The sequence below is a fragment of the Lentzea sp. NPDC051213 genome, assembly GCF_044455585.1.
Taxonomy (GTDB): Bacteria; Actinomycetota; Actinomycetes; order Mycobacteriales; family Pseudonocardiaceae; genus Lentzea.
The window spans coordinates 1,017,754-1,133,096 of the sequence record NZ_JBITEX010000001.1 but is presented as its reverse complement, the minus strand read 5'-3'; the positions used below and the strand labels follow the sequence as shown (position 1 = coordinate 1,133,096).

The window sequence follows — 115,343 nt, the reverse complement described above, 5'->3', positions numbered from 1 at the left end:
TCGAAATGGTCGAACGGATAGATCGGGGACAACCCTCCGGAACCCGTCTGGCTCGTGGCCTCACGAAGCAGTTCCAGTGTTCCGGATACCCGCCCGGCACCGTAGGCATAGGCGGTCGCGGCGGGTGAACAACCGAATGCGCCACTGGGTGACTGCATCTCGCTCAGGTCGGCTTCGGTGAAATTCCGGCCGAGCGCTTCGAGCGTGTGCACCAGCGTTGTTCCCGCCACCATGCCGTGTGGCACCAAGGCCAGTTTGCGTGCGCGGATCTCCTCGATCCAGGAAAGGTCGGCGTAGGGCAGATCGATGCCGAGTTCGCGGGCACGGGCAAGCCAGTGCGGGACGATCAATTCGAACGCCACGGTTTCGTGGCCGGGGTTGCGACGCTCGGTGAAGGTACGCATCAGGTCGACGAGCCGGTCTACGCGCGGGGTCTGACCTGTTGTTACCTGCAGAGCGACCACTGCGGCCAGGGTACTGACCAGCCGATCGTGGTATTCGAATATCACCCCTCCCCAGGACCCGTCCGCACGCCGGTGGTCGAGCAGCCAGGTTGTCGCGCCGTCGGCAAGATCGCGTGACTCGGGCTTTCCGTGGCAGGCGAGTGCGAGGACAGCGGTGTCGTGAGCGGAGGACGTTATCGAACGATGCCGCATTTGCGAAAAGTGCCCTTCGTGAGGTGATACTACGGTCATGGACGAGCAGCGGATCTACGTCAGCGAACCCGAGGAGCTCCACGAGACATTTGTCGCGCGGGCCCGTGAGTTCGGCACGGCGGGGTCGAGCACCTTCAAGGCACTCATCGGGGATCAGGCGTTGATTTTTCTTTCCGGTAAGCCGCACCTGGAGGCACGAAAACTGCTCGGGCCACCTTTTCTGGGCGCACGCATGCGGGAGTTCGGACCGGTGATCGAGGAGATCACCCGCACGGTGCTGGCCCGTGTACCGAAGGACACCCCGGTGCCCGTCATCGGGATGACCAGGGACATCACCCTGCGGCTCATGCTCCGGTTCGTCTTCGGTCCGATCGAGGCCGAGGACGCCGTGGTGCGGCTGTGCTCAGACCTGGTCGACGCGGTGCACGGCAAGGGCGGCGACCCGGTGCGATTGCAGGCGGAGCTCGACGACTTCGTCACCGCCCAGTCCGTCGGCCACCACGACTCCGCCGATGTGCTCGGCCACCTCCTTCGGGCAGAATCCCTTACCGCTGAACAGATTCGCGTCCACGTGGTCACGCTGTTGATCGCCGGCTACGAGTCGACCTCATCGGCGCTCGCGTGGGCGACCTACCTGGTCCACCAGCACCCCGGGGTGCTCGCGAGGATCAACGAGCCCGGTTACCTGGACGCGGTGTGCGACGAGGTGCTGCGGTACGCGTCGATCGTGCCCACCGGTATCGCCAGGACCGTGCCCGGTGAGGACACCGAGCTCGTGCCGTGCATCCACGCCGCGCACCGCAGGCCCGAGGCGTTCGCCGACCCGGACCGCTTCGCTCCCGACCGGTTCCTCGGTGGCAGGTTCTCGCCGACCGAGTACCTGCCCTTCGGCATCGGCCCCCGGCGGTGCCTCGGCGCGGTGTTCGCCGCCTACGAGATGCGGATCGCGTTGGCCACCATGCTTGCCACGCCTGGCTTCCGGGTGCACCCGACCGAACGTGAGGTGCCGGCCGAGGTCCAGGGCCCGACCCTCACGCTGCCCGAGACCGTGCTAGCCGAACTCGCGTCGGTAGACGATGCCGGGAAGCTTGTCGCCGAGCTCCGGTGAGATCCGCATCAACCAGCGCAGTGGCCGGGAGAAACCGGGTACGACGGCGAACCGGCCGCGGCGCAGGGCACGCTCGGTGGCCCGCACGACGCCTTCGGCGGGCATCGGTTTGAAGATGCCCTTGGCCAGCTGACGGCTCGCCTGCATCTGGTCCAGCAACGGGGTGTCCACCGCGGGCGGGTAGACGCAGGCGACCTGGATGCCCATGCTCTTGACCTCCTGACGCAACGCCCGCGCGTACGCCGAGATCGCCGCCTTGGTCGGCGAGTAGGGCCCCTCGTGGAAGGTCGGCAGGAGCCCGCCCGACGAGGACGACAGGACCACGATCGTGCCGCGCCCTCGCCGGCGCATCTCCGGCATGGCCGCGGCGACGGCCCACACCGTGCCCAGGTAGTTGATCGTCGCGACCTCGAGCCACAACTCGGGGTCGGTCTCGGTGATCATGCCCTCCGTGCCGATCGCGGCCGACGTCACGACGCCGTCGCACGGATGGTCGGCGACCACCTTCGCGAGCGCCTCGTGGTCGGTCACGTCGATCACCGCGGGGATCACTCGAGAGTTCTCGGCTGCCAGCGCGTCGAGTCCGGCGGCGTTGGTGTCCACCGCGAGAACCTCGATACCCTGGGCCACGAGGTGTACCGCGAACGCCCGGCCGATGCCACTGGCGGCACCGGTGACCAGGATGCGCTCGCAGCGCCATGGTTTGCTCATCGCATCTTCCTCTTCACCTTGTGGGACAGACTGGTCCAATAGAGACGGACGATTCGTTGGAGCAACGCGGGCTCGGGCGCCTTGCCCGCCATGAGCACGGCCGCGAAGCTGGGCGCGCCGGGCAACCGGGTGCGCACGATCGTCTTGGTGCTGGTGAACTCCCGCAGGCCCGCGACACCTTTCTGCCGCCCGAAGCCACTGGCTCCGGTCCCGCCGAACGGCACACCGGGCACACCGGCGCCGAAGACCGCGTCGTTGATGTCGACCGTGCCCGCCGCGAGTGCCGCCGCGACCCGGCGCCCGCGCTTTCCGTTGCGGGTGATCACACTCGCGGCGAGTCCGTACGGGGTCGAGTTCGCGAGCGTGACGGCGTGCTCCTCGCTGGTCGCACGCACGATCGTGAGCACCGGCCCGAAGTTCTCTGCCTGGAACAAGTCGCTGTCGACGGGCACGTCCGTGACGACAGCGGGCAGGAACGACCCGTCGGGAGCCGGCCCGCCCGCCATGACCCGCGCGCCCGCCGCCACCGCATCGGCCAGCCTGCGGGTGAGCAGGGCCGCCTGTTCTTCGCGCAGCCTCGGGTACTCCCGGTCGAGTGCTCGGGTCGCCGCCAGCGCCTCGCCGACGAACTCGTCGTGCCGAGCCTCGCTGACCACGACCCGCTGCACGGCCATGCACGTCTGGCCGGCGTTGAAGAACGCCGCGCCGACCGCGGCACGGGCCGCCTGCCGCACGTCGGCGTCGTCCAGCACGACCATCGCGTCGTTGCCACCGAGTTCCAGCAGCACCGGGGTCAGCGTGGCTGCCGCCGCAGCCATGACCTGACGGCCGGACGCGCTCCGTCCGGTGAACACGATCTTGTCGATCCCCGACCGGACGAGGTCATCGCCGACGTCGGCGCCGCCGGGCAGCACGTGCACGAGGTCAACGCCCGCCGAGTTGATCAGTCCGGCCAGCAGCCGGGCGACGTCGGCCACCAGTGGATCTGGCTTGAGCACCACGATGTTGCCCGCGACCAACGCGTTCGGGATCGAGTGCATCGGCACGGCCACCGGGTAGTTCCACGGCGTGATCACACCTACGACGCCCAGCGGCTGGTGGTGCAGCGTCGCCTTCTTCAGCACGAACGGACGCGTCGCGAGCGTCCGCGGGCGGAGGTGCCGCGGCCCCGCCTTGGCCGACCAGGTCAGGCTGGTGCAGGCCGACATCACCTCGAACCACGCGTCGGATCGCGACTGTCCGGTCGCGGCGACGACCTGGTCGACCAGGGCGGCGCCACCGGTAGCGACCGCGTCGCGAACACGCAGCAGGTGCCTGCCGCGTTCCTTCGGCGTTTTCGACGCCCACGCGGTCATATCCCGGCGAGCGGTGGCCACAATGGCCTGCACTTTGTTGTCGGTACTTGCCGTCACGGGCCGGGACACTAACATTACCTGGAAATGGTTTGCGCTATTGAGACAATTCCAGGGTGGTCGCTGAACCGATTTCGTCGAGCCGGTAGATCTTTGGAAGGTGATCGTCGGCATGACGATTGTCGCGGTCCAGCAGAACGGCGCGCATACCCACCTCGAGTGCGCCCCGCACATTGGCCGGTTCGTCATCGATCAACAGGCACTCTTGCGGCGCCAGATCGAGTGCGGTCAGGACCTTCGCGTAGGCAGCGGGATCAGGCTTCGACCGGGGGTAGGCGTTGATCAGGGCGTCGAACCAGCCGGGGTCGACGTTCGCGTTGCGCAACGTCGCGGCGACGCTGACCATCGGATGGTTGGTGAGCACGCTCAGCCGTATTCCACGGCCCCGCAGCCAGTTCAGGCAGTCGTGCGTGTCGGCGTAGGGGTGGAACGCGCCGTGGTAGCCACCGGCCAGCCTGGCGAGCTCCTCCGCGTCGGCCGCCGTGCCGCCGTGAGCTGCGACGAAAAGTGTCCACAGCGTCAACCAGAACTCGGGCTCACCCTCGGGCGTCGCGGGCATGAGGTGCGCGTGGCGACCCCAATGGCTGTTCAGGACCTCGAGAGTGAGCGGCGGCCAAGCCTGCTGGAGCTGGGCCAGCAGCCATTCCTCGTCATAGCGCAGCAAAGTCCCGTCGCGGTCGAACACGACCGCACGGATCTGGTCTTCCATAAACCCAATCGATTCCGCTCCGGTGCACCTGACAGGAAAGGCAGAACGTAGGACACGGGGCCAATCGGCGTCAACCTTCTTCCATTCTTCTTCCAAGCACCTTCCACAGTGATTCCGAAAGTATTTTCGGGCACACGATCAAATGAGACGACGCCGAGCGAAAGGCCCGATGGGCGGTAAGGTTCTCGCGTGGCAGAGTCGTCCGGGCAGACCGTCTTCGTCAAGATCCTCGGACCGTTCGAGACGTCCGTGACCGGCACCCCGGTCCAACCCGGTGGCGCCATCCAGAAGGTGTTGCTGGCAGCGCTGGCGGTGCACGCCGGCGACTCCCTGTCGATCAAGGAACTCGCCACAGCGGCCTGGGGAACAGTGCTGCCCACGGCGCATCGGGCCCAGGTGTACAAGCGGATCTGCATGCTGCGGGAGGTTCTGGGTGAGCGGTCGATCGCCACCGTCGGAGCCGGCTACCAGCTCGACCTCGCGGTCTGCCGGACGGATGTGCAGGAGTTCCGCGAGCGGCTCGCACAGGCACGGGCGCACCGCGCCGCCGGTCGCGGCGAGGACTCCGCCAGGGAGTTCCGGGATGCGCTGGCGTTGTGGCGGGGACCGGTCCTGGCCGGTATCGAGCACGACTGGCCGATGGCGGTCCGGGCGGAGCTCGGAGAGCTGAGGGTCAGCGCGATCGAGGAGTGCCTGGAGGTCGAGCTCGGCCTCGGCAGGCACGCGGAGCTGGTGGCGGAGCTGTCGTCACTGGTGGAGACGTATCCGCGCCGGGAGCGGCTGGCCGGGCAGTTGATGCTCGCGCTGCACAGGTGCGGGCAGCAGACCGAGGCGCTGGAGGCCTACGACCGGCTTCGGCTGGCACTTCCCAAGGACACCGAGCCCTCCTCGTACGTGGCCCAGCACTACCGGTCGATCCTCGGCAGGACCGGGACCCCGGTCGACGAACCGGACCGGACGACTGTCGTGCCCGCAGGGCTGCCGATGGACATCAGGCGGTTCGTCGGGCGCGACGACGAGGCCGCGGCACTGGATTCCTGGCTGTACCCGGACGAACGCGGCGACGGGATGCCCATCGCGTTGGTGACAGGACCGGCCGGCGTCGGCAAGACCGCGCTGGCCGTGCGGTGGGCGCATCGGCGGCGCGGCCTGTTCCCCGGTGGCCAGCTCTACGTGAACCTGGGCGCGTTCGACGCACGTCCGACGACGCCGGGCGAGGCGTTGAACCAGTTTCTCCGCATTCTCGGCGTCGACACCCGGCAACTGCCGGAATCGTTGGCGGACAAGGTGAACCTGTATCGCAGCATGCTCACCGGGCGCCGGATGCTGGTGGTGCTCGACAACGCGGCCGACGAGGAGCAGGTACGTCAGCTGCTGCCGTCGGAACCCGGCTGCGCGGTCGTCGTCACGAGCCGCCACGACCTGCGCGGCCTGGTCGCGCTGGACGACGCACAGTGCCTCAAGCTCGACGTCCTCACCGCCGACGAGGCGTACCTGCTCGTGGCACAGATGCTCGGCGAGCAGAGGGCATCCGCCGAACGGGCCGCGGCCGACGAGCTCGCGTTCCTGTGCGGCTACCTGCCCCTCGCGCTGCGGGTGGCGGCGGCGAACCTGGCGGCACGCACGGTCTCGATCTCGGACGCCGCGGCCGAGCTCGCGGGTGACGACCGGCTCGCGCGACTGCGGATCGGCGGCGACCAGGTGGTCACCTCCGCGTTCGACCTGTCCTACCGGGCGCTGCCCGAGTTCGCGGCGCGGCTGTTCCGGCTGCTCGGGGTGCTGCCGACGCCCGAGTTCGCGGTGGAGACCGTGGCCGCCGTGCTGGGTGAGCCTTTCGACGTCGTGGTCGCCGCGGTCGGCCAGCTGGAACAGGCGTGTCTCGTGACGCCGCACCGGCACGGCCGTTACCGGCTGCATGATCTCCTGCACGTCTACGCGGGCGGTCTGGCCGACACGGGCGAACGAGGCTCGGCTCTGCACGCGCTGTTCGAGTTCTACCTCGGCTCGGCGGACGCGGCCTGCGACCAGCTGGTGCCGCTGGTGGCGAGGCACCCGCGCGAACCGTCGGGTGTCGCCGCGCTGACGTTCGAGTCGGACGACGCGGCGCTCGAGTGGTTGAACGACGAGTGCGAGAACATCGTGACGAGCGTGTTGCGGTACACGGAAACGGGCCCTCGCGGCGCCGCCTGGCAGCTCACGGACGCGATGCGCGGCTACATCTGGCTCACGAGCCGCAACGAGATCGGTGCTGCGGCAGCGCACGCCGCGTTGCGCGCCGCACAACGCGACGCCGACCTGCCAGGGCAGGTGATCATGCACCGCGCGCTGGGCACGTTCAAGGCGTACGCGGACGTCGACGGCGCGCTCGCCGACTTCCAGACCGGGCTGGACCTCAGCGTGCGACTGGGCGACCGGGCGTTGCGGTGCAACGCTTTGCAGAACCTCGCGTTCGGCCAGATGATCCGCGCCGACCTCGCCGCCGCGAGCGAGACGATCGAGGCAGCACTCGAGTTCGCGTCGAGCGAGGCCGAGGAGATAGCCCTGGCCAACAAACTCGGCAGCACGCTGTACATCTCCGGCCGGATCAAACCCGCCAGGAAGCACTTCGAGCGAGCGGTGTCGCTGATGTCGCGCAGCGGCCACCACGACGTCAACACGATCGCGTGGCTCGGCACCACGCTTCGCCTGCTCGGAGAGATGACCGAGGCACGCCGCGTGCTGCACGACGCGGAACAGCTCGCCACCGAGTCGGGAGCCGGCTACTGGCTGGTCATGGTGCGGTGCGCGACCGCGTACCTGGCCAAGGACTGCGGTGACTCGACGTGGGCGATGTCCGTCGCGAGCGAGGTGCTGGAGGACGCGGCGCGGGCCGCGGACACGCATTACGTCCTGGCTGGACGCCACGCGGTCGGTCAGCTGCTGCACCACATCGGCAGGTGCGACGAGGCGGTGTCCGTGCTGAGCGAGGCGGTGGAACAGGCCGGCGCCACGGGCAACGTCACCGAGTCCGTCCGGCTGAAGATCAGCCTCGCCCGTGCGCTCGCCGCCGTCGGCCGGCGCGACGAAGCCGAGTGGCTGGCACAGGAGGCGTTGGATGCGGCGCCCCAGCACCAGTTCGCGATAGAGCAGGGCATGGCGCTGACCACCCTGGCCTCGCTGTGGACCGGAGACCGCGCGCTCACCAGCGCGCGGCAGGCGCTGGCGATCCAGCGGGAGACCGGCTACCTGCTGGGTCAGGCCGAGGCGCTGCTCGTGCTGGGACACCGGGGATCCGCCGACGCGGCATCGGCTGTGCGGGCGGCGGAGTCGATCTTCGAGCGGCTCACCGGGCGGGCACGGCACGTGCCCGCGGGCACGCTCGGGTGGGCGGACCTGGCTCTCGCGCCACGTGGGTGCACTTTCTGCGCGGTCTGATCGCGTCAGGTGGGCTGGTGTGAGCGCATCGCGCCCACACCGCCGGATCCGGCGGCGGGAGGACGCCGTCCAATTGAGATCACAGTGGTATGAATGAGTGAACGAGATTGCGCCGGCCGGTCGTCTTGGTGATCGATACACCCATGCTCAAGATCGCCGCCCTGGACGTGGACGGCACTCTCCTGCCGGGCTCCCTCGCCGGGGACCTGCCCGTGAAGCTGGTCGACGCCGGCCGCTGCGCTACAGCATTCCCTTTCTGGTCAACATCTTCGTGCTGATGGCCATGACCTCTCCCGATCCGAACATGACCATCACGGAGACACCCCATGTCTGAGGACTTCCAGCATCCGGCGCTCTACATGCCGTTCGAGGCCCGCATCAACCCGCACCTCGGGGTGACCCGCGAACGCACCAAGGCGTGGGCACACGCGATCGGCTTCTTCGACCCGCAGTACACCGAGTCGACCGGTGGCATCTGGAGCGAGGAGGCGTTCGACCAGGCCGACTTCGCCCACTTCACCGCGCTGGCCTACCCCGACGCACCGCCGCACGAACTGAGCATCGTGACCGACTGGCACGCCTGGATCTGGTTCGTCGACGACGTCTTCGGGTCCGGCTACCGCGAGATCGGCGACCGCGCCGAAGCCCTGCGCCGCATCGCGCGATTCATGGCGTTCATGCCAATCCTGCCCGGACCGACGCCGATCCCCGAGGACCCGGCGGAACGCGCCGTCGCCGATCTGTGGACCCGCACCGCGCCCGCGATGAGCCCGCAGTGGCGCGAGCGCTTCACCATGCACGTCCGCGACTTCCTGACCGGATCCCTGTGGGAGACCGACAACCTGACTCGCGACCGCTTCCCCGATCCGATCGAGCAGCTGGAGATGCGCAGGCGCTTCGGCGCCGCGGGCTTCAGCGCCGCCTTGCTGGAACGCGCGATCGGCACCGAAATCCCTTACCACATCAGCAGAACTCGGCCGTTCGAGGTGCTGATCGACACCCTCAGGGACGCTGCGGACCTGTCCAACGACATCGTGTCCTACGCGAAGGACAAGCGCGAAGGCGTCCTGGTGAACAACGTGATCCACACCGTGCGGCACCTGCTCGACATCACCCTGCAGCAAGCCGTGGACACCGTGAACCAGCTGCTGACCGGCAGGGTCAAGACGCTCGAGGAAACAGTGCGCGCCGACCTGCCGCAAACCATGATCGACCTCGACGCCGACGAGCTGACCTCACGCCTGGTGCTGCGGTACGGCGACGCCATGCAGACCTGGCTGGCCGGATCCTACGAGTGGCACGACGCCTCGGGCCGGTTCCGGCAGGGGCAGCAACGCCAACCGGTTCACCTGCTGAGGGGACCGACCGGTATCGGCACCTCCGCCGTCCACATGGCCACGACCGATTGCTGACCTCCGCAGCACCGCGTTCCGGGCCGTTGCATCACGGGAGCAACCGTCTGTTTAGGACAGACGCAAGATGTGCGAGCCGTCCGTGTGGCCGTGAGCTGCCATGTACGACACGATGGGCTCCGTGGCCGCCGACGGAACAGTCACCGCGCATGACGGAGTGCCGATCGCCTACCGCGACTACGGCGGCAGTGGTCGCGCGCTGGTGCTGCTGCACGGCGTCGGCGGGAACCTGGAATCGATGGACGGCCTGGCCCGGCGACTCGGCACAGGCAGGCGGATCATCACCGCCGACATCCGGTTCTGCGGACAGTCCGGCGAGGCCGAGCGGTTCAGCTTCGCCGACACCGTGGCCGACATCGAGACGATCGCGGCAGAGCTCGCAACGGGGCAGGTCGACGTGGCCGGAGCCTCGCTCGGAGGCGTGGTGGCCGGCCACTACGGCGGCAGACACCCGGAATCGCGGATCGTCAGCATCGACGGCTTCGCCGCGGGCACCGTCCGGCATGCGACACCGGAGGACGCTGCCGCGTTCGACGTGTGGGCCGCTGGTACCCGCGCCGGCCTCGAGGCGATGACCGCTCCGCCGGAGTCCGGCGACCAAGACTGGCTGGAAGCGGAGCTGCAGAAGGTTCTGACGTTCTTCGACCGCTTGAACTACGGCTCGCCCCACGCCGAAGTCGAAGCCCGCAGGCACTTTCTGGCGCTGCCGGACGGCACCTTCCGCCGGCACCCGGCCCGGCGGCTGCTGGACGACCAACTGGCCGACATGTCTCGCAGCATGGTCCACATGTTCCACGACTGCACCGGGCCGACCCTGATCCTCTTCTGCACGGAGGCGAACTGGCCGGCCGGTCTCGAGCTGGAGCTCAACGACCTCGTGGCGGCGAAGCCCAACATCGAGGTGGTCCGGCTACCGCTCACCCACGTCGACCCCATGTGGAACGCCGCCGACCACACCGCCGAGCTGATCGATCAGTTCCTCACGAGCTCCGCCGGAGGACGCCCGCCCAGCGGCAGACAGGCGTCCTGACCGGCGCCGGTGCGCGTTACCGCACGTGGCTCAAGATCCAGAGTTCGAACGCGCCGGTGCGGACGTAGACGTCCGGTTTGCCGGGATGGGTGCATCCGTTCTTGGCGGTGACCAGGCCGACCACCCTGTTGCCGACGAGCACGGGGCTGCCCGCGTCGCCCTCGCAGGCGAACTTCGCCACCTGTGCCTTGGCGCAGAACATGCCGGTGGTGATGCTGCCCGCGCCGTAGGCGGTGTTGCAGGCCGCGCGGCTGATCACCGGCAGGTCGGCGTGCTGCAGTTGCGTGGGCAGTCCGGCGTTTCCACGTTGGGTCTTGCCCCATCCGGCGAGGTGGACCCTGCTTCCCGGCGCCGGGTCGTTGAGCACCGGCAACGGCAGCTCCGCTGTGTCGACCGTGTCCGACGTCAGGATGGGGTCGGCGAGGACGAGCACAGCGACGTTGCGGCGTCCGGTGCTCGGGTCGTACTCCGCGTGCTGGTCGACTTTGGTCACGTTGTTCGTCGTCCTCAAGGTGGTCCGGTCGGTGCCGTCGTACTTCACCTTCAGGTCACCCGCGGTGTGGCCGTCCACGCATCCCGCCGTGGTGAGCACCGAGCGCGTGCCGAGCAGGACGCCACTGCACTTGTGCTCGTCACCCTGCCAGCCCGCGGCAACGATGCTCACCACGCTCCGGAACTGTCCGACGGCGGCCTGCTGGCCGCCGACGATCGCCGAGGCCGGCGCCACCTGGGCTGCCAGCCCTGCGACCACTGCCGCCGCCACGGCGAACGAACGTCGAAGGTTCGTCACATCCACTCCCTCGTCTTGATCACAAAGCCGCCGGATTGTTCCACAGCCAATGGAACTATCCGTGTTGCTTCGCTCACTGAACGTGCCAATCAAGACGGTGGAGGCGGCACCACTGGCGTCGTTACTTCAAGAGGAACGCGTCGATGATGGTCTCGGTGACGGAGTTGCCGGCCGTGTCACGAGCCGATGCCTTGAGCGACACCGACGTGGCGCCCTTCGGATGACTCAGGACGGTGAACCACTTGCCGTTGCGGCACAACAACGGGGCGGCCCTCCAGGTCGCACCCTTGTCGTGGGACACCTCCACCTTGGTCGGCCGGGCGTCGATGTCGGTGTTGTGGTTGACCGACATCGGCACGATCGTCGACGACGCCCGGCTCACCTGGCCGCGACCGTCCACCGCGGGCGCGAACTTCACCGCCATCAACGGCAACGGCTCGATCGAGCCTTCGTCGGGCGTGTCGGACGCGAAGGTCCAGTCAGCGACGATCTTGCTGGTCATCGCGCGGTTTCTCGTCGCTTCCAGGTGGAACCGGTAAGTGGCGAGGCCCGGCGGCACGGTGAAGTTCCCGCTGGCGCTGTTCGCCTTGCCGATCTCGACACCGTCCCGGTACAGGGTGGAACTCCCGGTGTGCACGGAGTAGCCCTCGCGGTCGTTGCGGGAATCGGAGAACAGCGGGACCTGGAAGTGCATCGAGTCGCCGATCCGGCCGGTGTACCGCCAGGGCCTGTCCGGGTTCGAGGGCAGGTCCGGGCCGAACACCGCGAGGTTGTACGAGTCGGTCGCGGTCCGCACCCGAGGGAAGCTCCTGGGCGCGCTGGAGAACAGGTTCGTCACGTACTCACCGGCGGTGGTGGTCTCGTTGAAGAAGTTGGACCACGGAGTTTCCGGTGAGTAGAGCTCGTCGAGGGTGAACGGCAGCGGCTTGGTGATCATGCCCTCGCGGGTACCGACCGAATCAGGCGCACCGGCGCCGTGGGTGGTGCGGACCTTGACCAAGTCCTTGTCCCGCACGCGAAGCACAGGCTCGGTCGGCATCCGTCCGCTGACGTCACCTCGCACGTTGTAGAGATACGGGCTGGCGTCGAAGCTTCCGGCGCCGTCCTGCTCGGCGAACCGGCCGCCGACCGAGTACCGGAACTGGCCGGGCGCCGAGGTCTTCGACGAGCTGACGATGACGTCGCCGTACTCCGGCGGGCTGATCCTGGTGCGCAGGAAGTCCTTGCCACCGTACGAGGTCGATCGGGCGAACTCCACGAACCTCTCGCCCGCCTTGGCACTCGGCCGATCGAGGACGAGGCCCGCGGGCTTGCTCCGCCGTGGGTCGGCGGTGATCGCGGTCGTCACGCTGAGGTCGAGGTCGGGCTCGATGGCGACCGACACCCGGCCGTCCGAGGTGAGCACCTGGGACTCGAAGTAGTAGTGCCCCTTGGGTGCCCGGACCGACAGCGACCCGGACGGGTCGTACGGCACCTGCACTTCGGGCTTGCTCAGGTCGACCAGCCGGAACGCGTAGTCCGGCGTGGGCTTGCCGTCGGTGCCGAGGAAGTTCAGGTTGAGGTCATAGCTCTCCACCTCACGTGTGACGGCGATCGGCGTGCGGACGTCCCCGGCGGTGACCACACCGCTGTAGATCCCGTCGGCGCCATCGATCTTCGTGTTTGTGGTGACCGTGGCACTGGCGTCCGCGCCGGGGGCGATCGTCAGGGACGCCGGGGAGACGGTGAACATTCCGGCCCGCGCCGCCTTGCCGTTGGGGTCCTTGATGTCCGTGGCCAGCTGCAGGGTCACCGGCGACGTGCCGGAGTTGCGGTAGGTCAACGGGGTGGCGATCGGCGTGTCGTCGTTGTGCGGCCACTGCACGACGCCGTTGTTGATGCTTCCCACGGAAGCGTGCACGGTCGCCGTCACCGCCTTGGCGACATCGACTCGCCCGGCGCCCTGCTCGAACACGCTCAGCGCGGGGTTCGGCTTCGCGCCGCTCATCAGCGCGGCCTTGAGCTGGGGAGCCTTCCAGTCCGGGTGCTGGCCGGCCAGGATCGCGGCTGCCCCGGCCACGTGCGGCGTGGCCATGGACGTCCCCGACAGCGCGACGTGGTCCTCACCGACCGGCGGCAGCACCCCGCCGATCACGCTGTCCTTCGCCAACGCGGCGACGATCTCCACACCTGGTGCGGTGATGTCCGGTTTGATTCCGTTGTCGCGGAATCGGGGGCCTCGGCTGGAGAAGTCGGCCAGTGCGTCGTTCCGGTCGACCGCGCCGACGGTCAGCGCGGCCTCCGCTGCCGCCGGTGAGCCCGGCGTGCTCCCGTTGTTGCCCGAGGCGATCACGAACAGAGCGCCGGTCTCGGCCGTGATCCGGTTGACCGCCAACGACATCGGATCGGTGCCATCACTGGGGGCGGCGCTGCCCAGGCTCATGTTGATCACCTGGGCACCACTGGCCGCGGCCCACTCCATCCCGGCGATGATCCCGGACTCCGTGCCGCTGCCGCGGTCGCCGAGGACCTTGCCGATCAGCAGCCCGGTGTCCGGCGCGACGCCCATGTACGGGTTGTCGTCGCCGGTCACGATGGACGCCACGTGCGTGCCGTGACCGTGCCTGTCCACGGTTCCGCTCGCGCTGCCGGTGAAGTCCCTGGCCTCGATCACCGCGTCGGCGAGGTCGGGGTGGGTGGGTTCGATCCCGGTGTCCAGCACCGCGACCTTGGTGTTCTTCCCGGTGTAGCCCGCCTGCCAGGCAGCCGGTGCACCGATCTGCGGAACGCTCTTGTCCAGCAACGCGTGCACCGGACCGTCCAGCCAGATCTTGTTGGCACCGCGGGTGTTCCAGAACGCCGTGCCCTTGGCCGCGACCACGGCCGCGCCGCCGATGCTCGGCAGTTCACGCACCGTGCGTGCGTTGAGATTTCCGGCCTGGGTGACGATCAGCGGGATGTCCACGCGGTCGGCGTCGCCGTAGCCGCTGTCGAGCAGTTCGGTGACGTTGAACAGCCGGGGATCGAGTTGCCCTGTCCGGAGCATGCCGAGGGCGTCGAACGGGGTGACGGTGACGTCGCCGTCGACGTCGGTCCTGGTCAGGAAGCCTATTTTCTCCCTGTCCTTGGCAGCGCGCACCTGGGCGTGCCCGGATCCGGTGAGCACGACCTGGTCACCGGTGATCAGGGTGATCGTGCGCTCTTGGCCCGGTACCTTCGGCAGTGCCTGCGCTGTAGGTGCAACCGGCGCGGCGTTCGTCTGTGTCACTGGCCCGGTAAGACCGGCCGCCACGACCACAGCGACCGCGACGGACCGTCTCCACTTGTCGCTCATACGCTCCCTCCAGGGAGTTTCTGGCAGCCACATAGAGATCTACCGACTCGGCGACTGATTGCCATCACTTGCCAGTTGCCAGTATTGGTCTATACCTCTTGCTGCTCCCCCACAGGATCTAGACTGCGATCCGGACGGGTGAGCAGGGGGCACTGTGAGCACCAGGGTTTTGATCGCGGGGGCGAGCATCGCGGGGCCGGCACTGGCGCATTGGTTGCGCCGGCGGGGAGCCGAGGTGACCGTGGTGGAGCGGGCTCCCGGGTTGCGTCCCGGCGGCCAGGCGGTGGATGCCCGCGGGGTGACCAAGGAGGTCATCCGGCGGATGGGGCTGGACGCGGCGGTGCGCGCGGCCCGCACCGACACCGCCGGCGCGTACACCGTGGACGTCGACGGGAACGTGCTGGAGACCTACAGCGCTGACGATCACGGTGGCGACGGGTTCATCGCGGACATCGAGATCCTGCGCGGAGACCTGTCCCAGGTGCTCTACGACGACACCCGCGACGGTGTCGAGTACCTCTTCGGCGACCGGATCGCCGAGCTCACCCAGGACGCGGACGGGGTCGACGTGACCCTCGCGAGCGGTGACCGGCGGCGCTTCGACCTGGTGGTCGGGGCCGATGGGCTGCACTCTGCGCTGCGCGCGACGGTCTTCGGGCCGCGCGAACGGTTCCTCCGCCACCTCGGGCTCGTACTCGCCTTTTACAGCGTGCCCAACGAATTCGAGCTGGATCGCTGGTTCATCGAGTACCAGGAGCAGAAGACCGGACGCTCTGCCGCCCTGCGGCCCATCCAGGACGCCACGCGGGCGATGGCCATGTTCTCCTTCCCCGCGGCCGATTTCACCGTCGACCACCGCGACGTCGCGGGTCAGAAGAGCCTGCTGCGTGAGCAGATGGCCGGCCTGGGCTGGCTGACCCCGCGCATCCTCGCGCACCTGGACGACACCCCGGACTTCTACCTCGACCAGGTCGCCCAGGTGGTGATGGACCGCTGGTCCAACGGACGGGTGGGACTGATCGGCGACGCGGCGTTCAGCTCGTCGCCGATGTCCGGGCAGGGCACCGGACTGGCCCTGGTCGGCGCCTACCTGCTGGCCGGAGAACTGGCCACCGCCGAATGGGACCCCGAGGCGGGGTTCGCCGCCTACGAGGACAAGATGCGCTCGTTCGTCGAAGCCAACCAGGAGATCGGCCGGGCGCACGCCCACAGCCGCCTGCCGGACGCCGAGCCGAGCCCGGAGCCCGACATGGACGCGCTCATGGCGCTGGTCGACCGCGCGCTCAACGGCGTCGAACTGCCGGACTACAGCGGGCTGCCGGACTCCGGGCCCTCGGCCCGGCCGTAAACCGAACGCCTCGCTCGGCTAGGGCAATGCGCGGTGCCGTCGCCCCCACTGACGACGGCACCGCCCCCTGCTTCCCCCGCGGGCGCTGACTTACGCCTGCTCAGCCTCGACCGTCGTCGCGGGCTGGTTACCGGGCTGGCGGCGGTCCTCCAGCGAGATACCGCACTTGCCGACCAGCGCGACCCCGGCACCGATCGTCGTGGCCACCGGAGCGGCCAGCGCCGCGACCAACCCGAGAGCCACCGGCACCTCGAGCACCACGTCGTCCTTGCTGTCACGCACAACCACGCGGCGGTTGATGCCTTCGCTGACCAGCCCGCGAACCGCGTCGACCACGGAGTCGACGGCGTTGCGGGTGGGCTCGGACTTGGACTCGCTCATAACTCTCCCTGAATGCGGTCATCCCCTTGACTCCTCCAGCATGCCCGCAGTCGCGCACCCCTGGCATCAGGGTTTCCCCCTGACCTTTGCCTGATTCACCCCTCAGAAACCCGCTCGAGAAATGTGTGAATAATGGGTCACAGCCATCGCCGAATGCAGAGCGAATCAAGCGCGGGTTCATGCGTGAGCACCGCATAGCGCAACCGGCGCAACGCCGTGGTGGGTTCGGTGTCGAGTTCACGGCGCAGGTCGGCGCTGAGCCGTTCATAGACGGCCAGGGTGTCGGCGCGCCGATGGCAGCGGTACAGCGCCACCATGAGCAGGCCGTGGACACGTTCGTCGAACGGGTGCGTGGCCGCCAGGTACTCGAGCTCAGGGATGACCACGAGGTGATTCCCGAGCTCGAGGTCCGCCTCGATGCGCATGATGATGGCGAAGTGCCGCATCGCCTCCCAGCGGACGACGCAGGCGCGCAGGGCAGGCACTCCGTCCAGTTCCATCAGAGCAGGGCCGCGCCACAACGCGAGCGCGCCGGACAGTGTTGTAGCCGCGGCGGTGAAGTCCCCGCGCAGCAACAGTTCCCGGCCGTGGGCGACTTCGCGCTCGAAGTGCAGCACGTCCAACTGGTCGACGCCGACGCTGAGGAGGTAGCCCGACGCTCGGGTCAGCAGCAGGCGGGGAGCGCCCCAGCAAGCGCGATCAGGTTCGAGGACACGACGCAGACGCGACACATGTGCCTGCAGGATCGCGACCGCGCTCGGTGGCGGCGAACGGTCCGGCCACAACCAGTCCAGCAACCGCGTGACCGACACCGTGTTGTTGGCGTGACTGAGCAACGCGACGAGGAGTCTGCGCGGCTTCGGCCCGCCGAACTCCACCAGGGTGCCGTCGATGCGGACCTCGAGCGGACCGAGCACACGGAACTGCATGATCCGCTCATGGTGCCGCAGCACGGCGGATCTTCGAAATGGCAAGAAAGCCTTAATGGGTCACGGCCAGGGCAAGTTCTTCGCAAGTCCGCTGCAAGACGGCACGGGCACACTGCGTAACGCCGCGGGTACACAGCAGAACACGAGGACGGCTTTTATGACGACAACCGTCATGCTCACCGTGCCCGCACACGACCAGCACTGTGTCGCCGCCGCGCAGGCGGCGGCCGACAAACTCGCCGGCGTCTCCGGCGTCAGCTTCGTCGTCCGATCCCACCGGCCACCGGTCGACGCCCGCACGACCTACGATCCGGCGAACTCGGGCCGGCCGGACGAGGGCACACGGCCCGACCTGGTCATCCCGTTCGGCCACAACGTCGTCCACAGTGGACTCTGGTCGACTTTCAAGGCCTACTACGCCGATCCGATCGCGTGGGTGGCGCTGCTGATCACCTCCGTGCTGCTCTGCTACGGCGGCGGCGCGGCCATGTTCTACGTGCACTCCATCCACTTCCGCGAAGGCGGGCCCGCGGTCAGCCCCTACGTGCACTGGGCGCTGGACTCGACGTTCGGGTGGTTCGGGCTGACTCCTGTGCTGGCGGTGCTGATTCCCTTCGCCATCCGGCTGTGCCGCGGGATGCCGGTGTGGGCCTTCGTGCTGGCCGTGGGTTTCCTGTTCGCGATCATCACCACTCCGGGCCCACTGGCGCATGACCTGATCGTCGCGCGCGGAACCCCGATCGCGAACGTCATCACGCAGCTGCTCGGTGACCCGTCCATCGTCCTGCAGCCGCCGATGCACTACACGGCGCTGGAGAAGATGACGCACCAACTCGTCGCCGGCCTGCCCGCGTACGTCACGCTGTCGGCCATCTCGTACGCATTGGTCAGGCTCGGATTGAAGTCGTTCTCCCTGAAGTCCGCGCGATAAGAACAACTACCCGCTCACAAAGGAAAACCGGTGAACCCGCGCCCTTCGGCGCCGGTTCACCGGTTTGTCACGCCAGCCGATCAGAGATAACCGAACACTGGTGGGAACACCAGGACCACTATCCACGCCCACACGGCGACCACCGGGAGATAGGCGGTCTGCCAGCGTTCGAGCGCGGCGAACGGGGTGCGGCCGCGCACGAGGCCGAACAGCAGCCACGCCGACCACGCGAGGTTGGCCAGCAGCAGGACGTTCTCGCCGAGTGCCGCCGCCTTGTTCGGGGTGGTGCCGAACTCGCTGATGCGACCGGTGATCTCCAGCAGCACCAGCACGTCGATGGCCAGCGCGCTGATCACGAGCCCGAGTTGCAACTTGTCGAAAACGCCGGCCGGGGCCAACGGGTCGCGGGCCGAGATCGAGTAGAGCAGCAGCGCCAGCACCACGACCAGCAGGACGTCGAACAGGATCAACGCCTCCCGCTCGACGTTGATGCCGCCGCCGGAGAAGCCGAACGCGATGAGGAAAGCCAGCAGCGCCAAGGTGAACAACGGCGTGAACAGCCGCGTGAGCACCGGGGCGATGTTCTCGACCACGCTCTGCTTGGCCTCGACGAGCCAGCCCGCCACGACCACGGCCGCCATCGCGCCGCACGGCACGAGCCAGTGCGCCACGAAGTTCTGCGGCGAGATCCCGATGGCTTCGAAGGTGCCGAACGTGAGACCGGTCAGCACGCCGCCGCCGAGTGCGATGAGGACGTAGTAGACGAACCACTCACCGGTGAACCGGATGAAGTCCATGCGACGGCGGGACGAGCGCAGGTCGTCGGACACGTACGCCACGCCGACCACGAACCACAGTGCGATGACGAGGTGGATCGTGGTGAGCACCAGCGACTGGGACTCGTCGCCGAGCGAGTAGACGTTGGCCCCCACGGCGCCGAGGGCGAACAACGCCACCAGCGCACCGATCACCAGGGGCGGCGTCTGCCTGCGCCACGCGAGGAAAGCCGCCAGCCAGGGCAGCGCGAACAGGCCCATGTTGGGCGCGTAGAACCCGCCGTCCTGCTCGAACCGCTGGCCGAACAGCTCCGGCAGCTTGATCGACGCGGCTGCGCCAAGGGCGCAGACGATCATGACCAGCAGGTCGCGGCGCGACCGGGTGACGGCCACCGGGCTGTCGGGTTCGCCGGTCAGCACGAGCTGTTTCCACAGCCGTTCCGAGTGTTCCCTGGCGAACTCGCGGGACAGGTCGTCCAGGCTGCCCATGCGCTTGACCGCGACCAGGAACGCCTCGTCGGTGTGCAGGCCGGCGGCGACGAGTTCGTCGACGGAACCGCGGAGGTGGTCCTCGAGCTCGTCGGCGTCGGCCTGCCGCAGCTCCGGGCGGCTCTGCACGTACCGCCGCCACTCGGCGAACTGGGCTTCCAGGTCGTCGCTCATGCGCGCACCCCCAACGGGATCAGGACGAACGGATTGGAGTCGCGCCACAGGCCCTTGAGCGTGTCGACGACGGTGTCCCACTGACGGCGCTGCTCGGCGAGCTCGGCCATCCCACCGGGGGTGACCCGGTAGTACTTGCGCCGCCGCTCCCCCGCGACCGACTGCCAGTAGGACTCCACGTGCCCGAGCCGCTCGAGCCTGTGCAGCAACGGGTACAGCAGCCCCTCGGTCCAGTCCAGCTCTCCCCCGGACAGCTCGTTGATCCGTTTGAGGATCGCGTAGCCGTAGCTGTCCTCCTCGGCCAGGATGCCCAGCACCATCGGGGTGGCCGAGGCGGCGACGAGGTCCTTGGCGACCTTCATGAGACCCCCTAACCCTAACTGCTCGATGCATAGCGCTGTTAGGTATCCTACACATGATCAGCCTGGGCCCGCAGCCGTGGTCGCCACCGTGCATGATCTGGGCATGCGCAGCTCACTGTTCAACCACCAGGAACGGTCCGTCGAGCCGGGAAGCTTCCAACTGCAGAACGAACGCATGCTCAAGGTGGACCTCACCGGCAGCGGCGGGTTCTTCTTCGCCAAGCAGGGATCGATGGTCGCCTACCAGGGTGACGTCGACTTCGCCTACGAGGGCAGCGGCGGCCTCGGCAAGATGTTCAAGAAGGCCTTCACCGGCGAAGGCATGTCGCTGATGAAGGTGTCGGGCAGCGGAGACGTGTTCCTCGCCCAGGACGCCGACGAGATCTTCGTGCTGTACCTGGAGAACGAGGGCGTCACCGTCAACGGCAGGAACGTGCTCGCCTTCGACAGCTCGCTCAAGTGGGACATCAACCGCACCGAAGGCGCGTCGATGATCAGCGGCGGCCTGTTCAACACCACGTTCACGGGCACCGGAGCGCTGGCCGTCACCGCCTACGGGACGCCGGTCGTGCTGAACGTGGACGTGCCGACGTTCGTCGACATGCAGTCCGCCGTCCTCTGGTCCACCTCGCTGAAGTCCTCGATCCGCAAGACGGCCAAGCTCGGCGCGGTCATCGGACGCGGCTCGGGCGAGGCCTACCAGCTCGCGCTCTCGGGTCAGGGCATCGTCGTCGTGCAGGCCTCGGAAGGTCACCCCGTACCGACTGCGTAGCGAGTTCTTTCAGCCAGGACCGATGAGTTCAGGCGGCTGCCGCGGTCCAATCATCGACCAAGAGCGGAAGGAAGCCCCATGACCCAGCTGGTGAAGGTCCAGAACTTCGTCGTGTCGCGGGACGGGTTCGGCGCCGGTGAGGACCAGACCTTCGAGAGGCCGTTCGGCCACGCCGATCCCGGCGCCATGTTCGCGTGGGCAGGTGCGACAGCGAGTTGGCCCAACCGCACCGACCCCGGTGGAAGCCGCGGCCTCGACGACTACTTCACCCGCGACTTCGCGCACAACATCGGCGCGGAGATCATGGGCGCCCACAAGTTCAGCCCGCACCGCGGCCCCTGGCAGAACCACGACTGGCAGGGCTGGTGGGGCGACGAACCGCCGTTCCACACCCCGGTCTTCGTCCTGACCCACCACGAACGGCCGTCGTTCACCCTCTCCGACACGACGTTCCACTTCGTGAACGGCGAGCCGGCCGAGGCCCTCCGGCTCGCTAAAGAGGCCGCGCAGGGCAAGGACGTCCGGATCGGCGGCGGCGCCACGACCATCAGGTCGTTCCTCGACGCCGACCTCATCGACACGCTGCACGTCGCGGTGTCACCCGTCGAGCTCGGTTACGGGGTGCCGCTGTGGAAGTCGCCCGACGAGCTGCTCGACCGGTTCCACCTCGACGTCGTGCCCAGCTCGAGCGGGGTGACCCACCACCTGTTCTGGCGGAAGTGACGTCAGCGGCGTCCGGCGGCCAGGACGACTAGGAACTGGCCGCCGCCCGCCTCGATGCCGGCGGTCACCGGCAGCCCTGGCACCAGCCGGGAGAACCGGTCCACCAGCCAGTCCGCCGCCTCTTGGGCGTCCTGCCTGGTTGGGCAACGGGCGACCATCTCGCGGCCGCCCTTGCGCTCGAGCCTCCCGGCAACGGTGATCAGCGGCGCGGGTTCGGCCACGTGCAGCCGGTCCGGCCAGGCGATGACCACCTTGACCGCGCCCTTGCGGGTGTTGCACCCGCGGTGCGCGAGCCGCTCGGCGACCTTGGCCTTCCGGTCGGCGGTCCGGCTGTCGACGCTGGGCCCTCGCGCGTCGTTCACCGACATGTCGGGGTCGACCGGTTCGTCGCACACCCAGCATCGCCAGCCGTCGCGCTCGGCCACGTCATCTAGAAGACTCACCTGGGCAAACTAGCCTGCCTGGGAGCCGCCCCGGCAAACCGGGGCGGCTCGTCAGTCGTCAGCCGGTCCCGAGTTGGGGCGGGGCATCGGCCGGGGCCGCACCCCACGCCGTGTTCGGCGTCGGACCGAGGGTGTAGGTCAGCCTTCCGCCCTCACGCACCAGCGATTCCGGCACCCAGGCCCGGTTCGAGGACACGCCGTTGACCGACAGGGTCTGGACGTACTTGTTCTGCGCGGACGCCTGCGGTGCCTCGATGACGATCGTCCTGCCGTTCTCGCGCCGGATCTCCACCCTGGTGAACAACGGCGCGGACAGCACGAGTTCGGCGCGGCTGGGCACCTGCGGGTAGATGCCCATCGCGGCGAACAGGTACCACGACGACATCGTGCCGAGGTCGTCGTTGCCGGGGATGCCGCCGGTTCCGGTGGTCCACAGCGTGTTCAGGATCTGCCGCAGCGTCTCCTGGGTCTGGTGGGGGCGGCCGAGGTAGATGTACTGCCACGGTGTCTGGATGCTGGGCTCGTTGCCCGCGTTGTACCGCGTCGGGGTCGTGCCGCTGAGGTCCCAGTTGCCGTTCTGGTCGTGGAAGAAGCCGTCCAGCCTGGCCGCCGCTGCCGCCTTGCCGCCCATCGCCGCGGCCAGCCCCACCACGTCGTGGTAGACCATCCACGTGTACTGGGCGCTGGTCCCCTCGACGAAGCCGGTGCCGGTGCCCGGCGTGAACCCCGGCGCCCAGGTGCCGTTCGACGCCCGGTTGCGCATGTACCTGACGGCCGGGTCGAAGACGTTGCGCCAGTACGCGGAGCGCTGCTCGAACTGCTGCCGCCGCTGAGTGTCTCCGAGCCGTGCGGCGAGCTGGGCCAGCGCGTAGTCAGCCGTGGCGTCCTCCAGGGTTTCCGCGGCCGCGCCCCAGCAGTGGCAGTTGTCCGATGGCACGTAGTGAAGGCTCATGTATCGGTCGAGCGACGGGCGCTGCCCAGGACACTGGACCGGGCAGCCGTTGTTCGACAGGTCGTTCGCCGTCGGCACGGTGGCGGCCGTGACCAACGACGAGAAGGCACGCCAGACGTCGAAGTTCTCGGCGCCGAAGGCGTACATGCCCGCGACGGTCGGCGCCGACGGGTCGCCCGACATCACCGCCGTCTTCCCGTTGTTGTGCAGCCAGCGATCCCACTCGCCACCGCGCTGATCGGCGTAGTTCAGCAGCGATTGGGCGTAGTCGCCGGCGACCCGTGGCTCCAGCAGAGCGAGCATCTGCACCTGCGATCGGTAGACGTCCCAGCCGGAGAAGGTGCTGTACTGCGCGCCTTGGCCAGGACTCAGCCGGTACGTGCGCAGGTCCGATCCCGAGTACTCGCCGTTGACGTCGTTGGCAACGCTCGGCTGCAGCAGCGCGTGATACAGGGCGGTGTAGAAGGTCGTTCGCTGCGCGGTGGTCCCACCGCCCACCTGGATCCGGCTCAACGTCTGTTCCCAGTGCGCCCGCGCCGCCGCCCGCACGGCGGAGAAGGGCGTCCCCGGCTGGTTCTCCGCGGCCAGGTTCGCTTCCGCGTTCGCCAGGCTGACGTACGAGATGCCGACCCGCGCGGTGACGGTGCGGTCCGCGCCGGGGTCGAAGCCGACGTAGCCACCCGATCCCTTGCCGACCCGTTGCGTGGTCCCGAATCCCTCGCCGCCGGAACCGGAAGTGCTTCCCGGGGACAGGGTTCCGTCGCGCCAGGTGCCGTGCGAGGTGATCGGCCGGTCGAACTCGGCGGTGAAGAACAACCGGTAGTAGACGCGCTGGTTCGCCACACCGCCCGAGGTGCGCCCGCAGAATCCGCCGCCGTCGACCGATCCGCTCACCCGGCGCCCGGACGGGTCGATCCGCACCGACGCGTTTCCGCTGCCGGACAACGAGTTCGAGGTGCGGAACAGCAGGTTCGCCGGTCGGCCGGCCGGGAACGTGAACCGGCCGGTGCCGGTGCGCAGGGTGGTGGTCAACTCGGCGTTCACGCCGGAGTCCAGCCCCACGCGGTAGTAGCCGGGCTCAGCACTTTCGTTGGCGTGCGAGAAGTTGCTCGCGTAGATCTGGTCCGTGTTGTCCGCCGAAGGAGACGACGTCACGTCTCCGGCGTGCGGCATGATCGGGATGTCCCCCGACGCGCCTGGGGTGCACCCGGTTCCGTTGAGGTGCGTCAACCCGAAGCCACGGATCCGGGTGACGGTGTACTGGTAGCCGCCGGCCGCACCGGCGCCGGTCTGGTCACCCCTGGTGGTCGTCGGGCTCCAGGAGAGCATCCCGAACGGCCGCACCGCACCGGGGTAGACGTTGCCCGCGTTGGTGGTGCCGATGAAGGGGTTCACGAAAGAAGTCAGATTCTGTTGTGCCACGGCCGGCGGCGCGGTCATGGTCGCCGCGACCGTCGCACTCAGCACGAACAGCGTCCTCAAACGCATGGTTTCCCCGCTCCTCACTGCGGCGGCGGTTCGTGACAACGTTGTCATCGTGCGCGAGTCTCTCGCCGACCAGCTTGGCACCCGAGCCGGTCACCGCCCACCGCCAAACGTCGGTCGCGAGTTTGCGGACCCGGCAGCACGGGAACGGCGAATCCATGAAGATGCCATCTGTCGTGTCAGCCGAGGAGTGGAACGCGGCCCGCGAAGAGCTTCTGCGCAAGGAGAAGGAGCACACTCGCGCGAAGGACGCGCTGGCAGCGGAACGCCGCCGCCTGCCGTGGATCCAGGTCGAGAAGCAGTACTCCTTCGAGGGGCCGGAGGGAGAGGTGGGCCTGCCCGGCCTGTTCGACGGGCGGCGCCAGCTGATCGTCTACCGGCACTTCTTCGAGCCTGGCGTCGCCGACTGGCCCAAAGGCGGGTGCAGCGGCTGCGCGATGTTCACCGACAACCTCGGCCACCTCGCACACCTGAACGCCCGCGACGTCACGTTCGTGCTGGTCTCCCCCGCTCCGCAGGCCGACATCAGGCGCTACCGCGCCCGCATGGGCTGGGACGGCGTGCCCTGGTACACGACGCGGGACGACTTCTCGAAGGACTTCGGCGTCGACGAGTACTTCGGCCTCAACGTCTTCATCCGCGACAGCACCGGGATCTACCGCACCTACTTCACCAACGGGCGCGCGGCAGAGCAGACCGGCAACGTCTGGAGCCTGCTCGACCTCACCCCGCTCGGCCGCCAGGAGGAGTGGGAGGACTCGCCGGAGGGTTACCCGCAGGAGGCGCCGTACCAGTGGTGGCGTCGCCACGACGAGTACGGCACCCCTGAGGACGCCGGCTGACGAGCCGTGCAGAACCAAGCCACCAGACGGTCTGGCCTGTGTTCATGGGCCACGAGGCGGAGGATCTGAGACGTACACCCTTCGATCGGGTGGAGGTGGCCGCGGTGGGTGAGGACTGGGTGTTCGGCTTCGGGTCCAGCTCGTGGGAGGACCTGGTCGGAAAGCTGTTCAGCGGGCTGGGGCAGCCCCTGTCCGCGACGCGGCGAACAGACCACTTCGGACGCGACCTCACCGCCGCGGCACGGGATGGCCAGCTCGATCCCGTGGTCGGCCGGGAGGAGGTGATCGACGAGGTGCTCGAGGTGTTGTCGCGGCGCACCAAGAACAACCCCGTCCTGATCGGGGATCCGGGAGTGGGCAAGACCGCCATCGTCGAAGGCATCGCGGCACGGATCGCGAGCGGCGAGGTGCCCGCCACGCTGAGGGGCAGGCGGGTGATCTCGCTGGACCTGGCGGGCATGGTCGCCGGAGCGAAGTACCGGGGCGAGTTCGAGGAACGGCTGAAGGGCGTCATCGAAGAGGTGGCCGCGACGAACCGGATGGTGGTCCTGTTCATCGACGAGCTGCACACCGTGGTGGGCGCGGGCAGTGCCGAAGGCGCGCCGCTGGACGCCGCGAACATGCTCAAACCCGCGCTGACGACCGGAAGGCTCCAGGTCATCGGGGCCACCACGGCCGAAGAGTACCGGCGGCACATCGCGAAGGACGCCGCGTTGGAACGGCGGTTCCAGCCGATCCTGGTCGCCGAACCATCGGTCGACGAGGCGATCGCCATCCTCCGCGGCCTGCGCACCCGTTACGAGATGCACCACGGGGTGCGGATCACGGATGAGGCGATCGTGGCCGCCGTGGAGCTCTCTGCCCGCTACGTCACCGATCGGTTCCTGCCGGACAAGGCCGTTGACGTCGTGGACCGCGCGGGCGCGCGAGTCCGGTTGCGAGAAAAGTCCGCGATGCCACCGGATCCGGTGCGGCTCGAGCAGCGGGTGAGACGGCTGGAGCGGGAACGGGCCGCCGCACAGGGCGAGGACCCGCTGTTCCTCGACAACGAGCTCGACCGGGCGATCGCCGACCTGGAGGCTGCTCGCACCGCGCTGGCCAACGCGCCCGAGGTCGGAGCGAACGACGTCGCCGAGGTCGTGTCCCGCAGCACGGGCATCCCGGTCGCCCAGCTCACCGAGGCCGAACGGCATCGGTTGCTGCACCTGGAGGACCAGCTGCACAAGCGGATCGTCGGGCAGGACGAGGCGGTGGAGGCAGTCGCCGACGCGGTCCGCCAGGGCCGTGCGGGCCTCAAGCACCCGCACCAGCCCGTCGGCTCCTTCCTGTTCCTCGGCCCGACGGGGGTGGGCAAGACCGAAGTCGCACGAGCGCTGGCCGAGGCTCTCTTCGGCTCGCAGGATCGGCTGATCCGGTTCGACATGAGCGAGTTCTCGCAGCAGCACACGGTCGCGCGGCTGGTCGGCGCGCCACCGGGGTACGTCGGCTACGAGGACGCCGGTCAACTCACCGGTGCCGTCCGGCGCGTTCCGTACTCGGTCCTGCTGCTGGACGAGATCGAAAAAGCGCACACCGACGTCTTCAACATGCTGCTGCAAGTGCTCGACGCGGGCAGGCTCACCGACGCCCAGGGACGAACCGCCGACTTCGCCAACACCGTGATCATCATGACCAGCAACATCGGCGCCGACCAGCTTCTCGCCGCGGCCACCTCGGGTGTCCCGGTCGAGCAGCTGCGGGAGCCGTTGATGGCCACGGTTCGCCGTTGTTTCCGCCCGGAGTTCCTCAACCGCATCGACGAGATCATCCTGTTCCGCGGACTGGACGCGAACCAGCTGCGGCAGATCACCGCGCTGCTGCTCGAACGCACCCGCCAACGGCTGCGCCAGCAGAACATCACGCTGGACGTCGACGAACAGGCCGTCGACTGGCTCGCGGCCCGCGGCTACATCCCCGAGTACGGCGCCCGGCCGCTGCGCCGCACCATCGGCAGGGAACTCGACCGGCGGCTGTCCCGCGCGCTGCTCGCGGGCGAGTTGCGCGGCGGACAGCACGTCGTCGTCACGGTCGCCGACTCGGCCCTGACCCTGACCATCACCGATCCCCCGGCCTGACGGGCCACGAACCGAGTCAGCCGGTGTGCTGGTCGATCCAGCCGCGCAGCACGGTCAGGTCGATCAGCGGCGGCCGATCCTCGGCGCAGTTCCTCGCGCCGGGAACCCGGCTGGGAACGAGTCCGAACAACGAGATGCCGTCTGCCGAGACCAGTGGACCGCCCTCGTCACCGAAGCAGGGGCCGCCGCCGTTCGGATACGACGTGCAGAGTCGATCCCCCTCAGCACCACAGGCCGACCGCGACTCGGCGCGGGCCTGCACGGCCTGCAGCTCCGCGGTCGGGCCGCCGCACCCGGCGGTCGGGCAGGTCTGGCCCCAGCCCAGCACCTTGCCCTTCTCACCGGCCGGCTCCGGGCGCTCGGCGACGTGCACCGGAACGACGCTGGACGGCTTGCCCAGCCCGATCAGCGCCACATCGCTGGTGGGATGCGGAATGATGCGGACAACGGGCAGGACATCACCCTTGCTCGCGTGGTAGCGGGATCCGAGTCGGATGTTGATCGACTCGGGCGTTCTGCCCTGGACGCACTGCTTCGCGGTGATGACCCAGGCCTCTTGAGTGAGCACACTTCCGCAGAGGTGCGTTCCGGAGGCTTCCTGCACGGATCCCACGTAGTAGATCTGGGTGCCCGGCGAGGTTCCCATGATGGCGGCCTGCGCGGAGGGAACAGGGATCGCGGCGAACAACACCACGGCCGCCAAGGCGGAGAACAGTTTCACAGATCAGCTCCTGCGGGACGAACATCTGCAGTGGACAGTCGAAGGCGGACGGCATCGGCTTCTGGAACGCCGGTCCCGACGTAGAGGGTCAGTGCGCTGCGCCAGTGCTGCCGGGCCTCGGCCTGCTGGTCCAGCGCGTGGTGCGCGTGAGCCAGGCCGTCGTGGGCGCAGGCCTGCTGGTATCGATCACCGGTGTCCTCGGCCATCGCGAGAGCTTCGCGGTGGTGGACGAGTGCGCGCGCCGAGTCACCGGCGAGCCGGGCCAGTTCGCCGAGGGCGTTGAGCGCTTCGGTGTGCAGGCCTTGGTTTCCGGTGCCGAGTCCGACGAAGAGCGCGTTGTGCAGGTTGGTGGACGACTCCGCGAACCGGCCCAGGTCGGCCAGGAGCAGCCCCAGGCCCAGCGTCGTGTAGCCCTCCAGGCTCCGGTTGCCGGTCTTCGCGGCGATGTCGACGGCCTGCTGGAAGTGGCTGAGCGCCTCGTCCGCGCGACCCAGCCGGCGGTAGACGAATCCCAGGCTGTGCAACGCATAGCCGCGACCGGCCACGTCGTCGATCTGCTCGGCGACGGTCAGCGCCTCGGTGTGCTGGACGATGGCTTCCTCGTACTGGCCCAGCCGTTCGTGGACGATGCCGAGGTTGTTGGCCGAGCGGCACTGGCCGATGCGGTTTCCGGTCCGCACGGCGATGTCGAGCGCCTGCCGGTAGTGCGTGAGCGCGTTGTGGTGGTCCGCCACGAACAGGTACACGTTGGCGAGGTTGTTGTGAGTGCGGCCTTCCAGCGGCAGTGCGCCTGCCGCCCTGGCCAGGTCCAGGGCGTTGCGGTGGCGCTTTTCCGCCTCGTCGTACCGGCCCAGCCGCTCGTACGCGGTGCCGAGGTTGCCCAACGCCTGGCACTCCGCCTCGACGGCACCACTACCGCGGACGGTGGCGTAGGCGTGGCTGTGCAACGCGAGCGCGTCGTCGTGGTAGCCGCGCAGGTCCAGGTAGCGCAGCAGGGTCGTGGACAGCTCACCCGTGTGCGACCCCGAAGTCGCGGTGGCCACGAGGTTCTCCCGTTCGCGTTCCAGCCACGCCATCGCCTCGGGGTAGCCGGACAGGACCGGACCGGGGAGGTCGGCGGGGGTGCGCACGTGGTCGTCGCCCGGCGCGACGATGTCCACCGCCCTGGCAGCGGTGGAGAGGTATCGGTCGTGCAGCCGGGTCTGGGCGTCCTGCCTGCAGTCGGTGCTGTCGTTCTCGGCGGCGAGCTCGACGGCGAACATGCGCAGGAGGTCGTGCATCCGGTACCGGCCCGGTTCCGGTTGGTGCAGGAGGTGCAGGTCGACCAGTTCCTCCAGGGTTCTTTCCGTCTCTGCCACGCCGGCGGCCGTGAGAGCCGCGGCCGACCACCCGTCGAAATCGGCACCGGGATGCAGGCCCAGCAGCCGGAACAACCGTTGCTGCGCCTCGGTGAGCTGCCGGTACGACAGTTGCAGGGCGGTAGCCACGCTGCGGTCGCCGGTCGCCAGCTCGCTCAGCCCGGCGCGCAGGCGGCCGGCCAGGTGCGCGACCGTCCACACCGGACGGGACCGCAGCCGCGCCGCCGCGATCCTGATCGCCAGCGGGAGGTGCCCGCACAGGCCGACCACCTCGCCGACGGCCTCCGGGTCGTGCCGTTCGTCGCCGAGAACCCTGGTGAACAGGGCCACCGCCTGGAGATGCGGCAGCACGTCCAACGACAGCGTGCGGGCCGATTCGAGGTCGGTCAGCCTGCGTCTGCTGGTGATCAGCGCCAGGCAGCCGGTACCGCCGGGCAGCAACGGGCGGACCTGGGCCGCGCTGGCGACGTTGTCGAACACCACGAGGGCTTTGCGGCCCGCGAGCGTGGAACGCCACAGCCCGGCGCGTTCGTCCAGCCCTGGCGGGATGCGTTCGCTCGCCACTCCCACCGAACGCAGCAACGTGCTGAGAGCCGCAGCAGTGTCCGTAGGTTGCCGATCGGCGGTGTGCGCGTGCAGGTCGATGAAGAGCTGCACGTCCGGATAGCGTGCGGCGAGGCGGTGAGCGGCGTGCACGGCCAACGCGGTCTTGCCCACACCGGCCATGCCGTCGATCGCGGCGATCACCATCGTGGAGCCGGACGGGTCGCCGACGCTGCCGAGCAGGCGCGCGAGCTCCTCGTCGCGTCCGGTGAAGTCCAGGACGTCGTGCGGCAGGGCGTGCACGGGACCTGTCTGCTCGGGCACGAGCACGGGAGCCTCAGTGAGGATCTGCTGGTGCACCTGCTGGAGCACAGGACTGGGATCCACACCGAGTTCCTCGCACAACCGGCGCCGGACCTGCTCGTAGTGCTCCAGCGCGTGGGCCGGCCGCCCACCCAGGTAGAGCGCGCGCATCAGCTGCGCCGCGAGACGTTCGTCCAACGGCTCTTCCGCGGCGAACGCCTGCAACTCGGGAACCAGCTCCGCGTGACGCCCTCGGCCGAGGGCGAGCTCGTTGCGGTCGAGCACGGTCTCCAACCGGTCGCGGTGCAGCGCGGTCCTGATCTTGTCCGCCCACGGCGTCTCCATGCCCCGCAGGGCCACACCACGCCACAACGCCAGCGCCTCGTCCAGCAAGGCGACGTCATCGGAACCGCGCGCCTGCTCGGTCAGCCTGCGGTACCGGTGCATGTCCACCGTCTCCGGGTCGACCTGGAGGACGTAGCCGCCCGACTGCTTGGAGATGGCGATCCCCAGCGCCTTCCGCAGCCGCGACAGGTAGCTGTACAGGACGTTGTTGCCGCTGTGCGGCACACGGTCACCCCAGACCCGGTCCATCAACTGGTCCGGGGACACGACCCTGTTCGCGTCGACCAGCAACGCGACCAGCACGCACCGCTGGCGCGACGGCCCCAGGTCGACCGCGCGTCCGTCGACGATCGCCTCGACTTCTCCGAGCACCCGGAACTCGACCGTCACCACACCCCCGTTGCGCCTGCGCCGCTCCCCCGAACCCGGCCTGCGGACTCAAGCAGCGTCAGGGGCGGTGCGCCGCCCCTGACGCCATTGCAGCAGATCGCGGCGGGTCGCAGGTGGGATATGTCTATTCCAGTGAGGATGGAATAGACCTCACCTCAGGCAATTTCCTGCCGCGGGGCCATGACCTTGCTCGCAGCTCGCCACACCACCGAACGCATGTGTTCGAGGACGGCGTCGGCCTTCTCGACCTTGCCCTTGAGCGTGAACGCGACGTTCGGCATGTCCGCACGACGGTGCAGCGGCACGGCGATGCAGCGGACACCGCTGCTGGTCGTGTTCACCGCGAAGTGTTGCCGCCTGATCGCCAGCAGCTCCCGGGTCAGTCGCGCTTCCTCCACCGGATCCGGCGCCCACGTCTCGGTGAGATGGCGGGCCGTTTGCCCGTCGTACGCCAGCAGCAACCGCCCGGCCGCCGTGCGGTGCGCGGCCTCGCGCCCGGTGTTGTCCACCGATGTGTACATACCCCGGTGGCCGTACACCCGATGCGTGAAGATCACGTCCGTCCCGTGCAGGACGGCGAGGCTGGCCGTGAGACCGGTCCGCACCATCAGATCCCCGAGGAACGGGGCGAGAACGTTGAGGAACGTCCGCCGTTCGGAATCCACCCCGGCACAACCACCCTGACAGGGCGTGGCCGCGAGGTAGACGTTCCCGACCCGGGACACCAGGCCGAAGCTGACCAGCGCACCGAGCAACCGGTGCGTCGTCGACTTCGCCAACCCGGTCCGGGTGGTCAACTCGGACAGCCGGGCACCCCGTTGCATGTCCCGCAGTTCGACCAACAACGCAAAAGCCTTGTCGATGGACCTCGAAAGGTCCTGTTGTTCGGCCATTACTCCTCCGCCTGGCGCGCCGGACCGAATTTCACTCACGCTGGATCGACTTCTATGCGCTGCGACGCACGCCGTACTCGGGAGAGAAGGCGCGCCTGCCGCGGCTGACTTCCAGACTTCGCAGACACACCTGCCGCAGCTGTTCGTTCGGGCCGTCGTGCAGCCGGCGGTCGCACCGCTCGCACCAGACGACGACCTCGCAACCCAGGTGATCGACCATCACGGTGGCGGCGGCAGCACAGTCACCGCACCAGCGATAGCCCGCCACGGCGACCACGTGCGCCGGCGAGACGACGCAGTCGTGGATCCAGCGGCGGTGGAACCTGCAGGTGATCCGGTCGAACGGGGACAGGCCGACCTGCTCAGCCCTGTTCTCGCTCTCGAAAACCGCAGCTAACGGCGTTGCGGTCGCGGTCTGACAGGTCAACACACGTCGATTGATCATGACGCTGACTCCTGATCGACAGGCAGGTTGCTTGACAGTTCGTGCAACAACCATCAGTAGTATTGTGGCACAATCCTGCCGATGTCAAGAGATTGTGCAACAATCTTGGGGAGTCCCGGGTCGCGTCCCGCCTAGTCGCCTGGGCCGGTTGTAGCGCAAGATCTGGTCTTCTTGGCGGATGATCTGAATGCGCTTCGCGATACAACCGGGGGAACAAAGTGGTCCACAATCGGGGATACTGGGCATCGTGACCGGAAAATCACCAACCACCGAACCCGCGTCCACCGCCCCGGAGCGGGTAGCGGCGCAACTGCGCGACGAACTGCTGAACGGGCAGTACGCGGCGGGTACCCGGCTGCGCGAGGAAGAGCTCTCGGAGCGCTTCGAGGTCGGCCGGCACACGGTGCGTGCCGCGATCCGCTTGCTGGTGGAGCGCGGCCTGATCATCCACGAACGCAACCGGGGCGCCATCGTGCCGCCGCTGACACAGCAGCGGATCGACGAGATCTGCGGCTTCCGCATGGTGCTCGAGATCGGCGCGCTGCGCATGGCGCTCGCGAACGGTGCCGATCTCTCACCGGTGAACGCGGTGGTCGAGGAGCTCGAAGGGCTCGTCGACAGCGATCCCGCGCCGTCGTGGCGCGAGTTGACCGAGGTGCACGGCCGCATTCACCGCGCGATCGTCGTGGCCGCGGACAACTCCCACCTGCTGGCGGCGTACGGACCCTGCGAGGACGAGACCCGGATCCTGCTCGCCGTCCTGCAGCCGGACTTCGACGCCCGCCGCCTGGCCGTGCTGCACCGGGAACTCATGGACAAGCTGCTCATCGGCGGCGAGGTCGCGGTCCAGGCCCTCGCCGACGACCTGGAACTCGGCGGCCGGGCCGCTCTGCTGGTGGCGCTGCACCGAGCGGAGACCGTCGCCCGCGCACTGTCGCGCTGACCTGAGTCGACTGCCCTCCACCTCTTGACCGGCCAGGATTGTTACACAATACTGGCCGCTCTTGTTGCTTCAACGTGGAGGATCGGCATGACCGCACCCACCATGGGCACTCAGGACATCGACCGGTTCCTCGCCGCCGCCGTCGAAGCGGGCGAGATCCCCGGCGTCTGCGCGCTGGCCTTCACCAGAGGCCGCGCCCGCTACATCGGCTCGTTCGGCGAGCGTGCCGACGGCGCACCGTGGAGCGTGGACACGGTCGCCTGGCTGGGCTCGATGACCAAGATGATCGTCGCGATCGGCGCGTTGCAGCTGGTCGAACAGGGCAGGCTCGACCTCGACGCCGACCTCGCGGCGGTGCTGCCCGCGCTGGCTGAACCGAAGGTGCTGACGGGCTTCGACGACGCGGGCCGCCCACAGGTCCGGCCCGCCGTCGGCGCGGTCACGCTCCGCCGGCTGCTGTCCCACACGGCGGGCAACGGCTACCACTTCTGGAACGCGGACGTCCTGCGCTACCAGGAGGTGGCAGGCCTGCCCGGCATCATCGAGTGCCGCGACGCCACCCTGACCACTCCCCTGCTGTTCGACCCCGGCACGGCCTGGGAGTACGGGATGAACATCGACTGGGTCGGGAAGGCGATCGAGGCGGTCACCGGCCAGGACCTCGAGCAGTACCTGCGCGGATCGCTGCTCGATCCGCTGGGGATGTCGTCCACCAGCTTCCGGCTCGGCCCGGCGATGCGCGACGAGCTGGCCACGATGAACTTCCGCACGCCCGACGGCCTGGTCGGGATCGAGTTCGAGATGACTCAGGAACCGGAGTTCCTGATGGCGGGCGGCGCGATGTACGGCTCCCCCGCCGACTACCTGACCCTCCTGCGGATGCTCCTCGGCGGCGGCGAGGTCGACGGGGTCCGGGTCCTGCGCGAGGACACGGTGAACGAGGCCATGTCCAACCAGATCGGCGACCTGACCATCGGGAAGATCACCACGGTCGATCCCGGCAGTTCGAACGACGTCGAGTTCCTGCCGGGCACCACGAAGAAGTGGAGTCTGCTCGGCATGCTCAACGTCGAGGAGACGCTAGGTGGGCGGTCGGCGGGCAGCCTCTTCTGGGCCGGGCTGCCGAACGCCTACTTCTGGGTCGACCGGGACAGGGGCGATGCCGGCGTCCTGTTCACCCAGATCCTGCCGTTCGGCGACCACGCCGTGCTCGACCTGTTCGACCGCTTCGAGAACGCGGTCCGCGCGCTGTAAGACCGAGCTCCGCGACGCGCCGGGAGGGAGTCGATGCTCATGTCCGCGACCCCTGCCCGGCGCCTGCCCCGGTGGTCGGAGATCCGGCCCCTGCTCAACCTCCGGCGTCCCTCACTGGACCGCCTCGGCACGCGCCTGCGACGGGCGAGCGCCGTCGGTGATCTGCGGGAGCTCGCACGGCGGCGGGTGCCGCGGGCGGTGTTCGACTACGTCGACGGGGCAGCCGAGGAGGAGATCAGCCTGGCGCGCGCGAGAGATGCGTTCCGCCACGTCGTGTTCCACCCGCGAATTCTTCGCGACGTCTCGTCGGTCGACCTAGGCAGGCGGCTGCTCGGCCGTGACGCGGCGCTCCCGTTGGTCCTCGGCCCGACCGGCTTCACCCGGATGATGCACCACGAGGGCGAGCGTGCGGTGGCGCGGGCCGCGGCCCGGGCAGGCGTTCCCTACACGCTCTCCACTATGGGCACGACGTCGATCGAGGACGTCGCCGGCGCGGCCCCGCACGGCAGGAACTGGTTCCAGCTCTACCTCTGGCGCGACCGCGAGGCCAGCGCGGAGCTCGTGGCCCGCGCGCGGGACGCTGGCTACGACACGCTCGTGCTCACCGTGGACACCCCCGTGGCGGGCGCCCGGTTGCGCGACCACCGCAACGGGATGACCATCCCGCCCATGCTCGGGTTGCGCACGATCGCGGACATGTCCCGCCACCCGCGCTGGTGGGCGGACGTGCTCACCACGGAGCCACTGGCGTTCGCCTCGCTGACCCACTGGCGTGGCACCGTGGCGGAACTCGTCGGGATCATGTTCGATCCGTCGGCCGGGCTCGACGACCTCGAGTGGTTGCGCCGCACGTGGGACGGATCGCTTGTGGTCAAGGGGATCCAGCACGTGCAGGACGCACGCGACGTCGTCGAGGCGGGAGCCGATGCCGTCGTCGTCTCCAATCACGGCGGCCGGCAACTCGACCGCGCACCGACGCCGCTCCACCTGCTGCCCGAGATCGTCGACGCGGTCGGGAGCCGGGCCGAGGTGTACCTCGACACCGGGGTGCTCACTGGGGCGGACGTCGTCGCCGCCATCGGTCTGGGCGCCACGGGTGTCTTCCTGGGCCGGGCCTACCTCTACGGACTGATGGCGGGCGGAGAACGCGGCGTGGACCGGATGTTCGAGCTGCTCACCGCCGAGATGACACGAACGCTCCAGCTCCTCGGCGTGCCGAGGCTCGACGACGTGGGGCGCGAGCACGTCACCGCACGACCCGAATGACCAGCGCTCGCAAAAGGAGGCCGTCATGGACCGCGAGGACCACTTCAACATGTGGAGCGAGACTCAGCACGCGCTCGGCTACACCCAAGGCATCAAGGCCGGCCCGACCGTCTACCTGTCCGGCACGGCCGCCCTCGACGAGAAGTTCCAGACGGTCGCGCCCGGCGATCTCGGCGCCCAGATGCGCTACGTGTACGAGCGCATCGCGGAGTCGCTCGCGCACTGGGGCCTGGACTTCCGCCACGTCGTGCGCGAGAACATGTACGTCACCTCGATCGACGAACTGCTGCCGCACATGGCGTACCGCAAGGGCATGTACGGCGACGGCCCGTTCCCGACGTCCACCACCGTCGAGGTGCAGAAGCTCTTCGCGCCCGGCCTCATGATCGAGATCGAGGTGACCGCCGTCGAAGCGTGACTGTCCTACGTGGACAGCGTTCGATGAAACCGCAGGTCAGGCCAGGCCGAACTTCTCCGCGTGCACCTGACGGCGCGGCACGTTCAGCTGGCGCAGTCCACTCAGCACCGCGGCGGTCATCGCGGGCGGACCGCAGACGTACACGTCGCGTTCCGCGATGTCGGGTACCAACCGGTGCAAGGCGCCCGGCTCGAACGGCCGGGCTCCCTGGCCGGTCCGGCCGGTGAGCAGGTGCAGTCGTCCGCGGCGGGCACCGATGAGCTGGCGCAACTCGTGCAACAGCACGGCGTCGCGCTCGTCGCGCACCCGGTAGAGCACGACGAAGTCGCCGGGCGTGTGCTCCTGCAGCAGGGATCGGATGGGGGTGACCCCGACGCCGCCGGCGATCAGCAGCACGCCCGGCCGGGTTCGGTGCAGGGAGGTGAACGCCCCGTACGGACCTTCCACGAACACGCGCGTGCCCACCTGCAGGTTGCGCAGGCCCGCGCTGCCTTTGCCGACCGCCTTGGCGGTCAGCCGCAGTGAGCGTCCGTCGGGCTCGGCGGACAGCGAAAACGGGTTCGCGAGCCACCAGTGGCGGTGACCGGGGAACCGCCAGATGCAGAACTGACCGGCCTTCGCCGGCAGCCGGTCGAGGCCGCGGCCCGTCACGTACACCGACACCGTGTCGGGTGACTCCGGCACCACGGCCGCGACCTGGAACCGGTGGCGGGCGTTGAGGATCAGCGGCCGTACGATCCGGCCGACGACCAACGACCCGAAGGCGAACAGCCACAGCGCCCACCAGTAGGCCATCGCGAACGGCGAGGATTTGAACGTCGTGGTCTCGATGAACTGGTGCACGAACGCCAGGCCCAGTGCCACGTACAGCATCAGGTGCAGGCCGTGCCAGGTCTCGTACTGCAGGCGCCGCCGGACGTACCGCGTCGAGACGGATCCGACCACCACGATGATGGTGGCCGCGAGCATGCCGAGCAGCGAAGCGGGAACGCCGGCGAGCGCGAGGAACGTCTTCCCCATCGACGCGTTGTCGAGGGTCGCGTACCCGAGCACGACGATCGTGGCGTGCGTGAGCACCGTCCACAGCAGCAGAAAGCCGTTCCACCGGTGCCACACCGTCAAGCGGTCCATGCCGATGCGCCGGTCCAGCCACGGCAGCCGGGCCACCAGCAGCAGCTGACACATCATGATCAGGGCGGCGTGCAGACCGAAGAACTTGGCGACGGTGAGGACCTCGTTCTTGCCTTTGCCCGCGGTCAGGAACAGGTACTCGATGATCGCCAGGTTGACGATCACGAACGTCCACAGCGCCAACCGCGCCTGGACGACCGGAGCCAGGCCGCTGCGCCGGATTTGCGCGTTCGTCGTCACCCGAGACCACCTCTCACGGCTACGTGAAGCCGAGACAGTATGAATCGGTTTGCCGTCCTGCGCTGTGATCGACCTACCCGGTTTTGTAACGGAACGACGCGGTAGCGGGCTCGGCGCAGACCGCATCGGCCGCCCGGGCCGTGTCCTGCAGGTACCACACCTTGGCCCGGTACTCGGTCCAACCGTGCACGGCACGTCCGTTGATCGAGTCCGGGCCGATCGAGCCGCGCGACTCCAGCTTCGCCACTCCGTCGTCGCCCGCCGGCACCAGACCGAGCACGACGCCGTCAGGTCCCAGTGCCGAGAACTCGATCTTCACGCCGCCGAGCGGGCCGTCACCGGTCAGCCGGGCAGTCAGGTTCAGGTCTGATCCGCTGGCCGTCACGGGATCGACGCTCAGGCGGTAGCCGCAGCCGCCGCACGCGGTGACGGCGGCGGGCGACGCCAGCACGAGTGCCAGCGCCGCCATCCGGGTCTTCCTCAGCAAGGACCGCCTCCACTTTCGCCCTCTGGCGGGAACGGGCTGAACGCCCGCGACACCGCGATGTCGAGCAACTGGGCGGACTCGCCGTCCAGGTACTGCATCTGGCCGTTCACCACCTTGCCCGGATCCATCATGCTGAACACGAACTTCCTCGTGTTCGGGTCGCCCATGTCCGGCGGCGGGAGCACCGTGATGCCGGAGACGCCCGGATCGGCCGGGATCTGGCGGCCCAGCTTGCCTGGGCTCGACTCGTCCGCGTACACCCCGACCGGGATCGGGCCGATCTGCACCTGGAACTCGGCGTTCGTCCGCTTCTTCATGTCGAACACGTGGAAGCGCAGTCCACTGTAGACGTCGTCGCGGTTCGTCTTGAACGCCCACTTGTACAACGGGAAGAGCGGCTGGTCGAACTTCTCGATGCGCAGACTCAGGTCCATGTCGAGCTGGGCGTGCACCTTCGGCGCGACCATGCTGAACCTGTCGTAGGAGCCCTCGATGCCGATCCCGACGTAGAAGGTGCCCGGCCGGATCGTCATGTCCCGCACCCCGTCAACGACCACGTACACGCCGTCGATGCGCAGGTTCCTGGCCCTGATGTGGCCGTCGTTCACGTGGAGCGTGAGGATCGGGATGGGGCCGCAGGCCACGATGTCCTGTTCGAACTCCGTGATGTCGCCTCCCTGTTCCGCCTCGAGCTCGAACGCTCCGCCGACCAGCACCGAGCCGGTGGGGCCGGGTGCGGACTGCAACCGTGTGCTGAACGTGCCGAGGTCGTTCTGCGCGACGGTGACGGTGACCCTCTCGCCGAGGTCGAGGAGCTTCGCGAACACGTCGTTGATCTGAAGCCCCTGCTCGCCTTCGTTCGTGTCCTCGTCGTTCTTCTGGGCGAACTTGCCCTGCACGAAGGCCTCGGCGTCGAGTCCCGGTGCCGCGGACGTGACCGTGACCACGGGCACCTTGAGCGCGTTGCCCTGGTCGTCGGTGCCCTTGATGTCGACGTCGACGCAGGGCGCGTTCGGCCCGGCGTCACAGGCGGGGATGTCCGTCAGCCGGGCTCGCGCGGAAGCGGGCGCGCCTGCATACACGCCGGTCACATGGGCGTTGACCATGCTGATCGGACTGCTCGCGGCGACCCGCACGTGGCTGTTGTCGCCGAACTTCCCCGTCACCTGCAGGCTGGCCGGCACGCCGTGCACGTCCGCCGCTCCACGCAGGTTTCCGTACTTCGTCGTCGTGTTGGCCTCGGCTCGCAGCTCCAGCACGTCGATGCCGCCGGACGCGGTGTACTGCACCTGCAGGTCGTGTGCCCGCTTCGGATCGGTCTGGTCGAACCCGAACGGGCCGATGTGCAGGTCGAAGGGCGATGGCAGGCCACGCAGGGTGGCCTTAGCCGCGGCGTACGGCGCGACGTCCAACAGGCCGTCGAGGCGCACGTAGGCGTTGAGCGGCACGCCGGCCGGTGCCCGGTAGCCGACGATGTCGATCTTCTTGGCCGCCATGTCGACCTCGACCACCGTGGGCAGCCCCGGCAACGACACCGTGCTCACCAGGCCGAAGCACTTGCCCAGCAACGAGCAGATCGGCGAGTCGTCGCGAGCGCAGCCCGCGCCCGTGCACGACCTGGCCTCGGCGGCGATGCCGTGCTCGTACAACGGGACCTGCCCGATCGCGTTGAGCGCCGCCACCTTGCCGACCCTGGCCTCGGCGAGCAGGCCCACCGGGCGGTCGGTGCGGTAGCTCAGCTTCCCGTCGCCGTAGCGGACGTCCAGCGAACTGGGCAGGCTGACCTTGCCGAACGCCGTGTACCGGTTGTCCGCGGCGAGCAGGAAGTCGCCGTCGAACGCGAACGTGCCGTCACCGCTTCGCATGTCGAACCCGACACCATCGGGCTTGGGGGCCACCGCGACCAGCGACAGCGAGCCGACCGCAGCGCTGGCGTCGAGATCACCGTTGCCCTGGTTGTAGTGCGCGGCGACGTGCTGACCACGGGGTGCGGTCGCGCCGGCGCGGTTGGTGACCGCGAACGCGGCCGACCCGATCGCGCCTGATGCGCTCTGGAACTTGAAGTTCCCGTCCGCCCAGTCCGCCGTCATCTTCGCGGGGATGTTCAGCGCCTGCGCGAACGCCTGGTACTCACGTCCGGCGAACGGCACCTTCGCCGCGCGGAACGTGATGCCACCGAGCGCGGAGGACGCCGATGACTCGAAGTGCTTCGCCGGTGCGTCGACCACCACGTCGAGGTCGGCGGGCACGCCGGTTGCGGACGCGGAGAGGTAACCTGCGTCCACTCCGGACAGTGCGGCCGTGATCTCGTTGATGGCGGCCGAGTTGTGCACACCCAGCCTCGTGCGGGCGTCGAACGTGCCGACGACGTGCACGGTGGCCGGCAGCTTGTCGACCGATGCCCGCGCCCTCAGCGTGCCGAACGAGGTCTGCGTGTCAGCTTCGGCGGCGATCCGAAGCACCCCGAGCGGTGCCGACGCGCGGTAACCGACGTCGACGCGGGCCGGGTTGCCGTCGACCGTGATCGGGCCGACCGTGAGGTCCACGTTGGACGGCAGCCCGTCCAGGGTGACCTGGCCTTCGAGCCTCGGCAGGTTCGGCAGCAGGCCGCTGATCTCCACGTACGCCGTCAGCGGCGCGGTGGCGGAGTACCCGGTGAGCTCGATCTCCTTGTTCACCAGGTCGACCGCGAGCGTGGTCGGCAGGCCGGGCAGCCGGATGGTACCGACGAGCCCGAGACATTTGCCGAACAGCGTGCAGATCGGCGAGTTGTCCTTCACACAGCCCGCACCCTCGGTACAGCCGCGTGCCCGCACCGCCACGCCGTTGTCGAACAGCGGCGCGCCGAGACCGTTGAGCGCCGCGATCTTGCCGACGTGCACATCCGCGGCCAGGGCGATCGACTTGTCGCCGGTGTAGGTGAGCTTCCCGTCGGCGAGGTCGATCGTGAGCGTCAGGTTCGTCGGCAGGTGGTCGATGCGCGACGTCACCGCGAGACGGGTGTCGTCGGCGCCGTTCGCGGCAAGAACCACGTCCGCGTCGACGAACACCGGCTGGCCGTCGGTGTTGAGCTGCAGGTTCGCCACCTGCTTCGCCGGGCCGCGGGCGTACTCGGCGAGCGTGAGGTTGCGAATGCTGACGCTGCCGTCGAAGTCGCCCGTGACCTGGCGGTAGTGCGCCGAGACGTGCTGCCCGGCCGGCATGGTCGCACCGCTGTGGTTCGTGACGGAGAACCGTGCCGCCCCCAGCGCGCCGGACAGGCCGCGGAACCTCATGAGGCCGTCGCCGAAGTTGGCGTCGAACCGGGCGGGAACACCGGTGAGCTCACCGATCGCGAGGAAGTCGCGGCCGGAGAACGGCACCCGCGCGACCGCGGCGATGCTGCCGATCGGCGCGGACGACGTGCCGTCCAGGTGCCGTGCCGGCAGGTCGACCAGCACGTCGGCCTCGGTCGGCAGGTCGCTGAGCGCCGTGGAGAGGTAGTGGTGGCCAGTCGGATCGAGCTGCTCGACTCCCTGCGGGCTCACGAACAGCTCGGCCCTCGGCACCGCGCTCGACGCCCGGTAGCTCACCTTGGGTTTGTCACCGAGGTCGTAACGCACGTCCACGGTCTGCGGCAGCCCGTTGATGGCGGCGACCGCGCTCGGCCCGGCGGCCGTGTCGACGTACGCGGCCTTCACCCGTTGCACCACGGAGCTCGCGTTGAACTGCACCCGCCGCGCGAACGTGTCGAGGTCGAATCCGAGCGTGGCCGGGAGGTTCGACACGTCGAGACGGGTCTTCTGCTTGCCGTCGACCACACCGGCGGCGACGAACGGCTGGCCGCCCGGCGTGAACTCGGTGCCGCCACGCGGATGCTGGTCGAAGTACACGTCGATCTTGCGCAGGCCGGTGACGCGGGCGCTGGCGCCGAGCTTGGTCCCGCTCAGCACCGCCGTCGCGTGGTCGCCGGCCAGCGGCGCGTAGTCCCCGAGTTCCTTCGACACGAACACTTCCGCCGAGCCGAGCGGGGTGTTGGCGTCGAACAACACGTGCCTGCCGGGCAGGTTCGCGTCCACGTTGATGACCGTCGGCAGCTCGCGCATCGCACCGCGCAGCACGATGGCGGGTTCCCGGTCGAAGAACGAGAGGTCCAAACTGGACAGTGCACCGGCGGCGTCGTAGTCGAGCGTCACCCGGTCGTTCGCCGAGTTGAGCGCACCACGCCACTGCGTCGGGAGGTTCTTGGCCGCGGCACGAACGGAAGCATCGAGCCGCTCCCCCGCGTAGACGAAGTCGGCGAACAGCACGTCGTTGATCGCGTCGCTCGCGGTGTAGTCGACGATGTCGTCACCGCCGTCCCGCGGGCGAATCAGCGCGGCCGACACCGTGTTCGGCAGCTGGTCGACGACGAGCTGGTCGAACCGGTTGGTGGTGCCGGAGTTCGACAGCACCTGCACATCGAGCTTGGTGCGCTTGGTGACCTGAGCGTCGACGGTCGCTTTCTGGTCGCGGTCGCTCGAGCCGGGATCGATGAACGCGTGGGCGGTGAAGACGTTCGGCACGGGCTCGAACCGCGCGCTCGCCACGGTCGGGTCGTAGGCCAGGCCCTGGTTGTCGTCGGTGACGTTCGCCAGGCCCGCGGTGACCGCGAGGGAGTTCGCCGCGCCGACCTGCAGCACGCTCGCCTTGATGTCGAAGATCCCGCGCAACGCCTGCAGCGGCGCGAAGGTGTAGAGGCCGATCGCGGCCGTGGGCAGGCCCGCGCCGCGGCGGAAACCGTCGAAGCCGACGGAAATCCGTTTGTGCGTCGGCAGATCGTAGACGGCCCACACGTGCGCGGGCAGATCGCGCCCGGCGAACTCGCTGGTGGGCAGGCGCAGGTTCACCACGCCGAGGCCGAGGTGAATGAGGTTGAGCAGCGCCTCGGTCTTGGCCTTGAGCGTGTTCCCCAGGTCCTGCAGCAACTTCTCGAGGTTCAGCTTCTCGATGAGCAGCTCGGGGTGCAGGATGACGTTGAGCGGATCCTTCAGCAGCTCGGTGACGACGTTGAGCCGGTCGGTGGCGAGCGCGATCTCGCGGTCGAGGTTCGTGATCTCCCTGACCACCCCGGCGATGTCACCGGGCGCGGCGACCGGCACGAGGTCGGTCAGCACGTCCGGCGTGCGGTCGCCGGTGACGTCGACGATCGCGGGCACGCCGAGCGGGAGGGTGAGCGAGCAGGAGACGGCCTTGGTCTGCGACTCCGAGCAGACGCGGTAGGTGATCCTCGGGATGCCGTCGGGCAGCTGCTGCAACAACGCGAGCGGGTCGACGGGCAGTGGTGGCGGCAGGTTGCCGGAGGTCAGCGCGTCGATCAGCTCCTGCAGCGTGGCCGGCCTGCTGGGGTCGACGACCTGGGCGGAGCGGACCTGCGGCTGCAACGCGTTCGCGTCGAGCGCGGGCTTGCCGTCCTTGGTGCGCCCCGCCTTGTCCAGCGTGGCCAGCGCCTCGGCACTGGTGGCGTCCACGAGCTCCTGCCCCGGCCGCTGCGGAAGGTCCAGTTTGGACGGTGTGACCGGAGGGTTCGGCGTGATCGGCACGCGGTCGATCGGCACGCGGCCGTCGGGTCCGGGGTCCAGCGCGGGCAACGGCGCGATGGGCTGTGCCTTCGACGCCTCGTTCTCGATGTTCGGCGAGCCGTCCGGGCCGGGATCGATCGGGCCGAGCTGGCCCGGTGCCACCGGAGGCGTCGCCGTCGCCTGCGCCCCGAGTCTGTTCTCGGTCGCCGCGGGGTTCTGGGGCGGCTGTGTGACCGGCGGTGCGGTGGGTGGCGCAGATGGTGGCACAGATGGTGGTGCTGACGTTGGCTCCGCTTGGGCGGGCGCAACGAGAAGCGAGCTTGCGAAGGCGGTGATCACGGCGAACGTGCTGATGCGCAGACGTGCTGAAGCCACGACGACTCCCCCGAAGTCGGTAGAGCATTCCCCCTAGCTCTACGGCAGACGGAGCGAAGCACACGGCGCGAATGGACCACAGCCTTCACATGTCAAGACCACTCGAACGGCCTAGCGCAACACGGTTCTGACCAGCAAAAACAGAGTGATCGTCACGATTTGGCGAGGCTGAGCTCACCGGAAAAGCCGCAACGGAAGCCGCTCAAGCCCCCGAAAACTGACATTGGGCCGCCACACCAGCTCATCGCCGGTCAGCTCGATCTTGCTGTACCGCCCCAGCAACTCCCCCAGCACAACAGCACTCTCCATCTTGCCGAGCGCAGCACCGAGGCAGTAGTGCGGCCCACCGCTGAACGCCAGCGTCTTGATCCCAGTCCGCGTGACGTCCAGACTCTCCGGCTCGGCATACCGCGAAGGGTCACGCCCAGCCGCCCCGAACAGCAGCATCACCTTGGCCCCGGCCGGAAGGACGGCATCGTCGAGCACGACCTCTTCGTCGAGCAGCCTGGAAACGATCTGCACGGGCGCGTCAAAGCGGGTGATCTCGTCGATGGCACCAGGAATCAGCGCGGGGTTAGAGCGCAACAGCTCCAACTGCGCAGGGTGGCGCAGCAAGGCGAGCATCCCGTTGCCAACCAGGTTGACCGTGGTCTCGTGCCCAGCAACGAACAGGAACAGCACGTTAGCGATGATCTCCTCGTCGGTCAGACGCACACCGTCGACATCGGCGTGCACCAGCAGCGACAGGATGTCGTCCTGCGAAGCCGACCTCCGCCGGTCCAGCTCGCCGGCGACGTACGAGCGGAACTCGGTCTCCGCTCGGTTCATCTCGGCGACGTCGTCCGGCGTGATGGACGGGTCGATCACCCGGCTGATCTGCTCTGTCCACTGTCGGCACTGGACCCGGTTGTCGGTGGGCAGGCCGAGAAGTTCACACGTCACGGTGACCGGCAGCGGCAGGGCGAGGCTGTCGATCAGGTCGATCTCGCCTTCGCCCATGGCGTCGAGCAGGCGGTTGGCCTCGGCGGCGACGCGTGGTTGCAACCGTTCTACCGCGCCGCGGGTGAACACCTTGCTGATCACGCCGCGGATCCGGCGGTGGGCCGGGCCGTCGAGCATGAGCATCCAGCGCCGCACACTGCTCACGAGCGGGCTGTCCAGCCCTCCCCTGCGCTCGGCCCAGACCTCGTTGCGGTAGAACTCGCTGGACACTCCCGGCGCGCGCAGTACCGCGTCCACGTCGGCGTGGCGGGAGAGCACCCAGTAGCCGAAGTGGGACCAGTGCACGGGATCTGTCTCCCGCAGGCGGCGGTAGATGGGGTACGGGTCCGTCCGCACCGCGGGATCGCGCGGGTCGAAGAGTGCGGTCATGTCCGTCCTGTCGTATCGGTGTGGCCGCGCGAGAACCGGAACTCAGATCGCGCGGATCCGGTGCACGAACTCGGTCAGGTCCGCCGCCGCGGCCCTGCCGCCCGACGTGGCGAAGTCGTTGACCAGCCGTACCAACGAGTCGTATGCCTCGGTGTGGTCGTACGAGGTGGCGTCGGTGACCTTCATCGACCAACGCCAGTACCCGTTGAGGGTGTCGGCCAACGGCATTCGGAAGGTGCCCAGCACGTCCTTGAGGTTGTGCACCGTCGACTCCAGCCCGTGCCGGCGGACGTAGGCGCCGACCAGTTCGCTGTAGAACGCGAAGTGCCGTGCCTCGTCCCTGGCCAGCCGGTGCAGCAGGTCGCGCAGCACCGGTTCGGTGGCTACGGCCTTGAACCGCTGGTAGAACAGCTGCGTCGCCTTCTCCTGCACCAGGGTGTACGTGAACGCCTGAATCGGGGTCTCGTAGGGCAACGCGAACTTCTTGCGGCCCTCCTCCGCCAGTTCCCACATCAGCTTGTCCGGATCGCTGATGCCTGCCTCGATCTGGTACCTGGTCAGCACCGACGCGTGCCGTTCCTCGTCGTTGGCCCAGGAGATCAGGAACCGGAAGTACTCCCGGTTGAAGCAGAAGTCCTCGATGGCCTGGTCTTCGCCGGAGACAGGGAACGCCTGCAGGAAGTACGTCAGGTAGCCCGGGATGTGGTCCTCGATGAAGGTGATGAACCGGACCACCGAACGGTCGTTGTCGGTGAGCTCCTCCGGCCGCAGCGAGGTCCACGGCAGGTCGTCGACCGACCACTGCTTGGTTCCGGCGCGGCTGACGGCCTTCTTCGTCAGCTCGCGCATCTCCGCGGGGTCGATCCTCAGCGGGTCGTTCACGGTGCCTCCGCCGGGCCCATCCGGGATTTCCGCGCGTTCAGCGCGTAGTGCTTGGTGGTGTAGCCCCAGCCCGCGTTGGCCGTCTGGAGGTACCGGATCAGCGGTTCGCCCATGCCGGGCGCCACTTCCTCGATGCGGTCCAGCCCGTCCTGCGCGCGCTCTTCCCACTGCTCGATGGTGCGGTGGTAGTGCGCGGTGAGGTCGGTGAGCCCGGTGAGGCTGAACCCGGCCGACTCGACGGCCTCCACCAGCACCGAGACCGGCACCATGTCGGCGAACCCGAAGATGGACTCGGTGACGTGCACCGTGCCCGGCCGCCGGGAGAACTCGCGGTAGGTGGCGTGGTCGCGGAAGCAGCTCTCGGACACGTACAGCGATCCGTTGCGCCGCAACAGACCGTGCACCTTGCGCAGCACGTCCGCGCGGTCGGGCATGTGCACGATCGAACCGAGCATCGTCACCGCGTCGAACCTGCCGGGCACGTCGATCTCGCTGAACGAGCCGGACCGCAGCGTGATCAGGCCGGCGACGCCCATCTGCTCGGCCCGCGTCATGATGAAGTCCGCCTGCGGTCCTGACGGGGTCACGCCGGTGGCGTGGCAGCCGTACTCCTTGGCCATGAACAGGATCAGGCTGCCCCAGCCGCACCCGATGTCGAGCAGTTGCTCACCGCCGCGCAGGCCGAGCTGTCGTGCGACGAAGTGCAGCTTGTTCGTCTGCGCCTGGTCGAGGTCGGTGTGCTCGTCGGTGTAGAGCCCGGCGCTGTACTTCAGCCGCTGGTCGAGGTAGATGCCGAACAGCTCGGGCGGCAGCTCGTAGTGCTGGTTGGTGGCCTCGCGGGCCTCCCCCGGGGTGACCGTGGTCATGAGATGGCCAGGTCCCTGTTGACGTTCTTCTCCACCAGCGTGATCAGCTCGTCGACGGTCGTCGCCGCGAAGATCTCCTCGTCGTCGAACTCGACCTTCCACTCACGCTCCAGTTTGGACACAACCCGCAACATCTTCATCGAGTCGGCGCCGGGCATGTCCCTGAGCACGTCGGTGCCGCTGATCCCGGCGGCGGAGATCTTCAGCTCGGCGGCGAGGTAGCCGGCGGTGACCGAGGCGATCTGGTCGCGGGTGGTGGACTCGGTGTTCATGATTCTCCCGTTCGGTGGTCGAAGTAGTGCTGGACGCGGCCGAACGCGGCCTCGTCCAGTTCCATCAGGTTCTTGGCCTGCTCGGAGCGGATCGGCTGGAAGGTGCCGCCGGCCATGACGTGCACCTCGCCGTCAGGACCGGTGATCTCGGCCTCGGTGTGCACGACCCCGTTGCCCTGCCCGGTGATCCGCGCGGTCGTCAGGTAGGGCAGGCCGACCCGCAACGGCAGCAGCATCTTGCTGCGCAGGGTCACCGAGAATGCGAGCATCCCGTGCACCAACGCCAAGGTGTCGCCCATGACCTCGTCCAGCAGCACGTGCACGATGCCGCCGTGGACGATCCCCGGGTACGAGGCGTAGTCCGCGGAGAACACCGTCTCGGTCGCGTAGTCCCCGTTGTCCAGGCGCCGCAACCGAAGCTTGAGGCCGATCGGGTTGTGCGGCGAGCAGCCGAAGCAGTTGAACGACGGTTCGGCGTGCCAAGGCAGCTCGATCTCCACACCGGGGCTCACACCGCGACCTCGGCCTTGAGCGACTCCTCGGCGATCGCCCGCCGCACGTCCGCCATCTTGGTCAGCTTGTAGCCGGTGATCGAGGAGAAGTACTTGAACAGCTGCTCGCAGCACTTGGCCCACTCGGTGCCGTCCTCGTCGACCTCGGCGAAGTAGGCGAACATCTCGTCGATGGTCTCGTGGCCGGCCAGCTCGGGCAGGTCGCCCTTGAACCGGCTGACCGGGTGGCGGTACATGTCGCGGGTGGTGCCCATGTAGATGTACAGGGTCTCCACCACCGACGCGCACTCCTCCGGCCGTTCGGCCAGCTGCTGGGCGGTGTAGTAGACGAACTCGCGGGCGTGCCTTGCCTCGTCACCGCTGGCCTTGCGCAGGATCTCGGCGAGCACCGGCTCCTTCATGCTGCGGGCGACGCACTTGTAGGCGTGCGTGGCGAGCACCTCGCAGATGACGTTGGTGGCCAACGTGGCCGCCCTGGTCACTCCCGGCGGGTACGCCTCGCGCATCGAGGCGATCGTGCTGTGGTCGATGCTGTGTCCTGCCAGTTGCAGCCAGGTCTGGAAAGCCAGGTGGTGCTGGATCTCCTGGTAGCCCCAGATGCAGGTGAACTGGGAGAAGTCGTAGTCCATGCCGAACTCGTTGAGCAGCCCGTGGGTCGCGGCGACCACGTTGGACTCGCCGATGATCGCGCCCTTGGCGAACACGATGTGTTCGGGCAGCACGAGATCCGGCCGGAAGTCGTCCCACGGGATGTGGTGCATCTCCCAGGTCGCGTGCTGGTAGCCGGCGAAGATCCTGGCGCTGTGCATCCGCTCGTCGGCCAGCAGGGGCACCCCGGCAGGGGACCTGGTCGTCTTGCTGTTCACACCCGTTCTCCTTGGTCGGCAGTTGCGCTGGCGGGAAGGACGCCTTCGGCCTCACCCGAGGTGACGCGCTGAGCAGCGAGCACGCGCTGCCACTTCCCACTGGTGGTGCGCGGGATCCACCTCGGCTGGACCGCGTAGACCTCTACTTTGGACAGATCGAGTTCGGAGGCCACCCGCCTGCGCACCTCCTCGCGCACGGCGGCGGGGTCCCCGCTGGTCTCGACGATCACCCCGATCCGTTCGCCGCCATCGGCGTCGGTGTCGGAGAAGGCCACGCAGCGACGGCGGTAGACGCCCGGCACGGTGCGGGCGACGTCCTCGACGTCGTCGGGGAAGAAGTTCTGGCCGTGCACGACGACCATTTCCTTGCGCCGCCCGGTGACGTACAGCTCGCCGTCGAGCTGGAACCCGAGGTCCCCGGTGCGCAGCCAGCCCCGGTCGAACGCGGCCGCGGTCGCCTCGGGGTTGCGGAAGTACCCGGTGGTCACCGGCTCGCCCTTGATCTGGATCTCGCCGAGCGCGCCATCGGTGACCACAGAGCCGTCATCACGCACGATGCGCAGCTCGATGCCGTGCACCGGGCGGCCTACCGACACCACCGGCTTGGCGGCCGGCGCGTTCTCGGCCACCGCACGCACATCTCCGGTCGTGGCCAGCTCGGTGCGGTCGACGGCGCGGATCTGTGCGGTGGCACCGGGATCGGGGTAGCTGATCGACAGGGTGGCCTCGGCCATGCCGTACACCGGGTACATCACCGACGCGTCCACCCCGCTCGGCGCGAGCACCTCGGTGAACCGCCGCACGGTGGCCGCGCTGACCGGTTCGGCGCCGTTGAACGCCAGTCGCCAGCTGGAGAGGTCCAGCGCCGCCAGCTGGTCGGCCGGCACGTTGTCCAGCACGTAGTCGTAGGAGAAGTTGGGACCGGTCATCACCGTGCCGCCGTGCTCGGCGAAGTGCGCCAGCACCGCGCCCGGCCGGCGCAGGAAGGTGGTCGGCGCGAAGACGTGGACGTCGGCGCCGTTGAGCAGGTGCGACTGCAGGCCGATCAGGCCCATGTCGTGGAAGGTCGGTACCCACTGGGCGAACACGTCGTCAGGGCTGAACCCGCCCGAGACGACGCAGGCCTGCAACCCGGCCATCGTCGTCCTGTGCGGCAGCATCACGCCCTTCGGTTGACTCGTGCTGCCCGACGTGAACTGCACGATCGCCAGCGCGTCGGGGTCGACGGTGGGCAGGGTGTGCGGGTCGCCGGTGCCGCTCGGGACCGGCGGAGGCACCAGGCTCACGCCGGTGCCCAGTTCGCCGAGTGCGCGGCCGAGGTCGGCGTGGTCGGGGTCGAGCACGATGTGCCGCATGCCCGCGGCGGAGGTGATTCGGGCCAACCGGCGCGCGGTGCCGTGCACGTCCCCGAACCCGGCCTGGACCGGCAGCACGCTGACGGCGGCCCCGGCGCGCCAGAGCCCGTAGATCGTGACGAGGAACCGGGCCGCGGTCGGCACCAGCACACCCACCACGTCTCCCGGGCGCACCCCGGCGCGCAGGAACTCGTGCGCGGCAGCGGTGGCGGCCTGGTCCAGCTCGGCCGCGGTGATCTCGTCGCCGGCGGTGGGGAATCTGGCCATTGCACCTGGTGCGGCTTTCTTCAGTCGCGCGAGACCATCACCCAATGTGTTCCCGTCCAGCAGCGCCGGTCGCATGGTTCGTCGCATGCTGATTACCCCTCCGCAATCGGTGACGCGTGAGTTCCGATAATAATTTATTATGAGCCTGAGCAGACTTGAAATAAGCCGATTCGCGCGGGTCAGGCACTGTCAGCGAATTGATCGAAGCCTGTCACGGCAACCAGCGCCGACTCAAGGTTCCAGGCGCCAACACCAGGTACTTCCCTAGGTCTCCAACTCTGTTGGCGCGGCTACATTGAAAGCGCTCTCAAGCTGACCTCCACTGATGAAACATGAAAGCCTTTGAACGGCGATTGGAAAGGTTCTTTTCATGCGGTTCGGCAGCGGCACGAATCCCACTTCGATCGCACTGATCGGCCTGTCACGCGGCCCGCTGACCGCGCTTCCCGCCGAGGTCGCGCGACAGGCGCTGGAGAACGCCGGACTCACCCCCGAGTCGCTGGCCGGGGTGAACGCCGGCGTGGTCGCCACGGCGCAGGCCGATCTGATCGCGGCCGAGCTCGGCGTGCTCGGGCCCGCGGTGACGGCGGACGTCCAGCCCGTGGCCGTGCTGCACCTGGCGGCCCAGAGCCTTCACCTGGGTGAGTCCGAGCTCGTGCTCGCCGGGGTCGTGTCCGCCGACGAGTGTGCGTTCCTGGTGCTGAAACCGCTTACCGCCGCACTCGCGGACGACGACCCGTGCCACTGCGTGCTGGATGGCAGTGCGCTGGGCAAAGGACAGGTCGTAAAGGTGGCCTGCGAGCGCGCCGGAATCGGCCAGGACGAGATCCACGTCCAGCGCTCAGTCGACACGATGTCCACGCTGTTCGAGCTGCTCGCTCACGCGCCGGAACGTGCCGTGCTCAGCTCAGCCGACGGTGCGCTGGTCCTGTCCGGACCGCCCGCACGCCCGTCGCGTCCCGAGCGCCCCTCGGTACCGGTGCTGCCGCTGATGGTGTCGGCCGACAGCGCGGAAGGCTTGCGCGGCAAGGCCGAGACGCTGCGTGCCCACCTGAGCGGACCGGACGCTCAGGACCTGCTCGACGCCGCGCACACCCTGGCACTGGCCAGGTCGCATCAGCAGTACCGGGGCGTCGTCCTGTGCGAGGACCGGGCGGAACTCGCCGCGGGCCTCGCCGAACTGGCCGCCGGCCGGGGTGGCGCGACGCGGTCGGTGGCCGGGCGCAAGGTGGCGCTGATGTTCCCCGGTGAAGGTGGGCAACGGCCGGGCATGGGGCGCGAGCTGTACCCGCTGTTCGACGTGTTCGCCGACGCCCTCGACGAGGTGTGCGACCACCTGGACGCGGTGTCCACCTGGTCGGTGCGCGACCTGCTGCTGGGTGACGGCCGCTCCGACGTGGCACCCGCCGACGAGGTGCTGTACACCCAGGACGCGTTGTTCGCCTTGCAGGTGGCGCTGTTCCGGCAGTTCGAGCACTGGGGCGTGCGTCCCGACTTCGTGGTCGGCCACTCGGTGGGAGAGCTGGCTGCGGCCACGGCCGCCGGGGTCTACTCGCTGCCCGACGTGTGCGCGCTGCTGGCCGAACGGATCCGGTTGTTCCGGGAGCGCACACCGGTCGGCGGCGCGATGGTCGCGATGCGCGTCAACGAGGACGAGGCGCGGGAGTCCTTGGCCGGACTGGAGCACCTGGCCGCGATCTCCGCGGTCAACGCGCCCAACTCCGTGGTGATCTCCGGCGACCGCGACATCGTGCTGCGCGTGGCCGGGCTGTGGGCCGATCGCGGGCGCAAGATCAAGCAACTGCCGGTGGACAGGGCCTTCCACTCGCCGCACATGGCCGCGATGGCCGGAGACTTCGAACAGTTCGCGCGTGGCCTGACGGCACACCCGCCGCGCATCCCGATCGTCCCGGTGCACCCCGGGCTCGGCGCCGATCCCGGTGTCGTGTGCCTGCCTGAGTACTGGAGCGCCCAGGCACGTGGCACCGGGCACTTCCTCAACTGCGTCACCACTCTGGCCGCCGCCGGCGTGGACACCTTTGTGGACATGAGCGCCAACGGTGTGCTGGCGGCCCTGGTCGAGGAGACCCTGCCCGAAGCGGCCGCCGGGGACGTGCTCGTCACCGCCGCGCTGCGCGGCGGTGAGTCCGACCTGCGCTCGGTGCTGAACACCCTGGGGGAACTGCACGGGCACGGGGTGCCGGTCGCCTGGCCGGAGGTGTTCGCCGGGTGGGGTGGCCGCCGCGTGCACCTCCCGGCCGAGGTCGCCGAGCTCACCGAAACCGACTCCCGGATCACCGACCTGCCGCTGCTGATCCGGGCCGAGGCGGAGTCGCTGATCACCGGCGACTACCGGCCGGACAAGACTTTCCTCGAACTCGGGATGGGCTCGGTGGCGGCGGTGGAGCTCGTCAACCGGCTGCGCAGGCGGACCGGACTGAAGATCGCCACGACCGCGCTGTTCGACCACCCGACGCCGGCCCGGCTGGCCGCGCACCTCGACGGCAGCGCACCAACAGCACCGGCCGTTCTCCCCCGCCGGACCGGGTCGGACGAGCCGATCGCCATCGTCGCGATGAGCTGCCGCTTCCCCGGTGGTGTGCAGTCCCCCGAGGATCTCTGGAAGCTGATCGCCGACGGCCGCGACGTCGTCGTGCCGATGCCTGACGACCGCGGCTGGGACATCGACGCCCTGTACGACCCGCAGCGGCAACGGCCGGGCACCAGCTACGTGCGCGAGGGCGGGTTCCTGCACGGGGTGGCCGAGTTCGATCCCGCGTTCTTCGGCATCGGCGGCCGCGAGGCCCTGGAGATGGATCCGCAGCAGCGGTTGCTGCTCGAACTGTCCTGGGAGGCCTTCGAACGGGCGGGCATCGACCCGGCCACGTTGAGGGGCAGCGACACCGCCGTCTACGCGGGGCTGTCCCACGGCGACTACGGGCTGGGTCAGGTCGGCACCGCCGACCGGCCGGATCTGGGGATCGGAACCACGTCCAGCGTGGCTTCCGGCCGCATCTCGTTCACCTTCGGCCTGCAGGGCCCCAATCTGTCCATCGACACGGCGTGCTCGTCCTCCCTGGTCGGCGTGCACCTGGCCGTTGCGGCGCTGCGCCGGGGCGAGTGCTCGCTGGCGCTGGCCGGAGCGGTGACGGTGCTGGCGTCACCGATGTTGTTCGTGGAGTTCAGCAGGCAGGGCGGGCTGGCGCCGGATGCGCGGGCCAAACCGTTCGCCGAGGGCGCCGACGGCACCTCCTGGGCCGAGGGCGGCGGCATGTTCGTGCTGGAGCGGTACTCCGACGCGCGCCGCAACGGCCATCCGGTGCTCGCGCTGATCACCGGTTCCGCGGTCAACTCCGACGGCGCCAGCAACGGACTCACCGCGCCCAACGGCGCCGCCCAGCAGCGGCTGCTGTCCACCGCGCTCGCGGACGCGAGGCTCCAACCGTCCGATGTGGACGTCGTGGAGGCGCACGGCACCGGGACGAAACTGGGCGACCCGATCGAGGCCGGGGCGCTGGTGGCGGCCTACGGCGCGCACCGGCCACCGGATCGGCCACTTCTGGTCGGCTCGCTGAAGTCCAATCTGGGGCACACCCAGGCGGCCGCCGGGGCCGCCGGCGTGATCAAGATGGTGCTGGCCATGCGGCACGGCACGGTCCCGGCCACCATCAACGTCGACAAGCCCAGCTCGCACGTGGACTGGGACTCCGGGTTGCACCTGGTCACCGAATCAACCCCGTGGCCGGACCGGGGAACGGTCCGGCGAGCCGGCGTCTCCGCGTTCGGCATCGGCGGCACGAACGCCCACGTGATCCTGCAACAGCCCCCGGCCGAGCCGGACACCCCGGCGGCTCAGAGCGATCTCCCTCCACTGTGGACCGTGTCGGGCGGTTCGGAGGCCGCACTCCGCGCGCAGGCCGCCCGGCTGGTCGCGCACTGCGCCGCTCACCCCGAGTTCAGCGACCACGATCTGGGTTTCTCGTTGGCCACCACTCGTTCCGCGCTGGCACACCGGGCCGTGCTGACCGGAGGGCTCAGGCGCGCGCTGACCGCGTTGGCGGCCGGCCGGACCGATCCCGGTCTCACCACGGGCGCGGTGGCCGAGGGCGGCCTGGCCTTCCTGTTCGCCGGGCAGGGCAGTCAGCACGTGGGCATGGGTCGCCTGCTGCACGACCGGTATCCGGTGTTCGCCCAGGCCTTCGACGAGGTGTGCGAGGGGCTGGGGCTGTCGGTGCGGGCGGTCGTGTTCGGCACGGACCAGGAAGCCCTGGACCGGACGGAGTTCGCGCAGACCGGACTGTTCGCGTTCGAGGTCGCGCTGTTCCGTCTGTTCGAGAGCTGGGGTGTCCGGCCGGACCTCCTGCTGGGGCACTCCGTCGGCGAACTGGCCGCCGCGCACGTGGCCGGCGTGCTGTCACTGCCGGACGCGTGCCGGCTGGTCGCGGCGCGCGGCTCGCTGATGCAGTCGTTGCCACCGCTGGGTGCGATGTACGCGGTGGCCGCCTCGGCGGACGAGGTCGGCCTGCTGCCGCCAGGGGTCTCGCTGGCCGCGGTCAACGGCCCGCACTCGGTGGTGCTCTCGGGAACCGAGGACGCCGTTGCCGCGGTGGCCGAGGGCTTCCGCGCGCGAGGGCGCAAGACCACGCGTCTGCGGGTCAGCCACGCGTTCCACTCCGAGCTGATGGAGCCCATGCTCGACGAGTTCCGTTCCGTGGCACGGAGTCTCGACTACCGGCCGCCCCGGATCCCGATCGTGTCCGACCTGACCGGCCAGGTCGCCACAGACGAACAGCTGTGCTCCCCGGAGTACTGGGTCGACCACGTCCGCGGCACGGTCAGGTTCCTCGGCGGGGTGCGGACTCTGCACGACCGTGGCGTCAGCACGTTCCTGGAGCTGGGGCCGCGAACCACGCTGACCGAGATGGCCGCGGACTGCCTCAGCGAAGCCGTCGACGCGGCCGTGCTCCCCGGTCTGCGCGACGACGACGTGCTCGCCGCCGTGGCGGCGCTGCACGTACGGGGACACGGGCCAGACTGGTCGAAGTGGTACTCGGGCAGCGGGGCGCGGCGGGTCGATCTGCCCACCTACGCCTTCCAGCGCAAGCGGTTCTGGTTGATGCCGGAACAGGAATCCCGTTCCGCACAGCCGGATTCGGCGTTCTGGGAGGCCGTGGCGAGCGAGGACCTCCACCGCCTCGGCGAGCTGCTGGGCACCGACCTGAACGCCACCGAACTGCTGCCCGCGATGGCGCGGTGGTGGCGCGACCAAGACCAGAACACCGCGGTGGACCGGGTGCGGTACCGGATCAGCTGGCACCCCGTGGCCGACCAGGTCGCACGCAAGCGGAACTGGATCATCGTGCGCTCCGCGGGCCTGCCCGTGCCGCAAGCCATCCGCGCGGCACTTGGCCCCACGGTGCTGTGCGTCAGCGCCAACGCCGGCCGCGAGGAGATCTCAGAGGTGCTCCGGCCCTTCCTGTCCGACGACTCGGTCGACGGAGTCCTGTCCCTGCTGGCGCTGGACGAACGACCTCACCCGGAGGTGCCCGCCGGGCTCGCGCTCACCACGGCGCTCATCCAGGCCATGGGAGACATCGAACTCGACGTGCCGTTGTGGTGCGCGACCCAGACAGCGGTGTCCACCGGGCAGAGCGATCGCGTCGACTCGCCGGTGCAGGCCATGGTGTGGGGCCTCGGCCGGGTGGCGGCCCTGGAACACCCGCAGCGGTGGGGCGGACTGGTCGACCTGCCATCCACAGTGGACTCAGCCGTCGCCGAACGGCTGGCCGGAGTGCTCTCCACGAAGGAGGACCAGGTCGCCGTGCGCGCCTCGGGGGTGTTCGCCCGGCGGCTGCTGCCCGCACCCGCGAGCCCCAGTGAGAACCCGCGCGGCTGGCCGTTGCGCGGCACCACCCTCATCACGGGCGCGTTCGGAGCGCTGGGCCGGCACGTGGCCCGCTGGCTGGCCTCGGCAGGCGTGGAACGACTGCTGCTGACCGGAAGGAACGTCGACGACCCGGAGTTGCTCGCCGAACTGACCGCGCTCGGGGCCGAGGTCGACGCGGTCGCCTGCGATGTGAGCGACCGGCAGGCCGTGGCGGACCTGCTCGCCGCGATCCCGGCGGACCGCCCGTTGACGGGCATCGCGCACGCGGCGGGGGTGCTCGACGACGGCGTGATCGCGGCGCTGGACCCGCGGCGGCTGGCCCTGGCCCTGCACGCCAAGGCCGAGGGTGCCCGCAACCTCCACGAACTGACCAGCGGGCTCAAGGCTTTCGTGCTGTTCTCCTCCGCCACCGGCGCGGTGGGCAACGCCGGCCAGGCCAACTACGCCGCGGCCAACACGTACCTCGACGCATTGGCCGAGCAACGACGCGCCGACGGGCTCGCGGCCACTTCACTGGCCTGGGGACCGTGGGGTGCCGGCGGTATGGCCGTGGAAGGCGTGGAGGCACAGGCCATCGGCACCAGGTTGCGCCGCAACGGCATGACCGTGCTCGACCCCGGCCTGGGCATCGCCGCGCTGGCCACCGCCTTCGCGCGGGACGAGTCCGGTCTGGTGATCGCCGACGTGGACTGGGACCGGTTCCTGTCGGCGACCTCCACCACCAGTCCCCTCCTCTCGGAACTGCCACAAGCCCAGCGGCACCAGGACACCGAACCGCAGGCCGAGCCGTCCGCGCTCAGGGCGGAGCTGACCGCGCTGTCGCAGGCCGAACGTGTCCGGGCACTGCGCGAGCTGGTGTGCCGGCAGACCGCCCTGATCCTCGGGCACGAGTCGGCGGCACAGGTTCAGCCCGGCAAACCCTTCCACGAACAGGGACTCAGCTCGCTGGGTGTGGTGGAACTGCGCAACCAGCTGAGCGCGGGAACCGGGCTGCGGGTCTCGGCCGGCGCCCTGTTCGACCACCCGACGCCCACCGCGCTCGCCAGGTACCTGGACGCCGAACTCGCCCCGGCCGGACCCGAACCTCTCGCCAGCACCGTGGGTCTGGACACCGAACCCCTCGCCGATGCCGTGGACCTCGACGACGTCCTCGCCCAGGCCGAACGGGAAATCTTCCTGGCAGCGGAGGACCTCCTCAATGGCTGACAACAGCAAGACACTCGAGACACTGCATCGCCTGACCACGACGCTGCGGGACACCAGGCAACGCCTGCGCGAGGTCGAGGCCGGTACCCGCGAACCGATCGCCATCGTCGGGATGGGCTGCCGGTTCGGTGGCGGGACCGGTGACCCGGACGCGCTGTGGCGGCTGGTCGCCGAGGGTCGCGACGTCATCACCCCGTACCCCGCCGACCGCGGCTGGCCGCGCGGGCTCACCGCGGCCGGCGGGTTCCTGTCCGACCCCGCCTGGTTCGACGCCGGCTTCTTCGGCATCGGTCCCCGCGAGGCCGTGGCCATGGACCCGCAGCAGCGGGTGATGCTGGAGGTCTCCTGGGAGGCGTTGGAGCGGGCCGGCATCGACCCGGCGGGTCTGCGCGGCTCCCGCACCGGGGTGTTCACCGGGACCAGCGATCAGGACTACCGCTGGCTGCTGAACTTCGACGAGCACGCCGACCACCTGGCGACCGCCACCGCGGCGAGCGTGCTGTCCGGCCGGGTCGCCTACCTGCTCGGGCTGGAAGGCCCATCGGTCTCCATCGACACCGCGTGCTCCTCGTCGTTGGTGGCGCTGCACTTGGCGGTGCGGTCACTGCGCGCGGGTGAGTGCGACCTCGCGCTGGCAGGCGGAGTGACGGTGATGTCCACGCACGGTCTGTTCAGTGCCTTCCAGCACCAGAACGCGCTCGCGGCGGACGGCCGGTGCAAGGCGTTCGCCGAGGCCGCCGACGGGATCAGCTGGGGTGAGGGTGCCGGGGTCGTGGTGGTGGAGCGGCTCAGCGACGCGGTCGCGCACGGCCACCCGGTGCTGGCGATCGTGCGGGGCAGCGCGGTCAACTCCGACGGCGCCTCCAACGGGCTGAGCGCACCGAACGGGCTCGCCCAGCAACGGGTGATCAGGGATGCGCTGGCCAACGCGGGACTGCGCGGCCAGGACGTGGACGCCGTCGAGGCGCACGGCACCGGCACCACGCTCGGCGACCCGATCGAGGCATCGGCGCTGCAGACCGTGTACGGCCGCGACCGGGACACCCCGCTCGCGCTCGGTTCGATCAAGTCCAACATCGGGCACACCCAGGCCGCCGCCGGTGTCGCCGGGGTGCTGAAGGTCGTGCTCGCGCTGCACAACCGGATCCTGCCCAAGACGCTGCACGTGGATCGCCCGACGTCCCAGGTCGACTGGAACGGCGGCGGGGTCGACCTGCTCACCGAACCTCATCCGTGGCCCGAGGTCGACGGACGCCCCCGGCGCGCCGGGGTGTCCTCCTTCGGCATCAGCGGCACCAACGCCCACGTGATCATCGAGGAGGCTCCGCAGCTCGCGGCGGCCGAGGCTGCCACCGCGGAACAATTGCCGTGGGTGCTCTCAGCACGCACCGAATCCGCTTTGCGGGCAAGGGCAGGACAACTTCTGTCGCATGTAGACGGTCGAGACCCGGCGGCCGTGGCGCACGCGCTGATCACCTCACGCAGCACGTTCGAGCGGCGCGCCGTGGTGCTCGACGCCGATCCACGGCCGGCGTTGGCCGCGCTGAACCGGGGCACCACCGCGCCGGGCCTCGTGACGGGCACGGCCGATCTGACCGGCAAGGTCGTGTTCGTCTTCCCCGGCCAAGGCGGTCAATGGGCTGGGATGGCCGGTGACCTGCTGGAGAGCTCGCCGGTGTTCCGGGAGCACGTCGAACGCTGCGCTCGCGCCCTCGCACCGCACGTCGACTGGGATCTGCTCGCGGTGCTGCGGCAGCAGCCGGACGCACCATCGCTCGATCGAGTCGACGTGGTGCAGCCCGCGTTGTTCGCGGTGATGGTCTCGCTGGCCGCGCTCTGGCGGGCCAGCGGCATCGAACCGGACGCCGTCGTGGGGCACAGCCAGGGCGAGATCGCCGCCGCCTGCGTCGCGGGCGCGCTGTCGCTGGAGGACGCCGCGCTGGTGGTGGCCCTGCGCGCCAAGGCGTTGACCACGTTGTCCGGTCGCGGCGGGATGGCCTCGGTCGAGCTGTCCGCCGACCAGCTGCGGCCCCGACTGACCGAACGACTGGCCATCGCCACGGTCAACGGGCCGGAGTCGTCGGTGGTCGCGGGGGACGTCGACGCGCTCGACCACCTGCTGGCGGAGCTGGCCGGATCAGGCGTCCAGGTGCGACGGCTGGCGGTGGACTACGCCTCCCACTCCCCCCAGGTCGAGTCGGTCCGCGACCGGATCCTCGCCGAGCTGGCCCCGATCCGGCCCATGGCCACCAAGATCCCGTTCCACTCCGCGGTGACCGCGACCGTGCTCGCCGGAACGGAGCTGGACGCCGAGTACTGGTACCGCAATCTGCGGATGCCGGTGCGGTTCGACGAGACCGTGGCCGGGCTCGCGGCGGCCGAGTACTCCTTCTTCGTGGAGGTCAGCCCGCACCCCGTGCTCGTCCACTCGGTGCTGGGGACCGTCGGCGACCAGGCCGTGGTCACCGGGACACTGCGCCGGGGTGAGAGCGGCCGTGGCACGTTCCTCGCCGCGCTCGCCGAACTCCACGTGCGCGGCCAGTGTCCGAAGTGGACCGCCTGGGCGGGTCCGGACGCGCCGGGGTTCACCGAGCTGCCGACCTATCCCTTCGAACGCAAGAGGTTCTGGCCGACCGCTCAGCAGACCCGCACCAGCGGGCACCCCGTCCTCGACGCGCCGGTCGAACTGGCTGACAGCGACGAACTGGTGCTGACCGGGCGTCTGTCGGTGACGTCGTTGCCGTGGCTGGCCGATCACCGGGTGCTGGACGAGGTGATCCTGCCCGGCACGGCGTGGCTGGAGCTCGCTTTGCGTGCCGGAATGGCCGCGAACTGCCCGGTGGTCGAGGAGCTCACCCTGGAACGGCCGCTGGTGGTGCCGGACGACGCGGCGGCCACCGTCCAGCTGCGCGTGGGCGAACCGGATGGCACCGGTCGGCGCAGCCTGCACCTGCACGCCAAGGTGGACGGCGCGAACTGGGTGCGCCACGGCGGCGGGATGCTGAGCCCAGAACAGATCCAGCCTGAGCCGATCGGCCAGTGGCCACCCGCGGGCGCGGAACCGGTTGCGCATCAAGGTCTCTACTCCGCACTGGTCGAGCGCGGGCTGCGCTACGGCCCCACGTTCCAGGGGTTGCGTGCGGTGTGGCGGCGCGGCGATGAGGTCTTCGCCGAGGTGGCGTGCCCGGTGAATACGCGCGGTTTCGTGGTACACCCGGCCTTGTTGGACTCTGCCCTGCACGCCATCGGGTTCGGTGGGCCCACAGCGACGACCGGACCGGTGCTGCCGTTCGTCTGGACCGGGGTGACCGCGCACGCAACGGAACCCGAGGTGCTGCGAGTACGACTCCAGGGCTCGGTGGACTCCGTCCGGCTCACTGTGACCGATGGAGCGGACGCGCCGGTGCTCTCAGTGGAGTCACTGGTGCTGCGACCGGCCGCCGCGCGCAGTGACGCCCCACGGGACACCCTGTTCCGCAGCAAGTGGGTCGAGGTGCGAGCTACAAGTACCGCCTCGGAAGTCGTTGCGGCCGTGGGGATCGAGACCGGCCAGTTCCCGACCTGCTCGGACCTGGACGCACTGGAGACCGCGGTCGCGGCCGGTCTGCCGGTGCCGGGTGCGGTGCTCATCGCCGGTTCCATTGGTTCGGTTCTCGAGTCGGCACACCGCGCGCTGGCGCTGGTCAAGTGGTGGATCAGCCGCCCGCAGTTCGCCGCGTCCAGGCTGGTGTTCCTCACCTCGGGCGCGGTGGCGGCGGAGACCGGCGACGAGGTCGGCGACCTGGCAGGGGCGGGCGTCCACGGACTGGTGCGTTCCGCCCAGGCTGAGGAACCCGGCCGGTTCGTGCTGCTGGACGCCGAGGAGATCACCCCGTTGACGATCGCCGCCGCACTGGCCGCAGACGAGCCCGAGCTCGCCCTGCGCGGCGGCCGGTTGCTGGCACGCCGCCTGGTGCGAGTCGTCCCACCGGTCCCGACTCGCTGGGCCGAGGCTGAGGACGTCGTGCTGATCACCGGCGGCACCGGCACGCTCGGCGGGTTGCTGGCCCGCCATCTGGTTACAGCGCACGGGGTGCGACGGCTCGTGCTGCTCAGCCGCACCGGCCGCGCGCCGGAGCTGGCGGCCGACCTCGCCGAGCTGGGTGCCACCGCCACCGTTCTCGCCTGCGACGTGGCGGACCGGACGCAGATGGCCGAGGTGCTCGCGGACCACCGGCCGACGATCGTGGTGCACGCGGCCGGGGCACTGGACGACGGCGTGGTGATGACCATGACCGGGGACCGCCTGGACGCGGTGATGCGGCCGAAGGTGCAGGGAGCCATCACCCTGCACGAGTTGACGAAGGACCTGCCGCTCAAGGCTTTCGTGCTGTTCTCCTCGGCCGCCGCCACCGCGGGCAGCGCGGGCCAGTCGAACTACGCCGCCGCCAACGCCGTGCTCGACGCGCTGGCTCACCACCGCCGGGGCCTCGGCCTTCCCGCGATCTCACTGGCCTGGGGCCTGTGGGCGGAACGCAGCGACATGACCCGCCACCTGAGGTCGTCGCCCGACACACTGTCCACAAAGGAGGCGCTGGCGCTATTCGATCACGCCGTCTCCCTCCCCGACCCAGTGCTGGTGCCCGCCCGGTTCCCCCTGGACCGCGGCCAGGACCGGCCCCTGCTGCGCGAGCTGGTGGACCGGCCGGCCACCTCGGACTGCCTGCGCCCGCTCCTCGACGAGCTCAGCGGGCCGGACCGCGAGCGGGCACTGGTCGACCTGGTGCTGGACAAGGTCGCGGTGGCTCTCGGCCACGCCGGCACCGCCGAGCTGAGCCAGCACGCCGGGTTCCTGGAGATGGGGGTGGACTCGCTGGCCGCGGTCCGCATCCGCAACCACCTCGCGCAGGCGCTGGAACTGCGGCTGCCGGCGACCGTCACCTTCGGCCACCCGACCCCGGCGCTGCTGGCGAGGCACCTGGCAGACCTCCTGATCAGGGGCGAGGACCAGGTGGACCCCGACGAACGCCGGGAAGACTTCCACCAGCAGTTCCTCCGCACCAGGGCCTCGGACTGGGAGAAGACCCGCACCTTCTTCACCTCGGTGGAGGAGCTGCCGCATCCGCCTCGAGCGGTCCGGCTGGCTGACGGCCCCGGCCGACCGGTGCTCGTGTGCGTCCCAGCGGTGATGGGCATGTCCGATCCGGTGCAGTACGCGCGCCTGGCCAGGCCGTTTCAGGGCACACGGGACGTCTGGTCGCTGCGCAATCCGGGATTCCGCAGCGACGAGGCGCTGCCCAGAACTCGAAAACTGCTGCTGGAGACCCTCAGCGCCGGCCTCCACGCCGCACTGGGCGACCAGCCCTTCGTGCTGACCGGGTTGTCCTCAGGCGGCCTGGTCGCCTACCTGCTCGCGCAACACCTGCACGAGCTGGGCACACCGCCCGCCGGGGTGGCGGTGCTCGACAGCTACGTCCCGAGCGAGTACGAGCGGCTGGCCCGCCTGCTGCCCGGTCTCAGCGAGGAGATGCACCACCGGATGGACGACCCGGACTTCGCGCTGCCCAGCAACGACGGTTCCATCACCGCCACCCTGCACTACCAGAGCTACGACTGGACACCGGCCCCGCTGCCCGTCCCGGTGCTGTTCGTGCGCGCGGCCGACCCGCTGGAGGAATGGCCCTCGGACTGGGAACCGATCTGGCCCTTCGAGCACACGGGAGTCGTCACCCGAGGCAACCACTTCACGATGCTGGAGGAACACGCCCCGCACACCGCGGCGCTGATCGACGACTGGATGCGGGGAATCTAGGCCGGCGCGATGACCGCACCCGTGCGAGCAGCCCGCTGAACACCCCAGTCGTAGAGAGCCTGGAGAGCGGGTCCCAGGCTCCGGCCCTCCTCGGTGAGCGAGTACTCGACGTGCGGAGGCACCTCGACCCGTGCCACGAGCCCCGCGTCCTGCAGTTCGCGGAGCCGCTGCACGAACATCTTCTCGCTGATGCCGGTCACCTTGCGGCGCAGTTCGCCGTAGTGGTGCGGGCGTTCCTTGAGGTGAGCCAGGATGACCGCGCGCCACTTGCCGCCGATGACGTCGAGAGCCAGCTCGACAGGACAGTGGTACACCGGGCACTCCTCACCAAAAAGTGCGTACTTGCCGGACCTTCCGCTTGATGCTGAAGTCGGCATCGTGATCAACGACCAGGCAACACCTTCTCTTTATACGTGGGCCGGTGGCGCGGAAGCGTTGCTGCGGCTGACCGAGGCGTTCTACCGGCGGGTCGCCGACGACGCGGTGCTCGCGCCGGTGTTCGCCGGGATGGACCCCGGTCATGCCCGCTACGTGGCGCTGTGGCTGGGCGAGGTGTTCGGCGGACCTGCCGCCTACACCGCCGAGCGGGGCGGCTACGAGTTCATGCTGTCCAAACACCTCGGCCGGGCCATCACCGAGGAGCAGCGCCGTCGCTGGCTGAACCTGATCATGGATGCGGCGGACGAGGTGGCGCTGCCGGACGATCCCGAGTTCCGTGCCGCGTTCGTGTCCTATCTGGAGTGGGGCACCCGGCTGGCGGTGCAGAACTCCGCACGGGACGCCACGCCCTATCACGGGGCGCCCGTGCCGAAGTGGGGCTGGGGTGAGGCGCCGCCCTACATCAAGCAATGACGGCTACCTGTGCAGCGGCCGGCGGTCCGGGTTGGACAACTGAAACGAGAAGGGGCAGCCGGTCAGCTCTCGTCCCACCGGGCGGCGCTGCGCCGGCAGCCACCACCGATCGAGCCGTTGTCGTTGATCGCGCGGGCCGCGATGCACTTGGTGATCGTGCCGGTGCCGGGCAGCAGTTCGGCGGCGGCCTGCGGCTGCCAGCGCACCGCGTAATACGCGCCACCGGGCGTGGCCGTCGACTCGCCGACTGCCACGCCGGCGTCGTTCACCGAGGTGGCCAACGAGAAGAGGCCGCCGACCGTGCCGAGGTCGGTGGCGACGAGGGGGCCGCTGAGTGTCCACATCACGGCGTGCTGGTGGCCGCCGGCGGTCTCGGACGAGCCGACGACGATGGTGCCCGCGTCGTTGATGGCCCTGGCGGAGCTGTTCCCTCCGCCCGGCAGCGGCGGGAGCTCGATGACGGTGCCGTCGAGCTGCCACATCGTCGCGTGGGTGCGGTCGAAGGTGTTGAGCTTGTCGGAGGCGCCGACGATGGTGCCGCCGGCGCTGATGTCCGACGCCCAGGACTGGTCGTGGCCGGCCAGGTGGCTCAGTGCCGTGACGGTGCCGTCGGCGCTCCAGCGCAGGGCGGTGCTCAGGCCGGAGGACTGTTCCGTTCCGGAGCCCACGATCACGCCGTTGTCGTTGATCGCGCTCGCGGTGGTGCCGCGGTGCAGGCCGGGGAAGTCCGGCAACGCGCTGATCTGGCCGGCCGCGTCCCACTTCACGCCGGCCATGCCGTTGGCCTCGCCGAGCGACGTGCCGACCGTGACGCCGGCGTTGTTCACGGCGTGTGCGATGCCGGAGAAGTCGCCGGGCAGTTTGCCGAGACTGGTGACCGTGCCGTCAGCGGCCCAGCGCACGGCGTCACGCGAGGTCTCCGAGTGGCCGACGACCACCCCGGCGTCGTTGATGCCCTTCACGTGGTCCCAGGTGGAGCCGGGTGCGACCGGCAGCAACGTGGTGGCGGTCGCGGCGTGTGCCGGGGCGACGCAGCCGAGCACGACGAGCGCGGCGAGCCCTCCGGCCAGCACGGGTCTGGACATGCGGTTTCCCCCTTGGTCGAAGCGATCAGCGAGTTTCTACCCGATGAAGTGGTTCGTCAGGAGCAGATCTCGCAAGAACCCGGCCTCTGGCCGTGGCGGGGTGCTCACGGTCCGTGACACCACGCACGAGGAGTTCCTCTGGGCGGTCCAAAAGGGCCGGATGGGGCAACACCGGCGTCCCTGGGCCCTACACCAGTGGGTGAGAGCGGTCCGCTCCTCTCCTCACCGCCGGGAGGCCCAGATGTCCATCGACTCCGATCTCGCCACGCTGCGCACCGGGTTCACCGGAACCGTCAGCACACCGGACGACATCGACTACGACGACGCAAGATCACTGTGGAACGGCATGATCGACCGCCGCCCGCGGCTCATCACCCGCTGCGAGTCGGCGGCGGACGTCGCGGCGGCCGTGCGGTTCGGGGTCGACAGCGGCCTCGAACTCGCGATCAGGGGCGGTGGGCACAGTTTCAGCGGCGCGTCCTGTGTGGACGACGGACTGATGATCGACCTCAGCCGGATGAACTCGGTCGTCGTGGACCCGATCGCGAGGACGGCCACCTGCGGGCCCGGCTGCACGCTGGCCGACGTCGATGCCGCCACCCAGGAACACGGGCTCGCCGTCCCCGGCGGGACGATCAGTCACACCGGGATCGCGGGGCTCACGCTCGGCGGCGGCTTCGGCTGGCTGACCAACGGGCACGGGCTGACGCTCGACAACCTCGTCGGCGCGGACGTGGTGCTGGCCGACGGACGGCTGATGCGCGCTTCCGCGCAGGAGAACCAGGACCTGTTCTGGGCGATTCGTGGCGGTGGCGGCAACTTCGGTGTCGTCACGTCGTTCGAGTACCGCCTGCACGAGGTCGGGCCGATGGTCAACCTCGGGATGTTCTTCTGGGATCTCGACCACGGCGGCGACATGCTGCGGCTGGCCAGGGAGATCGCGCCCGCGTTGCCGCGGTCGGCAGGTGCGCTCATCGCCGCGCTCAACGCGCCGCCCGCGCCGTTCGTGCCGGAGCAGCACCACTTCGCGCCCGGCTACACGTTCATCATCGCGGGGTTCGGCAGTCAGGAGGAACACGAGCGGCTGGTCGCTCCGCTGCGGGATGCCGGGCCGCTGTTCGAATTCGTCACGCCGATGCCGTACGTGGCGTTGCAGTCCATGCTCGACGACGGTGCGCCGTGGGGATCCCACGCCTACGAGAAGGCGTTGAACGTGGACGACCTCACCGACGACGTCATCTCGGTGATCACCGAGCACGTTCCGCTGAAGAACTCGCCGATGTCGCTCATGCCGATGTTCCACCTGGGCGGCGGGTACACCGATCCCGGTGAGGACGACACGGCGTTCGGTGGCCGCCGCACCCCGATGTACGTCCTCAACATGGCCGCCGTCGCACCCACACCCGACCTGCTGGAGCTGGACCGGGCGTGGGCGCGCGGGTTCTACGACGCGCTGCGGCCGTGCGCGGGCGACACCGGCGTCTACGTCAACTTCATGAACGAGTACGAGGAGGACCGCGTGCGCGCCGCGTACGGCCCCGCCAAGTACGACCGGCTAGCCCGGATCAAGGCGGCGTACGACCCCGGCAACGTCTTCCACCGCAACATGAACATCACACCGACCCGGTAGCGCGTCAGCGCCAGCCGAGCGCCGGCGCGACGTGCACGAGGATGTTCTCGACGACGTGCGCGCTGTAGTCGGCGCCGAGCTGGTTGGGCACGGTCAGCAACAACGTGTCGGCTTCGGCGATCGCCTCGTCCTCAGCGAGCTGCTTGATCAGCACCTCGGGCTCGGCGGCGTACGAGCGCCCGAAGATCGCCTTGTTCGGCCCGTCGATGAACCCGACCTGATCGGAGCTCTCGCCGTCACCACCGAAGTACATGTCGTCCAGATCGGTCGTGATCGCGAAGATGCTGCGCGACACCGAAACGCGCGGTTCGCGCTGCCAGCCGGCCTCGGTCCAGGCCTTGCGGAACGCCCGGATCTGCTCGGCCTGCTGAACGTGGAACGGCGCCCCGCCCTCGTCGTACTTCAGGGTCGAGCTCATCAGGTTCATGCCCTGCTCCGCCGCCCACGCGGCGGTGCCGTTGGAACCCGCGCCCCACCAGATCCGTTCGCGCAGACCCGGCGCGTGCGGCTCGAGGCGCAGCAGGCCGGGCGGGTTCGGGAACATCGGCCGCGGGTTGGGCCGCGCGAAGCCCTCGCCCTCCAGCACCTTCAGGAACACCCCGGTGTGCCTGCGGGCCATGTCGGCCTCGGTCTCGCCCTCGGCGGGCTGGTAGCCGAAGTGCCGCCACCCGTCGACGACCTGCTCCGGCGATCCCCGCGAGATGCCGAGCTGCAGCCTCCCGCCGGCGATGAGGTCGGCGGCCCCGGCGTCCTCGACCATGTACATCGGGTTCTCGTACCGCATGTCGATCACACCGGTGCCGATCTCGATGCGCTCGGTCTTGGCACCGATCGCCGCAAGCAACGGGAACGGCGACGAGAGCTGCCTGGCGAAGTGGTGCACCCGGAAGTAGGCGCCGTCCGCGCCCAGCTCCTCCGCCGCCACCGCCAGGTCGATTGACTGCAGCAGGGTGTCCGACGCCGACCTCGTCTGCGAGTGCGGGCTGTCCGACCAGTGCCCGAACGACAGAAAACCGATCTTCTTCACACTCGGGAGAACGCGATCGCGCCCACCGGCATTCCTGCTCGACGCCGTCCACAGCGGACGCTCACGTGCCCGCTGCGGACGGCTGCTCGGTCAGTTGCCTCAGTTGCCTATGCGTGCGCCGACCGCGGCCAGCGCCTTGGTGACCGGCTGGAAGAACGTCACACCGCCCGACCGGCAGTCGCCGCTGCCGCCCGAGGTCAGGCCGATCGCGTCACCGTTGCGGGCGAACATCGGGCCACCGCTGTCCCCGCCTTCCGCGCACACGCTGGTCTGGATCAGGCCCGTGACGGCGCCTTCCGGGTAGTTGACCGTGGCGTTGAGGCCGGTGACGCGGCCGGAGCGCAGGCCGGTCGTGCTGCCCATGCGCTGCACCTGCCTGCCCACCTGGGCCTCCGCGGCGCGGCGGATCTGGACGGTCCTGCCGTTGCCGGTGTCGACCTCACTGGGGGCGTTGGCGTTGCGGTTGTTGTAGGTGAGCAGGGCGAAGTCGCCGTTGCCGGGGAACGTCGACTCGGCGACGGTGGCGGCTGGACGTCCGTTGGCGGCGAGGGAGAACTGGCGTCCCGCGGCCGTGCAGTGGCCCGCGGTGAGGATGGCGGGTCGATTGTCGTCCGTGACCACGTTGAATCCCAGCGAGCAACGGCTCCCACCAGCGAAGATGGCGTCGCCGCCCTCGGCGAACAGGCGGAAGGTGCCTGCGGTGCGGCGCAGGGTCGCGCCGTCGCCCATGGCCTGCACGGTGGACACGAGGTTGTCCCATCGCGCCCCGGTGACGGTGCTGTCGGCGGTGACGATGACCTTGTTCGAGGTCGGGTCCACTGCCCACGCGGTGCCGGTGGTGGCGGCCTTCTGACGCAACATGGCGGTGGCCTGCTCAGGGCTCAGCCGCTCGTCCGGTGCGGCCTGGCTCGCCGTGAAGGTCGTGGCGGTGATCGTCACCGCCAGCAGGCCGATGGCGGCGGCGATGGCCTTGGCCCGGCGGTTGTCGTCGTGGTGTTTGCCCATGTGTGCCCTCTCGTGAGGCGGCGACAGCGTGAACGGCGGATCACTCTCTGTGCTTCTGTCTGGGGTTACGTACGGCGCCACCGTTCGGTTTAGGCCAAGCTCCACCCGTTCGCCCAGCGCGTGATCCAGAACACAAGGGCAACCAAAACGGTGCCCAATCGCATGGGTAGGGGTGAGGGCACCTGACGTGTGCCATGACCCAGCGGAGAGATTCACAGTGCGCAGAGGACAGGTGATCGCGGTGGGGGTGTTCGTACTCGCGCTCGCGGGCATCGCGGTTCCCGCGCTCACGCTCGTCGATGCCGAGCGGCCTCCTGAGCAACGACCGACAGTGGTCCGAACCGACGACATGACCTGGCAGAAGACGCCGCCATCCGTGCCGTCCTCGAACCCGCGCCGGCCGGACAGGTGATGACGCTGGACTGGGAAACCGAGTTCACCCAGCTGTACGACCGGTGCACCGAGTCGATGCGCTTCACGGCCTTTCTGATGTGCGGCAACTGGCACGAGGCCGAGGACGTGCTGCAGTCGGCGTTCCTGAAGCTCTACCTGGCCGGGCCGAACATCGCCGACCGGAACGGGATCGAGGCGTACCTGCAGCAGATCGTCGTCCGCACCTTCATCGCCGAGCGCAGACGCGTGCGCTGGCGAAGGGAGAAGCTGACCGACGCACCACCTGAGAGCCTGATCGTCACGCCCGGCGCGGAGGACGGGCTCGTGGTGTGGGACGCGTTGTCGTCCATGCCCGCGCGTCAGCGCGCGGTCTTGGTGCTGCGCTACTGGAACGACATGAGCGTGGAGGGCGTCGCCGCCGCGCTCGGTTGCTCGACAGGCACCGTGAAGTCGCAGAGCAGCAAGGGGCTGGAGACGTTGCGGCGCAAGCTCGGACCGGGGTTCGACCAGTCGAGGCTGGAGGCGTGATGGATCACGAGGACACCCTGCGAACGACCTTCTCCGTACTGGGCGGGGAAGTGGCGCCGCCGAACTCCAACTCCGCCGCTGACGTGATCATGCGCGGCCGAGCCGTGCGAAGCCGGCGCCGCACCGCCGCCGTGGTGGGCAGCGCTGTGGCCACGGCCGGAGTCGCGGCCCTGGCACTCATCTTCCTGCCCGGCACTCCGAGCACTCCTGTGGTGCCCGGTCCGTCCCTGCAGGTGCCCACCGAGACGACGACCAGCGGTGTGCGAACCACTCCCAGCGGAGTGCCCAGCTCTCCGGGGAACACCTCGGTCACGCCCACCACGGGACAAGTGACGACCCGATGAGCGGGTAGTCAGGGCGTACAACGGTTTGCCCCGGCCACCGGACCGGGGCAAGCCGGACGATCAGTCCTCCGTCGCGAGCAGGTCCTGCAGTTCGTGGATCGCCTCGCCGAGCCGGGCAGCGAACGTGTGCATCTCGTCCGCGACCGGGCGGGGCGTGCTCAGGTAGAGGTTGAACCGGTCGGGCAGCAGCACGTAGGCGACACCGATGCACTTAGCGCTGGTCGAACCGAAGCCGAAGTACTGGATGTGGACCGACGGCGCCGAGCTGGTGCTCAGGTAGTCGTCCCGCATGATCGTCCAGCCCGGAGTGTCGTACAGCGCGAGCGGCTCGGTGCCGCCGCGGCGCTTCTGGATCAACTGCAGTTCCCACAGGTGCTGTTCGGGGGCCGAGCCGACCTGGCATTCCTTGGCTCGCTGGACGTGTTTGTCCGCCGCCGCCCGCAGCGCCGCCCGGCGAGTGGCGCGGGAGGCGGCCGGATCCTCCATGGTGGACACGAACCGCACGGCTTCCGTTGTCACCACGCGCATCGCCTCGGTGCGGCCGTTCTGGAACTGCCTGGTGCCGATCGACTCGTAGGTGGCGCCCAGGAGGCCCTTCGACCGCTGGTGCGCGAGCTGGTAAGCCATCTGCACGAACGCGTCCGGCGAGATCCGCAGCTCCTTCGCGCGTTGCTTGCCGAAGTCCCCGAACGAGAGCGTCACGGTCGCGGTGTCCGCGCCGTACTGGGCGAACGACGCCGCGGCCGCCGAAGCGTCCTCGCGCACCGAGTCGGTCAGCACGAACTCGATCGGCTCGGTCGTGGGCAGGCCCTGCGACGTCGCGCCGGAGGCCCGCAGGTGCTCCTCGGTCGGCGTGCTGAGCATCGCGTCGGTGAACGCGAGGATCGTGGTGCCGTCCAGTTCGCAGTGCTCGACGTTGATGCCCGCGCGGCCGTCGGCGAAGACGATGAACGTCAGGGCCTTGTCGAACCACCGGTTCGCGCTGTCGCCGTGCAGCAGCTGGTCGCAGGCCGCCAGTGTGTCCGCCGGTGCGAAGTCCTCCAGCGCCACGCAGAACAACGCTGTCTCGATCGTCTCCAGCGCGTCGGCGTTGTCGGCCAGAAGAGCCTCACGGGTTCGCGCCCACTCCGCCCGCGCCTTGGTGGTGAGGGGACCCGCCGAGAACTCCGCGCGGTCCGCCTTCATGATCGCCTGCAGGCCGCCGGTGAGGTCACCCGCGTCGTGCGGCACGCCGTCCTGACCGAACACGTCCATCCGGAACGCGTTGCCGCGGAAGAAGACCACGATGTGCCGGGCGGTCGACGGGAACGACGTGCGCGCCGTGTCCTGCTGGACGTGCGGAATCCGGGTGGCCGAGAACAGGAACTTGTTCTGCACCATGGACTGCGGCTCACCCCGCAACACGATCGGCGCGATGAGCCCGGCGTCGAGCCGCACCTTGTACGCGACGGCGGCGGAGATCAGTGCCGCCGCCCGTTGCTCCTGAGTCTCGGCAACGTCCTGGAACAGGAAGAAGAAGTTCGCGTTCAGCGCGATCCGGTCGCGGCGGCCGAGGTAGCGGGTCGGCCAGAAGAGGTCGAGCCAGCTGCGCACGCCCTCGCGGCCGTCGAAGTCCTCGAGCGCGGCGTGCAGGGAGCGAGCAGGGCTGTCGGGAGCCAGGAACTCCTCGACCGCGGCCTCGGTGGTCGCCAGCTCGGCGGCGGTCAGCAGCGGCGCGCACCACTCGAGGAACCGCGTGCAGCTCTCCTCCAGCGTGGGCAGGGGTACCCGCGGCAGCTGGTCCTCGTAGCTGAACGTCTTGCCGTCGCTCACTGTCACCTCGGGGTTGTGTGGATTGGCCGCTTCGAAAGGTAGAGCTGAGCGTAGAACCAGCCGTCGGTCTCCAGGCCACTCGGATCGACTCCCACGCCGGACAGCGTGTCGAGCACCCGCGACTGCTCCTCCGGCGAGATGAACCGCCGCTGCCGGAACACCTCGTCGAGCCGCACCGTCTCGTAGCCGAGCGCCCCGAGACTCGCCTCGATCTCGTCGAACGGGAACATCCTCAGCACGAAGTGCGCCATCCAGGGCGCTCCGCTGGCGGCCACGACTCGGCTGAGGGTGCTGGCGCCGACGTAGCCCAGGCTGCCGGTCGAGATGACCAGGTCGATGTCCGCCAGCTGGCGCAGCTGTCCGGGTGTGGGGTCGGACCGCTCCAGGTCCGCGCGCACTCCGTCGTCGAGGAACCCGGCCTCCGTCGCGTAGGACAGGGCGGGTTCCGAGATGTCGAGGCCGACGAACCGGGCCGGAATCGCCTTTCCCCGCTCACGAACGAGTTCCTGGTCGCTCGTCAGCAGTTCGGCGCGATCACGCTCGCCGATGCCGCAGTACCGGTCGTACAGGTCGTCCATCGTCAGGTCGCAGCGCAGCAGTGCCGCGTTGATGCCGTAGGAGCTGCCGATGTCGAGCACCGTCGGGATGTCGATCCCCCGCGCCGCGCGGTAATCCTCGATCAGCGCGGTGAAGTGCGGCTTGGCCAGCTGCGGGATCTGGTATTCGAGCCCGCGCAACGACGAGAAGTAGGCACGCGGATCGGGCTGGGTGTAGATCTGGTCGAACTCGACTTTGCCGGTCGCGTCGAATCGCACGTGTCTCCTTCAGGCCAGTCGCTCGTCCACTCGCACGCCGACTGCTTCGGCCGCGAGGTGTTCCGGCAGCACCCTGCCGAACAGCTGCCGCGTTCTGGCCACGCTTCCCACGACCCCCGGCCGCAGACTGTAGGCGAAGATCGCCGTGTGCCGCTGCCGCTCGCCGCGCACGGTGCTCACCTGGTGCAGTGAATAGCGTCCCTTGAACAGCTGGAGATCGCCGACGCGGAGCGTGAGCCTGCGGATGAGGTGCTCGCCCGAGCCTGCCAGCACCGCCCGCACGTCGTCGAAGTTCTCCTCGTCCGCCGACCGGATGTTCGGGCAGTACTGGAACTCACCGCCCTCGTCCGGCAGCTGGGTCAGCATGCTGACGGTGAACTCGTTGGTGTCGAAGTGCCACGGGTGCGCGCGGCCAGGCGGGATCACGTTCAGCACCAGGCCGGACAGCGGATCGGCCAGCTCGTGCAGCCGCGGCAGCTCGAAGCAGCCCGCGACGAACCGCTGGAACACCTCGCTGGCGTAGAGCTGGTGGATGATCGCCTCGCGCGGAATGTGATCCCGCGCCACGAACGCGTTGCCGCGTTCCATCGTGACCCGGCCGGGGTGGTCCGGCGGAAGCGGTGTGTCGACGGCGATGTTGTACGCGTTCACGGTCTCGACGTCGTAGTACGCCTGCGGTGCGATCTGCGCGCACTCCCGCCGCAGATCGTCGTGCAGGGCGGGCCGGATGAAATCAGGCAGGACGCTGCAGCCGACGGTGTGCAGGTCGTGATGGGTTCTCTCGACGACTTCCCGCCACGCCGCGCTGCCCGGTTCGGTCAGCGGATAGTCCGTCGTGTTCACGACCTGGTCGAGTAGTCCCGATTCCATCTGGCCAGTGTCACGGCGTCGATCACGGCCGCGAAGACCCTGTGAGATTGTCCACGACACGCATTCGGCGGTACCGGATCACCAGTCCGGCTTGCGGCCGAACGGCTTCCTGTCGACCGATGATCAGATCGGCGAGATAACGCATCGCTGCGGCACGACCCATCTCGGCCGATTCGCTGGCGAGAACCGCCCGCAAATAACCCCGCGCGCTGTTCTTGTGGAGCTGCACAGCGATACGCTCCGAAACATGCTGGCAGCAATAGCAATTGCATTGGCCGCGATAGTTGTTCCAACTGGCGATCCACCGCCCTCCCGCGTCACCATCGACGTCGTCACCATCAACGGGACAGGTTGTCCCGCGGGCACCGTCGCCGTGGCGGTCTCCCCTGACAACACCAAGTTCTCGCTCATCTACGCCAACCTGATCGCGCAGGTCGGCGGCACCAGCAAGCCCACCGACGCACGCAGGTTCTGCACCGCGACCCTGCGGGTGAACGCCGCCGGATATGCGGCGGGAATCGCGCGGGCGGAGTACCGCGGATTCGCCCATCTGGAAAGCGGTGCGTCCGCGAGCTTGCGATTGCGTTACAGCTTCCCCGGAATACTTCCGATCGGGGACAAGACGAAGAACTTCACCGGCCCGTTCAGTGATGACTGGTCGTTCGTCGACGACCAACCCGCCCGGTCGGCGTGCGGCGGCTCCCAGACCCTCACTCTTGGGGTCGACCTGAAGGTCAGCCTCGGCACCTCGGATCCGAAGAAGACGAGCTTCGTCGCCATGGACTCCGTCGACGGGAGCCTCGGCCAGACCTACGACTTCGCCTGGACGCGCTGCCCGTAGCGGCCCGGTACATACAGGGGATCCCCCGGACATCGCTACACCGCAGCGAGTGCCGGGGTGTGAACGGGCAGGTTCGCACCGTCGATCGGTCACAAACGAGTCGGCCGCGTGCCTGCCCATCACCCGCGCGGTAGAACGAGAGCCATGTCGGAGAAAAGGCCATCGCGTCGCGACTTCCTCCGGGCGGCGGGCATCACCGTTGGTGTGACAGGCGTCGGTCTGCGGGGCGCGCCGGCGTACGCGTCCTCGTTCGCGGCAGAGACGTTGTCGGACTACGGCAGCCACATCACCGGGCCTCGCCAGGTGACGGTGACGAGCACGACCGGGCAGCAGCTGCGGATCACCGCCTACGGCGACCACATGGTCAGGGTGCACAGCGTGCGCGGCGGCGAGACCTTCTTTCCGGACAACCGTTACGAGATGGTCGATCCGGCAAGTCACACCGGTCTGGACGGTGCACTGTCCGTTGTGGACAACGGCACCAGCTTCACGATCACCACCGGCGCGGCCGACGGCGTCAAGGTCGTCCTGCAGAAGAACCCGCTGCGCCTCGAGTTCTACCGCAGGAACGACGACGCCCTGCTGGCGAAGGAAGACCCGGCGCGCAGCATGAGCTGGAGCGGCGACAACAACAGCATCGTCAAGCAGACCTTTACCCCGGCTGCGAGCGACGAGCACTTCTTCAAGGGCGGCCACGGCATTCTGGGGCGTGCGCCCAGGATCGACCGGACCGGAGACATCGTCTCCCACAACTACGGTCTGGGCGTCATGGACCAGGCACCCGCGATCGTGCCGCTCTACCTGTCCTCCAAGGGGTACGCGGTCTTCTTCAACACCACCTTCGACACCACCTTCAACTTCGGCAACGGTGGCACGTACGAGTTCTGGGCCGATGAGCACAACACCCCCGGCGCCAGGCCCCAGCTCGACTACTTCGTCATCGTGGGCCCGGAGTTCGGGAAGCTGCTGGACCGCTACACCCGGCTGACCGGCCGGCCGCGCTTCCCGCAGCTCGCCGTCTTCGGGTTGCAGCTGTCGGACAAGAACTACCCCTCGGTCAGCGATCAGATCTGGTGGGTCACCAGGATCACCGCGCTGCGGCGCGCCGGATTCCCGCTCGACCTGCAGGTCAACGACAACCGCTGGCGGGCGGGCAGCGGCGGTTGGTCCGGCTCCTGGTTCGAGTTCAGCAAGGACCGGTGGCCGGATCCGGCCGGCTTCAAGACGTGGGCGAAGGCCAACGGCGTGCTGACCTCGCTCGACTACAACCGCAACAACTCCAACGAGATGGCCGGATGGGTCGGCGGTCCGCCGCCCGGCTACAGCTTCCAGCCGGCGGACCTGGTCAACGTCCGGGACAACGACGCCGCGCCGGACTGGAGCAATCCCGCCACCCGCAGGTGGGTCTGGAACGTCTTCTGGACCAAGGCTTTGGACCCCGCGCTGGGCTTTCCCGGCGATGCCCTGTGGCTGGACGAGACCGACGAGCTGGGCGCGATCCTGTACGGCGCGCTCGCGGCCAACGGCCAGCGCTGGTCCGAACTCCGCAACGCCTACTACCTCTACCTCCAGAAGGGCGTTGCCCAGGAAGGATGGGACCCGCGCATCGGCAACGCCAAGCGGCCCTGGATCTTCTCGCGCGGTGCGACCGCCGGCATGCAGCGCTACGGCCACCTCTGGACGGGCGACATCGCCTCGGACTACACGGAGATGCAGCAGCAGATTCGCGGCATGCAGGCCTCGGGACTGGGCGGGTTCCCCTACTCCAACGTCGACGGCGGCGGCTTCCGCGGTGGCATCGTCTCGGGTGCGTTCTACCGGAACTGGGTGGCCGGCTGGTCGAGCGTGTCGCCGATCTGGCGACCTCACTCCGGTGCCGACACCGGGTCCCTCGGTGCGGCCGCTTCCCGTTGGCCCATCGACAAGAGCGCCGCCGAACAGGCCGACTTCCTGAAGTACAGCCGGATTCGCTACACCTTGCTGCCCTACATCTACACGATCGCGCACGAAGCGCATCGGACCGGCATGCCGATGGCCAGGGCGATGGTGATCGACCATCAGCACAACAGCAACGCGTACTCCCACGACCTGCAGTACATGTGGGGACCATCCGTCCTCGTGATGCCCGTGACGACCGACACGAACGGGGCCGTGCAGAACGTCTGGCTCCCGGCCGGCGACACCTGGTACGACTTCTGGTCCGACGCCAGGACCGCCGGGTCCGACACCGCCGACAAGCCGCACGTGACCCGGACGGGCGAGGTCGTCATGTTCGTGAAGGCAGGGGCGATCCTGCCGAAGTACAAGTACACGCAGAGCGCCGCCTTCCTGGACAAGACGCAGCTGGAAATGGACGTTTACACGGGTAAGGACGGCTCGTTCGCGGTCTACGAGGACGACGGCGTGACCGAGGATTTCCGGTCGAAGTCAGCCAGCAGCACCACCCGGCTCGCCTTCACCGACTCGGCCACCAGGGTGACCGTGAGGCATCCCGCCGGCACCTACACCGGCGCTCCTGCGGCACGCCGTTACGTCGTCCGCTTCCACGGCCTGGCCGCACCGATCGGCATGCGGCTCAACGGCGGTACGACGCTGCCGGCGTTCAGCAGCGAGTCCGCGGCGATTCTCGCCGGGGCCGGTGAGGTCTGGGATCCGGCCAGGAAGATCCTGTCCGTGGTGACCCCGATGATCAACGTCGCCACCGGCGGCGGTGTCGCGGCGACGATCGAACCCAGCGGCGCCGCATTCCCCGGCGTGAGCGGCGCAATGGTGTACGAGGCCGAAGACTCCGCGCTCAGCGGCCCGGCCATCGGCTCGGAGCACGCCGGCTACACGGGCAACGGGTTCGCCGATTTCATCAACGCCTCCGGTGACTACGTCGAGTGGACGATCACCGTCGCGACCGCCGGCAGGTACACCCTCACCTTCCGCTATGCCAACGGCGGCACCGCCGACCGGCCCCTCGCGATCTCCGTCAACGGCGCGGTCGTCAACGGCGGCCTGCCCTTCCTGCCCACCGGCAGCTGGAAGGACTGGCGAAACACCAGCCTCACGGCGACACTCCCGGCGGGCAGCGCCGTGCGGATCCGCGCCGCCGCCACCGGAGCCAACGGTCCCAATCTGGACAGCCTGACCGTCCGGAGAGGCTGACCGCGGTCCCGGCTTGCGGCCGAACGGGTTCCTGTTGCCGAGGCCTGGTCACTAGTAGCGTCCCGGGACATGAGACGACTGCTCAGCGTCGCGCTGTCGTTCGCCCTGGTGTTCGCGGTCGCGCAGCCCGCGGTCGCCGGCGGTGGCGACAAGCCGTTGCCCGGCTACACGATCGTCAACCCGCCGCTCGCCCCGGTGCTGGTCGGCGGCGTGCCCACGAAGGTCCTGCAGGGCGTGCACAGCCACGCGGGCTACATCATCGAGGTGCCGCCACGCTGGAACGGCCGGCTCGCGCTGTGGGCACACGGGTATCGCGGCGAGGGCAAGGTCCTCACCGTCGACGCGCCGCCGTACGGGCTCCGGCAGCGGTGGCTCGACGAGGGCTACGCCTGGGCCGCGTCGTCCTACTACAGCAACAGCTACGACGTCCGGGCAGGCGTCACGACCACTCGTGAGCTCGCGACGCTGTTCGGCCAGAAGGTCCAGCGGCCGAAGAAGGTCTTCCTCGCGGGCGTGTCCATGGGCGGGCACGTCATCGCCCGTTCGCTGGAGCAGTATCCGGGGTTCTACGCGGGCGCGCTGCCGATGTGCGGCGTGCTGGGCGATCACGAGCTGTTCGACTACTTCCTGAACTACCACCTCGTCGCGCAGGCCCTGACCGGTATCCGCGCCTATCCGCTGCCACCGGATTACGCCACGGTCGTGGTGCCGCGCATCCAGCAGGCGCTGGCAGGCAACGGCCAGTTCCCCGCCGTCGTCACCACCCTGTCCGGCGGCGCCAGGCCCGGCACCGACGCGGCCTTCGCCTACTGGCAGAACTTCCTGTTCAACCTCGTCGCCACCCCTCCCGGCGACACCCTCGCCTCCAACCCGTTGCAGCTCGCCACCAACTTGACCACCCGCTACCGGCCGAACGCGCCGGTCGACCTCAACAAGACCGTGCAACGGGTCCGTGCCGCGAACCCCGTCGCACGCCACACCTGGGCGCTCACCCAGATCCCCGCCGTACAGGGTCTGCCGAGCGCTCCCGTCGTGTCGCTGCACGGGATCGGCGACCTCTTCGTGCCGTTCTCGATGGAGCAGGACTACCGCGACGACGCCGCGCGCTTCGGCCGCACCCACCTGCTGGTGCAGCGCGCCATCCGCACGATCGACCACTGCGAGTTCTCCCCCGCCGAGGTTGGGGACGCGTGGCGCGACCTGACCGCGTGGGTGGACCGGGGCAAGCGGCCGGCCGGTGACGACGTGCGCCGGACGGACGATCCGCGGTACGGCTGCCGTTTCACCGACCAGCACGCCACAGATGGCACCAGGAAGCTCTTCTCCCCCTGCTGAATCGAGGACCAGGCACTCGCCGCCACCGAGTTCCGCGTGGGCACGATCCCGTGCCCGCCTGGGTGATGACAACGTTGTCTTCCCGCCCTGTTGAGAGAGGAAGGTTCATGTTCGGCTCCCTGCACCGACATGCCAGACGCTCGTTCCCCCTGATGGTCGCCGGTCTGCTGGCCGCCGGCCTCGTCACCGCCACACCCGCCACGGCCGCGCCGCTCGCCCTGACCCAGCACGTGAACCCGTTCATCGGCACCGACAACAGCAACTCGCCCAACCCGGTTCCCGGCGGCGCGGGCGGCAGCACCTATCCCGGCGCTTCCGTGCCGTTCGGCATGGTGCAGTTCAGCCCGGACACGCCGACCGCCTCACCGTCCGGCTACCGCTACAGCGACACGAGCATCCAGGAGTTCAGCCTCACCCACTTCAACGGCGCGGGCTGTCCCAACAACGAGGACCTCGGGATCCTGCCGATCACCGGCAACCTCGGCACCTCCCCCGGCACGAACTGGACCGGCTACGCGGGCGGCTACACGAAAGCCAACGAGTCGGCCGCGCCCGGCTACTACAAGAACCGGCTCGACACCTACAACACCGGCGTGGAACTGAGCGCCACCAAGCGCACCGGCTTCATGCGGCTGACCTACCCGAGCACCACCACGGCACGGGTGCTGATCAACAGCAGCCGCAGTGCCACGGGCAACCGCAACGGGTCGATCGCGATCAACGGCAGCCAGCTCACCGGAACGTTCACCGGCGGTGGCTTCTGCGGCTCGTCCAAGACCTACCAGCTCTTCTACGCCATCCAGTTCGACCGGGCGCCGACCGGCTTCGGCACGTGGCTCGGCGGCACGGTGAACGCCGGGTCCGCGAACACCAGCGGCGTGAACTCCGGCGGCTACGTCACGTTCGACACGTCCGCGAACCCCGTGGTGCAACTGAAGGTCGGCATCTCGTACGTCAGCATCGCGGGCGCGCAGGCGAACCTCGCCGCCGAGAACGCCGGGTTCGACTTCCCCGGTATCAGGACGGCCGCCGACACCGCGTGGAACGACGTGCTGAACAGGGTGCAGGCGACGGGCGGGTCCGCCGCGGACCTGCAGAAGTTCTACACAGCGCTGTACCACGTGTTCCAGAACCCCAACATCGCCAGCGACGTCAACGGCCAGTACCGGGGCTTCGACCAGGCGGTGCGCACCGCGTCCCACACCGTCTACCAGGACTACTCCGGCTGGGACATCTACCGCTCGTGGGCCTCGCTGATCGGCTTCCTCGCACCGGCGGAATCCAGTGACATAGCCAAATCCATGGTTCTCGACGGCCAGCACGGCGGGCTGTTGCCGAAGTGGTCGCACAACAGCAACGAGCACTTCGTGATGACCGGCGACCCGGGGCCGATCGTCGTGTCCAGCCTGTACGCGTTCGGCGTGCGCGGCTTCGACACCGCCGCCGCGCTGGCGTTGATGGACAAGAGCTCCAACGGCGGTACCGCGCAGGGCCAGGCGATCCGCAGCCGGCAGCCCGGCTACCTCAGCAGGCACTACGTCACCGAGGATCCGTCGGACTCGCTGGAGTACTCGGCGTCCGACTTCGCCGTCGCCCAGTTCGCCAGGGCGGTGGGTGACACGGCGAAGTACAACACCTACATGACCCGCGCCCAGTGGTGGGCCAACGTGTACAACCCGGAGTCCGGCTACGTGCAGAAGCGCAACGCCGACGGCTCCTGGCTGTGGCCGATCAGCCCGGCGAGCCCGAGCGGCTACACCGAGGGCAACGCGTCGCAGTACACGTGGATGGTGCCGTACAACTTCGGCAGCCTGATCAACCTGATGGGCGGCCCCAAGACGGCGGTCCAGCGCCTCGACCACCACTTCACCCAGCTCAACGGCGGGCTGAGCCAGCCGTACTTCTACATCGGCAACGAGCCGGAGCACGGCGTGCCGTGGGCCTACCACTACGCCGCCTACCCGCAGGGCACGAGCGCGGCGGTGCGGCGGGTGATGACCGAGTCGTTCACCACGGCCGCCGGCGGGCTGCCCGGCAACGACGACCTCGGCGCGACCTCCGCGTGGTACGTCTGGTCCGCGATGGGCCTGTACCCGCCCACGCCGGGTGCGGACGTGGTCGCGTTGCACGGGCCGCTGTTCCCGTCCGTCACGATCACCAGGCCCAGCGGTGTCGTGCAGATCAACACCTCGGGCGCAGGTGCCCAGTACGTGCAGAGCTTCAACCGCAACGGGGTCTCCTCGACGCGATCCTGGCTGCGCTACGGGGACATCTCCGGCAACGCGACGCTGAACTTCAGCATGGGCGCTTCGCCCAGCGCCTGGGGAACGAACGCCGCCGACGTGCCGCCGTCGTTCAACGACGGCTTCACTCCCCCGCCGGCCGCACCGAGCCTCGGCACGAACCTCGCGCAGGGCAAGCCCGCCACGGCGTCAACGCCCTGCAACGCGAACGAGGCGGCGGCCAAGGCGTTCGACGGCAGCCTGTCCGGCAAGTGGTGCTCGCTGGCCGCCGGCACGAAGTTCCTCCAGGTGGATCTCGGTTCGGCGCAGAACGTCGGATCGTTCGTCCTGAAGCACGCCGGGCTCGGAGGTGAGAGCACCGGATTCAACACGGGTGCCTACACGGTCCAGACCTCGATCGACGGAACGAACTGGACCACGGCCGTGACCGTGTCCTCGGTGCGATCGAGCCGTTCGTACCACCCGATCACGCAACGGCAGGCGCGGTACGTCCGGCTGAACGTCACCACGCCGGCGAACAACGGCAACACCGCCGCGCGGATCTACGAGTTCGAGGTCTACGCCGGTTCCTAGAAGGTCGCAGCGCACCAGGCCGTCACGGCCTGGTGCGCTCCTGCCTCCAGGCGTGGAACACCGCGCACATCGCGACGACCCAGGCCGCGCCGAGGAAGTAGCCCGCGAGCACATCGGAGACGTAGTGCACCGACAACGCCACTCGGGACAAGCCGATGCCCAGCACCATCGCCACCGCGACGGCCACCGCGACGCGGCGCCACAACGACCGCATGGCAGACCAGAAGATCAGCAACAGCGTCGCGTAGGTGACCACGGCGGACTGAGCATGGCCGCTGGGAAAGCTCAGACCGGTCGCGGTGGTCACCGGGTCGGCCACCACCGGGCGCGCTCGCCGGACCGCCGCCTTGACCACCGCGTTGAGCACGGCGCCGCCCGTCACGGTCACCACGACGAACGCCGCCGTCCTCGGGCGGCGGCGGTACAGCAGCCACGCTGCCACGAGGGCGATCACCGGGGCGTAGACCCGTGCGGAACCGACCAGGCTCAGCGTCTGCATGGCCGCGGCGAAGGCAGGGTGCGCGACGGTGTAGAGGTGCAGGTCGTCCCGCACACCGTCGTCCACCGACAGCAGCGGCGTCCACCTGGCCAGCACCAGGAACAGGAGCAGGCAGAACGGGACGGCCGCGATCGCCAGCGCCGTCATCGCCAGCGCCGATCGGACGCCGAACCTGGTGTCGGGCGACGCGCGGAATCTCACGCTCACGACTGTGCAGCGGGTTGATTAGAGGATCGTGAAGATCATCAACCGGACGCCGCAGGCGGACCTCCCGCGTTGACCGCCAGGGGAAGGCGCACGTGGAAGGACGCGCCCTCGGTGGAGTCGGCCAGCCACACCGAGCCGCCGTGCCGCTCGGTCACCTCGCGCACGATCGCCAGACCCAGGCCGACGCCGCCGGTGTCGCGTTCACGGGCGCGTTGCGAGCGGAAGAACCGTTCGAACACCTTCGTCCGGTCCGAGTCCGGGATGCCGGGACCGTCGTCGGCGACGACCAGTTCCGCGAACCGTTCCCGCACCCACAGGCCGACCGTGATCCGGTGCCGGGCGTGGTGTTCGGCGTTGTCCAGCAGGTTGCGCACCACGCGGCTCAGCTCGCCCGTCCGGCCGCGCAGCCTGGCCGCGGAGAACGGGGACAGTTCGACGTCCACGACACCGCGGCTGTGGACCGCGTCGATCTCGGCCAGCACCACCTCGTCCAGGTCCACCCACTCCACCGGCTCCGAGACCCCGTCCGCCAGCGCCAGCACGATCAGCTCGTCGGTCAGGTCGCCCAGCCGGACCGCCTCGCGGTGCAGGTCGCCCGCGACGCGCACCCAGTCCGTGCGGTCCGGGTGCGCGAGACCGATCTCCAGCCGGGTGCGCAGACTCGCCAGCGGGCTGCGCAGCTCGTGCGCGGCGTCGGCGGCGAAGCGGCGCTGACGTTCGTGCACCTCTTCGAGACGGCTCAGCATCTCGTTCATCGTCCTGGCCAGCCTGCCCACCTCGTCGTCGGCCGGTGGCTCCGGCACCCGGCGGTCGAGCTGGCTCGCGGTGATCTCGGTGACCCGCTCCCGAATCGCCTCCACCGGGCGCAACGCGCGGCCAACCACCAGCCACGCGGTGCCGCAGACCGCGACCAGCAGGATCGGCACGATGATCGCCAACGCCGTCGCGGCGGCCTCGACGCCTTCATCGACGCGTTCCAGCGGCGCGGCCGCGTACACCGCCACGGGCTGCCCGTTCACCGTCGCCGCCACGCCCGCGACGGTGTGGTGCTCGCCGTCCGGCAACCGCGTAGTCCCTGTCACCGCACCGCTTTCCGGCCACAGCGCGAGCAACCGGGTGTGCGTCACCTCGCTCCCGGCGGCGAGCACGGTGCCGTCCTTCTCGACGACCTGAACGAGCGGGGGCAGCGTCGCCGGGAGGCCGCCGGTGATCATCGAGGCGAACGACTCGGCCTGACGGCGCACGTCCTCCTCGGCGTTGCCGGTCAGCTGGTCGCGGACCAGGATCAGCGCCGCCGTGCCACCCGCGACCAGCCCGAGTCCCACGACCAGCACCGCCAGCGCGGTCAGCCGGACGCGGACACCGGCCCGCCGCCTACCCGCCATCGGCCGCCAACCGGTAGCCGGTCCCCCGGACCGTCTCGACGGAGTGCCTGCCGAACGGCAGGTCGATCTTCCGGCGCAGGTACGCGACGTAGACCTCCAGCACGTTCGACTGGGTCGGGATGGCCGAGTCCCACACCTCGTCCAGCGCGAACCGCTTCGTCACCACCTGCCCCGGCCGCGACATGAGCAGCTCCAGCAACGCGAACTCGCGCGGCGTCAGCTCGATCGCCGTCTCGCCGCGGCGGCAGCGCCGGGTCACTCGATCCAGCGCGAGGTCCCCGGCGATCAGCACGTCCGCCAGTTGCAGACCGGTCCGCCTGAGCAACGCGTGCAGCCGGGCGAGCAAGACCCGGTACGAGAACGGTTTGGTGAGGAAGTCGTCCGCGCCGATGCGCAGTGCGCGCAGCTGGTCGAGCTCGCCGTTGCGGGCGGTCAGCACGAGCACCGGCACCCTGATCCCCGCGCGGCGCAGCTGCGCGCACAGGTCGAGACCGGGCAGGCTCGGGAGCATCAGATCGAGCACGATCGCGTCGAACGGGCGGGTGAGCCCGGCGTCCAGGCCGAGCAGGCCGTCGTTCGCGGTCTCCACCTCGAACCCGTCCTGGCGCAGCCCATCGGCGAGCGCGTCGGCGAACGACGCCTCGTCCTCGATCACCAGCACCCGACCCGTTCGGGTCATGTCGTCACCTGACTGGACACGAGCCTGCCTCGCTCCAGTATCAGCACTCCGGTGCAGATCCGCTCAACCTCGGGCAACGCGTGCGTGGACAACAGCACCGTGATGCCCCGTGCCTCGGCCACCGTGCGAACGAGGGTGAGGACGTCCAGCTGACCGGCCGGATCCAGCCCGATCGTGGGCTCGTCGAGCAGCACGACGGCCGGCTCGTTCACCAGCGCCCGTGCGAGGCCGAGGCGTTGCCGCATGCCCCGGCTGTAGGTGGCGATGCGCACGCCGACGCAGTCGCCCAGCCCGACCTGGCCGAGCAGCCGGACCGCCCGCTCACGTGCCTCGTCGCGCGACAGACCGTAGAGGCGCCCGTGGTAGGTCAGGAACTCCACACCCGTTCGGTGGCCGGGATATCCGGCATCCTCGGGCAGCACGCCGATCAGCTTGCGGATCTCGCCGGGCCGCGTGCCCGGCACGCCCGCGACCGAGAACCGGCCACCGGTCGGTGTGACCACAGTGGACAGCATGCGCAGGGTCGTCGTCTTGCCCGCGCCGTTGGGGCCGAGCAGGCCGAGCACCTCGCCCTGGCGCGCGATGAAGCTGATGCCGTCCACCGCCGACCGGGTCCCGTAGCACTTCGACAGGTCGTGCACCTCCACGACGACGTCGCCCGCCATCCGGTCGGTGTGGGTGAAAGCCCAGATCTCGTGTGGCAGCTGGGTTCGCGCTGGCGATCGAGCGACCGGCGCGTCGAGGGCAGGGTCGGCGCACAGAATCGCGCGTTGCAGGTCGCTCAGCCGCGACTCGGGTTCGAGCGCCTGCTCGTCGGCGAGCCGGGCGCGTGCGGCGCGGTAGGCGTCGAGCGCGTCGGTAACCCGGCCGCACCGGTACAACGCGAGCATCAGCAGCGCCTGCAGGCGTTGCCGGTTCGGGTGTTGGGCGAGGAGGTCGGTCAGTTCGCTGACCACCGCCGCGTGCCTGCCGAGGCGGAGCTCGGTGTCCAGGCACTCCTCCAGCGCGGCCAGCCGCGCCTCTTCGAGTCCCTGGCACAACACGGCGGCGGCGTCCGGAGTGGTCACGTCGGCCAGCGGCGGGCCGTGCCACATCGCCAGCGCGTGCCGCAGCAGCGACACCTTCACGGCGTCGTCGGTTTCCTGCCTGGCCCCCGTGACGACCGCGCGGAACCGGTGCACGTCGATCGACAGCGGGTTGACCTTCAGCATGTAGGCCGAGCCGCGCGTGACGATGTCCGCGTCGTGGTGACCGGACCTCGCTTCGCCGATCGCCCGGCGCAGCCGCGAGACGCTGACGTGAATCGCGTGCTGCGCGGTGCGTGGCGGCCGCGCCGGCCAGGTCAGGTCGACCAGCCTGTCCACAGGTACGAGCTGGTTCGCGTGTAACGCGAGTATTGCGAAAGCGAAACGCTGTTGTCGCGGTCCGAGATCAAGTTGCAGCTTTTGTTCCCATGCCTCCACGGCGCCCAGCAGCTGGAACTCCACGGCGCCCCCCTCCCGGCGGTTGCCCCATGCCCCTGAATCGGTCGAACCGCGCATTCCGTTTCCGGTCATTCGTGTGAGTCACTGCCAGTGTTCGAATCATCGCTGCAGGTAGAAGGCACTTCGGCCCTAATTCGAGTCGTGTTCTCATCGTTCTCTTATCTCCATCAACTCGACTTATGGGCACTTGCCCCGAATGAGGAGGGGATGCCATGCCGGGTGTCACGCTCGAGGCCCGCGAGTTGTCGAAGTGGTTCGGTTCCCGCACGGCTGTCGACTCGGTGAGCTTCACCGCGCACGAGGGAGAGGTAATCGGTCTGCTGGGCCCCAACGGTGCAGGCAAGACCACGACGATCCGGATGCTTTCCACGGTGCTCGAACCGACGGGAGGCTCGTTCTCCGTCGCGGGTGTCTCGTCCTCCCGGCCCGCCGAGATCCGCGCCAGGATCGGCGTGCTGCCGGAGAGTGCCGGCTACCCCGGGTACCAGACGGGATTGGAATACCTGATGTACCACGGGCGGCTTTTCGGGCTGTCCAGGGACGAGGCCCGGCAGACCGCGGTGCGGTTGATCGGCCAGGTCGGCCTGGCGGACCGTGCCCAGTCACGGATCGCCACCTACAGCCGGGGTATGCGGCAGCGCCTCGGCATCGCCCGCGCGTTGGTCAACAACCCGTCTGTCGTGTTCCTCGACGAACCGACACTGGGCCTGGATCCCGCGGGACAACGCGAGATTCTCGCTGTGGTGCGCGCGATCGCCGAAGCACGCGGCACGACCGTGGTGCTGTCGACGCACACGCTGCCCGAGGTCGAGCAGGTGTGCTCGTCGGTGCTGATCCTCGACAAGGGCAGGGTTCTGGTGTCGGGCAGCGTCGCCGAGGTGACGAGCACCGAGGCCGCGAGCCGCCAGTCCGGCCACCTGCGCGTCCCGCCGGACGAGGTGTCGCGGGCGTCGGAGGTGCTGCGCCGCGTTCCCGGCATCTCGGTCGAGGTGTCGAAGGACGTCGTGACGGTCGCGTCGGCGGACAGCATGAACGAGGCGCTGTCGGCCGTGCTCGACGCCGGGATCACCGTGCTGTCGTTCGAGGTCGACGGCGCCCGGCTGAGCGACGCGTTCCTCGCGATGACGCGGGGAGGTGCATCGTGAACGCCCGGATCATCGCCGGCCAGGAAATCCGCGACCTGTGGATGAGCGGCCGCGGCCCGGTCCTCACGTTCGCCTACGCCGTGCTGCTCAGCGCGGTGACCTACCTCGCCGCCACCAACCAGGTCCTGAACTTCCTGGAACAGCGGGAGTCGGTGAACCTGGTGCTCCAGATCGCCGTCGCGGTGGGGGTGCTGCTCACGATGGTGGTCGCGGCGGACGGCATCAGCGGCGAACGCGAACGCGGCACGCTGGAAAGCCTGCTGCTGACGCCGGTGTCCCGCGGCTCGATCGTGGCGGGCAAGCTGGTGGCCGCGATGTCGTTGTGGGGCGCGGCTTTCGTGGTCGCGTTGCCCTACCTGTGGGTGCTCGGCAAGGGCGTCGCCGTGGTGGGAGAGGCGGTGCTGCTCGGCCTCGTCATCGGGACCGTGCTGGCGCTGTCGATGGCGGCGATCGGCCTGCTGATCAGCGCCCGGTCCACCACCAACAAGGTGAGCCTGGCCGTGTGCCTGTTCTTGTTGCTCGCGTTGTTCGCGCCCACGCAACTGCCCGCGATGCCGACGTCGTCGGTGGGCGACCTGCTCGTGCGGATCAACCCGGTGACAGCCGGGATGAACTACATCGGGCTCGTCATGCTCAAGGGTCACCCGTGGACGCAGGACCTGTCGTACCTGATCTCACCGGTGGTGGCCGTGGTGGCCACCGTCGTGGCGCTGGCCGTGGCGGGGCCGCGCATCGTCCGGCTCACAGGAGGGGTTGGTTCGGGATGAAGCTGCTACTCGCCGCCCTGGTGCTGGCACTGTTCCCCGCCACGGCGTCAGCGACCGTCGAGGTGGCGGTGGCGGAGTCCCGCATCGACAGCACTGTCGGTCAGTACCTGAACATCAGGTCCACGGTCAGGAACACCGGGTCGTCGCCGACCGGGAAGCTGATCGCGCACCTGAACGTGGCGTCGTTGAACGACGTCTACGTCGACCTGGAGGACTGGACGGCGGCGCCCACGCAGCCGCTGCCTCCGCTCGGGCCAGGAGAAAGCGCCGAGGTCTCGTGGGACATCCAGGCGGTGAACGCCGGGACGTTCAACGTGTACGCCGTCGTGCTCCCCACCGGTTCGGAGTCGCTGGCCGTCAGCCCGCCCATCCACGTCGAGGTCGCCGGCCGGCGCACCCTCAGCGCGGGCGGTGCCCTTCCGATCGCGCTGATCGTGCCGATTCTGCTGGGCTTCGCGGTCTACGCAGTCCGCCGCCGCCTTCGCAACACCGCCTGAACACGAATGTGGGGCACCTCCGCGGAGGTGCCCCACACCGTTTCCGCCTAGGCGGGGACGGGGTCAGGTGCCGGGTCGGGCTTCGGTTGCCGTGATCCGGCGAACCGCAGGTACAGCGACGGTGTCACGAAGAGGTTCAGCAACGTCGACGTGAACAGGCCACCGATGATGACGATCGCCATCGGGTGCTCGATCTCGTGCCCCGGGATGCTTCCGGCGACCACCAACGGCACCAACGCGAGCCCGGCGGCCAGGGACGTCATCAGGATCGGTGCGAGCCGCTCCTTGGCTCCCCGGAGGACGAGATCCCGGCCGAACTCCTCGCCCTCCTCCCGTTCCAGGTGCTGGAAGTGGTTGATCATCAGGATGCCGTTGCGCGCCGCGATGCCCAGCACCGTGAAGAACCCGACGAGCGATCCCAGCGAAAGGATTCCTCCGGTCAGCCACGCTCCGAACACGCCGCCGGCCAACGCCATCGGCAGGGTCAGCAGCACCAGCACCGCGAGCCGCCAGCTGTTGAACGCGGTCACCAGGATCAGCAGGATCAGGATCAACGCCGCGCCCGCGAGGAGCAGCAACCGGTCCTGTGCCGAGGTGGCCTCCTTGTACTCGCCCAGCAGTTCGGCGTGGAACCCGGCGGGCATCTCCACCTGGGCCAGCCGTCGCTCCACCTCGCCGGCCACGGCGCCCAACGCGAAGCCCGCGCCCACGTTCGCGCCGACGTCGATGCGGCGGGAGCCGTCCTCGCGCAGGATCTGGTTCGGCGTGGACACGATCTTCACCGACGCGAGGTCACCGATCGGCACCTTGCGGCCGTCCGGGGCGTCCATCAGCAACTGGCGCACCGACTCCACGCTGTACCGGGCCTTGGGGTGCGACCAGACGTGCACCTCGGTGTTCTTGCCGTTGCGCCAGATGTCGCCGGCTTCCTCAGACGAGATGAACGAGGCCGCGGTCCGGCGGACCTCCCCTGGCGAGATGCCGTACGTCGACGCCTTCTGCAGGTCCACCTCGACGGCGACCTGGGGGATGTTCGTCTGCAGCGTCACGTGTTCCTCGATGATGCCGTCGACTCCGGCGATCAGTTCCTTGATCTCGTTGGCCTTCGCGCGGATGCCGTCGAGGTCGTCGCCGTAGATGCGGACCGTGATCGCGTCACTGGACCCGGTCAGCACCTCCTTCGTGCGTTCCTTGAGGTAGGTCTGCACGTCTCGTTGCAGGCCCGGATAGCCGTCCACGACCTGTTGCACGGCGGCGAGTGTCTTGTCGTAGTCGACGTTCGGGTCGATGCTGATCCAGTTCTCGGTGAAGTTCATGCCGACGACCTCGTCGGCGAGCGTGCCCTGGCCGATGTGCGCGCCGAAATTGCGCACACCCGGAATCGCACGCAGTTCCTTGCTGGCTTGCTGCGTGATGCGCACCATCTCCGTGCGCGACGTGCCCGGCTGGGCGACCCAGTGCATCAGGAAGTCGCGTTCTTTGAAGGCGGGGAACAGGTTCTGCCCGAGGAACGGCACGATCGCGATACCCGCGACCATCACCACGGCCACCGCCGAGTACGCCACGCCCGGCCGCGGCACGATCCGCGCCAGCATCGCCGTGTAGCCCCGTTGCAGCCAGAGCACCAGCGGCGACTCGCGGCGTTCGATCGGCGCGTTGCGCAGCATGATCAGCGCCAGCGCCGGGATCACGGTCAACGCCACCAGCAGTGACGCCAGGATCGACAACCCGTAGGAGAACGCCAGCGGGCGGAAGAACGAGCCCGTCAGTCCGGTCAGGAAGAACACCGGTGCCGTCGACGCCAGGATGATCAGCGTCGCGTGCACGATCGGGCCGCGGACCTCGACCGAGGCCTCCAGGATGATCGACGCGGTCGACCTGTCGCTGCCTTCCCGCCGATGCTGGCGTATTCGGCGCACGATGTTCTCGATGTCGATGATCGCGTCATCGACCAGTACGCCGAGCGCGATGACCAGGCCTGCCAGGATCATCACGTTGATCGTCGCGCCCGTGGCGTTCAGCACGAGCCCCGCGGCGACGAGGGACAACGGGATCGTGATGGCGCTGATCAACGCGACGCGCCACTCGAACAGGAAGAAGATCAGGATCAGCACCACCAGGCCGAAACCGATCAGCATGGCGCGGCCCAGGTTGTTCACCGAGTTCTCGATGAACGTCGCCGGCCGGAAGATCTCCGTGTCGACCTGCAGCCCCTGCATGCCGGGCTGGAAGTCCCTGATGGCCTCCTCGACGCCTCGGGTGACCTCCAACGTGTTCGCCCACGGCAGCTTCTCGACGATGATCATGATGCCGGGGCCGTCGTTGATGACCGCGTCACCGGTGAGCAACGACGGCGGCATGACGTCGTCGCGGATCTCGGCGACGTCGCGCAGGTAGACCTGCGGCGCGCCGGGCTCGGTGCTGATGGGGATGTCGGCCAGCTGCTGCCCGGACAGCGCGGGTAGCTGGTGCTGGACAGGGAACCGGTGGTTCGCGGTGTCGACGAAGCCGCCGGTGCCGATCTCGAAGCCGCCCTTGAACTTCAGCTGCCCGACGTCCACCGCGTCACCGGCGGACTCGAGGACCTGCTGCATGGTGACGTTGTGCTGCTTCATCTTGTCCGGGTCGACCAGCGCCTGCTTCACGTGCCAGCGGTCGCCCCAGATCGCCGCGTTCGCGACGCCAGGCACCCGCATCAGCCGCGGCCGCAGCGTCCAGTACGTCAGCAGCGCCATGTCGATGTGCGCCTGGTCGGACTTGTCCGCCTGCGAGATACCGATCTTCATCGCGCGGCTGGTCGACGACAGCGGCTGGAGCATGAACGGCGAGTTCGCCCACCTCGGCAGCCGCTGACTGATCGAGTTGAGCCGCTCCTGGATCAGCAGCCGGGACTTCATCAGGTCCACGCCCGGTTCGAAGATCATCACGATCGACGACAGCTGGGACACGGACTTCGACCGCATCGCGGTCAGCCCCTCGATGCCGTTGAGCCCCTGTTCCATCGGCACCGAGACGAGTTCTTCCACGTCCTTCGCGGACAGTCCGATGCAGATCGTCTGGATTTCCACGCGCGGCGGCGCGAACTCCGGGAAGGCGTCGATGGCCATGTCCTTGACCTGGAGGATGCCGAAGAACATCAGCATCGACGCCCCGACGACCACGAGGAACTTGAGCTTCAGGCTCGTACCGATGATCCAGCGCATCATGGCCGGCTACTTCCCGACGCCGAGTTCGGCTCCGTACAGTTCGATGACACCTATCTTCACGATCGTGGTGCCCGCCGCGGGTCCGGCGGACAGGAACGCGTCGGTGCCCGCGTTGCCCCCCACCGTCGCGACCGTGACCTGCTCCCGCGCGTACTGGCGCGGCCCGGTGGCCGTGTAGACCCAGGTGTTGCCGTCCGGCGTGTAGAGCACGGCCTGGTACGGCACGACCGTCCCGCCCGGCGCCGCGGCGATGGTGGTCGTCTCCACCCCGACCCGCTTCACCGCCAGCTCGGTCAGCGTGACGCTCTTGACGCTCTTGCCCGCGATCGCCTCGACCAGGGCAGGGCGTTCCGTGGCACCGTCCTTCGCGGACACCGCGGCCGAACACCCCGCCGCAACCAGCACGAACAGGACCGTTGCGATCAGTCGGCTACGCATCTGCCTTCTCCTTCGGCGCGAGGCGCGGGTAGAGCGCGGGGAGGACGAACAGGTTCACCAATGCGGTGGTGACCAGACCGCCCAGGACGATCAGGGCGAGCGGGGCGACGACTTCCAGTCCGGAGACCGAGCCCCAGACGACCATCGGGACGAGCGCGAGCCCGGTCGCGAGCATCGCGGTCACGGTGGGCGTGAACCGCTCGCGCGCACCTCGCGCGGCGTCGTCGTCCACCAGGTCGTAATGGTTGAGCTGCACCAGCGCGCCGCGCACGGCCACCGCCAGCACCGCGAGCAGACCGAGCAGTGCCGCCACCGAGACATCGGCGCGTTGCAGCGCGGCCACCAGCAGACCGCCCGACAGTGCGGCCGGCAGCAACAGGGTCACGACCGTTGCCCGCCGCCAGCTGCGCAGCCCTGCCTGGAGCAGGAAGAAGACCAGGATCGCGGCACCGCCGATGTAGAACCACATCCGCAGATCGGTGGACGCGCGTGCCTGGCTCTCACCGAGCACCTCGAGGTGGTGTTCCCGCGGGAACGAGACGCCCTTGACGCGGCTTGACACGTCCTGCATGACGTCGTCCAGCGCGCGGCCGCGCACGTTCGCGACGACGTCGATGCTGCGCGACACGCGGTCGTGCGTGATCATCGCGGGCTTCGGTGAGATCCGGACGTCGGCGACGTCGCTCAGCTTCACCTGCGTCGGTCCGCCTTCGGCACCACCGGTGGGCGCGTCGATCAGGATGTCCCTGATCGTGGCGGGGTTCTGCCGCAGCTCCGGCCTGCCCCAGACCACGACCTCGAAGACCTTCTGCTCCTCGAAGAGGTTGCCGGCCACGGTCGCCGCGACCAGGGTCGCGGACTGCCTGCGCACGTCACCGGGCTTCAGGCCGTACTTCGCGGCCTTCTCCACGGAGACCTCGATCTCCAGCGTCGGCTGGACCTGGGTGGAGTTGATCCTCGGGTCGGTGACGCCGTCGACGCCCTTGACGATGTCCAGCACCTCGCCGGCCTTGTCGCTCAGCACGTCGTACTCGTGGCCGTAGATCCGCACGACCAGGTCGGACGTCGTGCCGCGGCTGATCGCGTCGCGGAGCTGCCGGTCCGAGTAGGTGATCACGTCACTGCGGATGCCCGGATAGCCGTCGACGACCTGCCGCACCGAGTTCAGCGTGCTCTCGTAGGCGGCGGAAGCGTCGATGCTCAGCCACACCTCGCCCACGTTGATGTTGACGATCTGGTCGCCGGCGAGCGCACGGCCGGTGTGGGCACCGACGTTGCGGACGCCCGCGAGGCCCCGCAGCTCCTTGGTGAGCGTCCCGGTGATCCGGTTCATCTCCGGGCGCGAGGTGCCGGGCGAGGCTTCCCACGTGACCAGCACGTCGCGTTCCTGCAGCGTCGGCGAGAGCGGACGGCCGCCCAGCAGCGGTGTCACGGCCAGACCGACGATCAGCAGCACGGCGGCGAGCACCCACGACGCCGGGCGCACCTTGAGGAAGAACGCCAGTACTCCGGCGTAGCCCTTCTCCAGCAACAGCGCGAACGGGGAGGCCCGGTGCCCGCCCTTCGTGAGCAGCACCGTCGCCAGCACCGGCGCGACCGTCAACGCCACCAGCATCGACACGCCGACCGCGACCAGGAACCCGACGGCCACCGGCGCGAGGAACGCGCCCCGCACCCCGTCCAGCAGCAACAGGGGAATCGCGGAGACGACGGTGACACACGTCGCCACGAACAGCGGCCCGCGCATCTCCAGCACGGCCTCGCCGATCGCCTCCCCTGTGGTGTGTTCCGCATCCCTCAGGCGTTGCCGCACGTTGTCGACCGCGACCACCGCGTCGTCGACCACCACCGCGAGCGCCATCACCAGCCCCGCGATGGTCATCATGTTCAGCGGTGCGCCGAACCAGCCGAGCACGAGGACCGTCACCGCGACCGACGACGCGATCGTCAGCAGCACGGTGAGCGCTGCGCGCCACTGGAACAGGAACGCGAACACCACCAGCAGGAGCAGCAGTGCGCCGACCAGCAACGTGGTGACGAGGTTCTCCTTCATCGTGTCGATGAACGACGCGGGCCGGTACACCGTGGTGTCCATCCGCACACCGGGCAGCGCCGGGCGCAGATCGTTCAGCGCGGCCTCGACGTTGGCCGTGACCTCGGAGAGGCTCGAGCCGGGGAAGCGTTCCACGACCAGCATCAGGCTCGGCGAGTCGTTGACGACCGCGTCACCGATCATGATCTGGTGGTCCTCGGCGATGGTCGCGACGTCGGCCAGCTTGAGACCGCGGTCCTCGGCGCCCTGCACGGTCACCTGGCCGAGCTGGGCGGCGCTCTTGATCGGCTGGTTGTGCTGGATCTCGATGCGCTGGTTCGCGGTGTCCACGAAGCCGCCGAGTCCCGGTGTGGACGCCTCGACGAACGTCAGCGGCGACACCCACAGCGCGTTCGCCGACGTCCGGAGGACCTGGTCCAGCGTGACCGACTGCTGCGCGAGCTTCGACGGGTCGACCTGCACCTGCAGCTGCCGGTCGCGGAACCCCCAGATCGCCACGTTGGCGACCCCCTGCACGCCCAGCAGCCGCGGCACGATCGTCCACCTGCTCAGCAGCGACATGTCGATCAGCGACTTGTCGCTCGACGAGAGCCCGATCATCATCAGCCGGCCGGTGCTGCTCAGCGGCTGGATCACCAGCGGCGGCTTGGAGCTCGCGGCGGGCAGTGCGGGCACCATCGTGAGGCGCTCCTGCACGACCTGGCGCGCCTTGATCGGGTCCGTGCCGGGCTCGAACGTCATCTCCATCGAGCTGAGGCCGGGGATGGTGCGCGACTCGAGCTTCTGCAGCCACGGGATGCCGTTGAAGAACTCGTTCTCCATCGGGTTCGTGATGAGGTTCTCGACCTCCTCGGCGGAGAGCCCCAGCGCCTCCACCTGAACGTCCACGCGCACCGGCCCGAACTCCGGCAGCGCCTCGACGTTGCTCTTGCGCAGCTGCACGAAGCCGAGCGCGATGAGGGCGACCGCGACCGCCAGGACGAGACGGCGGTACCTCTGACTCGACCCGACGATCCAACGCATCATGGCCGGGGACCTCTCACTCCGATGACCTTGCAGGCATGGAGCGAAGATGAACGTGCCTGGTCACAGGCCGCTCATAGCGGCCTCATAGTCCCCTCATACCCGGAGCTCGTCAGGCGTCCTGGGTGCCGGCTGCGGTCAGCTCGCGGTGGTCTCGCGAGGGTCGGCCCGGTCCGCGCGATCGACGTCGAGCAGGCTCAGCAGCGGTTCCGGCTGGCCCTGGCGGAACACGCGGCGTTGACGGTCCGCACCGCCACCGTGACCGTCCAGCAGACGCAGGCCCCGTCGCACCGCGGCCAGATCACCGTTTGCCTCGAACACGGGGGCGAGCCGCCGGACCAGGTCGTCCAGTTGCAGCCGCACCGGCCGCAGCCCGCCGGACACCACGTCCAGCGTACTGCCCCGCAGCCCTTCGTTGGCCGCGCCCCAGCACGCCTGCCGCAACGTCTGCTGCGGCACCGGCTCAGCCTGCACACCGTTTTCGACGTCGACAACCGCCTGTGCGACGAGGGCGCGCACGAGCGCCGCGAGCAGCACCGCGTCGTCCACGCTCGCCGCGACGTCCGCGATCCGCACCTCGACGGTCGGCAGGTCGGTGGCGGGCCGGACGTCCCAGTAGACCATCGCCCTGTCCAGCGCGGTGCCCGCCTCGATCATGGTGTCGCAGACCTCCTCGTAGTGCTGCCACGAGGTGAAGACCGGCGGCGGACCCGACACCGGCCAGCGCGACCACACCGTCGAACGCCAGCTCGCGAAGCCGGTGTCCGCACCATCCGAGAACGGCGAGTTGGCGGTCACCGCGGCCAGCACCGGCAGCCACGGCCGCAGGTGGTTGCACACCTGAACGGCGGTCTCGCGGTCGGGCACGGCGACGTGGACGTGGCATCCGCAGATCAGCTGTTGCTCGGCCAGCGCACCGAACTCGCGGGCGATCCGGCGGTACCGCAGGCTGTCCGTGATCTCCCCCGTGGCATGCCCCAACGGTGGCGCCCCGACGGCGATGGCCCGGCAACCGGCCATCCGCGCGGCCCGCGCGACCACGCGGCGCGTGTCGAGCAGCTCACGACGAACCTGCTCCGCGTCGCGGCACACCGACGTGTTGATCTCCACCTGGGCACCGGTCAGTTCGTGCTGCAGCTCGAGACCGAGCTGCTCGCGCGCGACGGTGACGACCTCGTCCGCCCGGTTCGCCGGGATGCCGGTCACCGGATCCACGAGGAGGAACTCCTCCTCCACGCCGACCGTCGGACTCCACGTCTGTTCGGATGGCGCCTCTTCCACGTCTCACCATCCTGCTCATGGCGTCGTTGCGCGCCTGGAACCGCCGAATACCCCTGCGTGGCAAACAGAAACCACTAGCCTGTCGGGCGTGATCCTCACCAGCGCCCGCCTCACGATCCGGCCGTTCCGCGCCGAGGACGCACAGTCGCTCGCGGACTACCGGTCGGACCCGGACGTGGCGCGCTACCAGGACTGGGGCACGCCGTTCCCGGTCGAGACCGCCGCGCGGATGATCGCGGAGATGACCGATCCCGCCGAGCCGGGCTGGTTCCAGTACGCGATCGACCGGGACGGCACCGTGATCGGCGACGTCGGCGTCAACACGCACGAGAACCTCATGCAGGCCGACATCGGCTACGCGCTCGCCCCGGCGCACCAGGGCCACGGCTACGCCACCGAGGCCGTGCAACGGATGCTGGAGCACCTGTTCACCGACCGCGGCCTGCACCGCGTGTCCGCCGAGTGCGACGGCCGCAACGAACGGTCCGCGAAGTTGTTGGCACGGCTGGGTTTCCGCCAGGAGGGCCACCGGGTCGAGCACACGTGGATCAAGGGCGAGTGGACGGACGACCTCCTGTTCGGCTTGCTGGCCGCCGATTTCAGAACGGCTCGGCAATAGCCGACAATCACCGCGTGACCACTGCCGCGAAGAACCACCCCCGGCTGCTCGTGTCCGGGAGCGCCGTGTCCGCGGTCACCGACCTGGTGATCCCGGCACTGTTGCTGCGCACGCCCGACGCGCGGTGGTCCCAGCTCGTCCACATCTACGTGCCCCGCGGTCCCGTGGTCGCCTTCAGCGGCCGGGACCTCCGCTCGCCCGGCATCGCCGCGGCCACCGAGGTCGCCCTGTCGGCCGGATTCGAGGCGGTGGTGCGGTCGCCGGGCGGGCGGATGGTCGCCTACGACAGCGGCGCGGTCGTGATCGACCACCTCAACAGCACCTCCGACCTGCGTCATGCGGGCAGCGCGACCTTCGCCGAGAACGCCGAGTGTCACGCTCGGGTGCTGCGCGGGCTCGGTGACGTCGACGCCCGCGTCGGCGAGGTGGACGGCGAGTACTGCCCCGGCGAGTTCAGCGTCAACGTCGGCGGCAAGGTGAAGGTCATCGGCTCGGCGCAACGCGTGACCGCCACCGGCTCCCTGTTCAGCACGGTCGTGCAGGTGACCGTCTCCGACCGGGTGCGCGCGGTGATCGAGGACGTGTCGGAGGCGCTCGGCTACGACCTCCGGCCGAGCTCCATCGCGGGCCTGGCCGACTACGCGCCCGCGCTGACCTCGGACGAGGTCGCCGCGGCCTTCGCGGCGGACTACCGCGGCCGGCTCGACATGACCGACGGGCCGTTGCCGGCGGAGGTGGTCGCGCACGCGTCGACCGTCGTGCCGAGCGTGTCGCCCTTCCACGTCGACGACTGGACACGCGCGAACCCCGTCACCTGAAGTCGATTTCCTCCCTATATTCATTCGTCGGTTCACGTCTCCATGTGCAGATTGTCCTTCCGGACGTCTCTGCGCTCTCCTTCCCTCCGACACGGACACCCCACGGTGAGGGATTTCGGATGAGAGAACGCAAGGCGCCGTTCCGAGGGCTCGCTCACCTGCTCGGCGCACTGCTGCTGGTGCTGGCGTCAGTCGCCGCTCCTGCCGCGGCGCACTCCTCGTGGGTGCCGCAGCCGGAACCTGCCAGCTACGGCCGCAGCCAGCCCGTGGCGGTGTCCGTCACGATGGACGACGGCGTGGTGCTGGCCGCCCAGGTCGCGTATCCGACCGATCCCGTCACCGGCGAGCGAGCACCGGGCGAGTTCCCCGTGCTGATCAGCCAGAACCCTTACGGCGCAGGGCCGAGGGATCCGTTCGGCGGCGCCGACTATCTCGTCAAGCGCGGCTACATCTACGTCGTTTCAGCGGTACGCGGCAGCGGAGCCTCCGGCGGTCAGCTGGACTGGTTCGGCGCCCGGCAGGGCAAAGACGGTGCAGCGCTGGTGAACTGGGCCGCGCGCAGCCTCACCGGTTCGGACGGCAACGTCGGCCTGGACGGCTGTTCCTACCTCGGCGTGAACCAGTGGTTCACCGCCGCCGCCGTCGGCAAGCACTCTCCGCTGAAGGCCATCGCCCCGTTCTGCACGGACTCGGACTTCTACAACGACCTCGCCGCGGCAGGCGGCATTCCCACCACCTTCGTGCCGGGGATCGGGCGAGCGATCCCGCGCGGGCCGCAGGACGACCCGCTGACCGATCCGCTGTCCGTGACGGTCAACGATCTCCGCAACGGCGGGCCGCGTTCGTACAACAACGAGTACTGGCACGCGCTCAACGTCCAGGAGCTCCTGCCGAAGATCGTCGCGAACGGCGTGCCCGCGCTGTCGCAGTCCGGCTGGAACGACCTGTTCCCCGGCGGCAACCTCGGCGCCTACGTGGCCGCGCAGAACGCGTACTACGGCAGGCCGCTGCACGCGCCGATCAGGACTGGGCAACCGGTCACCGGCCGCTACCAGGCCATCGTCGGGCCGTGGACGCACGGCCAGCACGTCACCGGTGACGTCCTCGCGAACATCCGCAAGGAGTGGTTCGACACCTGGCTCAAGCGCAGGCCCACCGGCATGGCGAAGACCGCGAAACCGCTGCACGTGTTCCAGAACGGAGCGAGCCGCTGGGTCGACACCGCCGCGTGGCCGCCGTCGCCGCGCACGGAAACCTTCTACCTCAACGACAACAGCGCGTTGACGACCACGAAACCGGCCACGCCCGGCACGGACGCCCTGAGCTGGTCGACCCCGTCCCCGCTGACCTACACCACCGCTCCCCTGCCCACGGCCAAGGTGCTCGACGGGCCGATCAACGTGAGCGTCCACCTCACCTCGACCACGCCGGACGCCCAGGTGACCGCGACGGTCAACCTCGTCGCACCGGACGGCTCGGTCACCAAGCAGGGCGGTGGCGTGCTCCTGGCCGGCATGCGCGAACTCGACACCCGGCAGAGCTGGTACGGCACGGGCCACTCCCTCATCAAGGCCGCGCACCCGTTCACCCAGTCCAGCCAACGATTGCTCACTCCCGGCGAGGCCGTCCGGATGGACATCTCCGTGCTGGCGAACTTCACGCTGATCCCGGCGGGTCACCGGCTGCAGGTCGTGCTTTCCAGCCAGGCTCCCGATTTCCACCTCCAGCTGGCGCCGACGCCCCAGCAGCGCGCCAACCTCGAGCTCGGCCAGTACCGCATCAGCCGGGCACCGGGAGCGGCTTCCTCCATCACGCTGCCGCTCGCACCGCCCGGCATGTTCGCCACCAGCCCCGTCAACTGGGGCCCGTCCTACTGAAGCCCGGTCAACGGATCCCGGAGGTACTCGGCGAACTCGACCGTGTTGCCGTCGGGATCGGTGGTGGCGATGTCCCTGATGAACCCACCGGCCTCGACGATCTCGCCGGTGAAGGCGATCCCGCGAGCCGTCAGCTCCTGGATGGTCCGGTCGAGGTCGGCGGTCCGGAAGATCAGGTGGGCGCCGCATTTGCGGTCGTCCGCGCCGCTCCTCGGTTCGTACCCGCCGAAGATCGAGATGCGGACCGGGCCTGCCCGCAGGGCGAGCAGGCCGAGCTGGGGCATGTCGTCCAGCACCGCCAGACCGAGCTTGTCCACGTAGAACTCGCGGGCCCGCGCGACGGACTGCACGTGCAGCTCGACGTGATGGACTTCCAGATCCACGACCGGTCACCCCTTCATCGGGAAAGCACATCTCGAAGCGCGGTAAGGGAAGGAGCGAAGAAGTAGCCTCCACCCGTGGGCACGACCCAGTCCAGTGTCGTTGTCAGCGTCGCCCGCTCGCCGTTGCTCCCGACGAGGACGAGGGATCGGGTGCGACCGCTCAACGACGAGCCCCGCCGCCCGATGAGCAGGTCCATTCCACCTGGTTCGGCGAGTGGCTGGGACCGGGTGTTGGCCCAGATCGTCGACAGGAACTCAAAACCCTGGCGCAGGGATGCCTGATAGCAGACGAACATGAGACCCCGATCGCCAGGACCGTGGTCGAACGGTATGCCACGGCGCAGGATCAGGTGCGTGAGGCTGTCTGAGGCACCCGGCTGGTCGCGTGGGTTCATCTTGCGGATGTGCCCGCCGTGCGGGCACAACGCACCGCCTGGGTCCGGCAGCGCGGGAGGAAAGTCATCCGGCGAAACCCCTGGCACGACCGGCAGTGGTGGTCTCGCGTTGAGGTAGCCGAACGCGTTGGCCGGTCCTCTCGCGGCGCCTAAGAGCTCGTCGTCGGCCCGCGGTGACCGCACGAGTGGGGCACCGCTCGGCCACCTGCCGACGAGCAGCGCCGCGAGGCGGTCCGGGGTGATGCCCGCAAAGCCCGGCCGGACTGCCAACTCCCCCGCTGACTCCTCCAGGAAACGCCGCAGTGTGTCGACGTCCTGGCGAAGCCGGCGAATCACCACGAGGGAACCGTGCCGCGCCCAGTGCGGGAAGACCGGCAGCGGGGGTAGCGGCGCCGGATCGGTCGCCGACGCCCGTTGCCGGGGCAGGCCCAGCACGAACTGGCCCGGCCAGACCAACGGCTGGCCGCGGCGCGCGAACAGGAGGGTGACGGGGTCGGACTCGTCGATCTCGATCTCTCTCGGCGTGAGGAACGTGGTCTCGTCGAGCCGCCCGCGCACACCGGGATGCGAGATGCCGTCGCGGAATCCGAAGTGTTCGTGGCCAGGCCGATCGGCGATCGCATCGCACCGTTCCCGCCAGACGATCTCGTAGCCCGGCGCGAGCAGCGCGGCGCACTCGGCTTCTCGCGTGGCGAGCGCGTCCGGAGACTCGCTCGCCACCAGGACCACGGCGTCCACCAGGGTGGTGGTGCCGCCGAACAACCACCCGCTCGGATGACCGTCGTCGGTCGCCACCACCGGGTCCCCGAGGAACGCCGACCGGCGCGCGAGGCCGAGCTTGAAGGAACGATCGGCGAAACGCCCGACGTCGTTGAGGTTCGTGAGCCGGGTGAGGCCGGTCGCCGTGAACGCGATGCCGACCCAGGTGGCCACCAGGCCGGCCGCTTCGCCCCGCCGTGAACGGGCGGAGCGAAAGGCCGCGTTGAACGCCGCGACGTCGCGCAGCGAGGAGATCAGCGGTACCAGGTCGCCGAGTGATCTCTTCGCCGCGGCGGCATCCACCGTCTTCAGGAAGAGGAACGTCTGATGGGGCTTGCGAAAGCCGGCGAGCACGTCGCCCTGGACGTCGTCGACCGGAAGCACCGGTTCCACCGGGATCATGACGTGATCACGCCGTGCGGGAGATGGCCCTTTCCACGAGATCGAAAAGCTCACCCTCGTCGGCTTGCAGCTGCGCGTCGATCGGGTGCGCCAGTGCGAGCAGGCTCGCGGCCGGCGTCTCCGGCAGCGCCGTGCCGTCCTTCGCCGCCGCACGCAGGTCGTCCACCGAGTCCAGGGCGATCGGGCCGAGCAGCTCCGGGTTCGACCCCACCGGTGGCACCTTGTCGACCCGCGTGCCGAGCAACGCCTTCGGGCGGGTGTGCAGGTTGCCGAACGGGGTCTCGAAGATTCCGTTGGGGTTGAAGAAGAGCCGGGCGGGCAGGCCGCTGTCGCCGAGCGACTGGGCGGCGCCGAAGGAGGCCTGGAAGATGTCCGGGTACTCCCGTTTGAAGGTGGCGCCGAGGATGCAGCGCATGGGGCCGTACTCGGTCTCTCCCCTGGCGTCCAGGTTGAGGATCTGCAGCCAGATCGTCTCCTTGCCCGCCTCGAAGAAGCCGGGCGGGATCGCGATGAAGTCCTCTTCGGACAGTGTCGTCGGCAGGTCGGCGCCCTTCGGCAGGGCGAACTCGACCCGGTGATTGGCCTCTGGCCCCTCGTAGATGAACGGTTCCGACCGCACGACGGTCTGCACCGCGGCGGGCCACGTGTAGGAGAAGACCTGGCCGGCGAGGTCGCCCTTGTTGACTCGCACGGTGAAGACGAAGTGGCTGAGGAAGCCGTCGATCCCGGCCGGGGGGAACGACTGGCTCGAGGGTTCGGACACGGGACACTCCCTGTCTCTGCCGTCGTGGGAACGCCGCAACCCGGCGTTCTGCTGATGACTTCGACGACGCCCACAGGAGCACCGGATGCGCGGTCCGGCTTGTCAGAGCACCGCACGGGCGTCGCCGAAGTACACGTCGCCGAGGCCGGAACCATCGACGGCGAGCCGTATCGCTATCGGAATTAGTAGCTAGCCGGAGAACCCCACCTAACCACTTCCGCGCGGCGAACCCAACCGCACCGGCGGCTCGTCACACTAATGTCGCAAACCGGAACCCGACGGCGCGACGAAGATCGTCTTGGCAGGACGTGAGCGCTGCGCATGATCCAGGGAGAGGCCTGCTGATCGGGCGCGGACCGGTTGACTGGTCACTATTGGAGCTGGTAGTAACTTAGCCCTTGGAACAACTTCCAAACGGATCTCGGGGGAGGACCGTATGGATGATGACAGGCGCGGCCGATGTGCCGATCCGGCCTGATCTCACCACTCCGCACCACGTGCACCCGCGTTCGACGCGGGCACATCACCTTGCGCTCCAAGGCTTCTGAGCGCCGGTGTGATCTCTGGGGGTAGCTGTGCACGACCAGGACGCCGATTTAGGCGAATCCCGCAGAACAGTGGCATTACCGATGGCGATGGCCGACTTCGGGCGGCGTGGTTTCCGCACCGATCGGCCGGAGGCGCGCGCCGTGCTCGAGCGGCACGCCCGCAGTTTTCTCACCGGGTTCAACGAGGCTCTCGCGCACTGGCGGGAAGTGCACGACCGCCTCGCCGCTTTCGAGGACGCCGAACGCGGCTTCGCCTACGAGGGCGCCGCCATGTACGCGCGCATCCGCGACGTGGTGACGGTGGGCCGTGGCCGTGCGGTGAACCGGCTGCTCAGCGGGCGCGGGGAGGGCTACCCGCACCTGATCCGGGTCGGCACCGGCTGGTGGCGGGGCATGATCCGGTCCAGGTTCGCGCCGCGCGCCACGGGCGCCGGGTTGCTGTGCTGGTTGTCCGAGGACGGTGCCGGGTTCGCCGAGGCGTATTTCGGCGGGCATCGCGTGATCAGCCGCCGGTGCGGCGCGCGGCCAGGTCCCGCCTGGCAGGCCCGGATCGCGGGGCACGGCAGGGCGTTGTGGTTCGTGGAGAGCGCTGACGTCCAGGGACTGCATCGGTTCATCACCGCGCAGCCCGCAGTCGCTCATTCCCAGCTGTGGTGCGGTGTCGGGCTCGCGTGTGCCTACGCGGGCGCGACCGACACCGCCGGACGCACTGCGCTGCTGGACGCCAGTGGACCGCACGCCTCCTGGCTCAGGCAGGGCGTGGCGTTCGGTGTCGCCGCACGCCAGCGGGCAGGCATCGTGCCCGGCCACACCCGTGACGCCGCACTGGAGTTGTGCGGCGCGGAACCCGCCGTTGTGGCCGAGTGGACGGACCTGGCCGCGCGCCACCTGGAGACGCGGACCGACATCCACGCCTACCTCGAGTGGAAGACACGTCTGAAGGAGATCGCCGCACAACGTTGATCTGTTGTTTGGGGGAGCAATGCCACACCTCGCACGCCGGCTGCTGGCTGCAGGAGTCGCGGTCGGGCTCAGCGTCACCACCGGGTTCTTCGTCGCACGGCCCAGCCTCAGCGAGCAGGAAGCGACCGGCACGGCCGCGAGGTTCGCTTTCGAGGTCACCAAGTTGAACAGCGCTCCGGCCGACGCCAAGTACGTCCGCACGGTCGCGCCGGGCCTGAACGCCATCAACGGCTGGATCTCCGCGGTCGGAGCCGCCGTCGCACTCACCGACCTGCGCGGGCTCGGCCGATCCGCGGACGCCTGCCTGGTCGATCCCAGAGACGACTCGGTGCGACTGCTGCCGGTGCCGGGAGTGGGAGGCCCCGGCTACGAGCCGATCAAGCTCGTGCCGGACGGTCTGCCGTACGACTCGACGATGGCTCCGATGGGCTGCACGCCCGCGGACGTCGACGAGGACGGCGACGTCGACTTCGCCGTCTACTACTGGGGCCGCTCCCCCGTCATCTTCTTCAACACGGGGGAAACCGGCAAACCCCGGTTCCGCGCCACCGAACTCGTCGAGCCGGTCGCGGTGTGGAACTCGACCGGTCTCAACGCGGCCGACGTGGACGGTGACGGGCACCTCGACCTGATGGTGGCCAACTACTTCCCGGACGGCGCCAGGGTGCTCGACCCGAACGCGACGACCGACAGCCGGATGTTCATGCAGCACTCCATGGCACTCGCGAACAACAGCGGGGTGAACCGCCTGCTGCTCACCAGCCCGACCGGCTCCCCTGACACGATGCCGAAGCTGAAGGACGCGTCGACGGCGATGACCGACGAGGTCGCCCGGTCGTGGACGCTCGCGATCGGCATGCAGGACATGACCGGCGACGGGCTGCCGGAGATCTACCTCGCCAACGACTTCGGCCCAGACCACCTTCTCGTCAACAGGTCCACGCCGGGCAACGTGCGGCTCGAGGAGGTCGTGGGCGACCGCGACCTCGTGACGCCGAAGTCCGAGGTGCTCGGCCGGGACTCCTTCAAGGGCATGGGCGTCGCGTTCACCTATCCCGACAACACCGACCTGCCGACGATGGTGGTCAGCAACATCACCACGCCGTTCGCGTTGCACGAGAGCAACTTCGCCTTCACGCCGACCGGCACCGGGGCAGATCTGCTGCGCGGGAAGGTGCCGTTCACCGATCGCAGCGAGGCGCTCGGGCTGGCGCGCAGCGGCTGGTCGTGGGACGTCAAGGCAGGCGACTTCGACAACGACGGCGTGGACGAACTGCTGCAGGCAACGGGCTTCCTCAAAGGTGAGCGCAACAAGTGGCCGCAGCTGCAGGAGCTCGCGCTCGGCAACGACGACCTGTTGCGGTTCCCCCAGGCGTGGCCGAACTTCCGGCCGGGCGACGACCTGTCCGGCCACGAGAACAACCCGTTCTGGGTGCGCGGCCCGGACAAGCGCTACAGCGACCTCGCGGGCCGGATCGGCATCGGCGAGACGTGGAACTCGCGCGGCATCGCACTGGGCGACGTCGACGGTGACGGCAGGCTCGACGCGCTGGTCTCGAACCAGTGGGAAGACTCCGTGTTGCTGCGCAACAAGAGTCCTGACACCCGAGCGGCGGCGTCGGTGCGGCTCGAGGTGCCCGCGGCGAACGGCACCCGGCCCGCGATCGGCGCGCAGATCCGCACCGGTTCGGCCAAGGCACAGCTGTACCCGGCCAACGGACACGTCGGCGTGTCGGCGGCCGAAGTGCACGTCGCGCTGGGCGACCAGTCCGAGCGCGCGGAGGTGACGTGGCGCGACCGCACCGGCCTGCACCACGCCGAGGTGGACATCAAGGCAGGCAGGCAATCCCTGCTGCTGCGGCCCGACGGAACGGTGGTGGCGCGATGAGCACCGAGACGCCCCAGAAGCTCGACACGATCCAAGAACCCGATGCGCCACCGCAGCCGGAGAAGACCACCGCGGTGGTCCGGCCGAAGCCGGACAACCGGGTGCGGGCGCTGCGCCGGTTCGCCATCTCCATCACGGTCTTCAACCTGGTCGGCCACCTGTTCCTCGGCTTCGAGCAGGCGCCGATCGTGCCGATCACGACGGTGCTGGTGAGCTACGCGACCGCGTTGCTCTTCGAGTTCCTCGACGCCTGGGCGTTCGACCGGAAACCGGAGTACGCGACCGGGCTCGTCACGTTCCTGCTGCCGCCGCACATCACCGCGCTGGCGTGCGCGATGTTGTTGTGGGGCAACGCGTCCCTCTGGCCCTACATCTTCGCGGTGGTGGTCTCGAACGCCACCAAGTACGTCGTGCGGCTGCGGGTCCGCGGCAAGCTGAAGCACGTGCTCAACCCGTCGAACGCGGGCATCGTCGTGGTGCTGCTGTTGTTCCCGTGGGTGGGAATCGCGCCGCCGTACCACTTCACGAACAACGTCTCCGGCGCGCTGGACTGGATCATCCCGCTGGGTCTGCTCATGGCGGGCACGATGCTGAACGCCAAGCTGACCGGGAAGATCCCGCTGATCGCGGGCTGGGTCGCCGGGTTCGCCGCGCAGGCCGTGCTGCGCTGGCTGCTGCTCGGCCACGCGTTGATCGGCGCACTGCTGCCGATGACGGGCCTCGCGTTCTTCCTGTTCACCAACTACATGATCACTGATCCGGGCACGACGCCGGTCGACAAACGCAGGCAGATGGTGTTCGGCGTGACCGCGGGGCTCATCTACGGAGTGCTGGTCGTGAGCGGCGTGTCGTTCGGGCTGTTCTTCGCGCTGGCGATCACCTGCGTGCTGCGCGGTGTCGTGCTGGCGGTGCGCCGCACATGAACGAACCCGTTGCCGTAGTGGGGATCGGCTGCCGCTACCCGGACGCCGCGAACCCCGCCGAGCTGTGGCACACCGTGCTCGGGAAGCGGCAGGCGTTCCGCAGGCTGCCACCGGACCGGCTCCCGGCGGAGTACCTCGGTGATGGCCCGGACTCGACGTACGTCACCCACGCGGGCCTGCTCAACGGGTGGACGTTCGACCGGGACGCGTTCCACATCCCCGGCCGCCTCCACCGCGCCGCCGACACGACGCACTGGCTCGCGCTCGACACCGCCGCCAAAGCGCTGGCGGACGCCGGTTTCCCCGGCGGCGAAGGCCTCGACCGCGATCGCAGCGGTGTGGTCATCGGCAACTCGCTCACCGGCGAGCTGACCAGGGCGTCGACCGTCCGGCTGCGCCTGCCGTTCCTGCGCGGCGCCGCCTCGGCCGCACTGCAGGAGGCCGGCGTCGACCCCGAGGTGGCCGAGCGGGTGCTGGAGTCCTTCGGCCAACGGGTTCGCGCGCCGTTCCCCGAGCCGGACGACGAAACGCTGTCCGGCGCGCTCGCGAACACCATCGCGGGCCGTGTCTGCAACCACTTCGACTTCCACGGCACCGGATACACCGTCGACGGCGCCTGCGCGTCGAGCCTCATCGCGATCATGACCGCCTGCCGGGCCCTGCGCGACGGCGAACTCGACTTCGTGCTCGCAGGCGGCGTCGACGTCAGCCTCGACCCGTTCGAACTCGTGGGCTTCGCCCGCCTCGGCGCCCTAGCGGTCGACCGCATGCGTGTGTACGACGCAAGTCCCACCGGATTCCTGCCGGGCGAGGGCTGCGGAATCGTCGCGCTGATGCGCGCTTCCGACGCCGCGCGCCAGGGCCTGCGCAGCTACGCCACCGTGCTCGGCTGGGGAATGTCGAGCGACGGCGCGGGCGGACTCACCCGCCCAGGCGTGCCGGGCCAGGTGCTGGCCCTGCACAGGGCGTACGCGATGTCCGGCCGGTCCACCGGTGAGGTCGCGCTGGTCGAGGGGCACGGCACCGGCACCGCGGTCGGCGACCGGGTGGAGCTGGAGGTGCTGCGCCAGGTGTTCGGCGGCTCCGGCCCGGTCGCGCTGGGCAGCGTCAAGGCGAACATCGGCCACACCAAGGCAGCCGCGGGTGCGGCGGGCTTCATCAAGGCCGCATTGGCCGCGCACCACCAGATCCTGCCGCCGACGACAGGATGCGACGAACCGCACGAGTTGCTCGCCGGTTCCCCGGTGCACCTTCTGGCGGATGCTCGCCGCTGGCCGTCCGACCGGCCGCTGGCCGGAGTGTCGTCGATGGGCTTTGGCGGGATCAACGCACACATCGTGCTGGCCGCGGATGCTGTTCGGCCCTCGGCTGGACCGCCGCCGCCGCTCAACTCCCCCGGCCACGAGTTGCTCGCGTTGTCGGCCGGGAGTCCGGATTCCTTGGCCGCGACTCTGGGCTTCGTGGCCGGGCAGGCTTCCCGGTGGAGCCGGGCCGAGCTGCTGGACGTCGCCGCTACTGCTCACCTGGAATTCGATCCGGCTGCGGCGGTTCGGGTGGTGCTGGTCGCTGGGCGTCCGGAGGAGCTGGAGACGGCGGCTCTGGCTGCGGTGGAGTGTTTGCGCGGCTCGTCGTTGGACGGGCCCGGGGTCGTGGTGGATCACGCGGCCGGGTTCGCGCTTGGGCGCGGGCGGGCGGGCCGGGTCGGGCTGATGTTTCCCGGGCAGGCTGCGCCGGTGCGGGCCGGGTTGAGTTGGTGGTCGGATCGGGTCGCGGTGCCGGAGGCGCCTGCCGGGCGCGACGTGGCTGAGGGGGCTGCGGGAACCAGGTCGGCACGACCGCTGGTGGTGCGCGATGCGGCGGCAGGTACCGAGTCGGCACAACCGTCGGCCGCCCACAACACGGCCGAGGCCGCCGCGGCAGGAACCGAGCTGGCCCAGCCCCTGGTGGTCCGGCAGTCCCTGGCCGGACTCGCCTGGCTGGCCGCCCTCGGCTGCCGCCCGACCGCAGCCACCGGCCACAGCCTCGGCGAGATCAGCGCACTGGCGTGGGCGGAAGCACTACCGCCCACCACCGCACTACGCCTGGCAGGGGCTCGCGGCCGCCTCATGGCCGACCTGGGCACAAGCGGCACCGGAATGGCAGGCCTAGCCTGCTCCGCACAAAGAGCGACAGACCTGGTAGCAGGCACGACCGTGGAGATCGCCGGTCTCAACGCCCCCGACCAGACCGCCGTATCCGGCCCAGCCGACGAAATCCGCACGGTCGTACAACGCTGCCGGGCAGCCGGGATCACCGCAACCCCACTGCCCGTGTCACACGGCTTCCACAGCGCCGCAATGCTCCCAGTGCGCGAGCCGTTCCGCGACCTGCTCAAGGAATTCCCCACCCAGCCGCCCACCCGGCCGGTGATCTCCACCGTCACCGGTGCCCAGCTCAACCCCGACGCAGACCTCGCCACACTGCTCGAAGACCAGCTCACGAGCCCCGTCCGATTCCTGGAGGCGGTCACAGAGCTGCGGGAGCGCTGCGATCTGCTGGTCGAGGTGGGACCTGGCGACATCCTCAGCACACTGGCCCGCGGCCAGGTGCCGTGCGTCAGCCTGGACTGCGGTGGCAGCCCGCGCAGGCACGCCGTGGCGACGGCCGCGCTCGTGGCCGCCGGTGCCGCGGACGTGGCGCCGTGGTTCACCGGGCGAGCGCACCGGACGTTGCCGATCAACGCACCGATCACCCTGCTGACCGGACCGTGCGAACGGCCCGCAGAAACCGCCGGCGCACCCACCGAACCGGTGGTCACCTCGGTCCGCGAATCCCTGCCCGCGCTGCGGGAACACCTCAGCAGACGCCTAGAACTGACGGTGCACGGGATCACCGCGCACACGTCGTTGCTCGCCGACCTTCACCTCAACTCGCTGCAGGTGGCTCAGGTGTTCACCGCCGTCGCGGCCGAGCTGAACCGCACCCCGCCGGATCCGTTGCCCGCGCTGGCGGAGGCGACCGTCGGCGAGCTCGCGAGGATGCTCGACGAGCTCCCGCGGAGCACCGGTAAGTCCGATGTGGACGGAGTGCGGCCGTGGGTGCGGGCGTTCACGCACGTGTCCGAACCTCACAGCCGCAAGCAACCCACGCCGACGCGGTGGCACGTCCACGCACCTCCGGGCAGCTGGGTGCACACCCTCGCCACCGACACGGGCACGCCCGGCATGATCGGCTATCTGCCGCTGTCCGCCACCCCGGAAGACGTCGCCGGCCTGCTCCGGGAGATCGGCACCCGGCGGCCGGAACGACTTCTTCTGTTGCACCACCGGCATCCCGCCGCCGCTGCCGCTGCCCGTGCCGCCGCCGTGGAGCTGGGCTGCGCGACCACGGTCGCGGAACTGCCGGAGGCCGCCGACGACTTCGACACTGCGCTAGCCACCGCCGGCGGTTACCTCGAACTCGACCGGCACGGCGAACGGGCCGCGCTCGGAGCGCTCCCGCTCGACGCCGATCGGCCGATCCCCTTGGCCGAGGGCGATGTCCTGCTCGTCACCGGCGGCGTCGCGGGCATCACGGCCCTGTGCGCCGAGGAGATCGCCCGCCGCACCGGGTGCATCCCGGTCGTGCTCGGCCGATCCGAGGTCACGTTCGACGGCCACTACATCACCTGCGACGTCACTGATCCCGACGCCGTCGCCGCGGCCGTGGCCCAGGCCTCCGCCCTCGGGCCGGTCCGCGGGCTCGTGCACGGCGCGGCGGTGAACGAGCCGCTGCCGCTGGAGCGCGTGACCGCCGAGTCCCTACGCAAAGCGTTGCGGCCGAAGGTCGACGGCATGCGGACGTTGCTGCGTGCCACCTCCGATCCCACGCTCGTGCTCGGGTTCGGTTCCGTGATCGGCGCGTTCGGGCTCGCCGGACAGGCGGAGTACGGCGTCGCCAACGACTGGATGCGCGCCGAACTGGAGGACTGGGCGGCCAAGCACCCGGCCTGCCGCACCCACGTGCTGGAGTGGTCAGCGTGGTCCGGTCTGGGCATGGCCGAACGCATGGAGGTGGTGGCGAGCCTGACGGCCCGCGGGGTGCGGCCGATCACGCCGGACGAAGGTGTCGCCGCGTTGATGGCCGTGCTGGAGTCCTCGTCGGCTCCGGTGACGGTGCTGCTCACCGGCCGGATGCCCGCGTCCCCCACGGTCCAGATCTCCGGGCAGGAGTCGCGGTTGACGCGGTTCGGCGAGTCCGTCCGGTCGTCGACGCCGGGCGTCGAGCTCGTGGTGGAGGCGACGCTGGCGGCGGGGTCCGACCCGTATCTCGCCGACCACGTCATCGACGGCGTGCCGGTGCTGCCCGCGGTGATGTGCCTGGAGGCCGCGGCGCAGACCGCCTCCTCGCTCACCGGGGATCGCGATGCGTGGTCGCTGTCCGAAGTGGTCCTGCGGGCACCGGTCACCGTCGAGTCCCGCCGGACCATCCGCGTGGCCGCGTTGACCGACGGCAACGCGATCGACGTGCGGGTGACCGACGATCTCGACGGGTTCGGTTCGGATCGGTCCCGCATGCGGGTCACGCCTGCCCCCGCCGCGCAGCCCGCGATGCCCGCGACGCCACCAGCAGTGCGTACACCAAACCCCTTCTACGACTCCGTGTTGTTCCACAGTGGACGGTTCCGGCGTGTGCTCGGGTACGACGAGCTGTCGGCGTTCCGGGTGCGCGCCTGGGTGAACGCCGGCGAGGACGACTGGTTCGGCGAGTTCCACTCCTCCGAACTCGTCCTCGGTGATCCGGGCGTGCACGACGCGTGCATTCACGCGTTGCTGCCGTGCGTGCCGCATCGACGCGCACTGCCCGTCGCGGTCGAGCGGTTCACCTGCTGGCGGCGCCCCGAGGGACCGGTGCTCGTCACGGCACGCGAACGGGAACACACCGTGGACGAGTACCTGTTCGACGTCGACGTGCACGATCCCGCCGGCCAGGCGGTGGCGCGCTGGGAAGGCTTGCGGCTGCGCGCCACGGCCGCCCCGGCCCGGCGGCTGCCGATGACACTGGTGGGCCCGCTGCTCACCCGCAGGCTCATCGAACTGGGCCTGGCCGACGACATAGAGCTGGTGGCACGGCCGGGCACCCGCGCGGCGGGAGCGGCGAAGGAGCTGGCGACGCGGTGGCTGGGCCGCGAAGTCCGGCACAACGCGAGCAACGCGCTCGTCGCCGACGGTGTCGAGCTCAGCGCCAGCTACACCCGCGACCACGTGCTGCTCGCGCTGTCGTCGCGGCCGGTCGGGGTCGACTGGCAGGCGATCGGCGACGGGGCCGTGCCGCTGGGCTCGCGAGAACACCGGCTGGCACTCGACATCGCGGCACGCACCGGTGAACCGGACCTCCACGCGATGTACCGGGTGTGGACCATCGGCGAGGCGGTGCGCAAGGCCGGGATCACCGAACCCGAACTCACCGATGTCACGCCCGACGGACTGGTCGTGTTCGGCGACGGCGAGACGTACGTGCTCAGCGCCCGCGTGGACGGGGTTGCGGTCAGCGTGGCGGGAACACGGCCATGACCCGGCACTACACCTACCGGCACGTCGTCACGTTCGACGAGACGAACGTCGTCGGCAACGTCTACTTCGCGCATTACCTGCACTGGCAAGGACATTGCCGCGAGCTGTTCCTGGCCGAACGGGCGCCCGGCGTGCTCCTGGCCGTGCGCACCGGCGAGCTCGCCCTGGTCACCGTGTCGTGCCACATGGACTTCCACGCGGAGTGCTTCGCGTTCGACGTCGTGGACGTCGAGATGTCGTTGCGCGGCAGCTCGGGCAACCGGATCGAGATGGACTTCGTGTACCGGCGCGGCCACGACCACGTCGCCACCGGCGGCCAGGTGGTCGCCTGCATGAACCCGACGGTCGGCAGGCCGCAACCGACCCGGATCCCGGCCGAGCTGGCCGATGCGCTCGCGGTGTACGCCGACTGAGGGGGAACGATGTCCGGAGTGCGATCGCACCACGTGGCGTTGCGCGCGGTGGTGCTGGGGTTCGTCGTGCTGATACACCTGGTGATCGCGGTGCCGGTGTTGCTGGTGGCGGCACCGCAAGGGCGACGGGGCCTGCAGAGCGCCTCGCAGAAGCTGGTCCGCGGCCTGTTGGTGCGGCTCGGTCCGAGCTTCGTCAAGGGAGCGCAGATCCTCGCCACCCGGCGCGACCTGCTGCCACCGGCCTGGTGCCACAGCCTCGCGCAGCTGCACGACCGGGTGCCGCCGATGCCCGCCAGGCAGGCGCGCCGGGTGCTCGCTGAGGCCGGTCTGCCGGTCGACGCCGAACCGGTGGCGAGCGGCAGCATCGCGTGCGTCTACAAAGGACTGGCGCCGGACGGCGGTACCGTCGCGCTGAAGGTGCGCAGGCCGGGCGTGGAGCGCAAGATCCGCACAGATTTCGCGGTGATGGCCGCCGGCGCGCGCGTGATGCAGTTGTTGCCGCCGATGCGGCGGCTGCCGGCCAGGCTCATGGTCGAGCAGATCGGCGCGGCCGTGTCCCGGCAGACCGACTTCGGCCAGGAGCTGCGGACGATCCAGGCGTTGCGGGCGACGCTGGCCGATCTCGACCACCTGCGCATCCCCCGGCCGCTGCCCGAGCTGTGCACCGACCGGGTGCTCGTCATGGAGCACGTCGACGGCCTGGACGACGCGGACCCGGCACCCGAGGCAGCACGGCGGGTCCTGCACCTGGTGTACCGCATGCTGTTCATCGACGGACTGGTGCACTGCGACATGCACCCCGGCAACCTCTACCTGCGTCCCGACGGCACGATCGTGCTGCTGGACGCGGGCTTCGTCGTGCGGCTCGAACCGAAGGTCCGCGCGTTGTTCGCCGAGTTCTTCCTCGCCATGGCCCGCGGCGACGGGCCGCGGTGCGCGGACATCGTGCACGCCAGCGCCGCCGAGGTGGCACCGGAGGCCGACCTCGCCGCGTTCCGCTCCGGCGTCACCGCGCTGGTCGACGACACGACCGGCCGCCCGGCGAGCGAGTTCAGCCTCGTCCGCTTCGCCGCCACCCTGTTCGACCTGCAACGCCGGCACGGCCTCTTCGCCGCGCCCGAGTTCGTGTTCCCGCTGCTCGCCCTGCTGGTGCTCGAAGGCCGCATCAACGAGCTCCACGCGGACATCGACTTCCAGGCGGAGGCGATCCCCGTGCTCATCACCGCTCTCCAAAGGAGCTGATCATGACCGTCACCTCCGCCGAAGCACCGCCGATCGCCCGCCGCGGCACCACCGTGCTGGTCAGCGTGCTCGCCGGGTTCGCACTCACCGTGCTGTGGTCCGCGTCCTTCGTGGACCGCGTCATCGGTGACAACGTGGCCGGCACGCTGCTCGGCCACGACGCCAGGGAGACCCCGATCGCGGGCACCTTCGCGGGTGTCGTGTTCGCGCTCGTCTCGGGGCTGGCCGGCACGTTCACCGCGTGCAACATCGCCGCGTTCGGCACCGTCGGACCGCTGTTGCAGGAGGAACCTCGTGGCTGGCGCGCGACGCTGCGCCCGGTCGGCTGGATGGCGGCCGGAATCGTGGCGGTGTCGGCCACCTACGGAGTCGTGGCCGCACTGGTGGGCACCAGGATGCCGCAGTTCGCGACCGCCGCGTCGACCGGCGGGCTGAGCCCGCGCAACATCCAGTCGATGATCGTCTACGGGGTCATCGGCGTCGCGTTCATCTACCTCGGGCTCGCCGCACTGGGCCTGGTGCGCGATCCGCTCGCACGGGTCAGCCGCAGGTTCCCGGCCGCGCCGTTCGTGGTGATGGGCGCGCTGATCGGCGGATTCCTGATCGGCCGGCCGTTCGCTCTGTTCCGCATGATGTTCCGCGACATCGCCGAGAGCCACAACGTCCTTTATGGAGCGCTCGCGTTCACCCTGCAGTCGCTGGCCAACATCCTCGTCATGGCGGTGTTGTTCCTGCTGCTGGCCAAGGGCTTCGGCGGCCGGGTGCGGTCGTGGCTGCTCGCGAAACCGGGCCGCGCGGCACGGGTCACCGCGGTCTCGCTGATCGTCGCGGGCACGTTCACCCTGCTGTACTGGGATCTGCGCGTCCTCGGCCGCGCCGGCCTGTTCTGGTACCCGACGGTGGGATGGTGACGTGCTCGTCATCATCGGCTCCGGCGAGACGTCCCCGACGATGGTGGAGATCCACCGCCGGACCCTCCCCCGCCACGGCACCGTGCTGCTCGACACCCCGTACGCGTTCCAGGAGAACGCCGACGAGGTGACCGAGAAGTCCGTGCGGTACTTTGCCCGCAACGCCGGCCGCACGGTCAGGCCGGTGCCGTGGACCGACCCGCCCGACCGCGCGCTGGCCGCGGTCCGCTCGGCCGGCGCCGTGTTCGCCGGACCGGGCAGCCCCACGTACGCGTTGCGCCGCTGGGCGGGCAGCGATCTCACCGGCGCGTTGCGCGACGTGCTGCGCGCCGGTGGCACCGTGTCGTTCGCGTCCGCCGCGGCCGCGACCATCGGCCGGTACACCGTGCCGGTGTACGAGGTCTACAAGTGCGGCGCCGAACCGCACTGGGCCGGCGGGCTCGACCTGCTGAGCGAACTGACCGGCGTGCCGACGTCAGTGGTGCCGCACTTCGACAACGCCGAGGGCGGCACGCACGACACCCGCTTCTGCTACCTG

Annotated in this window: 83 protein-coding genes (2 of these 83 only partly in view); 38 read left to right on the top strand and 45 right to left on the bottom strand. The window is 69.3% G+C overall.

Features of this window, described 5'->3' with window-relative positions:
* Positions 1 to 464 carry the 5' end (the start) of a hypothetical protein gene (locus ACIA8G_RS04905; protein WP_396416923.1) on the bottom strand. 718 nt of this gene lie to the left of the window's left edge, so the window shows 464 of its 1,182 coding nt (coding positions 1-464); it begins with the start codon at positions 462 to 464; the stop codon falls past the left edge of the window.
* Positions 465 to 693: 229 nt separating this feature from the next.
* Here ACIA8G_RS04905 and ACIA8G_RS04900 point away from each other — a divergent pair, with 229 nt between their 5' ends.
* Complete coding sequence (locus ACIA8G_RS04900) at positions 694 to 1,764, top strand: cytochrome P450 (RefSeq protein WP_396416922.1); 1,071 nt, start codon at positions 694 to 696, stop codon at positions 1,762 to 1,764.
* Here the strand turns inward: ACIA8G_RS04900 and ACIA8G_RS04895 are convergent.
* Genes ACIA8G_RS04895 through ACIA8G_RS04885 form a run of 3 tightly spaced genes read right to left on the bottom strand, consistent with a single transcriptional unit; the run spans position 1,708 to position 4,596 of the window.
* Positions 1,708 to 2,475 (bottom strand): SDR family NAD(P)-dependent oxidoreductase, encoded by a 768-nt coding sequence (locus tag ACIA8G_RS04895; protein ID WP_396416921.1) that lies wholly within the window; start codon positions 2,473 to 2,475, stop codon positions 1,708 to 1,710. The two genes, ACIA8G_RS04900 and ACIA8G_RS04895, sit on opposite strands and share 57 nt — an antisense overlap.
* Positions 2,472 to 3,887, bottom strand: a complete 1,416-nt coding sequence (locus tag ACIA8G_RS04890; protein ID WP_396416920.1) for an aldehyde dehydrogenase family protein — start codon at positions 3,885 to 3,887, stop codon at positions 2,472 to 2,474. Before ACIA8G_RS04890 ends, ACIA8G_RS04895 begins: the two co-directional genes overlap by 4 nt.
* A gap of 37 nt (positions 3,888 to 3,924) precedes the next feature.
* Entirely contained in the window at positions 3,925 to 4,596 is a 672-nt protein-coding gene (locus ACIA8G_RS04885; RefSeq protein ID WP_396416919.1) for an HAD family hydrolase, read from the bottom strand.
* A 189-nt stretch (positions 4,597 to 4,785) separates the two neighbouring features.
* On the opposite strand from ACIA8G_RS04885, the gene ACIA8G_RS04880 reads away from it, so the two are divergent.
* From ACIA8G_RS04880 to ACIA8G_RS04870, 3 genes are all read left to right on the top strand, one after another.
* Positions 4,786 to 8,010, top strand: a complete 3,225-nt coding sequence (locus ACIA8G_RS04880; RefSeq protein ID WP_396416918.1) for a BTAD domain-containing putative transcriptional regulator — start codon at positions 4,786 to 4,788, stop codon at positions 8,008 to 8,010.
* A gap of 326 nt (positions 8,011 to 8,336) precedes the next feature.
* Positions 8,337 to 9,422, top strand: a complete 1,086-nt coding sequence (locus ACIA8G_RS04875) for a hypothetical protein (RefSeq protein ID WP_396416917.1) — start codon at positions 8,337 to 8,339, stop codon at positions 9,420 to 9,422.
* Between the two features lie 100 nt (positions 9,423 to 9,522).
* Positions 9,523 to 10,452 (top strand): alpha/beta fold hydrolase, encoded by a 930-nt coding sequence (locus ACIA8G_RS04870; RefSeq protein WP_396416916.1) that lies wholly within the window; start codon positions 9,523 to 9,525, stop codon positions 10,450 to 10,452.
* Between the two features lie 16 nt (positions 10,453 to 10,468).
* Here ACIA8G_RS04870 and ACIA8G_RS04865 read toward each other — a convergent pair whose 3' ends face one another.
* Positions 10,469 to 11,242, bottom strand: a complete 774-nt coding sequence (locus ACIA8G_RS04865; RefSeq protein ID WP_396416915.1) for a S1 family serine peptidase — start codon at positions 11,240 to 11,242, stop codon at positions 10,469 to 10,471.
* A gap of 121 nt (positions 11,243 to 11,363) precedes the next feature.
* On the bottom strand, positions 11,364 to 14,555 hold the full coding sequence (locus ACIA8G_RS04860) for a S8 family serine peptidase (protein WP_396416914.1): 3,192 nt from the start codon (positions 14,553 to 14,555) through the stop codon (positions 11,364 to 11,366).
* Between the two features lie 154 nt (positions 14,556 to 14,709).
* Here ACIA8G_RS04860 and ACIA8G_RS04855 point away from each other — a divergent pair, with 154 nt between their 5' ends.
* Positions 14,710 to 15,903, top strand: coding sequence for an FAD-dependent monooxygenase (locus tag ACIA8G_RS04855; protein WP_396416913.1), 1,194 nt, complete (start codon positions 14,710 to 14,712; stop codon positions 15,901 to 15,903).
* 90 nt (positions 15,904 to 15,993) lie between these two features.
* Here the strand turns inward: ACIA8G_RS04855 and ACIA8G_RS04850 are convergent, their stop codons facing one another.
* Entirely contained in the window at positions 15,994 to 16,284 is a 291-nt protein-coding gene (locus ACIA8G_RS04850) for a DUF4342 domain-containing protein (protein WP_396416912.1), read from the bottom strand.
* Positions 16,285 to 16,421: 137 nt separating this feature from the next.
* The gene (locus ACIA8G_RS04845) at positions 16,422 to 17,213 is read right to left on the bottom strand and encodes a BTAD domain-containing putative transcriptional regulator (RefSeq protein WP_396416911.1); all 792 of its coding nucleotides are present in this window, start codon (positions 17,211 to 17,213) and stop codon (positions 16,422 to 16,424) included.
* A 157-nt stretch (positions 17,214 to 17,370) separates the two neighbouring features.
* Here ACIA8G_RS04845 and ACIA8G_RS04840 point away from each other — a divergent pair, with 157 nt between their 5' ends.
* Positions 17,371 to 18,144 (top strand): hypothetical protein, encoded by a 774-nt coding sequence (locus tag ACIA8G_RS04840; RefSeq protein WP_396416910.1) that lies wholly within the window; start codon positions 17,371 to 17,373, stop codon positions 18,142 to 18,144.
* Positions 18,145 to 18,224: 80 nt separating this feature from the next.
* Here ACIA8G_RS04840 and ACIA8G_RS04835 read toward each other — a convergent pair whose 3' ends face one another.
* Positions 18,225 to 19,583 carry a permease prefix domain 1-containing protein gene (locus tag ACIA8G_RS04835; protein WP_396416909.1) on the bottom strand — a complete coding sequence of 453 codons (1,359 nt, stop codon included), beginning with the start codon at positions 19,581 to 19,583 and terminating at the stop codon, positions 18,225 to 18,227.
* Positions 19,580 to 19,945: a PadR family transcriptional regulator gene (locus ACIA8G_RS04830; protein ID WP_396416908.1), complete on the bottom strand. Its 366-nt coding sequence runs from the start codon at positions 19,943 to 19,945 to the stop codon at positions 19,580 to 19,582. Before ACIA8G_RS04830 ends, ACIA8G_RS04835 begins: the two co-directional genes overlap by 4 nt.
* A gap of 103 nt (positions 19,946 to 20,048) precedes the next feature.
* Here ACIA8G_RS04830 and ACIA8G_RS04825 point away from each other — a divergent pair, with 103 nt between their 5' ends.
* Complete coding sequence (locus ACIA8G_RS04825; RefSeq protein WP_396416907.1) at positions 20,049 to 20,717, top strand: AIM24 family protein; 669 nt, start codon at positions 20,049 to 20,051, stop codon at positions 20,715 to 20,717.
* A 78-nt stretch (positions 20,718 to 20,795) separates the two neighbouring features.
* Positions 20,796 to 21,440 (top strand): dihydrofolate reductase family protein, encoded by a 645-nt coding sequence (locus tag ACIA8G_RS04820; protein ID WP_396416906.1) that lies wholly within the window; start codon positions 20,796 to 20,798, stop codon positions 21,438 to 21,440.
* A gap of 2 nt (positions 21,441 to 21,442) precedes the next feature.
* On the opposite strand, the gene ACIA8G_RS04815 is transcribed toward ACIA8G_RS04820, so the two are convergent.
* Together ACIA8G_RS04815 and ACIA8G_RS04810 are read right to left on the bottom strand one after the other, a co-directional pair.
* On the bottom strand, positions 21,443 to 21,883 hold the full coding sequence (locus tag ACIA8G_RS04815; RefSeq protein WP_396416905.1) for a hypothetical protein: 441 nt from the start codon (positions 21,881 to 21,883) through the stop codon (positions 21,443 to 21,445).
* A 58-nt stretch (positions 21,884 to 21,941) separates the two neighbouring features.
* Positions 21,942 to 24,323, bottom strand: a complete 2,382-nt coding sequence (locus tag ACIA8G_RS04810) for a GH92 family glycosyl hydrolase (RefSeq protein ID WP_396416904.1) — start codon at positions 24,321 to 24,323, stop codon at positions 21,942 to 21,944.
* A 155-nt stretch (positions 24,324 to 24,478) separates the two neighbouring features.
* On the opposite strand from ACIA8G_RS04810, the gene ACIA8G_RS04805 reads away from it, so the two are divergent.
* Together ACIA8G_RS04805 and ACIA8G_RS04800 are read left to right on the top strand one after the other, a co-directional pair.
* On the top strand, positions 24,479 to 25,162 hold the full coding sequence (locus ACIA8G_RS04805; protein WP_396416903.1) for a DUF899 domain-containing protein: 684 nt from the start codon (positions 24,479 to 24,481) through the stop codon (positions 25,160 to 25,162).
* A 104-nt stretch (positions 25,163 to 25,266) separates the two neighbouring features.
* Complete coding sequence (locus ACIA8G_RS04800) at positions 25,267 to 27,276, top strand: ATP-dependent Clp protease ATP-binding subunit (protein ID WP_396416902.1); 2,010 nt, start codon at positions 25,267 to 25,269, stop codon at positions 27,274 to 27,276.
* Between the two features lie 16 nt (positions 27,277 to 27,292).
* Here ACIA8G_RS04800 and ACIA8G_RS04795 read toward each other — a convergent pair whose 3' ends face one another.
* The 4 genes from ACIA8G_RS04795 to ACIA8G_RS04780 all read right to left on the bottom strand — a co-directional run bounded on the left by ACIA8G_RS04795 (position 27,293) and on the right by ACIA8G_RS04780 (position 32,274).
* Positions 27,293 to 27,997, bottom strand: a complete 705-nt coding sequence (locus ACIA8G_RS04795; RefSeq protein ID WP_396416901.1) for a S1 family peptidase — start codon at positions 27,995 to 27,997, stop codon at positions 27,293 to 27,295.
* Positions 27,994 to 30,936 carry a tetratricopeptide repeat protein gene (locus ACIA8G_RS04790; protein WP_396416900.1) on the bottom strand — a complete coding sequence of 981 codons (2,943 nt, stop codon included), beginning with the start codon at positions 30,934 to 30,936 and terminating at the stop codon, positions 27,994 to 27,996. The genes ACIA8G_RS04795 and ACIA8G_RS04790 overlap by 4 nt, the downstream gene beginning before the upstream one ends.
* 155 nt (positions 30,937 to 31,091) lie before the next feature.
* Entirely contained in the window at positions 31,092 to 31,829 is a 738-nt protein-coding gene (locus ACIA8G_RS04785; protein ID WP_396416899.1) for an IclR family transcriptional regulator, read from the bottom strand.
* A gap of 52 nt (positions 31,830 to 31,881) precedes the next feature.
* Positions 31,882 to 32,274, bottom strand: coding sequence for a hypothetical protein (locus tag ACIA8G_RS04780; RefSeq protein WP_396416898.1), 393 nt, complete (start codon positions 32,272 to 32,274; stop codon positions 31,882 to 31,884).
* Positions 32,275 to 32,521: 247 nt separating this feature from the next.
* On the opposite strand from ACIA8G_RS04780, the gene ACIA8G_RS04775 reads away from it, so the two are divergent.
* From ACIA8G_RS04775 to ACIA8G_RS04760, 4 genes are all read left to right on the top strand, one after another.
* The gene (locus ACIA8G_RS04775; RefSeq protein WP_396416897.1) at positions 32,522 to 33,217 is read left to right on the top strand and encodes a GntR family transcriptional regulator; all 696 of its coding nucleotides are present in this window, start codon (positions 32,522 to 32,524) and stop codon (positions 33,215 to 33,217) included.
* Between the two features lie 87 nt (positions 33,218 to 33,304).
* A complete protein-coding gene (locus ACIA8G_RS04770) occupies positions 33,305 to 34,471 on the top strand; it encodes a serine hydrolase domain-containing protein (RefSeq protein WP_396416896.1) in 1,167 nt (388 codons plus the stop codon).
* Positions 34,472 to 34,510: 39 nt separating this feature from the next.
* Positions 34,511 to 35,737: an alpha-hydroxy acid oxidase gene (locus tag ACIA8G_RS04765; RefSeq protein ID WP_396416895.1), complete on the top strand. Its 1,227-nt coding sequence runs from the start codon at positions 34,511 to 34,513 to the stop codon at positions 35,735 to 35,737.
* A gap of 25 nt (positions 35,738 to 35,762) precedes the next feature.
* Positions 35,763 to 36,155, top strand: coding sequence for a RidA family protein (locus ACIA8G_RS04760; RefSeq protein WP_396416894.1), 393 nt, complete (start codon positions 35,763 to 35,765; stop codon positions 36,153 to 36,155).
* A 36-nt stretch (positions 36,156 to 36,191) separates the two neighbouring features.
* Here the strand turns inward: ACIA8G_RS04760 and ACIA8G_RS04755 are convergent, their stop codons facing one another.
* The 10 genes from ACIA8G_RS04755 to ACIA8G_RS04710 form a co-directional block, all read right to left on the bottom strand.
* Positions 36,192 to 37,526 (bottom strand): ferric reductase-like transmembrane domain-containing protein, encoded by a 1,335-nt coding sequence (locus ACIA8G_RS04755; protein WP_396416893.1) that lies wholly within the window; start codon positions 37,524 to 37,526, stop codon positions 36,192 to 36,194.
* 73 nt (positions 37,527 to 37,599) lie between these two features.
* The gene (locus ACIA8G_RS04750; protein WP_396416892.1) at positions 37,600 to 38,013 is read right to left on the bottom strand and encodes a hypothetical protein; all 414 of its coding nucleotides are present in this window, start codon (positions 38,011 to 38,013) and stop codon (positions 37,600 to 37,602) included.
* Positions 38,007 to 43,928 (bottom strand): hypothetical protein, encoded by a 5,922-nt coding sequence (locus ACIA8G_RS04745; RefSeq protein ID WP_396416891.1) that lies wholly within the window; start codon positions 43,926 to 43,928, stop codon positions 38,007 to 38,009. Before ACIA8G_RS04745 ends, ACIA8G_RS04750 begins: the two co-directional genes overlap by 7 nt.
* A gap of 174 nt (positions 43,929 to 44,102) precedes the next feature.
* On the bottom strand, positions 44,103 to 45,299 hold the full coding sequence (locus ACIA8G_RS04740; protein ID WP_396416890.1) for a cytochrome P450: 1,197 nt from the start codon (positions 45,297 to 45,299) through the stop codon (positions 44,103 to 44,105).
* Positions 45,300 to 45,341: 42 nt separating this feature from the next.
* Positions 45,342 to 46,181: an acyl-ACP desaturase gene (locus ACIA8G_RS04735; RefSeq protein WP_396416889.1), complete on the bottom strand. Its 840-nt coding sequence runs from the start codon at positions 46,179 to 46,181 to the stop codon at positions 45,342 to 45,344.
* A complete protein-coding gene (locus ACIA8G_RS04730; RefSeq protein ID WP_396416888.1) occupies positions 46,178 to 47,047 on the bottom strand; it encodes an SAM-dependent methyltransferase in 870 nt (289 codons plus the stop codon). The genes ACIA8G_RS04735 and ACIA8G_RS04730 overlap by 4 nt, the downstream gene beginning before the upstream one ends.
* Positions 47,044 to 47,319, bottom strand: a complete 276-nt coding sequence (locus tag ACIA8G_RS04725; RefSeq protein ID WP_396416887.1) for an acyl carrier protein — start codon at positions 47,317 to 47,319, stop codon at positions 47,044 to 47,046. The genes ACIA8G_RS04730 and ACIA8G_RS04725 overlap by 4 nt, the downstream gene beginning before the upstream one ends.
* Positions 47,316 to 47,831, bottom strand: coding sequence for a PaaI family thioesterase (locus tag ACIA8G_RS04720; RefSeq protein WP_396416886.1), 516 nt, complete (start codon positions 47,829 to 47,831; stop codon positions 47,316 to 47,318). Before ACIA8G_RS04720 ends, ACIA8G_RS04725 begins: the two co-directional genes overlap by 4 nt.
* Positions 47,828 to 48,697 carry a ferritin-like domain-containing protein gene (locus ACIA8G_RS04715; RefSeq protein ID WP_396416885.1) on the bottom strand — a complete coding sequence of 290 codons (870 nt, stop codon included), beginning with the start codon at positions 48,695 to 48,697 and terminating at the stop codon, positions 47,828 to 47,830. The genes ACIA8G_RS04720 and ACIA8G_RS04715 overlap by 4 nt, the downstream gene beginning before the upstream one ends.
* A complete protein-coding gene (locus tag ACIA8G_RS04710) occupies positions 48,694 to 50,319 on the bottom strand; it encodes an AMP-binding protein (RefSeq protein WP_396416884.1) in 1,626 nt (541 codons plus the stop codon). Before ACIA8G_RS04710 ends, ACIA8G_RS04715 begins: the two co-directional genes overlap by 4 nt.
* A 370-nt stretch (positions 50,320 to 50,689) precedes the next feature.
* On the opposite strand from ACIA8G_RS04710, the gene ACIA8G_RS04705 reads away from it, so the two are divergent.
* Entirely contained in the window at positions 50,690 to 57,412 is a 6,723-nt protein-coding gene (locus tag ACIA8G_RS04705; RefSeq protein WP_396416883.1) for a type I polyketide synthase, read from the top strand.
* Positions 57,405 to 63,203 (top strand): SDR family NAD(P)-dependent oxidoreductase, encoded by a 5,799-nt coding sequence (locus ACIA8G_RS04700; RefSeq protein ID WP_396416882.1) that lies wholly within the window; start codon positions 57,405 to 57,407, stop codon positions 63,201 to 63,203. The genes ACIA8G_RS04705 and ACIA8G_RS04700 overlap by 8 nt, the downstream gene beginning before the upstream one ends.
* Here the strand turns inward: ACIA8G_RS04700 and ACIA8G_RS04695 are convergent.
* Positions 63,200 to 63,517, bottom strand: coding sequence for a winged helix-turn-helix transcriptional regulator (locus tag ACIA8G_RS04695; protein ID WP_396416881.1), 318 nt, complete (start codon positions 63,515 to 63,517; stop codon positions 63,200 to 63,202). The genes ACIA8G_RS04700 and ACIA8G_RS04695 overlap by 4 nt on opposite strands.
* Positions 63,518 to 63,581: 64 nt before the next feature.
* Between ACIA8G_RS04695 and ACIA8G_RS04690 the strand changes: the two genes are divergently transcribed.
* On the top strand, positions 63,582 to 64,055 hold the full coding sequence (locus tag ACIA8G_RS04690; RefSeq protein WP_396416880.1) for a group II truncated hemoglobin: 474 nt from the start codon (positions 63,582 to 63,584) through the stop codon (positions 64,053 to 64,055).
* A 62-nt stretch (positions 64,056 to 64,117) separates the two neighbouring features.
* On the opposite strand, the gene ACIA8G_RS04685 is transcribed toward ACIA8G_RS04690, so the two are convergent.
* Complete coding sequence (locus tag ACIA8G_RS04685; protein WP_396416879.1) at positions 64,118 to 65,140, bottom strand: hypothetical protein; 1,023 nt, start codon at positions 65,138 to 65,140, stop codon at positions 64,118 to 64,120.
* Positions 65,141 to 65,381: 241 nt separating this feature from the next.
* On the opposite strand from ACIA8G_RS04685, the gene ACIA8G_RS04680 reads away from it, so the two are divergent.
* On the top strand, positions 65,382 to 66,770 hold the full coding sequence (locus ACIA8G_RS04680) for an FAD-binding oxidoreductase (RefSeq protein WP_396416878.1): 1,389 nt from the start codon (positions 65,382 to 65,384) through the stop codon (positions 66,768 to 66,770).
* Positions 66,771 to 66,774: 4 nt separating this feature from the next.
* Here ACIA8G_RS04680 and ACIA8G_RS04675 read toward each other — a convergent pair whose 3' ends face one another.
* Positions 66,775 to 67,797, bottom strand: coding sequence for an LLM class flavin-dependent oxidoreductase (locus ACIA8G_RS04675; protein WP_396416877.1), 1,023 nt, complete (start codon positions 67,795 to 67,797; stop codon positions 66,775 to 66,777).
* Between the two features lie 99 nt (positions 67,798 to 67,896).
* On the bottom strand, positions 67,897 to 68,802 hold the full coding sequence (locus ACIA8G_RS04670) for a S1 family peptidase (RefSeq protein ID WP_396416876.1): 906 nt from the start codon (positions 68,800 to 68,802) through the stop codon (positions 67,897 to 67,899).
* 217 nt (positions 68,803 to 69,019) lie between these two features.
* Here ACIA8G_RS04670 and ACIA8G_RS04665 point away from each other — a divergent pair, with 217 nt between their 5' ends.
* Positions 69,020 to 69,214 carry a hypothetical protein gene (locus tag ACIA8G_RS04665; protein WP_396416875.1) on the top strand — a complete coding sequence of 65 codons (195 nt, stop codon included), beginning with the start codon at positions 69,020 to 69,022 and terminating at the stop codon, positions 69,212 to 69,214.
* Positions 69,214 to 69,723: a SigE family RNA polymerase sigma factor gene (locus tag ACIA8G_RS04660; RefSeq protein ID WP_396416874.1), complete on the top strand. Its 510-nt coding sequence runs from the start codon at positions 69,214 to 69,216 to the stop codon at positions 69,721 to 69,723. The genes ACIA8G_RS04665 and ACIA8G_RS04660 overlap by 1 nt, the downstream gene beginning before the upstream one ends.
* 4 nt (positions 69,724 to 69,727) lie before the next feature.
* Here ACIA8G_RS04660 and ACIA8G_RS04655 read toward each other — a convergent pair whose 3' ends face one another.
* The 4 genes from ACIA8G_RS04655 to ACIA8G_RS04640 form a co-directional block, all read right to left on the bottom strand.
* The gene (locus ACIA8G_RS04655; RefSeq protein WP_396416873.1) at positions 69,728 to 70,036 is read right to left on the bottom strand and encodes a hypothetical protein; all 309 of its coding nucleotides are present in this window, start codon (positions 70,034 to 70,036) and stop codon (positions 69,728 to 69,730) included.
* 91 nt (positions 70,037 to 70,127) lie between these two features.
* The gene (locus tag ACIA8G_RS04650) at positions 70,128 to 71,879 is read right to left on the bottom strand and encodes a choline/carnitine O-acyltransferase (protein ID WP_396416872.1); all 1,752 of its coding nucleotides are present in this window, start codon (positions 71,877 to 71,879) and stop codon (positions 70,128 to 70,130) included.
* A gap of 2 nt (positions 71,880 to 71,881) precedes the next feature.
* Positions 71,882 to 72,694, bottom strand: coding sequence for a class I SAM-dependent methyltransferase (locus ACIA8G_RS04645; RefSeq protein ID WP_396416871.1), 813 nt, complete (start codon positions 72,692 to 72,694; stop codon positions 71,882 to 71,884).
* Positions 72,695 to 72,703: 9 nt separating this feature from the next.
* Positions 72,704 to 73,564, bottom strand: a complete 861-nt coding sequence (locus ACIA8G_RS04640) for an arpA protein (protein WP_396416870.1) — start codon at positions 73,562 to 73,564, stop codon at positions 72,704 to 72,706.
* Positions 73,565 to 73,655: 91 nt separating this feature from the next.
* Between ACIA8G_RS04640 and ACIA8G_RS04635 the strand changes: the two genes are divergently transcribed.
* The 4 genes from ACIA8G_RS04635 to ACIA8G_RS04620 all read left to right on the top strand — a co-directional run bounded on the left by ACIA8G_RS04635 (position 73,656) and on the right by ACIA8G_RS04620 (position 81,706).
* A complete protein-coding gene (locus ACIA8G_RS04635; RefSeq protein ID WP_396416869.1) occupies positions 73,656 to 74,405 on the top strand; it encodes a DUF4360 domain-containing protein in 750 nt (249 codons plus the stop codon).
* Between the two features lie 144 nt (positions 74,406 to 74,549).
* Positions 74,550 to 77,555, top strand: a complete 3,006-nt coding sequence (locus ACIA8G_RS04630) for a TIM-barrel domain-containing protein (RefSeq protein ID WP_396416868.1) — start codon at positions 74,550 to 74,552, stop codon at positions 77,553 to 77,555.
* A gap of 69 nt (positions 77,556 to 77,624) precedes the next feature.
* Positions 77,625 to 78,890, top strand: a complete 1,266-nt coding sequence (locus tag ACIA8G_RS04625) for a hypothetical protein (protein ID WP_396416867.1) — start codon at positions 77,625 to 77,627, stop codon at positions 78,888 to 78,890.
* A gap of 107 nt (positions 78,891 to 78,997) precedes the next feature.
* Entirely contained in the window at positions 78,998 to 81,706 is a 2,709-nt protein-coding gene (locus ACIA8G_RS04620) for a GH92 family glycosyl hydrolase (protein WP_396416866.1), read from the top strand.
* Positions 81,707 to 81,728: 22 nt separating this feature from the next.
* On the opposite strand, the gene ACIA8G_RS04615 is transcribed toward ACIA8G_RS04620, so the two are convergent.
* Genes ACIA8G_RS04615 through ACIA8G_RS04600 form a run of 4 tightly spaced genes read right to left on the bottom strand, consistent with a single transcriptional unit; the run spans position 81,729 to position 85,840 of the window.
* Positions 81,729 to 82,406 (bottom strand): phosphatase PAP2 family protein, encoded by a 678-nt coding sequence (locus ACIA8G_RS04615; RefSeq protein ID WP_396416865.1) that lies wholly within the window; start codon positions 82,404 to 82,406, stop codon positions 81,729 to 81,731.
* A gap of 44 nt (positions 82,407 to 82,450) precedes the next feature.
* The gene (locus tag ACIA8G_RS04610; protein ID WP_396416864.1) at positions 82,451 to 83,797 is read right to left on the bottom strand and encodes a sensor histidine kinase; all 1,347 of its coding nucleotides are present in this window, start codon (positions 83,795 to 83,797) and stop codon (positions 82,451 to 82,453) included.
* The gene (locus ACIA8G_RS04605; RefSeq protein ID WP_396416863.1) at positions 83,787 to 84,476 is read right to left on the bottom strand and encodes a response regulator transcription factor; all 690 of its coding nucleotides are present in this window, start codon (positions 84,474 to 84,476) and stop codon (positions 83,787 to 83,789) included. The genes ACIA8G_RS04610 and ACIA8G_RS04605 overlap by 11 nt, the downstream gene beginning before the upstream one ends.
* A complete protein-coding gene (locus tag ACIA8G_RS04600; RefSeq protein WP_396416862.1) occupies positions 84,473 to 85,840 on the bottom strand; it encodes a BTAD domain-containing putative transcriptional regulator in 1,368 nt (455 codons plus the stop codon). Before ACIA8G_RS04600 ends, ACIA8G_RS04605 begins: the two co-directional genes overlap by 4 nt.
* A 332-nt stretch (positions 85,841 to 86,172) precedes the next feature.
* On the opposite strand from ACIA8G_RS04600, the gene ACIA8G_RS04595 reads away from it, so the two are divergent.
* From ACIA8G_RS04595 to ACIA8G_RS04585, 3 genes are read left to right on the top strand one after another with little or no spacing between them, the layout of a single operon-like run.
* On the top strand, positions 86,173 to 87,105 hold the full coding sequence (locus tag ACIA8G_RS04595) for an ABC transporter ATP-binding protein (RefSeq protein WP_396416861.1): 933 nt from the start codon (positions 86,173 to 86,175) through the stop codon (positions 87,103 to 87,105).
* On the top strand, positions 87,102 to 87,872 hold the full coding sequence (locus ACIA8G_RS04590) for an ABC transporter permease (protein ID WP_396416860.1): 771 nt from the start codon (positions 87,102 to 87,104) through the stop codon (positions 87,870 to 87,872). Before ACIA8G_RS04595 ends, ACIA8G_RS04590 begins: the two co-directional genes overlap by 4 nt.
* Complete coding sequence (locus ACIA8G_RS04585; RefSeq protein WP_396416859.1) at positions 87,869 to 88,369, top strand: hypothetical protein; 501 nt, start codon at positions 87,869 to 87,871, stop codon at positions 88,367 to 88,369. Before ACIA8G_RS04590 ends, ACIA8G_RS04585 begins: the two co-directional genes overlap by 4 nt.
* Before the next feature lie 47 nt (positions 88,370 to 88,416).
* Here the strand turns inward: ACIA8G_RS04585 and ACIA8G_RS04580 are convergent, their stop codons facing one another.
* The 4 genes from ACIA8G_RS04580 to ACIA8G_RS04565 all read right to left on the bottom strand — a co-directional run bounded on the left by ACIA8G_RS04580 (position 88,417) and on the right by ACIA8G_RS04565 (position 96,370).
* Positions 88,417 to 91,575, bottom strand: coding sequence for an efflux RND transporter permease subunit (locus ACIA8G_RS04580; protein ID WP_396416858.1), 3,159 nt, complete (start codon positions 91,573 to 91,575; stop codon positions 88,417 to 88,419).
* A gap of 6 nt (positions 91,576 to 91,581) precedes the next feature.
* Positions 91,582 to 92,013, bottom strand: coding sequence for a hypothetical protein (locus ACIA8G_RS04575; RefSeq protein WP_396416857.1), 432 nt, complete (start codon positions 92,011 to 92,013; stop codon positions 91,582 to 91,584).
* A complete protein-coding gene (locus ACIA8G_RS04570) occupies positions 92,006 to 95,092 on the bottom strand; it encodes an efflux RND transporter permease subunit (protein ID WP_396416856.1) in 3,087 nt (1,028 codons plus the stop codon). Before ACIA8G_RS04570 ends, ACIA8G_RS04575 begins: the two co-directional genes overlap by 8 nt.
* A 135-nt stretch (positions 95,093 to 95,227) precedes the next feature.
* On the bottom strand, positions 95,228 to 96,370 hold the full coding sequence (locus tag ACIA8G_RS04565; protein WP_396416855.1) for a glutamate--cysteine ligase: 1,143 nt from the start codon (positions 96,368 to 96,370) through the stop codon (positions 95,228 to 95,230).
* Between the two features lie 88 nt (positions 96,371 to 96,458).
* On the opposite strand from ACIA8G_RS04565, the gene ACIA8G_RS04560 reads away from it, so the two are divergent.
* The 3 genes from ACIA8G_RS04560 (at position 96,459) to ACIA8G_RS04550 (ending at position 99,684) form a co-directional block, all read left to right on the top strand.
* A complete protein-coding gene (locus tag ACIA8G_RS04560; RefSeq protein ID WP_396416854.1) occupies positions 96,459 to 96,989 on the top strand; it encodes a GNAT family N-acetyltransferase in 531 nt (176 codons plus the stop codon).
* Positions 96,990 to 97,003: 14 nt separating this feature from the next.
* A complete protein-coding gene (locus ACIA8G_RS04555; protein WP_396416853.1) occupies positions 97,004 to 97,807 on the top strand; it encodes a lipoyl protein ligase domain-containing protein in 804 nt (267 codons plus the stop codon).
* 119 nt (positions 97,808 to 97,926) lie between these two features.
* On the top strand, positions 97,927 to 99,684 hold the full coding sequence (locus ACIA8G_RS04550) for a CocE/NonD family hydrolase (RefSeq protein WP_396416852.1): 1,758 nt from the start codon (positions 97,927 to 97,929) through the stop codon (positions 99,682 to 99,684).
* Here ACIA8G_RS04550 and ACIA8G_RS04545 read toward each other — a convergent pair.
* Genes ACIA8G_RS04545 through ACIA8G_RS04535 form a run of 3 tightly spaced genes read right to left on the bottom strand, consistent with a single transcriptional unit; the run spans position 99,678 to position 102,386 of the window.
* Positions 99,678 to 100,067, bottom strand: coding sequence for a VOC family protein (locus ACIA8G_RS04545; protein ID WP_396416851.1), 390 nt, complete (start codon positions 100,065 to 100,067; stop codon positions 99,678 to 99,680). The genes ACIA8G_RS04550 and ACIA8G_RS04545 overlap by 7 nt on opposite strands.
* Positions 100,068 to 100,081: 14 nt before the next feature.
* Entirely contained in the window at positions 100,082 to 101,623 is a 1,542-nt protein-coding gene (locus tag ACIA8G_RS04540) for a Dyp-type peroxidase (protein WP_396416850.1), read from the bottom strand.
* 7 nt (positions 101,624 to 101,630) lie between these two features.
* Entirely contained in the window at positions 101,631 to 102,386 is a 756-nt protein-coding gene (locus ACIA8G_RS04535; protein WP_396416849.1) for a hypothetical protein, read from the bottom strand.
* Positions 102,387 to 102,961: 575 nt separating this feature from the next.
* On the opposite strand from ACIA8G_RS04535, the gene ACIA8G_RS04530 reads away from it, so the two are divergent.
* The 8 genes in view from ACIA8G_RS04530 to ACIA8G_RS04495 are tightly spaced (at most 19 nt apart) and all read left to right on the top strand, a layout consistent with a single transcriptional unit that may run on beyond the window.
* Positions 102,962 to 103,897 (top strand): DUF1702 family protein, encoded by a 936-nt coding sequence (locus ACIA8G_RS04530; protein ID WP_396416848.1) that lies wholly within the window; start codon positions 102,962 to 102,964, stop codon positions 103,895 to 103,897.
* A gap of 19 nt (positions 103,898 to 103,916) precedes the next feature.
* The gene (locus ACIA8G_RS04525) at positions 103,917 to 105,785 is read left to right on the top strand and encodes an FG-GAP repeat domain-containing protein (protein WP_396416847.1); all 1,869 of its coding nucleotides are present in this window, start codon (positions 103,917 to 103,919) and stop codon (positions 105,783 to 105,785) included.
* Positions 105,782 to 106,708, top strand: a complete 927-nt coding sequence (locus ACIA8G_RS04520) for an enediyne biosynthesis protein UnbU (RefSeq protein WP_396416846.1) — start codon at positions 105,782 to 105,784, stop codon at positions 106,706 to 106,708. The genes ACIA8G_RS04525 and ACIA8G_RS04520 overlap by 4 nt, the downstream gene beginning before the upstream one ends.
* Positions 106,705 to 112,239, top strand: a complete 5,535-nt coding sequence (locus ACIA8G_RS04515; protein WP_396416845.1) for an SDR family NAD(P)-dependent oxidoreductase — start codon at positions 106,705 to 106,707, stop codon at positions 112,237 to 112,239. The genes ACIA8G_RS04520 and ACIA8G_RS04515 overlap by 4 nt, the downstream gene beginning before the upstream one ends.
* Positions 112,236 to 112,652 carry an acyl-CoA thioesterase gene (locus ACIA8G_RS04510; RefSeq protein WP_396416844.1) on the top strand — a complete coding sequence of 139 codons (417 nt, stop codon included), beginning with the start codon at positions 112,236 to 112,238 and terminating at the stop codon, positions 112,650 to 112,652. Before ACIA8G_RS04515 ends, ACIA8G_RS04510 begins: the two co-directional genes overlap by 4 nt.
* A 9-nt stretch (positions 112,653 to 112,661) precedes the next feature.
* The gene (locus ACIA8G_RS04505; RefSeq protein WP_396416843.1) at positions 112,662 to 113,894 is read left to right on the top strand and encodes an ABC1 kinase family protein; all 1,233 of its coding nucleotides are present in this window, start codon (positions 112,662 to 112,664) and stop codon (positions 113,892 to 113,894) included.
* Between the two features lie 2 nt (positions 113,895 to 113,896).
* Positions 113,897 to 114,805, top strand: a complete 909-nt coding sequence (locus ACIA8G_RS04500; RefSeq protein WP_396416842.1) for a hypothetical protein — start codon at positions 113,897 to 113,899, stop codon at positions 114,803 to 114,805.
* Between the two features lies 1 nt (position 114,806).
* Positions 114,807 to 115,343: the start of a Type 1 glutamine amidotransferase-like domain-containing protein gene (locus ACIA8G_RS04495; RefSeq protein WP_396416841.1), read on the top strand. The gene runs 630 nt beyond the window's last position; the window shows 537 of its 1,167 coding nt (coding positions 1-537); it begins with the start codon at positions 114,807 to 114,809; its stop codon lies off the right edge, out of view.

Excerpts from the sequence above, each read along its gene's own strand:
- ACIA8G_RS04900 (WP_396416922.1), top strand. The coding sequence starts at position 694 with ATGGACGAGCAGCGGATCTACGTCAGCGAACCCGAGGAGCTCCACGAG.
- ACIA8G_RS04895 (WP_396416921.1), bottom strand. The coding sequence starts at position 2,475 with ATGAGCAAACCATGGCGCTGCGAGCGCATCCTGGTCACCGGTGCCGCC.
- ACIA8G_RS04885 (WP_396416919.1), bottom strand. The coding sequence starts at position 4,596 with ATGGAAGACCAGATCCGTGCGGTCGTGTTCGACCGCGACGGGACTTTG.
- ACIA8G_RS04875 (WP_396416917.1), top strand. The coding sequence starts at position 8,337 with ATGTCTGAGGACTTCCAGCATCCGGCGCTCTACATGCCGTTCGAGGCC.
- ACIA8G_RS04870 (WP_396416916.1), top strand. The coding sequence starts at position 9,523 with ATGTACGACACGATGGGCTCCGTGGCCGCCGACGGAACAGTCACCGCG.
- ACIA8G_RS04860 (WP_396416914.1), bottom strand. The coding sequence starts at position 14,555 with ATGAGCGACAAGTGGAGACGGTCCGTCGCGGTCGCTGTGGTCGTGGCG.
- ACIA8G_RS04850 (WP_396416912.1), bottom strand. The coding sequence starts at position 16,284 with ATGAGCGAGTCCAAGTCCGAGCCCACCCGCAACGCCGTCGACTCCGTG.
- ACIA8G_RS04845 (WP_396416911.1), bottom strand. The coding sequence starts at position 17,213 with ATGCAGTTCCGTGTGCTCGGTCCGCTCGAGGTCCGCATCGACGGCACC.
- ACIA8G_RS04840 (WP_396416910.1), top strand. The coding sequence starts at position 17,371 with ATGACGACAACCGTCATGCTCACCGTGCCCGCACACGACCAGCACTGT.
- ACIA8G_RS04835 (WP_396416909.1), bottom strand. The coding sequence starts at position 19,583 with ATGAGCGACGACCTGGAAGCCCAGTTCGCCGAGTGGCGGCGGTACGTG.
- ACIA8G_RS04830 (WP_396416908.1), bottom strand. The coding sequence starts at position 19,945 with ATGAAGGTCGCCAAGGACCTCGTCGCCGCCTCGGCCACCCCGATGGTG.
- ACIA8G_RS04825 (WP_396416907.1), top strand. The coding sequence starts at position 20,049 with ATGCGCAGCTCACTGTTCAACCACCAGGAACGGTCCGTCGAGCCGGGA.
- ACIA8G_RS04820 (WP_396416906.1), top strand. The coding sequence starts at position 20,796 with ATGACCCAGCTGGTGAAGGTCCAGAACTTCGTCGTGTCGCGGGACGGG.
- ACIA8G_RS04810 (WP_396416904.1), bottom strand. The coding sequence starts at position 24,323 with ATGCGTTTGAGGACGCTGTTCGTGCTGAGTGCGACGGTCGCGGCGACC.
- ACIA8G_RS04805 (WP_396416903.1), top strand. The coding sequence starts at position 24,479 with ATGAAGATGCCATCTGTCGTGTCAGCCGAGGAGTGGAACGCGGCCCGC.
- ACIA8G_RS04785 (WP_396416899.1), bottom strand. The coding sequence starts at position 31,829 with ATGGCCGAACAACAGGACCTTTCGAGGTCCATCGACAAGGCTTTTGCG.
- ACIA8G_RS04780 (WP_396416898.1), bottom strand. The coding sequence starts at position 32,274 with ATGATCAATCGACGTGTGTTGACCTGTCAGACCGCGACCGCAACGCCG.
- ACIA8G_RS04770 (WP_396416896.1), top strand. The coding sequence starts at position 33,305 with ATGACCGCACCCACCATGGGCACTCAGGACATCGACCGGTTCCTCGCC.
- ACIA8G_RS04765 (WP_396416895.1), top strand. The coding sequence starts at position 34,511 with ATGTCCGCGACCCCTGCCCGGCGCCTGCCCCGGTGGTCGGAGATCCGG.
- ACIA8G_RS04760 (WP_396416894.1), top strand. The coding sequence starts at position 35,763 with ATGGACCGCGAGGACCACTTCAACATGTGGAGCGAGACTCAGCACGCG.
- ACIA8G_RS04740 (WP_396416890.1), bottom strand. The coding sequence starts at position 45,299 with ATGACCGCACTCTTCGACCCGCGCGATCCCGCGGTGCGGACGGACCCG.
- ACIA8G_RS04730 (WP_396416888.1), bottom strand. The coding sequence starts at position 47,047 with ATGACCACGGTCACCCCGGGGGAGGCCCGCGAGGCCACCAACCAGCAC.
- ACIA8G_RS04725 (WP_396416887.1), bottom strand. The coding sequence starts at position 47,319 with ATGAACACCGAGTCCACCACCCGCGACCAGATCGCCTCGGTCACCGCC.
- ACIA8G_RS04710 (WP_396416884.1), bottom strand. The coding sequence starts at position 50,319 with ATGGCCAGATTCCCCACCGCCGGCGACGAGATCACCGCGGCCGAGCTG.
- ACIA8G_RS04705 (WP_396416883.1), top strand. The coding sequence starts at position 50,690 with ATGCGGTTCGGCAGCGGCACGAATCCCACTTCGATCGCACTGATCGGC.
- ACIA8G_RS04700 (WP_396416882.1), top strand. The coding sequence starts at position 57,405 with ATGGCTGACAACAGCAAGACACTCGAGACACTGCATCGCCTGACCACG.
- ACIA8G_RS04685 (WP_396416879.1), bottom strand. The coding sequence starts at position 65,140 with ATGTCCAGACCCGTGCTGGCCGGAGGGCTCGCCGCGCTCGTCGTGCTC.
- ACIA8G_RS04680 (WP_396416878.1), top strand. The coding sequence starts at position 65,382 with ATGTCCATCGACTCCGATCTCGCCACGCTGCGCACCGGGTTCACCGGA.
- ACIA8G_RS04670 (WP_396416876.1), bottom strand. The coding sequence starts at position 68,802 with ATGGGCAAACACCACGACGACAACCGCCGGGCCAAGGCCATCGCCGCC.
- ACIA8G_RS04660 (WP_396416874.1), top strand. The coding sequence starts at position 69,214 with ATGACGCTGGACTGGGAAACCGAGTTCACCCAGCTGTACGACCGGTGC.
- ACIA8G_RS04640 (WP_396416870.1), bottom strand. The coding sequence starts at position 73,564 with ATGGAATCGGGACTACTCGACCAGGTCGTGAACACGACGGACTATCCG.
- ACIA8G_RS04630 (WP_396416868.1), top strand. The coding sequence starts at position 74,550 with ATGTCGGAGAAAAGGCCATCGCGTCGCGACTTCCTCCGGGCGGCGGGC.
- ACIA8G_RS04625 (WP_396416867.1), top strand. The coding sequence starts at position 77,625 with ATGAGACGACTGCTCAGCGTCGCGCTGTCGTTCGCCCTGGTGTTCGCG.
- ACIA8G_RS04620 (WP_396416866.1), top strand. The coding sequence starts at position 78,998 with ATGTTCGGCTCCCTGCACCGACATGCCAGACGCTCGTTCCCCCTGATG.
- ACIA8G_RS04610 (WP_396416864.1), bottom strand. The coding sequence starts at position 83,797 with ATGGCGGGTAGGCGGCGGGCCGGTGTCCGCGTCCGGCTGACCGCGCTG.
- ACIA8G_RS04605 (WP_396416863.1), bottom strand. The coding sequence starts at position 84,476 with ATGACCCGAACGGGTCGGGTGCTGGTGATCGAGGACGAGGCGTCGTTC.
- ACIA8G_RS04595 (WP_396416861.1), top strand. The coding sequence starts at position 86,173 with ATGCCGGGTGTCACGCTCGAGGCCCGCGAGTTGTCGAAGTGGTTCGGT.
- ACIA8G_RS04585 (WP_396416859.1), top strand. The coding sequence starts at position 87,869 with ATGAAGCTGCTACTCGCCGCCCTGGTGCTGGCACTGTTCCCCGCCACG.
- ACIA8G_RS04580 (WP_396416858.1), bottom strand. The coding sequence starts at position 91,575 with ATGATGCGCTGGATCATCGGTACGAGCCTGAAGCTCAAGTTCCTCGTG.
- ACIA8G_RS04575 (WP_396416857.1), bottom strand. The coding sequence starts at position 92,013 with ATGCGTAGCCGACTGATCGCAACGGTCCTGTTCGTGCTGGTTGCGGCG.
- ACIA8G_RS04570 (WP_396416856.1), bottom strand. The coding sequence starts at position 95,092 with ATGATGCGTTGGATCGTCGGGTCGAGTCAGAGGTACCGCCGTCTCGTC.
- ACIA8G_RS04550 (WP_396416852.1), top strand. The coding sequence starts at position 97,927 with ATGAGAGAACGCAAGGCGCCGTTCCGAGGGCTCGCTCACCTGCTCGGC.
- ACIA8G_RS04540 (WP_396416850.1), bottom strand. The coding sequence starts at position 101,623 with ATGATCCCGGTGGAACCGGTGCTTCCGGTCGACGACGTCCAGGGCGAC.
- ACIA8G_RS04525 (WP_396416847.1), top strand. The coding sequence starts at position 103,917 with ATGCCACACCTCGCACGCCGGCTGCTGGCTGCAGGAGTCGCGGTCGGG.
- ACIA8G_RS04520 (WP_396416846.1), top strand. The coding sequence starts at position 105,782 with ATGAGCACCGAGACGCCCCAGAAGCTCGACACGATCCAAGAACCCGAT.
- ACIA8G_RS04515 (WP_396416845.1), top strand. The coding sequence starts at position 106,705 with ATGAACGAACCCGTTGCCGTAGTGGGGATCGGCTGCCGCTACCCGGAC.
- ACIA8G_RS04510 (WP_396416844.1), top strand. The coding sequence starts at position 112,236 with ATGACCCGGCACTACACCTACCGGCACGTCGTCACGTTCGACGAGACG.
- ACIA8G_RS04505 (WP_396416843.1), top strand. The coding sequence starts at position 112,662 with ATGTCCGGAGTGCGATCGCACCACGTGGCGTTGCGCGCGGTGGTGCTG.
- ACIA8G_RS04500 (WP_396416842.1), top strand. The coding sequence starts at position 113,897 with ATGACCGTCACCTCCGCCGAAGCACCGCCGATCGCCCGCCGCGGCACC.